Source organism: Mycobacterium sp. URHB0044, assembly GCF_000620625.1.
Classification (GTDB): Bacteria; Actinomycetota; Actinomycetes; order Mycobacteriales; family Mycobacteriaceae; genus Mycobacterium.
Window position 1 is genome coordinate 1 of sequence record NZ_JIAW01000022.1, and the last position, 115,343, is coordinate 115,343.

At 67.5% G+C, this 115,343-nt stretch carries 91 protein-coding genes, 1 tRNA gene and 1 pseudogene; 40 read left to right on the forward strand and 53 right to left on the reverse strand.

What is annotated here, in order from left to right; genetic code table 11:
- From N536_RS42695 to N536_RS0130295, 10 genes are all read right to left on the reverse strand, one after another.
- On the reverse strand, nt 1–321 hold a 321-nt coding region (locus N536_RS42695; RefSeq protein ID WP_197040274.1), incomplete at its 3' end, for a hypothetical protein.
- Between the two features lie 191 nt (nt 322–512).
- Nucleotides 513–1,535, reverse strand: a complete 1,023-nt coding sequence (locus tag N536_RS0130255) for an aminotransferase class IV (RefSeq protein WP_029117035.1) — start codon at nt 1,533–1,535, stop codon at nt 513–515.
- 28 nt (nt 1,536–1,563) lie between these two features.
- Complete coding sequence (locus tag N536_RS0130260; RefSeq protein ID WP_029117036.1) at nt 1,564–3,066, reverse strand: APC family permease; 1,503 nt, start codon at nt 3,064–3,066, stop codon at nt 1,564–1,566.
- Between the two features lie 120 nt (nt 3,067–3,186).
- Nucleotides 3,187–4,104, reverse strand: a complete 918-nt coding sequence (locus N536_RS0130265; RefSeq protein WP_036438165.1) for a LysR family transcriptional regulator — start codon at nt 4,102–4,104, stop codon at nt 3,187–3,189.
- 109 nt (nt 4,105–4,213) lie between these two features.
- Complete coding sequence (locus tag N536_RS0130270) at nt 4,214–4,504, reverse strand: hypothetical protein (protein WP_029117038.1); 291 nt, start codon at nt 4,502–4,504, stop codon at nt 4,214–4,216.
- 47 nt (nt 4,505–4,551) lie between these two features.
- Entirely contained in the window at nt 4,552–7,296 is a 2,745-nt protein-coding gene (locus N536_RS0130275; protein WP_029117039.1) for a helix-turn-helix transcriptional regulator, read from the reverse strand.
- Nucleotides 7,297–7,483: 187 nt separating this feature from the next.
- On the reverse strand, nt 7,484–9,676 hold the full coding sequence (locus N536_RS0130280; protein WP_029117040.1) for an acyl-CoA dehydrogenase: 2,193 nt from the start codon (nt 9,674–9,676) through the stop codon (nt 7,484–7,486).
- Nucleotides 9,677–9,747: 71 nt separating this feature from the next.
- On the reverse strand, nt 9,748–10,710 hold the full coding sequence (locus N536_RS0130285) for a 2-hydroxyacid dehydrogenase (protein ID WP_029117041.1): 963 nt from the start codon (nt 10,708–10,710) through the stop codon (nt 9,748–9,750).
- Nucleotides 10,701–11,843: an alpha/beta hydrolase gene (locus N536_RS0130290; protein ID WP_029117042.1), complete on the reverse strand. Its 1,143-nt coding sequence runs from the start codon at nt 11,841–11,843 to the stop codon at nt 10,701–10,703. Before N536_RS0130290 ends, N536_RS0130285 begins: the two co-directional genes overlap by 10 nt.
- On the reverse strand, nt 11,840–12,469 hold the full coding sequence (locus tag N536_RS0130295; RefSeq protein WP_029117043.1) for a TetR/AcrR family transcriptional regulator: 630 nt from the start codon (nt 12,467–12,469) through the stop codon (nt 11,840–11,842). The genes N536_RS0130290 and N536_RS0130295 overlap by 4 nt, the downstream gene beginning before the upstream one ends.
- A gap of 134 nt (nt 12,470–12,603) precedes the next feature.
- Between N536_RS0130295 and N536_RS0130300 the strand changes: the two genes are divergently transcribed.
- Nucleotides 12,604–13,182, forward strand: a complete 579-nt coding sequence (locus tag N536_RS0130300; protein ID WP_029117044.1) for a VOC family protein — start codon at nt 12,604–12,606, stop codon at nt 13,180–13,182.
- Here the strand turns inward: N536_RS0130300 and N536_RS0130305 are convergent.
- On the reverse strand, nt 13,179–13,799 hold the full coding sequence (locus N536_RS0130305) for a TetR/AcrR family transcriptional regulator (RefSeq protein ID WP_369798486.1): 621 nt from the start codon (nt 13,797–13,799) through the stop codon (nt 13,179–13,181). The genes N536_RS0130300 and N536_RS0130305 overlap by 4 nt on opposite strands.
- Nucleotides 13,800–13,883: 84 nt before the next feature.
- Between N536_RS0130305 and N536_RS0130310 the strand changes: the two genes are divergently transcribed.
- The 3 genes from N536_RS0130310 (at nt 13,884) to N536_RS0130320 (ending at nt 16,402) form a co-directional block, all read left to right on the forward strand.
- On the forward strand, nt 13,884–14,777 hold the full coding sequence (locus N536_RS0130310; RefSeq protein ID WP_029117046.1) for an oxygenase MpaB family protein: 894 nt from the start codon (nt 13,884–13,886) through the stop codon (nt 14,775–14,777).
- 41 nt (nt 14,778–14,818) lie between these two features.
- Nucleotides 14,819–15,739 carry a class I SAM-dependent methyltransferase gene (locus N536_RS0130315; RefSeq protein WP_029117047.1) on the forward strand — a complete coding sequence of 307 codons (921 nt, stop codon included), beginning with the start codon at nt 14,819–14,821 and terminating at the stop codon, nt 15,737–15,739.
- A gap of 99 nt (nt 15,740–15,838) precedes the next feature.
- On the forward strand, nt 15,839–16,402 hold the full coding sequence (locus tag N536_RS0130320) for a hypothetical protein (RefSeq protein WP_029117048.1): 564 nt from the start codon (nt 15,839–15,841) through the stop codon (nt 16,400–16,402).
- A gap of 3 nt (nt 16,403–16,405) precedes the next feature.
- Here the strand turns inward: N536_RS0130320 and N536_RS0130325 are convergent, their stop codons facing one another.
- Together N536_RS0130325 and N536_RS0130330 are read right to left on the reverse strand one after the other, a co-directional pair.
- Nucleotides 16,406–17,614: a S9 family peptidase gene (locus N536_RS0130325; RefSeq protein WP_029117049.1), complete on the reverse strand. Its 1,209-nt coding sequence runs from the start codon at nt 17,612–17,614 to the stop codon at nt 16,406–16,408.
- A 16-nt stretch (nt 17,615–17,630) separates the two neighbouring features.
- Complete coding sequence (locus N536_RS0130330) at nt 17,631–19,562, reverse strand: glycosyltransferase family 39 protein (protein WP_029117050.1); 1,932 nt, start codon at nt 19,560–19,562, stop codon at nt 17,631–17,633.
- Between N536_RS0130330 and N536_RS0130335 the strand changes: the two genes are divergently transcribed.
- A complete protein-coding gene (locus tag N536_RS0130335; protein ID WP_029117051.1) occupies nt 19,563–20,330 on the forward strand; it encodes a trans-aconitate 2-methyltransferase in 768 nt (255 codons plus the stop codon).
- 693 nt (nt 20,331–21,023) lie between these two features.
- Here the strand turns inward: N536_RS0130335 and cysC are convergent.
- The 5 genes from cysC to N536_RS0130360 form a co-directional block, all read right to left on the reverse strand.
- Nucleotides 21,024–22,907 (reverse strand): adenylyl-sulfate kinase, encoded by a 1,884-nt coding sequence (cysC, locus tag N536_RS0130340; protein ID WP_029117052.1) that lies wholly within the window; start codon nt 22,905–22,907, stop codon nt 21,024–21,026.
- Between the two features lies 1 nt (nt 22,908).
- Nucleotides 22,909–23,823, reverse strand: coding sequence for a sulfate adenylyltransferase subunit CysD (cysD, locus tag N536_RS0130345; protein WP_029117053.1), 915 nt, complete (start codon nt 23,821–23,823; stop codon nt 22,909–22,911).
- Nucleotides 23,824–23,825: 2 nt separating this feature from the next.
- A complete protein-coding gene (locus N536_RS0130350; protein WP_029117054.1) occupies nt 23,826–24,629 on the reverse strand; it encodes a Stf0 family sulfotransferase in 804 nt (267 codons plus the stop codon).
- 77 nt (nt 24,630–24,706) lie between these two features.
- The gene (locus N536_RS0130355) at nt 24,707–26,086 is read right to left on the reverse strand and encodes a sulfatase (RefSeq protein ID WP_029117055.1); all 1,380 of its coding nucleotides are present in this window, start codon (nt 26,084–26,086) and stop codon (nt 24,707–24,709) included.
- Between the two features lie 131 nt (nt 26,087–26,217).
- Complete coding sequence (locus N536_RS0130360) at nt 26,218–26,478, reverse strand: hypothetical protein (protein ID WP_029117056.1); 261 nt, start codon at nt 26,476–26,478, stop codon at nt 26,218–26,220.
- Between the two features lie 103 nt (nt 26,479–26,581).
- Here N536_RS0130360 and N536_RS0130365 point away from each other — a divergent pair, with 103 nt between their 5' ends.
- Nucleotides 26,582–26,977 carry a YchJ family protein gene (locus N536_RS0130365; protein WP_029117057.1) on the forward strand — a complete coding sequence of 132 codons (396 nt, stop codon included), beginning with the start codon at nt 26,582–26,584 and terminating at the stop codon, nt 26,975–26,977.
- On the opposite strand, the gene N536_RS0130370 is transcribed toward N536_RS0130365, so the two are convergent.
- Entirely contained in the window at nt 26,974–27,456 is a 483-nt protein-coding gene (locus tag N536_RS0130370) for a hypothetical protein (RefSeq protein WP_029117058.1), read from the reverse strand. The genes N536_RS0130365 and N536_RS0130370 overlap by 4 nt on opposite strands.
- Before the next feature lie 35 nt (nt 27,457–27,491).
- The gene (locus tag N536_RS0130375) at nt 27,492–29,165 is read right to left on the reverse strand and encodes a cytosine permease (protein ID WP_029117059.1); all 1,674 of its coding nucleotides are present in this window, start codon (nt 29,163–29,165) and stop codon (nt 27,492–27,494) included.
- Between the two features lie 113 nt (nt 29,166–29,278).
- On the opposite strand from N536_RS0130375, the gene N536_RS0130380 reads away from it, so the two are divergent.
- The gene (locus N536_RS0130380) at nt 29,279–29,947 is read left to right on the forward strand and encodes a phosphatase PAP2 family protein (protein WP_029117060.1); all 669 of its coding nucleotides are present in this window, start codon (nt 29,279–29,281) and stop codon (nt 29,945–29,947) included.
- On the opposite strand, the gene N536_RS0130385 is transcribed toward N536_RS0130380, so the two are convergent.
- Nucleotides 29,901–31,394, reverse strand: coding sequence for a bifunctional phosphatase PAP2/diacylglycerol kinase family protein (locus N536_RS0130385; RefSeq protein WP_029117061.1), 1,494 nt, complete (start codon nt 31,392–31,394; stop codon nt 29,901–29,903). The genes N536_RS0130380 and N536_RS0130385 overlap by 47 nt on opposite strands.
- Before the next feature lie 90 nt (nt 31,395–31,484).
- Here N536_RS0130385 and N536_RS0130390 point away from each other — a divergent pair, with 90 nt between their 5' ends.
- Nucleotides 31,485–32,141, forward strand: coding sequence for a L,D-transpeptidase (locus N536_RS0130390; RefSeq protein WP_029117062.1), 657 nt, complete (start codon nt 31,485–31,487; stop codon nt 32,139–32,141).
- Here N536_RS0130390 and N536_RS0130395 read toward each other — a convergent pair whose 3' ends face one another.
- A complete protein-coding gene (locus N536_RS0130395) occupies nt 32,142–32,600 on the reverse strand; it encodes a nuclear transport factor 2 family protein (RefSeq protein ID WP_029117063.1) in 459 nt (152 codons plus the stop codon). It abuts the gene before it with no gap.
- 45 nt (nt 32,601–32,645) lie between these two features.
- On the opposite strand from N536_RS0130395, the gene N536_RS0130400 reads away from it, so the two are divergent.
- Both N536_RS0130400 and N536_RS0130405 read left to right on the forward strand, forming a co-directional pair.
- Nucleotides 32,646–33,422, forward strand: coding sequence for a hypothetical protein (locus tag N536_RS0130400; protein WP_029117064.1), 777 nt, complete (start codon nt 32,646–32,648; stop codon nt 33,420–33,422).
- A gap of 82 nt (nt 33,423–33,504) precedes the next feature.
- Nucleotides 33,505–35,247, forward strand: a complete 1,743-nt coding sequence (locus N536_RS0130405; RefSeq protein WP_029117065.1) for an Hsp70 family protein — start codon at nt 33,505–33,507, stop codon at nt 35,245–35,247.
- Nucleotides 35,248–35,260: 13 nt separating this feature from the next.
- Here N536_RS0130405 and N536_RS0130410 read toward each other — a convergent pair whose 3' ends face one another.
- The 6 genes from N536_RS0130410 to N536_RS0130435 form a co-directional block, all read right to left on the reverse strand.
- The gene (locus N536_RS0130410) at nt 35,261–36,259 is read right to left on the reverse strand and encodes an ABC transporter ATP-binding protein (protein ID WP_029117066.1); all 999 of its coding nucleotides are present in this window, start codon (nt 36,257–36,259) and stop codon (nt 35,261–35,263) included.
- Nucleotides 36,256–37,254 (reverse strand): ABC transporter ATP-binding protein, encoded by a 999-nt coding sequence (locus N536_RS0130415; protein WP_369798487.1) that lies wholly within the window; start codon nt 37,252–37,254, stop codon nt 36,256–36,258. Before N536_RS0130415 ends, N536_RS0130410 begins: the two co-directional genes overlap by 4 nt.
- Nucleotides 37,254–38,216 carry an ABC transporter permease gene (locus tag N536_RS0130420; protein WP_029117068.1) on the reverse strand — a complete coding sequence of 321 codons (963 nt, stop codon included), beginning with the start codon at nt 38,214–38,216 and terminating at the stop codon, nt 37,254–37,256. Before N536_RS0130420 ends, N536_RS0130415 begins: the two co-directional genes overlap by 1 nt.
- Before the next feature lie 3 nt (nt 38,217–38,219).
- Complete coding sequence (locus N536_RS0130425) at nt 38,220–39,257, reverse strand: ABC transporter permease (protein ID WP_029117069.1); 1,038 nt, start codon at nt 39,255–39,257, stop codon at nt 38,220–38,222.
- Nucleotides 39,258–40,919, reverse strand: a complete 1,662-nt coding sequence (locus N536_RS0130430) for an ABC transporter substrate-binding protein (protein ID WP_029117070.1) — start codon at nt 40,917–40,919, stop codon at nt 39,258–39,260. It lies immediately after the preceding gene.
- 458 nt (nt 40,920–41,377) lie between these two features.
- On the reverse strand, nt 41,378–41,725 hold the full coding sequence (locus N536_RS0130435) for a DUF1330 domain-containing protein (RefSeq protein WP_051574874.1): 348 nt from the start codon (nt 41,723–41,725) through the stop codon (nt 41,378–41,380).
- Nucleotides 41,726–42,121: 396 nt separating this feature from the next.
- Between N536_RS0130435 and N536_RS0130440 the strand changes: the two genes are divergently transcribed.
- The 5 genes from N536_RS0130440 (at nt 42,122) to N536_RS0130460 (ending at nt 46,693) form a co-directional block, all read left to right on the forward strand.
- A complete protein-coding gene (locus N536_RS0130440) occupies nt 42,122–42,397 on the forward strand; it encodes a hypothetical protein (protein WP_036438173.1) in 276 nt (91 codons plus the stop codon).
- A gap of 89 nt (nt 42,398–42,486) precedes the next feature.
- Nucleotides 42,487–42,780, forward strand: coding sequence for a hypothetical protein (locus N536_RS0130445; protein ID WP_029117073.1), 294 nt, complete (start codon nt 42,487–42,489; stop codon nt 42,778–42,780).
- Nucleotides 42,781–42,840: 60 nt separating this feature from the next.
- Nucleotides 42,841–44,433 carry a protease pro-enzyme activation domain-containing protein gene (locus N536_RS0130450; RefSeq protein WP_029117074.1) on the forward strand — a complete coding sequence of 531 codons (1,593 nt, stop codon included), beginning with the start codon at nt 42,841–42,843 and terminating at the stop codon, nt 44,431–44,433.
- On the forward strand, nt 44,430–46,343 hold the full coding sequence (locus N536_RS0130455) for a zinc ribbon domain-containing protein (protein WP_081809450.1): 1,914 nt from the start codon (nt 44,430–44,432) through the stop codon (nt 46,341–46,343). The genes N536_RS0130450 and N536_RS0130455 overlap by 4 nt, the downstream gene beginning before the upstream one ends.
- A gap of 173 nt (nt 46,344–46,516) precedes the next feature.
- Nucleotides 46,517–46,693, forward strand: coding sequence for an excalibur calcium-binding domain-containing protein (locus N536_RS0130460; protein ID WP_029117076.1), 177 nt, complete (start codon nt 46,517–46,519; stop codon nt 46,691–46,693).
- Between the two features lie 15 nt (nt 46,694–46,708).
- Here the strand turns inward: N536_RS0130460 and N536_RS0130465 are convergent, their stop codons facing one another.
- On the reverse strand, nt 46,709–46,978 hold the full coding sequence (locus N536_RS0130465; protein WP_029117077.1) for a hypothetical protein: 270 nt from the start codon (nt 46,976–46,978) through the stop codon (nt 46,709–46,711).
- A gap of 129 nt (nt 46,979–47,107) precedes the next feature.
- Between N536_RS0130465 and N536_RS43390 the strand changes: the two genes are divergently transcribed.
- Nucleotides 47,108–47,170, forward strand: a complete 63-nt coding sequence (locus tag N536_RS43390) for an Rv1535 domain-containing protein (protein WP_255358531.1) — start codon at nt 47,108–47,110, stop codon at nt 47,168–47,170.
- Between the two features lie 98 nt (nt 47,171–47,268).
- On the opposite strand, the pseudogene N536_RS43660 reads toward N536_RS43390, so the two are convergent.
- A pseudogene (locus N536_RS43660) lies at nt 47,269–50,754 on the reverse strand (cation-translocating P-type ATPase); the annotation flags it as partial.
- A gap of 737 nt (nt 50,755–51,491) precedes the next feature.
- Nucleotides 51,492–51,941 (reverse strand): hypothetical protein, encoded by a 450-nt coding sequence (locus N536_RS42425; RefSeq protein WP_029117079.1) that lies wholly within the window; start codon nt 51,939–51,941, stop codon nt 51,492–51,494.
- 457 nt (nt 51,942–52,398) lie between these two features.
- On the opposite strand from N536_RS42425, the gene N536_RS0130480 reads away from it, so the two are divergent.
- Complete coding sequence (locus N536_RS0130480) at nt 52,399–53,076, forward strand: hypothetical protein (protein WP_029117080.1); 678 nt, start codon at nt 52,399–52,401, stop codon at nt 53,074–53,076.
- Between the two features lie 120 nt (nt 53,077–53,196).
- Here N536_RS0130480 and N536_RS0130485 read toward each other — a convergent pair whose 3' ends face one another.
- The 3 genes from N536_RS0130485 to N536_RS39870 form a co-directional block, all read right to left on the reverse strand.
- Entirely contained in the window at nt 53,197–53,874 is a 678-nt protein-coding gene (locus N536_RS0130485; protein ID WP_029117081.1) for a hypothetical protein, read from the reverse strand.
- Between the two features lie 26 nt (nt 53,875–53,900).
- Nucleotides 53,901–54,452, reverse strand: a complete 552-nt coding sequence (locus N536_RS0130490) for a CsbD family protein (protein WP_029117082.1) — start codon at nt 54,450–54,452, stop codon at nt 53,901–53,903.
- Between the two features lie 80 nt (nt 54,453–54,532).
- Nucleotides 54,533–55,018 (reverse strand): DUF4383 domain-containing protein, encoded by a 486-nt coding sequence (locus N536_RS39870; protein ID WP_051574866.1) that lies wholly within the window; start codon nt 55,016–55,018, stop codon nt 54,533–54,535.
- 232 nt (nt 55,019–55,250) lie between these two features.
- On the opposite strand from N536_RS39870, the gene N536_RS0130500 reads away from it, so the two are divergent.
- On the forward strand, nt 55,251–55,991 hold the full coding sequence (locus tag N536_RS0130500) for a glutamine amidotransferase (RefSeq protein ID WP_029117083.1): 741 nt from the start codon (nt 55,251–55,253) through the stop codon (nt 55,989–55,991).
- A 444-nt stretch (nt 55,992–56,435) separates the two neighbouring features.
- On the opposite strand, the gene N536_RS0130510 is transcribed toward N536_RS0130500, so the two are convergent.
- Nucleotides 56,436–56,509 (reverse strand) — tRNA-Gly (locus tag N536_RS0130510).
- Nucleotides 56,510–56,555: 46 nt separating this feature from the next.
- On the opposite strand from N536_RS0130510, the gene dcd reads away from it, so the two are divergent.
- The 9 genes from dcd (at nt 56,556) to rfbA (ending at nt 74,245) form a co-directional block, all read left to right on the forward strand.
- On the forward strand, nt 56,556–57,128 hold the full coding sequence (gene dcd / locus N536_RS0130515; RefSeq protein WP_029117084.1) for a dCTP deaminase: 573 nt from the start codon (nt 56,556–56,558) through the stop codon (nt 57,126–57,128).
- A gap of 40 nt (nt 57,129–57,168) precedes the next feature.
- Complete coding sequence (locus N536_RS39875; protein ID WP_036438204.1) at nt 57,169–58,482, forward strand: ammonium transporter; 1,314 nt, start codon at nt 57,169–57,171, stop codon at nt 58,480–58,482.
- Nucleotides 58,483–58,686: 204 nt separating this feature from the next.
- A complete protein-coding gene (locus N536_RS0130525) occupies nt 58,687–60,351 on the forward strand; it encodes a hypothetical protein (RefSeq protein ID WP_029117085.1) in 1,665 nt (554 codons plus the stop codon).
- Between the two features lie 73 nt (nt 60,352–60,424).
- The gene (locus tag N536_RS0130530; protein ID WP_029117086.1) at nt 60,425–61,765 is read left to right on the forward strand and encodes a UDP-glucose/GDP-mannose dehydrogenase family protein; all 1,341 of its coding nucleotides are present in this window, start codon (nt 60,425–60,427) and stop codon (nt 61,763–61,765) included.
- A gap of 96 nt (nt 61,766–61,861) precedes the next feature.
- Nucleotides 61,862–70,945: a BTAD domain-containing putative transcriptional regulator gene (locus N536_RS0130535; RefSeq protein ID WP_029117087.1), complete on the forward strand. Its 9,084-nt coding sequence runs from the start codon at nt 61,862–61,864 to the stop codon at nt 70,943–70,945.
- A 24-nt stretch (nt 70,946–70,969) separates the two neighbouring features.
- Nucleotides 70,970–71,296, forward strand: coding sequence for a DUF1330 domain-containing protein (locus N536_RS0130540; RefSeq protein WP_029117088.1), 327 nt, complete (start codon nt 70,970–70,972; stop codon nt 71,294–71,296).
- Entirely contained in the window at nt 71,293–72,624 is a 1,332-nt protein-coding gene (locus N536_RS0130545; protein WP_029117089.1) for a cytochrome P450, read from the forward strand. Before N536_RS0130540 ends, N536_RS0130545 begins: the two co-directional genes overlap by 4 nt.
- 1 nt (nt 72,625) lies before the next feature.
- On the forward strand, nt 72,626–73,372 hold the full coding sequence (locus N536_RS0130550; RefSeq protein ID WP_029117090.1) for a maleylpyruvate isomerase family mycothiol-dependent enzyme: 747 nt from the start codon (nt 72,626–72,628) through the stop codon (nt 73,370–73,372).
- A gap of 9 nt (nt 73,373–73,381) precedes the next feature.
- A complete protein-coding gene (rfbA, locus tag N536_RS0130555) occupies nt 73,382–74,245 on the forward strand; it encodes a glucose-1-phosphate thymidylyltransferase RfbA (RefSeq protein ID WP_029117091.1) in 864 nt (287 codons plus the stop codon).
- On the opposite strand, the gene N536_RS39880 is transcribed toward rfbA, so the two are convergent.
- The gene (locus N536_RS39880) at nt 74,199–75,488 is read right to left on the reverse strand and encodes a YibE/F family protein (protein WP_081809453.1); all 1,290 of its coding nucleotides are present in this window, start codon (nt 75,486–75,488) and stop codon (nt 74,199–74,201) included. The genes rfbA and N536_RS39880 overlap by 47 nt on opposite strands.
- Nucleotides 75,489–75,691: 203 nt before the next feature.
- On the opposite strand from N536_RS39880, the gene N536_RS0130565 reads away from it, so the two are divergent.
- The 4 genes from N536_RS0130565 to N536_RS40965 all read left to right on the forward strand — a co-directional run bounded on the left by N536_RS0130565 (nt 75,692) and on the right by N536_RS40965 (nt 81,254).
- Complete coding sequence (locus N536_RS0130565) at nt 75,692–78,307, forward strand: AAA family ATPase (RefSeq protein WP_231514683.1); 2,616 nt, start codon at nt 75,692–75,694, stop codon at nt 78,305–78,307.
- A 171-nt stretch (nt 78,308–78,478) separates the two neighbouring features.
- The gene (locus N536_RS40960; RefSeq protein ID WP_155948805.1) at nt 78,479–79,936 is read left to right on the forward strand and encodes an NHL repeat-containing protein; all 1,458 of its coding nucleotides are present in this window, start codon (nt 78,479–78,481) and stop codon (nt 79,934–79,936) included.
- The gene (locus N536_RS0130585) at nt 79,933–80,856 is read left to right on the forward strand and encodes a hypothetical protein (protein ID WP_029117094.1); all 924 of its coding nucleotides are present in this window, start codon (nt 79,933–79,935) and stop codon (nt 80,854–80,856) included. Before N536_RS40960 ends, N536_RS0130585 begins: the two co-directional genes overlap by 4 nt.
- 50 nt (nt 80,857–80,906) lie before the next feature.
- Complete coding sequence (locus tag N536_RS40965) at nt 80,907–81,254, forward strand: DUF732 domain-containing protein (RefSeq protein WP_197040275.1); 348 nt, start codon at nt 80,907–80,909, stop codon at nt 81,252–81,254.
- A gap of 6 nt (nt 81,255–81,260) precedes the next feature.
- On the opposite strand, the gene N536_RS0130595 is transcribed toward N536_RS40965, so the two are convergent.
- The 6 genes from N536_RS0130595 to N536_RS0130620 form a co-directional block, all read right to left on the reverse strand.
- A complete protein-coding gene (locus N536_RS0130595) occupies nt 81,261–82,523 on the reverse strand; it encodes a pyridoxal phosphate-dependent aminotransferase (protein WP_029117095.1) in 1,263 nt (420 codons plus the stop codon).
- 100 nt (nt 82,524–82,623) lie between these two features.
- A complete protein-coding gene (locus N536_RS39895; protein ID WP_155948806.1) occupies nt 82,624–83,940 on the reverse strand; it encodes a hypothetical protein in 1,317 nt (438 codons plus the stop codon).
- 483 nt (nt 83,941–84,423) lie between these two features.
- Nucleotides 84,424–87,402: a (Fe-S)-binding protein gene (locus N536_RS0130605; RefSeq protein ID WP_029117096.1), complete on the reverse strand. Its 2,979-nt coding sequence runs from the start codon at nt 87,400–87,402 to the stop codon at nt 84,424–84,426.
- A 129-nt stretch (nt 87,403–87,531) separates the two neighbouring features.
- On the reverse strand, nt 87,532–89,190 hold the full coding sequence (locus tag N536_RS0130610; RefSeq protein WP_036438178.1) for an Hsp70 family protein: 1,659 nt from the start codon (nt 89,188–89,190) through the stop codon (nt 87,532–87,534).
- 121 nt (nt 89,191–89,311) lie between these two features.
- Nucleotides 89,312–91,819 carry an isoniazid response ATPase/transcriptional regulator IniR gene (iniR, locus tag N536_RS39900; RefSeq protein ID WP_051574871.1) on the reverse strand — a complete coding sequence of 836 codons (2,508 nt, stop codon included), beginning with the start codon at nt 91,817–91,819 and terminating at the stop codon, nt 89,312–89,314.
- Nucleotides 91,816–93,642 (reverse strand): Hsp70 family protein, encoded by a 1,827-nt coding sequence (locus tag N536_RS0130620; protein ID WP_029117098.1) that lies wholly within the window; start codon nt 93,640–93,642, stop codon nt 91,816–91,818. Before N536_RS0130620 ends, iniR begins: the two co-directional genes overlap by 4 nt.
- Before the next feature lie 262 nt (nt 93,643–93,904).
- Here N536_RS0130620 and N536_RS39905 point away from each other — a divergent pair, with 262 nt between their 5' ends.
- The 5 genes from N536_RS39905 (at nt 93,905) to N536_RS0130645 (ending at nt 101,013) form a co-directional block, all read left to right on the forward strand.
- Nucleotides 93,905–94,453 (forward strand): IniB N-terminal domain-containing protein, encoded by a 549-nt coding sequence (locus tag N536_RS39905; protein ID WP_036438179.1) that lies wholly within the window; start codon nt 93,905–93,907, stop codon nt 94,451–94,453.
- Between the two features lie 263 nt (nt 94,454–94,716).
- Nucleotides 94,717–95,721: an IniB N-terminal domain-containing protein gene (locus N536_RS0130630; protein ID WP_029117099.1), complete on the forward strand. Its 1,005-nt coding sequence runs from the start codon at nt 94,717–94,719 to the stop codon at nt 95,719–95,721.
- Between the two features lie 108 nt (nt 95,722–95,829).
- Nucleotides 95,830–97,680: an isoniazid-induced dynamin-like GTPase IniA gene (gene iniA, locus N536_RS0130635; RefSeq protein WP_029117100.1), complete on the forward strand. Its 1,851-nt coding sequence runs from the start codon at nt 95,830–95,832 to the stop codon at nt 97,678–97,680.
- Nucleotides 97,681–97,727: 47 nt separating this feature from the next.
- Entirely contained in the window at nt 97,728–99,230 is a 1,503-nt protein-coding gene (locus N536_RS0130640) for a dynamin-like GTPase family protein (protein WP_029117101.1), read from the forward strand.
- A 31-nt stretch (nt 99,231–99,261) separates the two neighbouring features.
- Complete coding sequence (locus tag N536_RS0130645) at nt 99,262–101,013, forward strand: Hsp70 family protein (RefSeq protein WP_029117102.1); 1,752 nt, start codon at nt 99,262–99,264, stop codon at nt 101,011–101,013.
- A gap of 215 nt (nt 101,014–101,228) precedes the next feature.
- On the opposite strand, the gene N536_RS0130650 is transcribed toward N536_RS0130645, so the two are convergent.
- A complete protein-coding gene (locus N536_RS0130650) occupies nt 101,229–101,735 on the reverse strand; it encodes a hypothetical protein (protein ID WP_029117103.1) in 507 nt (168 codons plus the stop codon).
- An 8-nt stretch (nt 101,736–101,743) separates the two neighbouring features.
- On the opposite strand from N536_RS0130650, the gene N536_RS42430 reads away from it, so the two are divergent.
- Nucleotides 101,744–102,022 carry a hypothetical protein gene (locus N536_RS42430; RefSeq protein WP_029117104.1) on the forward strand — a complete coding sequence of 93 codons (279 nt, stop codon included), beginning with the start codon at nt 101,744–101,746 and terminating at the stop codon, nt 102,020–102,022.
- 204 nt (nt 102,023–102,226) lie between these two features.
- On the opposite strand, the gene N536_RS0130660 is transcribed toward N536_RS42430, so the two are convergent.
- The 6 genes from N536_RS0130660 to N536_RS0130685 form a co-directional block, all read right to left on the reverse strand.
- The gene (locus N536_RS0130660) at nt 102,227–103,156 is read right to left on the reverse strand and encodes an LLM class F420-dependent oxidoreductase (protein ID WP_029117105.1); all 930 of its coding nucleotides are present in this window, start codon (nt 103,154–103,156) and stop codon (nt 102,227–102,229) included.
- A gap of 23 nt (nt 103,157–103,179) precedes the next feature.
- Nucleotides 103,180–103,803 (reverse strand): TIGR03085 family metal-binding protein, encoded by a 624-nt coding sequence (locus tag N536_RS0130665; protein WP_029117106.1) that lies wholly within the window; start codon nt 103,801–103,803, stop codon nt 103,180–103,182.
- An 11-nt stretch (nt 103,804–103,814) separates the two neighbouring features.
- A complete protein-coding gene (locus tag N536_RS0130670) occupies nt 103,815–104,357 on the reverse strand; it encodes a hypothetical protein (protein WP_029117107.1) in 543 nt (180 codons plus the stop codon).
- A 30-nt stretch (nt 104,358–104,387) separates the two neighbouring features.
- Nucleotides 104,388–105,110, reverse strand: coding sequence for an MBL fold metallo-hydrolase (locus N536_RS0130675; RefSeq protein ID WP_029117108.1), 723 nt, complete (start codon nt 105,108–105,110; stop codon nt 104,388–104,390).
- 200 nt (nt 105,111–105,310) lie between these two features.
- Entirely contained in the window at nt 105,311–106,114 is an 804-nt protein-coding gene (locus tag N536_RS0130680; protein ID WP_155948807.1) for a hypothetical protein, read from the reverse strand.
- Nucleotides 106,115–106,237: 123 nt separating this feature from the next.
- The gene (locus N536_RS0130685; protein WP_231514684.1) at nt 106,238–108,037 is read right to left on the reverse strand and encodes an ABC transporter ATP-binding protein; all 1,800 of its coding nucleotides are present in this window, start codon (nt 108,035–108,037) and stop codon (nt 106,238–106,240) included.
- A 383-nt stretch (nt 108,038–108,420) separates the two neighbouring features.
- On the opposite strand from N536_RS0130685, the gene N536_RS0130690 reads away from it, so the two are divergent.
- Nucleotides 108,421–109,872: an LLM class flavin-dependent oxidoreductase gene (locus N536_RS0130690; RefSeq protein WP_029117111.1), complete on the forward strand. Its 1,452-nt coding sequence runs from the start codon at nt 108,421–108,423 to the stop codon at nt 109,870–109,872.
- 66 nt (nt 109,873–109,938) lie between these two features.
- Here the strand turns inward: N536_RS0130690 and N536_RS0130695 are convergent, their stop codons facing one another.
- The 3 genes from N536_RS0130695 to N536_RS0130705 are packed head-to-tail and all read right to left on the reverse strand — an operon-like array spanning nt 109,939 to nt 112,598.
- Entirely contained in the window at nt 109,939–110,844 is a 906-nt protein-coding gene (locus tag N536_RS0130695) for a MetQ/NlpA family ABC transporter substrate-binding protein (protein WP_029117112.1), read from the reverse strand.
- A 15-nt stretch (nt 110,845–110,859) separates the two neighbouring features.
- Nucleotides 110,860–111,594: a methionine ABC transporter permease gene (locus N536_RS0130700; RefSeq protein WP_029117113.1), complete on the reverse strand. Its 735-nt coding sequence runs from the start codon at nt 111,592–111,594 to the stop codon at nt 110,860–110,862.
- Complete coding sequence (locus tag N536_RS0130705; RefSeq protein ID WP_029117114.1) at nt 111,591–112,598, reverse strand: methionine ABC transporter ATP-binding protein; 1,008 nt, start codon at nt 112,596–112,598, stop codon at nt 111,591–111,593. Before N536_RS0130705 ends, N536_RS0130700 begins: the two co-directional genes overlap by 4 nt.
- 150 nt (nt 112,599–112,748) lie before the next feature.
- Here N536_RS0130705 and N536_RS0130710 point away from each other — a divergent pair, with 150 nt between their 5' ends.
- Entirely contained in the window at nt 112,749–113,663 is a 915-nt protein-coding gene (locus N536_RS0130710; protein ID WP_029117115.1) for a MetQ/NlpA family ABC transporter substrate-binding protein, read from the forward strand.
- A complete protein-coding gene (locus tag N536_RS0130715) occupies nt 113,660–115,021 on the forward strand; it encodes an LLM class flavin-dependent oxidoreductase (RefSeq protein WP_029117116.1) in 1,362 nt (453 codons plus the stop codon). The genes N536_RS0130710 and N536_RS0130715 overlap by 4 nt, the downstream gene beginning before the upstream one ends.
- Here N536_RS0130715 and N536_RS0130720 read toward each other — a convergent pair.
- Nucleotides 115,018–115,326: a hypothetical protein gene (locus N536_RS0130720; protein WP_029117117.1), complete on the reverse strand. Its 309-nt coding sequence runs from the start codon at nt 115,324–115,326 to the stop codon at nt 115,018–115,020. The genes N536_RS0130715 and N536_RS0130720 overlap by 4 nt on opposite strands.
- Nucleotides 115,327–115,343 lie beyond the last annotated feature (17 nt).

Consider the following 115,343-nt stretch of genomic DNA (forward strand, 5'->3'; position numbering starts at 1 on the left):
GGTGCCGCTGCTGGCTTCGCCGGTGGCGCCGCTGGAGGATTGACCGGAGCTGCCGCTGGTGCCGGAGGATTGGCCGCTGGATCCGGTGGTGCCGGTGGTGCCGGTGGATTGGCCGGTGGCGCCGGAGGAGCTTTGGCCGGTGGTGCCGGAGGAGGACGTGTCGCCCGTCGTCCCTGCCGTCAACAGAACCGTCGTCGTCGGCTCGGCGGGCTGAAAGAGCGATCCGGCGCTCAGAATCAGGCCGCCCGCGAACAACGCCGCGCCGATCGTGCGGCGGTCAGTGATTCGAATGCGTTGCGGCGGTGCGTGCTTGCCGGTCATAGCGGGCCCCCGAGCCTTTGACATGCCTACAGGCAGCGAAGCACCGGCCGTCTCACCATCGCCGGATCGCTGTGGCGTCGACGGTAGGGCGAGTCAGCATCAAAGGAATCGGGTGTTTCCCTATCCTCTGCGGGCCCGTCGAGTAGTCGCGTGCTTTCGCAGGACGTGCTTCCTACTCGGTGGAGGCGCGCCTAGTACCGAATGGCCTCGACCAGCGGCCCCGGCTCGTCCATCAGCGCCCAGAAGCGGTCACGGATGGCGACGGTGAGCGGGCCCGGTTCGCCGGTGCCGATCGGTTCGCCGTCCAGCGAATTGATGGGAGTGACCCCGCCCGCTGTGGTGACGGCCATCAGCTCGTCGGCGTCGTACAACTCGTGGCTGGTCACGTCGCGCAGCGTGGCCTCGATGCCCATGGCGTCGGCCAGCTCGAACACTGTCTTGCGGGTGATGCCCGGCAGCGCATTGCGCGAGGGGGAGGCCAGCTTGCCGTCCTTGACGATGACGACGTTGAACCCCGGCCCCTCGGCGACGCAGCTGTCGGAGTCCAGCAGGATCGCCGTGCGCGCGCCGCGGTCCTTGGCTTCGAAGCTGGCGGCCGTCAGGTCGCCCCACTGGTAGTTCTTGATGGTCGGATCGACGGTGTTGCGCCCGGCGCGGCGGACGTGGCGCGGCACGATAGCGGTGGTGCCGAAGATCTGCTCCTGCGGCGGAAACGCCCACAGGTACGGGATGGCGTAGATGTACACCTGATGGGTGAGCTTCGAAAGGTCCTTCTCGCCCTTGCGCTTTCCGTAGCCACGGGTGACGGTGAGGTTGACGAACGACTCGCGCAGCTGCGACATCGACACGCACTTCTTGGTGATCTCGGCCAGCTCGTCCTTGCTCATGCCGGGGTCCAGCCGCAGCTTGCGTGAGCCGTCGAGCAACCGGTCGAGGTGGTCGCCGAGCCGAAAGATGTTGCCGTGCCACACGTGAGCGACGGTGTAGGTCAGATCCGAGTGTCCGAAACCCGTATCGAAGATCGATATCTTGGCCTCTTCGGCGGGCATGTACTCACCCTCGATCCACGCGACGCCGCCTGCGAAGGGGCTCGACGTGTCGAGTTCGTAGTCGCTGTACTGGATCGCCGAGCCGGCGGGGGTGTCCTCGCGGATCGCTGCACCGGGTTCGACGGGGACCAGGTTGCTGGTGCCCAAATCCGTTGTCAGAGTCATATTTCAATCCTTCGTGTCAATGTGTATGTCAGGAAAGGTGGGTCTTGGCGAAGCTGGGTCCCGCCTCGCCGCGGCTCAGCCGGCTTCGCAGTCCGGTCACCGACCAGATGCCGGCCAGCACGACCAGGCCCAAGAAGACGTAGCCGTTGCCGGCGAACTGCGGCAGGAAGATCAGCGCCACGCACACCAGGGTGAAGCAGATGATGCCGAGGACGTAGATCGGCATCCTTGCGCGGCCGAGGTCGAAGGTGCCCGGTTCGGCGGCCGGGATGGTGCCGCGTCGGTGGCCGATGATCAGGGCGACGGTCTGCAGCACGTAGGTGGCGAATACGGCGAGCGAGGACAACCCGATGATGAGGAAGAAGGCCTTCTCGCTGATCAGTGCCGACAACAGCAGCAGTGTCGAGAGGCCGAACAGGCCGAGCACCGCGTAGGTCGGGGTGCGGTTGCTCGTCGACACGTGCCGCCACACGTGGGAGAACGGCAGCATGTTGTCACGGGCCATCGAGTAGGTCAGGCGCGTCGCGACCAGGATGTTGGCCAGGATGCAGGCCATCACGTTCGTGAGTGCCACGGCGACAACGATTTTCGTGACGACGGGGCCGACCTGCTGGGTGATGATCTCCTCGATGGGGGCCGATGAGGCGGCGGCGACGGCAGCCTGGTCCTTGATGGCCAGCACGTAGACGACGTACATCAGGAATTCGATGACGATCGAGGTGGCCAGGGCATAGAACATCGTGCGTGGGATGACGTGGCGGGCGTCGACGGTTTCCTCGGCGACGTCGGCACTGGCTTCGACGCCGATCAGGCCGAAGAACGGCCCCAGCGACGCCGCCAGCCACGCGAGCACGTACGCGGTGTTGCCGTCCGAGGTGCCACCGGTGAACAACACCGAGATCGGCTGGTGATTGTCGGGCGAGGAGAACGCGACGATTGCCACCAGGATCGTCGCTCCGACGGTGATGACGAGTTCGAGGCTGACGCCGATGTTGTTGACCATCGTGGCGAACCGCACCCCGTAGAGGTTCACGATCATGCAGACCGCCATCACGCCGATGGCGACGAGTATCTGAGTGGTCTGCGTCATCGCGAAGCCGAACAGGCCGCCGAGGTAGCCGGACAGGATGAATCCGACACCGGTCATGCCGCACACCCAGCCGGCAAGGGCCATGACTCCGGTGAACCACGCGAGATTGGAGCCGTGGATGCGGCTGGTCCATTGGTATGCGTAACCCGCCAGCGGGATCTTCGCGGTCAGATCGGCGGCGATGACGACCCAGACGACGAACACCGCGCCGGCCAGCAGCAGTGTCCACACGAACGGTGCGCCCGCGGTGAAGTACCCGGCACCGAATCCGGTGAACACCGCGGTGGTCGCGCTGATGGTCGCGAAGCCGATCGCGAACGAGGCCAGCCTGCCGACCGAGCGGTCGAGCTTCTGGGTGTACCCGAAGTGGGCCAATCGGGCGTCTTCGTCGTCGTGGGGCGAAGGGGTAGTGAGGGGTACGGATGGTGCGGTGTCGGTCATCGGGTGCTCCAAGTGAGGGGTTGAGCGGGCCACGACCTCGTAGTCGGATGCACTGAAGGAAACCCCTTCGGGCCGGGCGGCGGAAGTTCCGAATTCTGATCTACTGATAAATCGGCTTTATTAGTAAAAAGTGGCGGGACGCTCCATGGGATGTCCGTCCTCGAAGCTCCACTCATCCCGGACCTGACGGATGAGCGCCGCCGCGTCGTCGCTGAGGCCATCCGGATGCCACGCCAGCGCCGTGTAGTTGCGCGGCCGGTCGATGATCGGCACGTACGCGATGCCCTGCCGGTCGTACAGGCGCGCGCTGGCCTCGCTGGTGAAGCTGATGCCAAGGCCACGGGCGATGGTGGTCGTCTCCTCCTCGTACGTGGCGGCGACCGCCGCGATCGTGGCGGGCTTGCCGCCGCGCGCATCGGTCGCCATCCAGTAGTCGCGCCATCGCCCGGCGCTGCCCGGCGCCACCACGATGGGATCGTCCAGCAGTTCGGTGATGGACACCTCGGATCGCTGGGCGAGTCGATGGTCGCGCGGGAGACAGGCGACCCAGTCCTCGGCGTCGAGGATCAGCATCCGGTGCTCGGGTAGGTCCACCGGTGGGCGGATGATCGCCACCTCCGTGCTGCCGTCGGCCAAGCCGGCGGTCGGGTCGGAGAAGTCGAATTCCCTTGGCTCGACGCTGATCTCGGGATATGCCGTCTCGAAATGTCGAACCAGGCGGAACAGTACGTCGGCGCCGGTGCCGATCAGGTAGCCGAGCCGGATGCGCCGATCGCGCCCGACCGTCGCGATGAGGTCATCGATGGCGACGTCGACGCCACGAAGCGCCTCGCGCACCTTCGGCAACCACGCCCGACCAGGCTCGGTCAGAGCCACCCCGCGCGTGTTGCGGGTGAACAGCAGGACGCCGAACTGATGCTCGAGTTGCTTGATCGCAGTCGACAGCGCGGGCTGCGTGATGAACAGTCGTTCGGCCGCACGCCGGTAGTTCAGCTCCTCACCGAGCACCGTGAAGTACCGAAGCTGACGCAGCGTCACGCCATCTTTGCTGCTCGTGGGTGTCCTCCGTCCAAAGGCCCGCGCCGCGATGATATGCAACCGGCGGGCGCTTCGCCGAGATAGGCGGGGTTTCCCTGAGACGGTTTCCCTACGACGAACGTGCGAGACGGGAGGCGACGGTGACCCGCTGGGCCGGGACGCCGGCGCGCAGGCATGCCTGCGAGACGATCTGCGCCGAGCCGGCCGTGAAGAGGCCGAAGACGACCTCGTCGGTCGGCACGGCGAGCGTCATGAGCAACTCCACCGGAGATCCGTCGGCAGACATCGATGCGGCGCATTCGTCGAGCCTGGCCGCGGTGAGTTCGAGACCCGAGTCGATGAGCTCGGGCTCGTACCACTCGACGAGGTAGCACGGCTGGCGTGGGTCCGGGATGCCCATCGGCTGAATGTTAGGCGTCCGGCAGGGGGCGGGAATCGGGTGTTTCCCTACGCATCGAGCTGGCTGATCCGCCTGCCGAGTTCGGCCCGGGACCGGATGCCGAGCTTGTGGTAGATGCGGGCAAGGTTGGCTTCGACGGTCTTCGGGCTGATGAACAGTGCTGCGGCGACGTCGCGATTGGTCATCCCCGAGGCGGCGAGTTGGGCGACGCGTTGTTCGGACGGGGTGAGCACGGCCGTGGCGCTCGGCCCCACGCTGACGCGGGCGAGTTCGGCGCGCGCACGGTCCGCCCACAATGGCGTGCCGAGGTCGTCGAAGGCGGCGACCACTTCGCGCAGGGACTTGGCGGCGGCGTCCTTCTGCCGTTGTCGACGCTGAATTTGCCCGAGCAGCAACTGAGTACGCGCGCGTTCGAACGGCATGGGAAGCCGGTCGTGCTCGACCATCGCCCGTTGCGCGGTGCGGTTGGCTGCGTCGATGTCGCCCTGCGCAGCCAGCAGCATGGCGCGGCAGCGGGCGCCGATGGCCAACATCCAAGGGCGGTCCACTCTTTGGCCGTTGCGTTCGAGCCGATCGATCAGGGGCTCGGCGTCGGCGAGGCGACCCACTGCGATCATCGCCTCGACGGCGTCGGGAACGAATGCGGCCGCAATGATTTCGGTGCAGTCGGGGGCCGCGTCGAGCCTGGCCACCTGCGACTGCAGCGTGGTGAGCGCTGCCTCGTAGTTGCCAAGCGAAACGTCGACGAACCCGAGAATCGTGACGGGCCACCCCGACAAGTTGTGCGAACTGCTCCGCTGGCCGGCCGCGAGCGCCTCGCTGGCGTCGTCGCGCGCCTGATCGAGGCGCCCGGCGTAGGCGGCGAGCGAGGCTCGGACCGCCAGGGCCACGCACCGCGGCAGGTCGCCGCCCAGGAGCAGCGCCCGTTCTACCAGGTCCTCAGCGACCCGGGTGGCTTCGGCGAAGGCACCTCGCCAGATCTCGAGCAGACCGGTGTGGAAGTCGATGAAGATCAGTTCGCTCTCTTCGCCGCGCTCGACGTACCGCCGACGCATCACGCCCATCTCTTCGTGCGCTTGGTCGAGTTCGCCGATGCAGGCCAGCAATAGCGCTTTTTGGACGCTGGGGCGAAAGGCCGATGGGATCGCCGCGTCATGGTCTTCCAAGTCGAGTGCGCGTCGCAGGTTCGCCTGATCGAGGCCGTCACCGCGCAGGAGACGAATCATCACCCGCATGCTCAGCGCCTGGCTCAACAGCGAAGCTTCGCCAAGCCTCTCGGCCTCGGTGATGGCGTCCTCGACCCTGTGGTTGGCGGCGGCGAGCTGATCCGCATTGAAGTGGGCAAAAGCCAGCGTCGTCAACATCTGGATGCGTAGCGCGAGATCCTCGCCCGTCTCGGCGAGCCCGCGCTCCAGTAGTCCGGCGGCATCGAGGAAGCTGTCGTCGAAAAGGCGAACGAAGGCAAGCAAGTACAACGCCGCCGCTCGCAACGTGCCCGGCCCAAGGCGCTTGATCGTCGTCTCGAGCACCGTCCTGGCCTGTCCCGGTTCGCCAGCATCCATGAGATGGCTCGCCAACTGGATTCGGCGCTCCGGGGTGTCGCCGCCGAGCCCCACCGCCAATTCGACGAGTTCGGCTGCGGCCGCGGGTGCTCCCCGGCTGCGCGCCGTCTGCGCCGCCTCGTCGAGGGATTGGATCGTCCTCGGGTCGGCGCTGGTGGCGGCCATGGCCAGGTGCCTGGCGCGAAGTTCGGGCTCGTCGACGAGGTCGGCAAGGCGCCGATGCATCTCCCGGCGGCGCGCAGGCGCGGCTTCGGTATAGACGCCCCTGGCCAACAGTGGGTGGGTGAATCGCAGCTGGTTGCCGTTGATCCCGACGATGCCCGTGCTTTCGGCGTCGCCGAGCAGGCTGACGACTCGCTCGGCAGAGGTGCCGGTTGCCGCCGCGACGAGCTCGACCGTTGGCGAGGCGAGGCAGGCCATCGCGAGCAGAGCGTCCTCCGCAGAGGCGTCGACGCTGTCGATTCTGACCCGCACCAGCTCGTTGAGCGTGCTCGGCAACGCCGCCTCGCGGGTCGGCGTGTGATCGTCCATCGGTCGAGCCAACTCGAGTGCGTAGAACGGGTTTCCTCCGGAGACCTGATGGATTCGTATCATGGTCTGTCGCGAGAACGAGCGGCCAAGCCGCCCGGACAGGACTTCGCGCAGGCTGCCAAGGCTCAACGGATGCAACGTTATTCGTTGCAATTCGTCGATCTTCGGCAACTGGAGCCAGGAGGCATCGTTGCCACCATCGGCATCGGTGCGCACGGTGCCGAGCACGCCCACCGGTCCGACGAGCCGTCGCGCGGCGAACGCAATCACCTGTTGGCTGGAGGGATCCAGCCACTGCAGGTCGTCCACGGCCAGCAGCACCGGCGAATCGTCCGCGAGGCCCGTGACGACCGACAGAAAGGCCGCCGCCACCGCGCGTTGATCGGTCGCGAGGTCGGCTTCGGCGCGTAAGAGGACGCGGTCGACGGCAAGGCGCTGAGGTCCCGGCAGATGGGCAAAGGCTGCCTCGTCGACGTCGGCCAACAGATCGGCCAACGTGCCGTAGGCGAGCACCGACTCCGCCTGGGCTGCTCGCGCAGACAGCACGCGGAAGCCTTGTTCGCGCGCCTGATCGACGGCAGCCAACCACAGCGTCGTCTTGCCGATGCCGGCTTCGCCCTGCACCACCAGAGCCGAGGGCTCGACCGCTGCCGAGGTAAGGAACTCGGCGACCGCTCGAGCCTCCGCCGGGCGGCTCACGGCGGCGCGGGACGGCCCGGGGCCGTTGCGTCCGACATGCGGTTCTCCCTAGGGATCGGCCGCGGTTCCGCCTGCAGGGGCGAACACTCGCAGCCGCCGTGGATTGCTGCAGTCAGCGTAATAGCTAGATCGGCTCATCACAGTGTTTGCGCAGTGGACGCACAGCGGCACCCCAGGTTTTCTCCTCTTACGGATCGCGCGGCAGCCCGAGCAACCGTTCTGCGATGATGTTGAGCTGCACTTCGGTGGTGCCGCCGTAGATCGTGGTGGCCCGCCCCGCGAGCAGGTACTCCGCCCATTTGCCCGACGGTTGCTCGGGGTCGCCGATCGCCGCGTCGGTGCCGAACGACGCCACCCCGAACTCGGCGTAACCCTGCCCGGTCTTCATCGACAGCAGCTTGGAGATGGCCGCGTTGGGCATCGGGTCACCGCCCGCCAGGGTCAGCAGCGTCGAGCGCAGGTTGAGCACCTTGGCGGAATAGCCCTCGGCGATCAGCCGGCCCGCTTCGTGCTGCTCGATCTGGTCGAAGTGACCGTCCTTCAGGAACTCGACGAACTGGTCCAGGTTGGCCAGGAACGGCGGCTCGCTACTGCCGATCGAGACGCGCTCGTTGGTCAACGTGTTGCGGCTGACCTCCCAGCCGCGGTCGACCTCGCCGAGCACCATGGCATCGGGGACGAACACGTCGTCGATGAAGACGGTGTTGAACATCGCATTGCCGGTCAGTTCGCGAAGCGGTTTCACCTCGACGCCCGGGCTCTTCATGTCCAGCAGGAAGTACGTTATGCCGTTGTGTTTCGGTGCGCTGGGATTGGTCCTGGCCAGCAGGGCGCCCCATTGCGAGTACTGCGCACCGGTGGTCCAGATCTTCTGCCCGGTGATCCGCCAGCCGCCGTCGACCTTGGTGGCCTTGGTGGTCAGGCTGGCCAGGTCCGAACCCGCACCGGGCTCGGAGAACAACTGGCACCAGATCATCTCGCCACGGAACGTGGGCGGCAGGAACTGCTGCTTCTGCTCGTCGGTGCCGTAGGCGACGATCGACGGGATGATCCAGGCGGCGATGCCCATCGCAGGCCGCTTCACCTTCCCGGTCGCGAACTCCTGGGCGATGATGACCTGTTCGATCGGCGTTGCGGCGCGGCCCCACGGCTTGGGCAGATGGGGCTGTACCCAGCCGCCCTCGGCGATCGCGGTGTTGCGTTCCTCGCGTGGAATCTCCTTGAGCCCAGCCACTTCCGCGCGGATCTCGTCGCGCACCTTCTCGGTGTCCGGGTCGAGGTCGATGTTGATCGCGCGCATCCCGGTGCTGGTGGCGATGTCGACCACCCGTTGCGGGTAGTCGGCCGCGCGCCCGAAGCATGCGGCCAGCACGATCGCCCGCCGGTAGTAGACGTTGGTGTCGTGTTCCCAGGTGAAGCCGATGCCACCGTGCACCTGGATGCAGTCCTGGGTGCAGTGCTGTGCGGCCACCGGCGCCAGGGTGGCGGCGACGGCGGCGGCGAACTCGTAGGCGCTGTCCGGGGAGCCGTCGTCGATGGCGCGTGCCGCGTCCCACACTGCGGCCGTGGCGCGCTCGGTCTCGGCGATCATGCCCGCGCACTTGTGCTTGATGGCCTGGAACTGACCAATGGGCCTGCCGAACTGCTCGCGGATCTTGGCGTACGCCGACGCGGTGTCGGTGGCCCAGCGGGCGACGCCGATGCACTCCGCCGACAGCAGGGTCGACATCAGGGCGCGGGCATGCGTACGGCTGAGGTTGGCCAACAGGCGATCGTCACCGACCTCGACGGCGTTGGCGCGCACGTGCGCGACGGGGCGCAGCGGGTCGACGCTCGCGACCGGCTCGATCTCGACCTGGTCGGCGTCGAGGACCACCCACTCCTCGCCGCCGTCGATCGCCACGGGCAGCACCAGGATGGACGCTTGCGCGGCGGCGGGGACCGCCCGCACCTCGCCGCGGATGACGAGACCGGCCGAATCGCCCTGGCCGTGCCGCGTGGCGGTCAATCCGGAGTCGATGGCGTAGGCCGCGATGGTGTCGCCCGAGGCGAGCGCCTCCAGCCGCTTGTCGTCGGGATCGTTGGCCGAGATCAGCGTGCTCGCGATCGCCGAAGGGACGAACGGCCCGGGCACGGCGCCGTAGCCGAACTCGGCGAACACGATGGCCAGCTCCAGTATGCCGAAACCTTGTCCGCCGACGGACTCGGACAGGTGAAGGCCCTGCAGGCCCTGCTCCGCGGCGGCTTTCCAGTAGGGCGGCGGGTTCGGAATCGGCGTCTCGAGCGCCTCGTGCAGAACCTCCGACGGCGCCACCCGAGCCACGAACGACCGAACCGAATCGGCCAGATCGTTGTGCTCGGACGTGATCGCGATGGGCATGATTGCCTCCCTAATAACCGGTGGGTTGGGACCGAGGATACCGCGACGACCTGCTGGAGCCGACTGGCACCTCAGTCGAGTTGGTTGACCAGGTTGACTAGGTCGCGGCCGTCGCGCAGGCGTTCGCAGTTGTCCACCGCCTCGCCGAGATAGCGGCGCATGGTGTCGGCGGTGTACCAGGTGACGTGCGGGGTCAGCACCACGTTGTCGATGGCCAGCAGTGGGTTGTCCGGGGCCACCGGCTCGACCGCGAACACGTCCAGGCCCGCACCGGCAAGCCGGCCCGCGCGCAGCGCCTCGACCAGGGCGGCCTCGTCGATGATCGCGCCACGCGAGGTGTTGACCAGCACGGCCTCCGGGTTCATCAGGGCCAGCGCCGGGGAGTCGAGCATTCCTTCGGTCCGATCGGTCAGGGGCAGGTGCAGCGAGACGACGTCGCTGGCGGCGAGCAGGTCGGGCAGTGACCGCCAACTGGCATGCCCGTCGTCGCGCGTGCTGGTGTGCAGCACGCGGGCGCCCATCGCCGTCACGATCGTCTCGACGCGTTTCGCGACGTTGCCGTAGCCGACCAGGCCGACGGTGCAGCTGCCGATGTCGCGCACCGTCTCGCCGAGGGTCGGATCCGACGGCCACCCCGCGCCGGCCCGGGTGGCCGCATCCAAGGCAGGTAGTCGGCGGAGGACGGCCAGCATCAACAGCACGGTCCCCTCGGCGACCGACGGGGCGTTGGCGCCGGGCATGTTGGCCACGGCGATGCCGTGTTCGGTGGCCGCATCGACGTCGATGGTGTTCACCCCCGCGCCCAACTTGTGCACCAGGCGGCACTTTGGCGCCCGCGCCAGGTCTTCGCCGGAGAGCGGCCGCAGCACGTGCCAGATCACGTCTGCTTCTGGCAGTTCGCGGTAGAAGGCGTCGTCGTCGTCCTCCGCGCAGTACCGGATGTCGAGCCAATCGGCCTGTGGGGCAAGCAGTGCCCGTACCTTGTCGCCGGGAACGAAGTGGGCCAGGACTCTGAGGCGTTCGCTCACCGCCACCGTTTCGCGATCCACTTCGCGATGGTATCGGCCTGCTCGCTGCGGGCGCCCGGCGTGGTGAAGTAGTGGTCGGAGTCGATCGAGCGCATCGACTTGTCCTTGCTGGCCAGCGCGTCGTGGATGCGTTGCGCGTCGGAGGGATATACGCCCGAGTCCTGTTCGGCGTTGATCACCAGCGCCGGACACGTGATGCGGGCCAGGTGGGGTTCGGCGCGGGTCTGGGAATGCCGCAGGCTCCACATGCCCAGCCAGCTACGCAATGTGCACGCCGCGGCGATGCCGTGCGCCGACCGATTGGCCTTCGCCGGGACGCCTGCGTAGCAGGTGTTGGCCGGGCGTTTGGTGGGTTCGATGCTCGGATCGACCATGCGAAGGTCGGCCCAGGTACGCAGGACGGTGAAGGGCCGATCCGAGAAGCCCGCGGCGCGAATCCTTTTCATCTCGTCTTCGGCCCATTGCGTGATCGCGTGGTTGCGTGCGGTCTGCGCCGCCCGGTACCGCTCGATGAAGTCGGCCGTGTAGGGCGGACCGTTGCGTTCGTTGAACGGGTCCAGTGCCGGGTCGGTGGCGACGGGATCGGCCTCGTCGACGACGGAACCGTCCATCCATGCCGTCAGCACGTCGGGCCTGCCAGGGTGGGCCGCGCTCGCCACGTAGCCGTCTGCCGGCAGGAGGTCCAACAGACCGGCCGCGGGTCGCATCCCCTCCAGTGGCGTCACGTGTGGGTCGACGGCCTGCGCCTGATAGGCAGCCATCAGTGAACCGCCGCCGGAATTACCAAGCAGCACTATGGTTTCCACACCCTGTGCTTCACGCAGCCAGCGGATGCCGACGCCGATGTCCACCAGTGCGTGGTCGAGAAGGAAGCTGCTCTCGAAGCCACGGAACCGGGTGTTCCAGCCGAGGAACCCGATGCCGCGGGTGGCCATGTAGTCCGCGAGGTAGTGCTCGGAGAAGTCGACCTGATAGTGCGTCGCGATCATCGCGACCTTCGGCTTGCGTCCCACGCCGCGGTGGTAGATGCCCTGGCAGGGGTGGCCGCCCGAGCCGGCCCGACGGGCGGTGGGGGAGTCGACACCGATGAACTCCCGGGTCACCCCCGGCGTCGCGGACCCACTCGGACTCTTCGTCATGTCGGCGAGGTCTCCTCGAAGTAGATGGCGCGGTAGAACACCGCCGCCAACGTCGTGATGCATGCCTCGTCGTCGACTGTCGCGGCACCATCGCCGCTCAACTGCGCGTGGCAGAACTGGTTGAGCATGGAGACCAATGCCGTCGCGAGCAGATGCGGATCGTCGCCGACGCAAAACCCTTGCCGCTGGGCCTGTTCGACCATCGTCGTGACCAACGAGATGGGCAGTTCGCAGATGTCGGCCCAGTACTGCGCGAAGTCGTCGCTGACCATGGCCAACTGCGAGACGCTGATCATCTCCGCCAGTCGATGCCGGTAGGTGTTCCAGTGGGCAGCCACGGCACGGTGCACACGCTCCCGGTTGCTCAACTCGGGCTCTGCGGCTGACAGCGCTCTGTCGCGGGCCTCGTCGCGGAAGCGCAGCGCCCACTCGCGGACCATCGCCTCCTTGGAGTCGTAGTAGTTGTAGAAGGATGCGGTCGACCGGCCGGCCTCCGCGGCGATGTCGGAGATCGTGGTCGCGAGGATTCCCTTGCGCGCGATGACGATTCGTGCGGCGGCGTCGATCGCGGCCTGGGTCTGCCTACCCCGCAGGGTCGGCAGTTGTTCACGCGGCGCGAGCGTCACACAGAGCCTTTCCGATGCCTTTTCGGAGCCTTTTCGAACCGTTCGAATTCATTGATCGGATCTGAATCTGATGTTAGATTCAGATCCGAACCTTGACCAGACCTCGTCGGTCCGGCATCTCGAGGAGTCGCGACGTGATCAAGCCACAGAACACCAATTCCGAGTTTCAACTCGGCGGCATCAACCACGTGGCGTTGGTGTGTGCGGACATGGCGAAGACGGTCGAGTTCTACTCGGAAGTGCTCGGCATGCCCTTGGTCAAGTCGCTGGACCTGCCCGGCGGCATGGGGCAGCACTTCTTCTTCGATGCAGGCAACGGTGATTGCGTGGCATTCTTCTGGTTCGCCGAGGCGCCCGACGGCGTGCCCGGCGTGTCGGCGCCCGCATCCATACCCGGAATCGGCGAGATCCTCAGCGCCGTAGGGTCGCTGAATCATCTCGCATTCCACGTTCCGGCCGAGAAGTTCGACGAGTACCGGCAGAAACTGAAGGCCAAGGGCGTGCGCGTCGGTCCCGTGCTGAACCACGACGAGAGCCCCGCGCAGGTTTCGGCCACCCTGCATCCCGGCGTCTACGTGCGCTCGTTCTACTTCCAGGACCCCGACGGGATAACGCTCGAGTTCGCCTGCTGGACCAAGGAATTCACCGCGGACGACACGGTGACGGAACCGAAGACCCAGGCCGACCGCCGTCCGCCGGTGGCTGCGCGTTAGGTCCGGTACAGCTTGCGCGCCGCGAGTTCGTCGATGATCCGCGTGATCTGATCGACCAGCGCGTCCTGGTCGAGTTGGATGTCGCCGGCCACCCACGCGCTGATCGTCTGGGCGACGCCGCCGACCACGAAGTGCGAGAAGGCGTTGGTCGACTCGTTCTGCGGCAGCCGGTAGGTGCTCGTCACGTGCTGGCTGGACAGCAGGGCGAACACGCCACCGAGCCCGGCGCGCTTGCGCACCAGCACCGTGTTCGAGAGTTGAGCGTTGAACAGGAGCCTGCCGATGCGGGCGTCGCCGGCGATGACGCGGACCAGGTTGGCGATACCTGCCTTGTTCTGCTCCTCGCGCGGTGCTGCTGCCACGGCAGCCTGCGTGGTGGCGGCGATGTCGGCGGTCACCCAGTCGAACACCGCGGCGACGAATTCGTCCTTGTCGGAGAAGCTTTCGTAGAAGTAGCGCGCCGAGATCCCGGCCTGCGTGCAGATGGCCCGGACGGTCAGTTCGGCCGGATCCTCCACACCGCCGAGCAGTTCGAGTCCCGCGTCGAGCAGCCGCCGCCGACGCTCGGCGATCCGCTCGCGTGCTTGCACGCCGCCGTACGGACGGACCTGGACCATGCGCACCATCTTGACACCTGTCAGGAGCCGAGGCAATATCAGGAAACAGGCGTTCTCACATTTGACCCGTCGAAGGAGTGACCCATGACGGTCAGCGACAGCCACGTCGAGCGCGCGATCAGCGCATCCGCGGTTGCGAAGGGGTCCCACGTCCCGGGGCGTCGCGCCGGCATCGACGATGGCCTGATGGGCGTGGCGCTGCTGGCTGGCCCTGCGAACGTGATCATGCAACTTGCCAGGCCCGGTGTCGGTTACGGCGTGCTGGAGAGCCGGGTAGAGAGCGGCCGCGTCGACCTGCACCCAATCAAGCGGGCGCGCACCACGTTCACGTACCTTGCCGTGGCCACGAAGGGCAGCGACGGCCAGAAGGCGGCCTTCCGCCGAGCGGTGAACGGCGCCCATGCTCAGGTGTACTCGACCGACGACAGCCCGGTGAAGTACAACGCCTTCGACAAGGACCTCCAGATGTGGGTCGCGGCGTGCCTCTACAAGGGCGCCGTCGACGTCTACCGGATCTTCATCGGCGAGATGGACGACGAGACCGCCGAACGGCACTACGCCGAGGGCATGTCACTCGGCACCACCCTGCAGGTGCCCGAGGAGATGTGGCCCGCCGACCGCGCCGCGTTCGACCGCTACTGGCAGGACTCGTTGCAGCGCGTCCACATCGACGACACGGTGCGCAGGTACCTGTACCCGATCGCGGCGGGTCGGGTGCGCAAGGTGACGTTGCCGGGGCCGCTGCAGCGCTGGGCGGACGCCGGTGCGCTGCTCATCACCACCGGGTTCCTGCCGCAGAAGTTCCGCGACGAGATGCACCTGTCCTGGGACGAGCGGCGGCAGCGCCGGTTCGACCGCCTGATGGCCGCGCTGCGCACGGTCAATCACCTGATGCCGCGCGTCGTGCGGCAGTTCCCGTTCAACGTGTTGCTGAAGGACGTCGACCGGCGAATCCGGACCGGCCGGCCGTTGGTCTGACGCGCGGGCCGCGGTCAGGTTCGCCGCGTACGCTCGCCTTCGTGCGTACCGACGATGACACCTGGGACATCACTACGAGCGTGGGAGCGACGGCGTTGTTCGTCGCCGCGGCAAGGGCTTTGGAGGCGCAGAGGGACGAACCACTGGCCGTCGACCCGTACGCCGCGGTGTTCTGTCGTGCCGTCGGCGGCGAGTGGTCGGACCTGGTGGACGGCAGCCAGGACGACACTGCGGACGACGACGGTCCGGCGCAGGGGCGCCTGCGGAGCGACTTCGGTCAGCACTTCGTCTCGTTCCAGGGCGCCCGCACCAAGTACTTCGACGCCTACTTCGCCGACGCCTCCGACGCCGGTGTCCGCCAGATCGTCATCCTTGCCGCGGGGCTCGACTCGCGCGCGTACCGGTTGCCCTGGCCCGACGGCACGGTCGTCTACGAGCTCGACCAACCTCAGGTGCTCGCATTCAAGCGCGAGGTGTTGACCGCCCACGGGGACGCGCCACGCGCCGAACGCAGAGAGGTTCCCGTCGACCTGCGCGACGACTGGCCGACGGCGCTCGTGACGAGCGGCTTCGACCCGTCGAAGCCTTCGGCGTGGATCGCCGAGGGGCTGCTCATCTACCTGCCCGCCAGCGCGCAGGAGCAGCTGTTCGCCGGCATCGACGCATTGTCCAGCCCGGGCAGCCGGGTGGCGGTGGAGGAGGGCAGGCCCATGCCTCAGGACGCCTTCGAGGCCAAGCGGGCGGAGGAACGGGCCGAGGGCGCCGACGGCACGTTCTTCACGCTGGTCTACAACGAGCTGCATGCCCCGGCCGAGGATTGGTTCGGCGCGAAGGGGTGGACGGCTCGCACCACGCCGCTGGCGCCTTACCTCCGTGAGCTGGGTCGACCGGCTCCCGACGACGACCCCGACGTCAGCCCGATGGTCGAGTCGATCAGCCTGGTCACCGTCGTCAAGGAGTGAGGGTTCCCGCTACTCGGCGCCGTGCTCGTCGGAGTGCTCTGGCAGGCGAAGATGCCCAAGTCGTCGCTATTTGAGCAAACACCCTTGTAGGATCGCCGTGTGGGGGCACACGACACGTCTCACCGGTTCGACTACCTGTTCGAGCCCGTGGACGGTGAAACGACGACGGCCGCGGTGCCGGCCGAGGGGTCCGTCGTTGCGCCGGAATCCGAGAAAGCCGCTCGGCGGTGGTGGCCGTTGCCCGTCGTGGCGATCAGCGCGGTGCTCGTCGGCGCCGTCGTCCTCTTCCTGAGGTGGTCGGGGCCGGCCGACGTCGTGCCGGACCCGTCGCAATCCGTTCCGACGCCGGTGCCGACGCCCATCGTGACCAACGCGCCCGTCGTCGAGTCAGCGCTCGAACCCGCCCCCGCGCCACCTCCACCGCCGGAGGCCGTCCCGTCTCAAGCGACGACGAAGGTCCGCACGGCACCGGTGTTGATCCCGCCGCCCGCACCGTCGCAGGCGCCCTCCGCAGCGCCGGCGCCCACCAGGGCGGAGACCTCGCCTGCGCCTAGTGTCCGGCCGCCCATCAGCGTCAGCCCCGAACCGCGGCCCGCCTTCCCCAATCAGCATCCGCCAGAGGGCGATCCGAGCCGTGGCGGGCTGCTAGGTGGATTGTTCTGACCCTCAGGCGAACATGAACTCGCTCATGAACTTGGTCATCCGGCGCAGGTAGTCCGGCTGGCTGACGTGCAGGATGTGGTTGCCGGGGAACCAGTGAAACGCGCACCGATCCCAGTGCTCCCATAGCAATTCGGCTTGTTCCGGTGGAGCCAGGCGATCGCCGAGGCCGGTGATGATGAGGCGGCGGTCCTTGGGGACCAACGGCGGGTAGTTCAGCGGGGAGTGATACATCGATGCAGCAGTCGACAATTCGCGATCGGTGCCCGTCAGGCGGTTGCCGAGCTTGACCAGAAGGTTGGCCGGAAACCAGTCGTCGAACGCCGATTCCGGGGTGACCACCGGAACGTTCGGGATGACGGCCTGCACCCGGTCGTCCACTCCCGCGATCAGGGCCGACGTGTAACCGCCGAGCGACATGCCGGTCAGTGCGATCCGGTCTACGCCGGTGTGCTCCAAATAGTCGACCACCGAACGGAAGTCGTGCACCGCCTGGGCCATCGCCTCGGCGAAACCGGCGAACCCATCGGCGAAGTAGCCGTAACCGCTGTAGGGCGAGCGTCTTTCGGCGCGCCGACCGTGAAACGGCAACGTGTACAGCAGGACGTCGTAGCCCGACCGGTAGAACCATGGCAGCGAGAAGAAGAGGCCATTGAACAGATACGCCGAGCCCATGAAGCCGTGGATCAGGCACAGCGTCGGATGTGGACCGTCGTCGTGCAACCAGTGCTGGGCGTGGACGACGTTGTTGCGTTCGTAGCCAAGGCGGTGTTCGCGCACCGCCGGGTTCATCGCCTGGAAGCTGCTCCTGAACCTGATGTTCTGCACGCGGCCGTGCGCCATCCACTCGGCGACCGGGTTGGCCGCTCGCGACGACACCCGCGGCAGCTCGGTGGGCGCGGGGAAGGACAGGTTCGGGTCCTGCGCGGCGCCGAGATCGGCGTAGAAGCGCAGCGCGTCGTGTTCGGCCCGGGAATCGGTTGGGCGCAGCACTGTGGCCGCGACCTTGGGAAGCATTGCGCCACCGACCATCGACGCGATCATGGTCCGAAGGCCCAGGTCGGCGATGGCCGAGGAGTCGACGATGAGCTTCTCGCGCAGACTCAGATCGCTACGCCGCGGCAGGCCACCGGCGTTCGCGTCCGCGCCGGGAACGTCCGGCAGCGGGATCGGCGGGTCGATCGCGGCGGCAGTGTTCGACGACGAACTAGGCACGTCCGATGGTAGCCCGCTAACTAACGCGGTAAACCAAGGAATTTCCAATTGTCGTGGCCGGATAGTGCTGGGCCACCCAATCGGCGATGTCGCGGGCATGCGACGCGGAGTGATTCTCCGAGCGGATGACCCGTCCGCTGGGTGCGGCGGCGCCGCCCCTGCCCGCTTCGACGTAGTAGGTGACCCGTCCGGCGTGGACGTCGTCGATGAACTGGTCGAGGGTGGGAACCGGGTCGCCGCTCCACCCGCCGATCGCCATCACCGCCGTCCCCGAAGCGATCTCGAGCGCTGCGGCGGACTGGGACCCGTTCGTGGCGGCCGACCACGGCGTATGCGTGGCGGCGAGCAGGTCCGCCAGGGCGCGGTTGCTGGCCTCGTCACCCGTCCAGCCGCCAATGGCGAACGCCTTCACCGCCTTCTGCGCGGTGACCGGCCGCATCGACGTCGGGGAGGTCAAACTCACCGCATTGGGAATCGCGCCGTGGTGCGGTGTCAGCACGGTAGCGATCGTGAACACGACGGTTCCCGCGGAGGCACCGATCGCGCCCAGTGCCACCGCGGTGGCCGCCGGGCGCCATCGGCCGATGAGCGCGACCACGGCTCCGAGCGCGCTGAGCGCCGCGATCATCCACGGCAGCCAGTGTGGGCCGAAGTCGTTGCGGGTCAATAGGGTAACCGATTGCCAGCCGGTAAGCCCCAGCATGCCGGTGAGCGCGATCCGGCCGTCCCAGCCGGACCGGGCGCGCCATGCCCATGCCGACCCGAGCCCCACCAATGCGGCGACCGCGGGTGCCAGCGCCACGCTGTAGTACGGATGCACGGTGCCGTTCATGAGCGTGAACACCAGCCCTGTCACCAGCAGCCAACCGCCCCACGACACGACGGCGGCATGCTCGTCGCGGCTGAGACGGCCACGCGCCCAGAGGTATCCGCCGAACGAGAGTGCGAGCAGCGCTGCGGGAAGCAACCAGGAGATCTCGTTGCCGAACTCTCCGGTGAACAGTCGACGTAGGCCCGTCGAGGTGTTCCTGGGTAACGTCGCGCCACCCCATCGCGCATCGGGTGGTTGTCCAACGATTCGGCTGAACCCGTTGTAGCCCAGCGCGAGATCGAGCACCGTGTCGTTCGTGGAGCCGCCGATGTACGGTCGGGACGTGGCCGGTATGAGCTGCACGACGGCTACCCACCAGCCCGCCGACGCGACGAGGGCGCCGGTGGCAGCGGCGATGTGCAGCAGGCGCTTGCGCCAAGACGTAGGGGCGGCAAGCAGAAACGCGGCAGCGAAGCCGGGTAGCACCAGGAAGGCCTGCAGCATCTTGGTCAGGAAGGCGGCGCCCATCACCGCGCCGACGAGCAGGAGCCAGCGCCACGATGCTGCGGCGACCGCGCGGGTCAGGCAGTAGGCCGCGACGGTGATGAGCAAGACGAGGAACGCGTCGGGGTTGTTGAATCGGAACATCAACGCCGCCGCGGGGGTCCACGCCAGCGCGGCGCCGGCGATCAGTCCGGCGACGGCGCCCTGGCGCGGGTCGGCGATCGTGCGCCGCACCGAGGCGAAGAGCGCGCCGACCGCGGCGACGCCCATGACGGCCTGCGGCGCCAGGACCGACCAGCTGTTCATGCCGAACAACCGAACCGACAACCCGGTGACCCAAAGTGCGCCCGGCGGCTTGTCGACGGTGATGAAGTCACGGGCGTCCAGCGCACCGAAGAACCACGCCGACCAGCTCTGGGCGCCTGCCTGGGCGGCTGCGGCATAGAAGGTGTTGCCGTATCCGCTCGCCGACAGATTCCACAGGTAGAGCAACGCCGTGCACGCCAGCAGGGCGGCCAGGGCGATGCGGGGCCACCGTGCGGTCACGACTGCCAAGTGTCGTCGGTCTGTCTGCCAGCCAGCTGTGAGTGAGGGCCTTCCGGGGCGCCGCTGGCCGTCGGTGATGATGGACATATGTGGAATCCCGACGTGTACCTGGCGTTCGCCGACCATCGCGGACGGCCGTTCTTCGACCTGTTGTCCCGAGTGGGTGCCGATGCGCCGCGCCGTGTGGTCGATCTGGGGTGCGGGCCGGGCAACCTGACGATGCATCTGCAGCAGCGCTGGCCGGACGCGGTGGTCGAGGGGCTGGATTCGTCGGCTGAGATGGTGGAGGCGGCCCGCGGACGAGGGATCGACGCCCGCGTCGGCGACCTCGACGGGTGGAGTCCTGCCGCTGACACGGACGTGGTGCTGAGCAACGCTGCGTTGCAGTGGGTGCCGAACCACCGCGACTTGCTGGTCCGGTGGGTATCGCAACTGCCCGCCGGGGCGTGGATCGCGATGCAGGTGCCGGGAAACTTCGACGCGCCGTCGCACGTCACGGTGCGTTCGCTCGCCGCGCAACCGCAGTGGGCAGCGGCGTTGGGCGACTTACCCTTCCGTAGCAGTCAGGTCGTCGATGACCCGGCCGAGTACGCGGGCATGCTGACCGACGTGGGGTGCACCGTCGACGCGTGGGAGACCACCTACGTGCATCAGCTGACGGGGGAGACGCCGGTGCTTGACTGGATCAGCGGGACGGCGTTGACGGCGGTGCAGAGCCGGTTGCCTGATGACCAATTCGCTGAATTCCGAAGGGAACTGATTCCGCTGTTGGCGGAGGCCTACCCGCCGCGGCCCGACGGGATCACGTTCTTTCCCTTCCGCCGGGTGTTCGTGGTGGTTCGAGTGGGCGACTAGGCTGTTGCCTCCCGTGCCTCCCGCGTCTCCCGTGCCTCCCGTGCCTCCCGCGTCTCCCGTGCGTTCCGCCCGTCACTGGACCGGACGGTAGTGGAAGTGCCCACCTATGAGCGACTTTCGCGTTGCCGGGTGCCGCGCGGGTCGGTTGGTAGTGGAAATGCCCGCCTATGAGCGACTTTCGCAGTGCGAGCCGACCGGGCAGTCGATTCCCGATCGCCTGCCCGCAGTGCCGGCGCCACAACAAATGCCCACCTCACAGCGACTTTCACAGTGCTGGGTGCCGCGCCGACGCGAAAGTCGCTCGTAGGTGGGCAAACGTAGGTCCGCTCTCCGGGGCGACGGCCGACGGGCGAGGGGTGACGCCGACGCGAAAGTCGCTCGTAGGTGGGCAAACGTAGGTCCGCTCTCCCAGGAGACTGGTGTGGCTCGTATGACGGGTGCGGTTCGGATGGGTTGCCGGCGGGGTCGATTCTGCGTCCAGGGTCTGAAAGTGCGAGTGGGGTGCGCCCTGGCCGCAGAGTGGACGGGCTGACGGCCGATGAATCATCGATGGGCGAGGGGCCGCCGCCGGGCGAGGGGTGACGCCGACGCGAAAGTCGCTCGTAGGTGGGCAAATGCATGTCCACGTCCCCGGGGGCGACCGGTGCGGCTGGCGTAATTGGCGTGGCGGGGCCTGACCCCCTGACCCCACCCCTAGGCGCCGTCGCGCTTCGCCTTCAACACCTCGAGCACCTTCTGCACCAGCTCGTCGATGTCGGCGCCTGCCGTGTCGAGAACCAGGTCCGGATTCTCGGGCGGCTCATAGGGCGCGTCGATTCCGGTGAGCCCCTTGAGTTCTCCGGCGCGCGCCCGGGCGTAGAGGCCCTTCGGATCCCGCTTCTCACATTCCTGCACCGACGTCGAGATGTACACCTCGATGAACGGCAGCTTCGCCGCGGCGTTGAGGGCACGGGCAATGTCGCGGTCCGACTTCAGCGGCGACACCAGCGAGGCCAACGCGACCACCCCGGCGTCGGCGAACAACCGCGTGAGATGACCGACGCGCCTGATGTTCTCGGCGCGGTCACCGGCCGAGAAGCCCAGGTCGTCGGACAGCCCGTGCCGGATGTTGTCACCGTCCAACAGGTAGGCGACGTCGCCGGATTCGACCAGCGCCCGTTCGACGGCGACCGCCACCGTCGACTTGCCCGACGCGGGCAACCCGGTGAACCAGATCGTGGCACCGCGCTGACGCGTCGCCGACCACCGGTAGTCCCGATCCAGCGACGACGGATGCCAGCGGATGTCGTTGCGGTTCTGCGTGCCCGGCTTGACCTCACGCGGCTCCACGATGGTCCCTGCACCGACCGTCTCGTTGGACGTCTCGTCGATCAGGATGAACGCGCCGCTGTCCCGGTTGTCGGTGTAGGCATCGGCAATGACCACCGAGCTGGTGCGCAGCGTCACCGAGCCGATGTCGTTGAGCGACAACTCGACCGGATTGTCGATCTCGTCGAGCGTCTCGGGATCCAACCGGGAGTGCAGCGCCTGCACCGTCGCCCGCACGGTCTTGGAGGTCTGCTTCAGCGCGAGCCGATCACCCGCCCGCAGTGGCGCCTCCGCGAACCAGCAGACGGTCGCGTCGAGCTCGCGCGCAAGCACCGGCAGCGTAGCGTTCTCGTCACCGCTGACCAACACGTCACCCCGGCCGACGTCTATGTCATCGGCCAGCTCCACGGAGATCGACAGCGGCGCAACGGCTACCGACCGCGAATCGTCGAGCGTGTCGACGGCCGTGACGACGGAGCGAGTGCCTGCGGGCAGCGAAATGACGGAATCACCTACACTGAGCGTCCCGGAGGCCAACCGCCCGGTGTAGCGCCGCCGCACGTCGGCGGTCGGACGCGACACCCACTGGATGGGCAGCCGCAGCTTCGTCGCCTCCGGCTGCGGCGCAGACAGTTCCACGCCCTCCAGATACTCGAGCAGCGTCGGCCCGCTGTACCACGGCGTGTTGTCCGAGCGATGCACCACGTTGTCGCCGAGTTTCGCGGCGATCGGGATGACGGACAGCTCCGCGCCGCCCAGTCGGGCCGCCATCTGAGCCAGCTCCGCCTCCACCTCGCCGAACCGGCCCTCGTCGAAGCCGACCAGGTCAATCTTGTTGACGGTCGCCACGAAGTGTTCGATGCCAAGCAGTTTCGCGATGCGGGCGTGCCTGCGGGTCTGCCGCAGTACGCCGGCGCGCGCGTCGACCAGCAGCACCGCGACGTGCGCGTTGGACGCACCGGTGAACATGTTGCGGGTGTAGCGCTCGTGGCCCGGGGTGTCGGCCAGGATGTAGCTGCGGCGCTCGGTGGAGAAGAACCGGTAGGCCACGTCGATGGTGATGCCCTGCTCGCGTTCGGCGCGCAGCCCATCGGACAGGGCGGCCAAATCGGCGACGCCCTCTTCGTCCTTCACGGCTTCGAGGTGGTCGAGCGGCAGGCTGTCGGTGTCGTGCATCAACCGGCCGATCAGCGTGCTCTTGCCGTCGTCGACGGATCCCGCGGTGGCCAACCGCAGGAGCTGGCGCGTCTGCGTCTTCACGTCGCTCATCTCAGAAGTAGCCTTCCCGCTTGCGATCCTCCATCGCCGCCACGGACGTTCGATCATCGGCGCGCGTCTCACCGCGCTCGGACACCGTGGCCGCGGAGATCTCGGTGATGACGCCCGCGATGTCGGTGGCGCGGGATCGCACCGCTCCGGTGATCGTGAGGTCGCCGACGGTGCGGTAGCGCACCCACTCGACGGCCGCCGTCTCGTCGCCCTGCGGTTGCACGTACTCCGAGACCGCCAGCAGAATGCCATCGCGTTCGACGACCTCGCGCTCGTGGGCGAAGTAGATCGACGGCAGTTCGAGGTTCTCCAGTTCGATGTAGCGCCACACGTCCAACTCGGTCCAGTTGGACAGCGGGAACACCCGGACCTGTTCGCCCTTCTTGATCCGCCCGTTGTACAGCGACCACGGCTCCGGCCGCTGCGCACGCGGATCCCACTGGCCGAACTCGTCGCGGAAGCTCAAGATGCGTTCCTTGGCGCGGGCGCGTTCCTCGTCGCGGCGGGCGCCACCGAACGCGGCGTCGAAACCGCCCGCCTCGAGCGCGTCGAGCAGGGTGCGGGTCTGCTGCCGGTTGCGCGATGCCCCTGGGCCGGGGTCCGGCACGCGACCGGAGTCGATCGACTCCTGCACCGAACCGACGATCAGCCGGTGTCCGTGCTCGGCGAGTCGCCGGTCGCGAAACTCGATCACCTCGGGGAAGTTGTGCCCGGTGTCCACGTGCAACACGGGGAAGGGCAGCGGGAACGGCCGAAAGGCCTTCTCCGCCAAGCGAAGCAGGACGATCGAGTCCTTGCCCGCGGAGAACAGCAGCACCGGTCGCTGCAGCTCGGCGACGACCTCGCGGATGATGTGGACGGACTCGGCCTCCAGCAGCCGCAGTTCCTCGACACGCCTGGTGTCCTCGGCGACGATCGTCACAGCGGCAGCCCCTCTCGTTCGGCGTCGACTCGGTAGCGGTCTACCCATTCGTCGGAGCGGCCATCGGCCTGCCGTTCCAGCACCGGGGCCGGCGCAAGACGCGGGTCCAGGCCGAGTGCCTCCAGTACGGTACCGACGATTTCGGTGAGGTTGCGCCACAGCACGGGATACGCCACGTCGATCGGTTCGACGTTCTCCTCGGCGAACCAGTTGCGCCAGCCCTCCTCCTGCGCCCGCAGCATCGTGATGACGTGCGCGATGGCGCCGGCGTGATACTCGGCGCGGGCGTCGCGCACCGGATCGGGACGACCCCGCCACACGCGCGTCTGCACCGCTCGCCAGAACGAGACCGCCTGCGAGACCACGTCGGGCCGGTAGACGTGCACCAGGACCGGGTCGGAGCCGACGACGTCGCGGATCGCGGACAACAGGCCCTCGCCGGAACGGTCCGGCAGGCCTTCGGCGCGCTGCAGCAGCAACGGCGTCTGATTCCACATCAGCTTGCCGCCCCACACGCCGTTCGGGGTGCGGCCGACGGTGCGGATGTAGTCCCGCCAGATCGCGGGTGGCGCCAGGTCGGGCTTGCCCTCGTCGAGGGGGTCGAGCAGTTGCATGATGGATTCATCGCCGGTGTCGGCGAACCACTCTCGCGGCTGCGGCGACTGGCTGGTGGTCGGCAGGTACTGGAAGAACTCCTGCGGCTCACCCGCGACACCGGTCGCGCGCAGCGACTCGACCAGCAGGGTGCTTCCGCTGCGCTGGGACGCGAGCACCAGGTACGCGGACGGGCGGGCTGCCATGCGCGAGAGCCTAACCGCATTGGAATGGTCGTGCGTATCCGCCTGTGCCCACTCACTTCAATTCACGATGAGCCGAACTATTGCCGGAAACCGACCTCTTCTTCGATTCCCCGTTCGGCGGCCAATGCCGAGCGACTCGTCGGCGTTCTCATGTGAATGTGCAAATACGTCTCGGTGTATCTGGCTGATATTCGGCTACCGGCGAAATCGGAAGGGATGACGTCGTTGGTCTTGTAACGCCAGTCATTGAGCAGCAGCGCCATGTCGTTCGCCACCGCCTCGGCTTCACTGGAAACGACGCCGGTCAACAAGTTGTTCTGCTCGGTCGGATCGATGCGCAGATCGTACAGCTCGCGGTCAGGACGCGGCGACGCGCTCAATGGCGCGACCGCCTTACCGGGCGCGCTTTCCTCGATGTCCCACGGCAGGTCGAGGAGGGGCCGCTTCGCGTAATTCTCGATGTAGCTGAATTCCTTGGTCCTGATTGCGCGAATCGGATCGAACGAATCGTGATACGTCTTCGTCGTATAAACCTCATTACGCACCGGTGCGGAATGGTGAATGCCGTCGAGCACGTTCTGCGCGTGCGAAAGCCCGTCGACGTCGTCGGGTATGGGCAGTCCGAGGAAGCCGAGGATCGTCGGCACCAGATCGACTCCGCTGAACAAGTCGTCGTACACCCGGCCCGGCGCCTCGTACCGGGTCGGCGGCCGCACGATCGTCGCGATGCCCGTGCCCGCTTCGTACAGAGTCGACTTGGCCCGCGGCAGTGCGGGGCCGTGGTCGGTGAGGAAGACCACCCAGGTCGAGCGGTCCAGCCCCGTCTCGGCCAGCGTGTCGAGCAGTTGGCCCACCGCCGCATCGGCCACCGAGATCGAGCCGTAGAAGTCGGCCAGATCCTCCCGCACGTCGGGAAGGTCGGGCAGATAGTCGGGCAGGCTCACGGTGTCGGGATCGGCCGGTGCATAGCGGTCCCGCGGGTACGGCCGGTGCGTCTCGAAGAACCCGGCTGTGAGCAGGAAGGGCTTCTGCGGCGCACTTCTCAGCCATTCGGTGGCATGCTCCACCACGTACTCGCAGTACGAGTTGGACACGTCGAATTCGTCGAACCCGAGCCGGGCGGGGAACGACGTCTCGTGCTGCATGCCGAACAACGTTGTGCGCCAGCCCTGTTCGGCAAGCAGATGCGGCAGGGTGCGGACGCCCGCGCGGTACTCCCAGCCATGGTGGGCCAGGCCGAGCAGGCCGTTGCTCTGTGGATAGCGGCCGGTGAACAGCGAACCGCGCGACGGCGAGCACAGCGGTGCGGTGGCATGGGCGCGGGTGAACAGGATGCCCTCGGCCGCGAGTTGGTCCAGGCGCGGACTGGACACGTCGGCATGCCCGTAGGCGCCGAGATACCGGCCGAGGTCATGCCAGTGCACGATCAGCACGTTGTCGCGTTGGTCGCCGGTCACCTCGTGTACTCCATCGTGAGTACACCGAACAGGCCGTCCCGCATACCGGCAACCGTTTGATTCATCACGAATCAACTTATCCGCGCGGCGACGATCGCCGCGTCCCGGGGCGGATCAACCCGCCCCGTCGGTCAGCAAGGGTCGCCGGGAGGCGTGTAATACGGCACGCCCTCCACCGTGTAGCACGGTATCTCGCCCGGAATGTACGGGTCGGTGGCTGCCGCAATGGCCGCGCCCCGCGCCACGTCACCGACGACGTTGGTGCAACCGCCCACCGCGACGTGGCGTCCCCCTGCGCCTGCGCAGATGTCGGCTTGCGCGGACGGCGCTATGGCGAGCGGCGCAAGCGCCATCGCCGAGGTCGAAAACAGCACCGCTACCAGCTTCTTCATCGCGTACTTCCCCTCGTTTCGCCCCCGGCCGCCGTCAGTATCGCGCTCCGGCCCGATCACCGTGTGTTTTCGGCGATTACCGAACGGTGAAACGATGGCGGCGATGAACGATTACTTCGGCCGACGGTGCCCGTGCGGCAGTGGCGCCGTCTACAACGCGTGCTGTGGACCGCTGCACCACGGCGAACGGCTCGCCGGGACGGCCGAGGAGTTGATGCGGTCGAGATACGCGGCCTACGCGCTCGGTGACTCCGAGTACCTGTTGCGTACCTGGCATCCGCGAACGCGTCCCGCGGTGGCGACCATTCACCCCGACGTGGTCTGGAAGGGCCTCGACGTGATCGACACCGACGCGGGCGGCATCGACGACGGCGCGGGGGTGGTGGAGTTCACGGCGGTCTTCGACCAGGGTGGCCGACCGGGTTCCATGCACGAGCGCAGCCGCTTCGAACGACGTGCCGGACGGTGGTTCTACCTCGACGCCGTCGCCGACCACTAGCCGCGCGGCACGCCGCAGACGGAGTAGACGAACTTCGGCGGCACGTCGAACGTGAACGACCGCTGGGGAAGCCGCATCAACACCTCTTGTGACAGCGGAGTCTTGTAGTGCAGTGACACCGATCCGGTGAAACTCGGCTCGACGACCGAGATGTCGGGTACGTCGAGTGTCAGCCCGTCGTCGTCGAGCGTGGCCGTCACCATCGAACCCGCCGCGTCGGTCCATCGATGGTCGACCGATCGGCCTGCCTTCTTGGGAATGGTCGAGAGTGTGCCGAGCACACGCTGATTGGTGATCGCCAGCGAACCGACATAGCTGCGGATGTTGGCCTTCGCGACCTTGCCCGGGATGCGTCCGGAGAACCGGAACGTCACCGGGACGAACTCCGCCAAGTGGAGCACGCCCTCGACATCGACCTGCGCCCGCATGTCGTCGGGCAACTTGCCGATGCCGAGAGCCTTGCGCAGAAAGACGGCCATAGCCACGCAGACTAGTGGCTATGGCCGTCCTCTGGTCAGCTTTGCGCGGGGAGCACTTCCTCGCCGGTCTTGTCGGTCGACAGGCACAGCGAGCAGATGTACCCGTCGGTGCTTGCGGACTTGATCATGTCCGGCCGCTCGTATTCGTGGTGGCAGACATGGCATCTCAGGTGATCGGCGGAAGGGTTGCCGTACTCGTCGTACATCGGCAGGTCGATGCCGTCGTCGGTGCGACGCAGGTAGTACTTGCCCTTGGTCGCGATCGCGATGATGGGCGGCAGCACCAGCGCCAGGCCGATGGCGACCAGCGGTGAGTATGGCCGGATTGCCTCGCCAAGCCCGCCGAAGAACGCCAGCACCGACAGGCCCGCGGCGAGCAGCATCGAGCCGAAGCCGACCGGGTTGATCGCGTAGAGCATGCCGCGCCGGAACTCCGGCTGCATCGGGGACAACTTCAGCAGGTACTTGTTGAACACGATGTCGGATGCCACCGCGACGACCCACGCCATGCCGCAGTTGGCGTAGAAGCCGAGGATGGTGTTGAGGAAGTCGAACATGTTGGCTTCCATCAGGATCAGCGCGATCAACAGGTTGACGCCGAGGAACACCAGCCGGCCCGGGTAGGTCTTGGTGACCCGGGTGAACGAGTTGGTCCACGCCAACGAGCCGGAGTAGGCGTTGGTCACGTTGATCTTGATCTGGCTGATGACCACCAGCACGACGGCCAGCGTCATGGCCAGCCAGCCCGGAAGGAAGTTCTCGTAGATCTCCAGGAACTGGTGCACCGGCTGGTTGGCGATGCCTGCGCTGTCGGCGACGTTCGCGATCAGGTACACGGCGAGGAACAGTCCGACGATCTGCTTGATGGCACCGAAGATGACCCAGCCCGGTCCGGCGAGGAACAGCCAGGTCCACCAGCTGCGCGAGTTCTCCGGCGTGCGCGGGGGCATGAAGCGCAGGTAGTCGTTCTGCTCCGCGATCTGGGCGATCAGCGACAGGCAGACGCCCGCGGCGAGCAGGGTCGAACCGAAGTCGAATCCGGTGCCGCCGTTCTCACCCTGGTAGGCGAAGAACTGGCCGACCGACTCGGGATGGCTCACGACCAGGTAGACGAACGGCGCGACCATCAGGACCAGCCACAGCGGGGTGGTCCAAACCTGAAGTGTGGAAAGCACTTTCATCCCGTAGATCACCAGCGGGAAGATGACGAGTGTCGACGCCGCATAACCAAGCCACAGCGGTACGCCGAGGCCGAGTTTCAGCCCCTGCGCCATGATCGAGCCCTCGAGCGCGAAGAAGATGAACGTGAACGTCGCGAAGATGACGTTGGTGACCACCGACCCGTAGTAGCCGAAGCCGCTGCCACGGGTGACGAGGTCGAGGTCGATGTTGTAGCGCGCCGAGTAGTAGGCGACCGGAAAACCGGTGGCCATCACGACGATCGCGAAGATCAGGATGCCCCACAGCGCGTTGGTGGTGCCGTACGAGATGCCGATGTTGGCGCCGATGGCGAAGTCGGCGAGATAGGCGATGCCGCCCAGCGCCGAGATCCCGACAACCCGCGTCGACCACTTGCGGTAGCTGCGCGGAGCAAAGCGCAGCGTGTAGTCCTCCAAGGTCTCCTTGGTGGCGGTCATTTGGTCTAGGTCGGCCTCTGAGACCGCAGAATCGTCTGGGGCCTCCGGCTCCTTGCTGAGCTCTTGAGTCATGGGTAGCAAAGCTAAGACCGGGTTGTTTCCAACTCGTGACAACGATGTTCCCTACAGTTGCAAAAAACGCGCGTGCCGTTCTTCGGGTCCACGCCGGGACGGGAAGTGGACGGGTGACGCTGCGCAAACCATGGCTCGTTGGACTGCTCGTGGTCGCGCTGACGGTGTACATGGGCCTGTGGTTCGGGTGGACGATGCACTGGGGCTGGCTGGACGCCATCGATTCGGGCGCGCTCGATGCGTCCTACCGATTCGGTGTCGACCGCCCCGGCTGGGTCACGTTCTGGGACGTGTTGTGCACCGTGCTTGGCCCGACGGCATTCCGCATCGTCGGGCTCGTCGTCATCGTCGTCGCACTCCGTCGCCGGCAGCTGCGTCTGGCGTTGTTCGTCGTCCTCAGTATCGAACTCAGCGGACTGATCACGGAAACGTTGAAGGTTGCCGCGGGCCGTCCCCGTCCGTCGACTGCGTTGGTGTTCGCGCCGTCGTCGTCCTTTCCGTCGGGGCACGCGCTGGGTGTCATGGCGTCGGTGTTGGCGCTGACGGTCATCGTGCTGCCGCTCGTGCGCCGCGCACTGTGGGGCTGGGTGATCGCGGGCGGTGCCGTCATCGTGCTGTTGGTGGGTGTCGGGCGCGTGGTGCTCAACGTGCACCATCCGTCCGACGTGCTCGCGGGCTGGGCGGCGGGCTACCTGTGGTTCACGGCGAGCCTGCTGGTGCTGACCCGACGACCCGTCACGGCAGCGGACGAAACACCGGTAGTGCCCGGTAGCGGGCCGTGAAAGTTGCTTCGCTGCACTCGATTCCCAACTCGCCGTCGTGGGCGATGGCCGTCGGCCCGTCCAGCGCGGCGAAGCTGAATTCGGGCACCTGCAGTTCGGTGTAGAGCGGGCTGCGCTCCAGGCGGCCGAGCGCGAGGGACACCAGGATGCGCAGTCTGCTGAACCGTCGTCCGGTCTCGAGGATGCGCACGTCGATCAAACCGTCGTCCATGCGGGTGCGACGCGACGGGGCGAAGCCCGACGGCAGATAGATGGAGTTGCCGATGAAGAACATCGACGTCTGAAGGGTCTTGTTGTCGTAGGCGATGCGGACCGGTTCGTTGCGCCGCAGGGTGTGGAACATCGCGTAGGCGCCTGCCAGCGTCTTGCCGATCTTGTGCTCGAGCTTCTCGCGGGTTTGGACGAAGGCCGGATACGCGCCGATGCTCGCCGTATTGAGCACGGTGTCGGTTTCGTTCAGCGCAACGACGTCGACGCACGCCGCGGCGCCCTCCTTGATCGCTCGCACGGTCTTGGCGACCGTGTCGCAGCCGATGTCCTTGGCGAAGTGGTTGAACGTGCCGCCGGGGAACACGGCCAACGGGATGCCTGTCTCGATCGCCACCGCCGCCGCGCACGACACCGTTCCGTCGCCACCGCCGACGGCCAGCACCTCGGCGCGGTCTGCGGCCTTGCGCAGGGCGGTCGCCACGTCGTCGTCCTCGTCGAGTTCGACGATCTCGGCCTTCGGCAGGGCTGCCCGCACCTCCTCGACGACCCGAGCCCCGGTGCCGCTGCCGGACGCGGGGTTGATGACGAGCACGACACCGGCACCGTCCGGCCGGGCCGGAGTGTCGAACAGCAGCGGGTCGGCCGGCCGCAGCCGGGGCTCGACGACGGGCGGCACGATCCGCGCCCCGAGCACCGCTATGCCCGCCCCGATGCCGAACCCGGCCAGCACGTCGCCCGGGTAGTGCGCACCAGTGGCGACCCGCGACATGCCGACCAGGCCCGCCAACAGGGCCAGCCCGAATCCGAGAGGTGCGCTCTCCAACCCGACGCCGACGGCGAACGCGGCCGCGCTGGCCGAGTGGCCCGACGGCAACGAGTTGGACGTCGGCGACCGCCGCGACCGGCGCGAAAGCGGCACGGTCAACCGGTTGGGCCGCGGTCGTTGCCAGACGCGCTTGGCGACCTGGTTGGTGAACAGGCTCGTCACCGCGAGAGTCGCGACGCCGCGGGTGGCGCCACGAACCGCAGGCCGGTGCCTCGAGGCGCCGAGCAGGGCCGCAATCGCGAACCACATCTTGGAGTGGTCGGCCGCAGAGGTCAGGCGCGGCATGAGGGCGTCGAGCAGCGGACTCGGCGACTCGGCGATGGCTTCGAAGATCTCACGGTCGAGCGTGCCGAGACCCTGTCCGATCTGTCGTATCCCTCGACGGCGGCGCAGCGCGGGCAGCAAGTCCATGGGTGCCAACGTATCCGCCGCCCACGTTGCTCAAACCGTGTCTAAACCTTTACTTGACCTGAAGCGTCCGTGCTGTCAACGATGGAAGGCGTGCGCCGACTGCTGGTTCTACTGTGCGCAGCGGCGCTCTATTTCGCGACGGCGCCGGTCGCCAACGCCGAGTTCACCCCGTGGTTCGCCCCATCGGTGGGTGGCGCCACGCAAGTGATTTCCGTTGTGGGCGTTGGTGGTTCGTCGGCGAAGATCGACGTCTGGGAACGTACGGGCGCGGGTTGGCAGCCGGTCGAGGCAGGAATCCCGGCGCACGTCGGCGCCAACGGCATGGCGCCGGAAACCCATGACGGCGAGATGAAGACCCCGATGGGCGTCTTCACGCTGGACTTCGCGTTCGGCACCGCGCCGAATCCCGGCGCCGGTCTGCAGTACGTCCAGGTCGGGCCCGACCACTGGTGGGACGGCGACATGAAGAGCGCGACCTACAACACGATGCAGGTGTGCAAGAAGGCGCAGTGCCCGTTCGACACGAACCCGGCCAGCGGCACCGAAAACCTTCAGATCCCGCAGTACAAGCATGCGGTGGTGATGGGCGTCAACAAGCAACGCGTGCCCGGCAACGGCGGCGCCTTCTTCCTGCACGCCACCGATGGCGGCGCCACCGCAGGCTGCGTGGCGATCGACGATGCCAAGCTGGTGGAGATCATGCAGTGGCTGCGGCCCGGCGCCGTGATCGCCCTTGCGCAGCAATAGTCAGATGTTAAGTGCCCGACCGGCTTTCACCTTGAAGTTGATGTTCTCGGTCGACATGGACGCATCGTAGGTGCGGTCGTAGCCGGTCTCGCTGATCTTCCAGCCGTCGCTGGTGCGCCGGTAGCGGTCGTGGTAGAAACCCGCGCCGATCAGCATGAAGTTGAAGTCGGGTGCGATCACCCGGTCCTGCAGATACCAGATGCCCGTCGCCTCGTCACCGTCGACGGTGATCTCGGGATGGTTGACGCGGTGCTCGGTGAGGACTTCCGGCCCAAGCGAGGTCCGCATGAACGTCACCAGCGACTCGCGGTCGGTGAAGTGATGCTCCTCGCCGATCGACTCCCCGTACCGGCCGACGACGTCGTCGGTGAGCGTGGCCGCGAAGTCGTCCCAGTGCTTGGTGTCGAGTGCGCGGAGGTACCGGTACTTCACTTGCTGGATCTCGTCGATATCGCCCATCGCGACATTGCAACACAACCGGTCGCGGCCGCATAGAGTCCGCCCATGGGATTTATCGACGGCTACGTCAAGTCGCCACTCGCCGGCATCGCGCCGTGGGTGCTGCTGTCGGTCGTCTCCGGTCCCGGGCGCTTCGAGGAAGCCGCCTCCGCCGCACTCGGTTTGACGCTGCTCACCCTGTGGGTGGGGTCCAGGCATGGCGTGCCCGTCCACCTGCTCGAGGTGTTCGGAGCCCTCGTCTTCACGGTGTTCGCCGCGCTCGGACTGCTGGCATCCGACGCGGTCATCGGCTGGCTGGAGGTGTGGGCAGGGGAGGTCAGCAACGTCGCCCTCGCCGTGTTCGCCCTCGTCACGCTGCTGATCCGACGGCCCTTCACGTTGGCCTACGCCAAGGACACGACGCCGCGCGAGCACTGGGACAGCCCGCTGTTCCTGAAGATCAACTACGCGATCTCGGGGGTGTGGGCCGCGGCGTTCACCTTCTCCGCGGTCGTCGGAGCCGTTGGCGACGCGGTATTGCATGACGGTGGCGGTTTCTGGACCGCGTGGATTCTGCCGCTGGCCGGCACGCTATTCGCGGTGGAGTTCACCGAGTTCTATCCCGACTATGCGTCGGCGAAGTTCGCACGGTCCGCCGGTGAGGCGACCGATCCGCCGGCCTCCCTGCTGCGGCTGATCGACTGGCTTCCGCCGTTCGTCCTGGTGACGGGCATCGTGGGCTGGGTGTCGGACGCGGTGCCGGATGCCGTGGGAATAGGGCTGATCGTGGTCGGAGTGGCTGGTAGCGCGGTGTTGCGGAAGACTGAGCGCGCCAAAACCTAGCTGGGAGAACGCTGTTCATAGCGTTAGCCATCGGAGTGTCTGAGTCGGTCGTGTGCTGATTGCGGCTATGGTGAGTTCCGTTATGAGCGACCCGTTGGGGTTGTCGATCGGGACGACCAACCTGGTCGCGGCACGAGTCGGCGATCCACCCCTCACGCGGCGATCCGTGCTGACCCTGTCCGGGCAGGTGCTGAGCGGTTTCGTCGAACGCGTCGGCGATCCCGTTCCCATGGTGACCGCCGACGGTTCGTCGTACCCCGCCGACCAACTTCTGGTCGAGGCGCTCGACGACATGGTCGCCGCCGCGGGCGCAACGCCGTCCTCGCCAATCGCGGTCGCCGTACCCGCGCACTGGACCGGAGCCACGTTGCGCTCTCTGCGGCTGGCCATGCGCGCCAAGCCGAGGCTCGCCCCCAACGGCGTGCCTGCGCGGCTGGTCTCCGATGCGGTCGCCGCGTTGACGGCGTTGCACGCCAATCCCGGGTTGCCCGGGCGCGGCGTCGTCGCCCTGCTGGACTTCGGTGGCGGCGGCACCAGCATCACGCTGGCGGATGCCGCATCGACGTTCGAACCGATCGAGACGTCTCGGTTGACCGAGTTCTCCGGTGAGCAGCTCGATCAGGCGCTGCTCGCCCACGTGCTCGACGGCATCGCGGATGCCGGCGGGATCGACCCGGCGGGCACCGCGGCCGTCGGTTCGCTGACCGTGCTACGCGACGAATGCCGCCGGGCCAAGGAGGCGCTCTCCGAACAGGCTGCTACTACGGTGGCGGTAGATCTGCCGGGATACGGCTCGGCGGTACCCGTCACGCGCGCCGAACTCGATGCGCTGATGGATGCGCCGCTTGCCGCCGTGTTGGCCGAGCTCGACGATCTCTTGCTGCGCAACAGAATTCCACCCGCCGACCTGTCGACCATCGTGGCGGTCGGCGGCGGCGCCCGCATTCCGCTTGTCACCCAGCGCTTGTCCGGCCACACGCAGGCACCGGTGGTGACCACCTCCCAGCCCGCCCTCGATGCCGCAGTGGGCGCCGTGCTCTATGCGGCCTACGGCGCGGAGTCCGACGCCGCGACCGGGGTGGCGCCCGCGGCGTTGATCCCGCCCGCGGCCCCGACCGGCAACGGGTCCGATTCCGCGACGTTCCGGGCATTGGCGTGGTCGCAGGACGACGACACCGCCGACGACCCGATGCCGTATGCGGGCGAGGACTACGTGATCGACACGGGCACCACCCGGGCGGTTTCGCAGTACGTCCCGCCGACGGGACCGATCGACGTGGACGAGCCGCGATCGTGGCATCGCTTGCCGCAGTTGGTCTTCGGCGTGGCCGCGGTGGCGGCGCTGGTGGCCGTCGGCGGCGTGGCGATCGCGTTGACGAGCGCGACCGGCGAGTCGGCACCGCAGCCGACCACGGTCCCCGCGACCGCGACGCCCCTGACCTCGAGCATCGCACCGCCACCGCCGCCGCCCGCCACCACGGAGGTGCCGCAGAGCATCGTGACCATCACCAGCGAGGCCCCGCCGCCTCCGCCGGAGACCGTCACCGTGGCACCGCCGGTGACCACGACGCACACCACGACGCAGCCGACCACCACAACCACGACGACCACGACGACGACCACCACGACGACACCGACCACCACGACCACAACGGAAACCACGACCACCACAACCACACCGTCGATGACGACCAGTTACATCACGGTGCCGTTCGTGCCGGTTCCCATCCCGATCCAGGTGCCGTCCACCCCGACGCCGCAGTACCAGCAGCCGCCGCTCTACCAGCCGCCGCAATATCAGCAGCAGCCGCAGTTCCCGTACTAAAGAACGCGGCTGATCAGGTCTGCTCGGCCATGTTTCGCGGGTGATGGCACGCGGCCACGTGTCGCGGCTGCAGCTCGGCCAACAGGGGCTCGTCGGTGCGGCACACCTCGGTCATCCACGGGCAGCGGGTGTGGAAGCGGCATGCCGACGGCGGATTGATGGGGCTGGGCACGTCGCCCTCGAGCACCAGCCGTTCGCGTTGCGCGTTGAGCCGCGGATCGGGGATCGGCACCGCGGACAGCAGCGCATTCGAGTACGGGTGCAGCGGTTGCTGGTAAAGGTCTGCGGCGTTCGCGCTTTCGACGATCTTGCCGAGGTACATGACCGACACGCGATCCGACACGTGCCGCACCACGCCGAGGTCGTGGGCGACGAACAGGTACGACAAGTGGAACTCGTCCTGCAGATCCTTGAGGAGGTTGACGATCTGCGCCTGCACCGAGACGTCCAGCGCCGAAACCGGCTCGTCGGCGATGATCAGCTTCGGCCGCAGCGCGAGAGCGCGTGCAATGCCGATCCGCTGGCGCTGTCCGCCGGAGAACTCGTGCGGGAAGCGGTCGGCGTGCTCGGGCCGCAGTCCGACCCGGTCGAGCAGATCCCGCACGTGCGTCGCTGCGTCGCGGCCATTCGCCAGGCCGTGCAACTCCATGGGCTCGCCGATGATCTGGCTGATGCGCTTGCGGGGATTCAGCGACGCGTACGGATCCTGGAAGATCATCTGAATCTGGCGGCGGATCGGTCGCAGCTGGCGTCGATTCTTTCCGACGAGTTCCTCGCCTGCGAATTTCACCGAACCCGACGTCGGCGCCGTCAACTGCAGGATGACTCGGCACAGCGTCGACTTACCGCAGCCGGATTCACCCACCAGACCTAGTGTTTCGCCCTCCCTGAGGGTGAGGCTGACGCCGTCGACGGCGCGTACCCTGCCGATCTCGCGGTCGACGATGATGCCCGACTTGATCGGGAAGTGCTTGACGAGGTCCGTGACCTCCAGCAGTTCGTCGCCCTTCATGGTGCGACCGGCTTCTGCAGACCGATGCGGCCGTCGACCTCGCGGAGCTCACGCTTCTGCTCGAGGTCGAGCCAACAGCGGTCGCGCTCGAGTGGTGGTGGCTCCGCGCACTTGCCGAACTCGTGCGGGCAGCGCGGGGCGAACCGGCATCCGGTCGGAGGATCGAGAAGCGAGGGTGGCATGCCGGGAATCTGGGCCAGCCGCTCGGGATTCGGGCGGTCAAGCCGGGCAATCGAACCGAGCAATCCCCACGTGTAGGGATGACGTGGGTCGTAGAACAACTCCTCGAGCGACGCCTCCTCGACGATCTGACCGGCATACATCACCGCCACTCGGTCAGCGATCTCGGCGACGACGCCGAGGTCGTGGGTGATGAGTATGACGGCGAGTCCTCGCTCCCGGTTGAGCTGGTCGAGGAGCCGCAGGATCTGTGCTTGGACGGTGACGTCGAGCGCGGTGGTCGGCTCGTCGGCGATCAGCACGTCGGGATCCAGCGACAGCGCCATGGCGATCATCACGCGTTGGCGCATGCCGCCGGAGAACTCGTGCGGGTAATCATGCACGCGCCGTTCGGGATTGGGGATGCCCACCGACCGGAGCAGCTCGACCGCGCGTTCCCTGGCCTCACGCTTCGACACGTCGCGGTGGGCACGGATCATCTCGATCATCTGATCACCGACCCGGTAGACGGGGTTCAGCGACGTCATCGGATCCTGGAAGATCATCGCGATGCGCTCGCCGCGCACACCGCGCAAACCCTCGTCGTCGAGGCCGTTGAGTTCGACACCGTCGAACCGCACCGATCCGGTGATGGTGGCATTCGGTGCGCGGGTGAGCCCGATCAACGTCTGAGCCGTCACGCTCTTGCCGGAGCCGGATTCGCCGACGATGGCGAGGACCTCGCCGGCGGCGAGTCCGAACGAGACGCCCTCGACGGCGCGGACGACGCCGCCGTCGGTGGCGAAGCTGACGGTGAGGTCTTCGACTTCGAGCATCATGCGGGTGCCGCCTCTCCGAGTCGGATCCGCGGATCGAGGAATGCGTACAGGACGTCGACGATGGTGTTGAAGAGCACGATGAAGAACGCGCCGAACATGGTCACACCCATCAGTGGAGGGAGATCGAGGGTGCCGATGGCTTGGCCGGCGTAGAGCCCGACTCCGTTGAGGTTGAACACCGTTTCGGTCAGGATGGCCCCGCCGCCGACCACGGCGCCGAAGTCGAGACCGAAGAGGGTGACGATGGGGATCATCGAGTTGCGCAGCACGTGGCGCAACCGCACCTGACGCTCGCCGATGCCCTTGGCTCGGGCGGTCCTGACGTAGTCCTCGTTCATCACGTCGAGCATGTTGGAGCGCAGCACGCGACTATAGAACCCGACGAAGAGAACGGCCAGCGTGATCCAGGGCAGGATCAGGTGATACGCCCATTCCAGGGGATCCTTGGTCAAGGGTGTGTAGCTGCTCGTCGGGAACAACTGCAGCTTGAAGCTCAAGTAGTACAACAGGATTGCGGCGAGCCAGAACACGGGCATCGAGATGCCGGTCAAGGACAGGATGGTCAGGGCACGGTCGGTGAACTTGCCGGCGTGCACTGCCGACAGGTAACCGAAGATCACGGCCAAGGTCATCCACAGCACCGCGGCGCCGATGCACAGTGACAGCGTCGCCGGTAGCCCCTTCCAGATCTGCTCGACGACGTTCTGCGAGCTGGCATACGAGGTCAGCTCGCCGGTCAGGATCTGCTTCATCATGGTCAGGTACTGAACGGGCAGTGACCGGTCGAGGCCGAGATCCGTTGTCACGCGGGCGATCAACGCGGGGTTGGCGTTCTTGCCTGCGATCCGGGCCGCGGGATCGGAGTTCGGGATGACGTTGAAGATCAGGAAGACGACCACGGAGATGGCGAACAGCACTGCGATCATCCCGAGCACGCGTCGGGCAGCGAAGCGGATCACGGTCTAGTGCTCCAGCCTGATCTTGGCCCTGGGGTCCAGTGCATCACGCAGACCGTCGCCGAACACGTTGAGCGACAACACGGTGAGCACGATCAACGCGCCAGGAACGATGGTGAGATGCGGTGCGGTGTAGATGGTTTGGTAGCCATCGGCGATCATCGTGCCCCACGACGCGTTGGGCGCCCGCACGCCGGCGCCGAGGAAGGACAGCGACGACTCGAGCAGCATGTTGTTGGCGATGTTGAGCGTGAAGAACACGATGATCGTCGACACCACGTTGGGCAGTAGCTCGGAGAACATGATGCGGAGCGAGCCCTTGCCCTGCGCGACGGCAGCCTCGACGAACTCCTTTTCCCGCAGCGCCAGGATCTCGCCGCGGATCGGTCTGGCCATGTAGGGCACGTAGACCACGGCGATGATGAGGATCGGGATCCACAGCGAGTCGCCCGCGACGATGAGCGGTCCGATCTTCAGCCCGCCCAGCGCCAGTGCGGTGCCCAAGGCGATGCCGAGCAGCAGCACCGGGAATGCCCACACCACGTCCATGATTCGGGACAGCACCGCGTCGATCCAGCCGCGGTAATAGCCGCAGAGCAGACCGACGATGACCGCAAGCACGGTGGTGACGGCTGCGGCGACCACGCCGATGTAGATGGACGTCCGGCCGCCGTAGAGCAGCCGCACCATCACGTCGCGGCCGTTCTGGTCGGCACCGAGCAGGTAGCGGCCGTGCAGCCCCGGCCCGATCGGGGTGCCGTCGGGGGAGACCACGTAGGTCTCTTGACCGTCGACCACGAACTTGTCGGTGATGTGGTTCTCGTTGGGACCGGTGTGCGCGACGTGGTCAGCCCACAGCGGCGCTGCCAGACACGCCAGCACGATCAACAGGAACAGAACGCCGAACGCCAGCCCCACCCGGTTGCGGCGTAACCGCAACCAGGCGAGGTACCAGGGGCTGCGCGCCTGGATCTGGGCCGCTGGCACACCGGTGGGAAGAGGTGGCTCGCTGGGCGCCTCCACCTGTCCAATGGGTGCCGCCATCTACTTGATGGCGAAGGACGAGTAGTCCTGGTTGAACAACAGATGGTGATAGGACTTGTCGAAGTCCATCCGCTCCGACAGGAACGTGGTGAACTCCTCGTTGCCGTACGGCGCCCACACCGCCTGCTCCATGTAGGCCTTGTCGAGTTCGGCGTACTGCTTCTTGACGTCGTCCGTGAGCTGTTGTTCGCGAAGCTTGTTCATCTTCGCGTCGAGCTCGGGGATGCTCGCCCTCGAGTAGTTGTTGCCGTTGGTCGGCAGGATGCTCGCACCGTTGAGCAGCGGCCGGAAGAAGTCGTCGGGGTGCGGGAAGTCCTGGAACCAGTCGGAGAAACCGGTGTCGAGGTCTGGCGTCGACTGGTTGCCGATCGTGGTGAAGTACACGTCACCGGCGATGACCTTGAGCGTGGCGTTGAAGCCCAACTGGGTCAGCACGTCGTGGTAGTACTCGCCGATGCGCTTGCGGTCCGGCTCGTCGTCGGTCCACACGGTGATGTTCTTGTCGGTCGGATTGGCTTCTGCCAGCAGGGCTTTCGCCTTGTTCATGTCCGGACCGGGGTACAGCTTGTACTCCTCGTAGCCGGGCATGCCTGGCGGCAGGATCTGCTGCGTCGGATGCAGGCGACCGCCGAAGACCCGGTTTAGTGCCTCAGGGTCGATCGCGTAGTTGACGGCCTGCCGGACCTTGATGTCGTTGAACGGGGCGGTCTGGGTGTTCATCCAGAAGTAGTAGGTGTTGATCGAGTCCTCCATGCGGAACCGATCGCCGAACTTGGCCCTGACCTCGCCGAGACGATCGGCGTCCGGCGGATCGGTCATGAAGTCGATGGTGTTCTGCTCGACACCGGTCACCTGGGCCGAGTTGCTCTTGTTCTGCGTGACGGTGATCTTGTCGACCTGGGCGTCGGCCACCTCGCTCGCGCCGGCGTCCTTGACGGTCTTGAAGTTCGGGTTCCGCTCCAGCGTCAAGGTCTGCGGCGCTTCGACCTTGGTGATCATGAACGGTCCGCTCGCGGGCGGGGGATTGTTGGTGGCGTCCTTGTCGAGCGGCGTGGTCGGCGGAACGGGCGCCGCGAACGGGAGCGCGAGGACGCCCTCGAACGTGCCGTTGGCCTCGGTCAGCACGATGGTGATGTCACCGGTGTTGTCGTCGGTGGTGATGCCGGAGATCTTGTCGGCCTTGCCGTCGGCGTAATCGCTGGCGCCGACGATCGGCTCGTAGAACACCGACCCACCGGAGTCGGCCTTGAACAACCGCTGAATGGCGTACGTGAAGTCGGATGCCTTGATCGGTGTGCCGTCGGAGTACTTCATGCCGGACCGCAGCGTCAACTTGTAGGTCTTGCCGTCCGGGGAAAGCTGCGGCATGTCCTTCGCCAGGCCGGGAACGACGTCCGTGCCCGGTTCGCCCTTCGCGTGCTTGTAGGTGAGCAGCGGGGTGTAGCTGTTGTACAGCACCTCCCAGCCCTCGAGGGTGTAGGAGAGTTGCGGGTCAACGTAATCCGGGAACGACGTCATCGAGACGTTGATCTCGCCGCCGCCACCACTGCCACCGCTTCCGCCACTGTCGGAGCCGCCGCCGCAGGCAGCCACTAGGAACGCGGTCAGCGTCGTCACGCTGGCGATGGCGAGGACCTTCTGGGTCGTGCGCACTCTGCTCATCTCTTTCCCTTGGTCATTCGTCCGGAGGTGTCCCTAACCTGTACGCCCTCGGACGGGGTCGCATTGCATCTTTGGAAAAAATCCGGCAAATGGCAACTCGGAGAGAATAAATTCCTATCAGAGTGCGTCGCGACAGGAATGGACCTAAGGTGTCGGCTCGGCGTAGGCGCCGACAAGTCGTGACGATTCTGCCCGGTGTGTGCGACCGAGTCCTCCGCCCCCGCTCAGCCATGCCGAGTCTGTTTGCTGGGGAACGCCTTTCGCGGGTGATCGGCTGGATGCCCAAGCGGCCGGACCGGCGAACGACCGATGAAGCGTGCCCTAACTTCGGACGCGGGCGTCAATTGCGATGTCCGGCGGGGGGCGACTATCGCACGGCGGCAACCTTGATCACCGCAACGGTCGCGAAAGTCCTTGAATAGCCCTATCTTTCGGAATTCGCCGGGTTTGAATGCCGACTATCGGCCGAGGAGTTCGTCCACCTTGTCGCTGCCGGTGTGGCCCGGCTTCACGCCTTCGACGACGGCGACCATCGAGTTCGAGTTGTTCACCCGTAGGGGGAGGATGCGCTGGTAGTCGGCGGAGTCATACCACCGGGCCGCCGAATCGGCGTCGGGGAACCGAATGATCACGAGGTCGCCGTCCCACTCGCCTTCGTGGGCGTCGAGCTTGCCGCCGTGGACGAGGAACTCTCCGCCGTAGGGCTTGAGCGTGTCGTCGATTTCGCGCATGTATCGAATGATGTCGTCGCCGAATGCCACGTCGCGCAGATAGCCGACCGCATAGGCGGGAATTCGTTCGGTCATGACGCCAATCATCGTCGGCGTGGCGAGGCACGGCGATTACCCGGCACGTAGTGGAAACGATGACGCTTCGGGAGTGGCCGCGCCTGGCCCGGAAGGGGCGCCACCGCGAAGTCTCACTCCCGAGCCCCTGGCGGCGGCGGCTGCCGGGACGCTGTTTGCAGAATTCTCGATCTGAATTGGTACGTCTAGGACCATCCGGTCGACCGATGTTGCTAAAACTGCGGTTCGTCGCCGAGTGCCGGGCCGGTTGCGTCCACCACAGCAAATACTGTCGCTGGCGACAAAAACCGCCACTATTGCCGTTTTTTATGTACGGTGGGGGCAGTCACAGTTAAGATCACCGCGCCTGCCGTCGGCCGAACGCGCCGAGTCGGGGTTAGCAGATAGGAATTGCACATGAATTCACGTCTTTTGAGGCGTCGCGTCGCGGCCGTGGTCGGCGGCGCCGCGATCGTCGCCATGGGCGCGCTCACCGCAGCGTGCGGCGGTGCCGAGAAGGAATCCCCGTCCACCACGGAAACCACCACGACGACGACGGCACCCACCAGTAGCACTGCGCCGCTGTCGCCCACCGAGAAGAGCATCAACCCCACCGGCGGCAACCTGTTCACCCCGCCAGTGCTCGCTCCGCCGGCACCGACCCAGCCTCCTGGCGTTCACCGCAACAACTAAGACCACGCGGTCGCCGCGTCCTTCGCGGGCGCGGGGCCATTCACCCATCGGCTGCGCCGATGACAGATCGATCAGATAGGGACTTGCACATGAATTCACGACGTTTGGGGCGCCGCCTGGCGGCCGTCGCCGGCGGAGCCGCGATCGTTGCGATGGGCGCGCTCACCGCGGCATGCGGTGGTGCCGACAAGGAAAGCCCGTCGAGTACCGAGACCACGACCGCCACGACGAGCAGCTCGGCGCCCGCCAGCACCGCAGCACCTTCGCCGACCGAGAAGAGCCTCAACCCCACGGGTGGCAATCTGTTCACGCCACCGGTGACGGCGACGCCCGCGCCGAACGTTCCGCCGGGACAACACCCCGGGATCAACGGGATCAACTAGACCTGCGTGACCGCGGCGCCCAACGCGGCGCCGCGGTCCGCGGTCCAGTGGACCTTCGCGATGAACGCGCGGCACTGGCCGGCCATCTTGGTTTCGGCAATCGTTCTGGTCCTGGCATCAGACCTGCCGCGCACGACGATGCCCCTTGGCGCACAGAACATCGCCGGTCCGTACGCGGCACTGCTGGCCAGTTCCACCGACCTGGGTCCGTCACGGGCCGTCGATGCGCAGCTCACGGTGACCCTGGAAGATTCGGGCCGCCCCCACGGGCTCTTCGAATGGGCTGAGGCGCACGGTCTTTCGGTGCGGTGGAAACCGGCACAGGACTGGGCCGTCGTCGAGGGAGCGGCTGACGACGTTGCCCGGGCATTCGACGTGCCCGTGCGTGACTACCGCGGTCGCAAGGGCCAGGTGTTCTACGCCTCGCCGCGACAACCGGACGTGCCCGGGCCGCTGAGCGATGGCGTCACCTCGCTGGGCCGCATCCTCGGCTACACCCCGCACCACATGGCCAGGCCCGCAATGCTCGCCGAGGACGTACCGAGTCAGGGCTTGACTCCCGACGCCTTGTTGACCACCTACAACGCGAAACCCCTTGCCGACGCCGGCTTCACCGGCAAGGGCGCCACCATCGTGTTCTTCGAATTCGACGGCTACGACCAGAGCGACCTGGAGGCGTTCGCCGAGATGTCGGGCCTTCCGAAGTTCACGCCCGTCTTGGTCGGCGGGCAGCCGGGCCCGTCGCACGGCGAGACCGTGATGGACGTTCAAGTGGCACATGCGATTGCGCCTGACGCGCGGATCGTGATCGTCAACGCCCGCCCGACCGTGGAAGGCGACGGCGCCTACGAGAAGATCGCCGCGATGTTCGACGACGCCGACCGCGACTTCCCGGGCGCCGTGTGGAGCCTGTCGATCGGATGGGGATGCGACAACCTGATTCGGGGAGCCGACCTCGCGCCGGTTCGCGCCGCCTTCGTCAACGCCCAGAAGCACGGTACGTCGATCTTCGACGCCAGCGGCGACACGGCCGGCCTGGAATGCAAGGGCGGCGAAGACTTTTCGTCACCCCCTGGACCCGATGACGTCGGACTGGACGCGGTCGCATCGGTGCCCGAGCTCACCTCGGTGGGCGGCACCACCTTGTCCACCGACGCCAACGGACAGTGGCTCTCGGAACAGGCGTGGTTCGACGGCCCGCTGTCGCAGGGCACCAGCGGTGGCGTGTCGGCCTTGTTCCCCCGTCCGGCATATCAGCGCGGGGTCTCCGCCGACCGCGATTCCGAACACCGGTTGACACCCGACGTCGCCGCGGTCGCCGATCCGTTCACGGGCGTGCGCATCGTTTTCGACGGACAGCCGAGAATCGGTGCGGGAACCTCACAGTCGGCGCCGATCTGGGCCGCCATGACCGTGTTGATGAACCAATACCTCGAAGCGCACGGCGGAAAGCCGCTCGGCGACATCAATCCGCTCCTCTACCGGGTAGCGGCCGGATCGAACCTGCCCGGCTTCCGCGACGTGAGCCTCGGGGCGAACGCGGTCGACCCGTCGGTTCCCGGCTACGACATGGTGACCGGACTCGGCAGCCCCAACGTGGCCAATCTCGCGCAGAACCTTCTCGAAGCCCAGAAGGGAACGGCTCGCCGATGACCCCCGCCGACCCTCCCGGCGGCGACGACGCAGCGCCGAGGATGGCGTGCCGCGCATGTGGCGCGGACGTGCCGGTGGGCGCATTCTGCGGATCCTGTGGGGCGAATCCCTTTACGGAGAGTGCCAATCGACGCGGTCGGCTGCGCACCAGCGCGTACGCGGTGGCTCCCGACGAGAACGTGCTGCGGTTCACGCTGGCGAGTTCGGTCTTCCCGCAACTGCCGCACCGGTCGCGGACGGCGTTCCGGCTCGGACTGGTCGCGCTGCTCGTCGTCCTGGTCGGCCTCGCCGTCCTGCGGTGGCAGGCCCCGCTGATCGCCGTCGGGGCGTTGGGCTTTCCGCTGTTGTTCGTGGTCTACCTGCGCGAGACCGACGCTCTTCACGACCTGCCCGTCCGACTGCTGGCGATCGCGGCCGGGATCGGCATCGCGCTGGGCACCGCGTGGGCATTGGTCGCCGGCGCCATCGTCGCGCATTCGTACGACGTTGCACTCGGTACCGGAGAGGACATCGGACACACGTTCCTGGAAGGAATGCTCATCCCGTCCGGCGGGGCGCTCCTCGTGCTCGCCCCCGTCGCCGTGGTGCGGGCGCTGCGCCCCTCGGCCCGAGAGTCGTTGGACGGCTTCGTATTCGGCGCGCTGGGCGCGATCGGGTTCACCGCCGCGGCGACCTTGACCCGGTTGGCGCCCCAGCTGGCGACGGGACCCACCGCGCACGACCAGCCCATCACCGCACTGCTGGTTCAGGCGGGCATCCAAGGCCTCGCGATTCCCGTTCTCGCGGCCGCCGCCGGCGGCCTGGTCGGTGTGGCGTTGTGGTTCACCAGCTCCGCTTCTCGACGGCCGGTCTGGAGCGCAGTCCTCACCGGGGTGCTGGTCGTGATTGCGCTGTATGCCTGCTTGGGACTGCTGGAATCCTTGCCGCTCCCGGACGGATTGCACCTGGGACTGCACCTGATGTTCGCGGCGCTGGCGGTCCTCGCGCTCAGGATCGGGATACAGGCGGCGCTGCTCCACGAGGCCCACGACGCAACGAGCCCGGATGAGCAGGTGTTGTGCCCGAACTGCGAACACGTCGTCCCCGACACGGCGTTCTGCCCGAACTGCGGGGTCGCCGCACAGGCGGCATCGCGGACGTCCCGGACCGCCCGGCGGCTGGACCGTCCGCACCGCGAAGCCGACGCGGCGGTGCCCAACACGCGGGCCGGGTACGCCGTGCCGCCAGGAACGTATGCAGCAGCACCCCTGCGTCAGAGCACACCCCGGGGCGTATTGCCCGTCCTGATAGGCACTTTGAGCGTCGTGGCCGTGGCGGCCGTTGCCGTGTCGGTGCTGATCACACCCAAGCCGCCGCGCTACGTGTGCCCGCCCGACTGCGGCAGGCCACCGCTGGGAACGCCGGTCGCGACGAATCCCCGCTTCACCGCCGCCAACGGCGACTTCTCCTTCTCCTATCCCGGCCCCGGCACGGCGTACGAGGCGACGGTGAACCCGGACGGGGTGGTGCTGGACTTCATCGCCGGCGACACCGGCACCCTCGAACTTTTCGGTGAGCCCGCGCGCGACCGCACTCCGCAGCAGATCGCCGAGGATCTCATCGAGGCGGCGTATCCCGATGCCGAAGTCGAGTACGAGATCCCCAACGCCGCAGTGGGATATCAGCCGGGGTACGGCGTCGTCGCCGACGAATACCCGCAGGATTCCACGGGTACCTTCACCCGGTTGCGGCTGTTGGTCATGGTCGCGGTGAAGAACGACCTGGCGCTCGTTGCCGCGGCCGTCGGTCCGTACCACGAATTCAGCCCGGACTTCGGCACCGGTCATCCCTCCGGTGCGAATCTGCAGTTGGCGATGGACATGGCCAAGTACGTGAACAGCTTCAGCTGGCGGGGTGACCCGCCGCGCTGACACCGAGTTAGCTGCGGAGCGAAACCCATGTTCAGGCCGACGTCCGTGTCAATTTCGGTCGAAGTTTGCCATTAGCTTGTGATCGAGGTCACGGAACCGATATCGTCCTCCCGTCGCGCCTGTTCAGGGCGCATCAAGATCGGGAGTTCGGTGTGATCGTTCGAGTATTGGTTGTGGCGCTCGTAGTAGCTGGTGCGTCGATTGGAGTGGCGCCCATCGCCTCGGCCCATGGTCCGTACGCCAATTGCACGGCAGCCCACAAGGACGGCCGGTGGGACATTCCGCAGAGCGATCCCGACTACTGGCCTGCCGGCGACCGCGACCAGGACGGCATTGCCTGCGAGTCCTGAACCGTAGGACTCCTGTCAGGCGTCTTCGAGCGCCTCACCGATCTCCGCCGCGACGCGGCTGTGCTGGTTCTCCGCCAGCGCGTGGCCTGCGGCGATCGCCAGGGCGATCGGCCACTCGATGATCTCCAGGGCCGCTAGCGCGCCGAGCGCGCCGTAGTACGCGACGTGTTCGGGACGCGGAATGCGGACGCGGCCGACGACCGGCAGGTTCACCGCGAAACCCTCTCCCTCGCGGACGCGGGCGACGGCGTCGCGGTGGCTGTTGTGTTGCGACTCTTCGGCCATTCGTCAACTCCCCGTCATGGCGTATTGGGCGTCTGGACGCTTGGTGTGCCGACCGTGGCAGGCGTGTCAGCTTCTGTTGTGGGTTTCGGTTCCGATCCGTTGACCGATTTCGTCACCGAGGTGCTGGCCGTGCCATTGCGCGAGCTGTACGCCGTGCTGTGGCGCGTCGGCGTGGTGGAAATCGACGACTGATCCTCCTGCTCGTCGCCGCCTGACCCGAACACCCGCGGCGCGATGGCGGCCACCGCGGTCGCACCGGCCGCCGTCGTCAGCGCCTGCGCCCAGCCGACCGGTCCGAGCGGTGTGCTTCCGAGCAACTGGCTCACTCCCGGCGTACTGATCAGCGCACCGAGCGCCATCAGCGAGCCGACGGCGGTGCCCACCACCAGCGGGCTGCGCGAATCGATCAGCGTCTGCCCCAGCTGGGTACTCACCAGCGCCACGAGGGCCACCGTCGACGCCCGCCGCTGCCTGCCGGTCACGCTGGCCAGCGCCCAGGCCGCCGTCGCGGCCCCCGCGGTCGCCGTACCGCGCACCGCGACCGTGCGCCACAACGCGGCCTCGTCGGGACCCTTGCCCGCGCCCGCCGCCCGCGACGTCGGCGGGCTGACCGCGAGTGCGGCGGCCGGGAGTGCGTCGGTGAGCATGTTGACCAACAACAGCTGCCGGGTGTTGAGCGGGGCGTGTCCGGTGATCGCGGTGCCGAGGATCGCGAACGCCACCTCGCCGGCATTGCCTCCGAGCAGCACCGCCACCGCGGCCTGCACCCGCTGCCACAGTTGTCTGCCCTCGTCGAGAGCGTCGAGCAGCGATCCAATGCGGCCATCGAGCAGCATCACGTCCGCCGCCGTGTGTGCCGGGTCGCTGCCGTGCGCGACCACCCCGATGCCCACAGTGGCAGCCCGGATGGCCGCGGCGTCGTTGGCGCCGTCGCCGACCATCGCGCACGTCTTGCCCAGTCGCTCAAGCGTTTCCACGATCTGCACCTTGTGCTCGGGTGACATCCGGGCGAACACCACGCGGTCCTGCACGGCCTGTTCCTGTCCGCGGCGCGACAACGTTTCCCAGTCCGTGCCGCTGATGACCTGGTCGTCGCCGACGGGCATGCCGAGTTCGGCGGCGATCGCGGTGGCCGTCACGGGGTGATCGCCGGTGATCAGGCGGACGCCGATGCCGCTCGCGGCGAGGCCCTCGAGCACGGCGGGCGCGTCGGGTCGTGGCGAATCGGACAGTCCGAGCAGGCCGATGAAGTCGAGCCCTTCGCGGCACAGCGCGTCGAACGCATCGGCATCGCGCGCCGCGCGGGCCTGTTGGGCGGAGAGCCGTCGGCGCGCAACGGCGAGCACGCGTAGCCCGTCGGCGGCGATCTGGTGCACGGGGTTCGGCGCTCCGTCGTCGCCGCAAGCCGCGAGCACCACCTCGGGGGCGCCCTTGATCGACAGCTCGCGCCCGTAGATCGAGGCCGAGTAGGGCCGCCCCGAGCGGAACGGCAGGTGCACGTCCGGCCCACCGACGTCGACCGCCGATCGGTGGGCCGCCTCGGCGACGGCCACGTCGGTGGCGTGTTCGTGGGGCTCGCCGTTGGCCGGAGGGGTGGCGCGCGCGGCGTGGGTCAGGACGTCGTCCTCGGAGTTGCCTGCGGCGGCATCGACGCGTCCGACGCGCAGCCGGTTCTGGCTCAGGGTGCCGGTCTTGTCGAAGCAGACCACGTCGACGCGACCCAATGCCTCCACCGACCGGGGGCTGCGCACCAGGGCCCCGGACTTCGTCAGGCGGCGCGCGGACGCCTGCTGCGCGAGCGTCGCGACGAGCGGAAGGCCTTCTGGCACCGCGGCGACGCTGACGGCGACGCCGCTGCTGATCGCCTGCCGCAGCCCGGTGCGCCGGAGCAACCCGAACGCCGTCACCAGGCCGCCACCGGCCAGGCTGATCGGCCAGGCCCGGTTGGTCAGGTCGCGCAGCTGGGTCTGCAAGCCGACGGTGGAACCGCGCGCACCGGGCAACTGCGCGGCGCGTCGGGCCTGCGTCTGCCCGCCAACCGCGGTGACGATCGCGACCGCGGTGCCTGCCACCACCGTGGTGGTCGCGTGCAGCATGCAGGCGCGTTCGGCGACCGGTGCCGCGGGAGTGGCGGCGGTCTGCTTCGGCACCGGAAGCGACTCCCCGGTGAGTGCCGACTCGTCCACCTCCAGATCGGTGGCCTCGACCAGTCGACCGTCGGCGGGGACCACCTCACCCGGCCGCACCTCGATGACGTCACCGGGGCGCAGGTCGGTGGCGTCCACGGTGTCGTAGCCGCCGTCGACGACCAAGCGGGCCGGCGGATCCTGCACCGCCAACATCCGCTGCAGCAGCCGCTCGGCGCGCAGCTTCTGCGTCGCCGCCAACGCGGCGTTGCCTGCCAGCACCGAGCCGACGAGTACGGCGTCGACCGGCGAGCCCAGCACGGCGCTGGCCGCCGAGCCGATCGCGAGCACCGGGGTCAGGGGATCGGACAGCTCGTCGCGCATCGCGCCGGCGAAGTCGCCGAGGCCGGCCCGGACCGGATCGACGACCGAGCGCGCGGTCTCGACCACCGTGCTCACCCGCGGACGTCCCGGCGGTGGGGGAGCGGAGCGTTCGGGTGCTGGCAGCAGCCTGCGCACCCGGTCGATCGGCAGGGCATGCCATTCGTGTGTCGTCGGTGCTGGAGGTGTCTCGGCGCCGAGCACCTCCCGCGCGGTCTGGTATCCGGTCAAGAGCCCGGCGCCCGCCCCCGCGGCGACCGGTCCTGGACCGCGTCCACGGACGCCGGGAACCATCAGTAGCGCGCCGAGAATGGATGCGCCAGTAGCGATTTGGACGCCGCGTTCGCTGGCTCGGCGGGCGGCGGGCAAGGCGTGGACGATGCGCCACACCCCGTCGAGGTCGTCGACGAGCAGGTCGGCATGCCAGCAGGCCGAAGCATCGTCGGACGTGATGCCGATCGCCATGTCGGCGTCGGCAAGGGCTTGCGCCGCAGCTCGAGACACGACGGCCACCGTCCGGCCGTCCTCCTGCAGACGGCACACGGTATTGGCGAGCGCCCCGTCGAGCGTCCCGTCGGCGGGGTACAGATCGTCGAAGGCCGGGCGCAGCTCGTCGAGGCCGTCGACGTCCAACGACACGGCCTCGGCTCCGCCGCGGCGGATTTCGCCAACCACCGCCGAGGCCAGCGGATGGTTGGCGTAGCGCACCAGCACCTCCCCCGACGCGTCTCGGCCGTTGGTCGAGGGCACCGGGTGCCAGCCCACTCCCACCGAGCCGCGCTCGATTTCGTCCTGCGCCCACTGCCACGCGGCGGCGCGTTGATGGTCGGGCACCTTGCGGATGCGCCCGACGCGCAACTCGTCGGTGGTCAACGCGCGCGGGTCGATCAGCACGACGTCGACGCGGTCGAGCCTGCGCAATGCGGCGGGATGCAGGGGCAGCACCCGATGGTGATCCGCCAAGCCCCGGCTGAGCGTCGCGGCGAACGCCTCGCGGCTGTTGCGTGCCGCCTTCGGTGCGGCGACCAGGGTCGCGGTGGCGGCAGCACCGAGATTGGCGGTGGCAAGGCCGACGGCGGCGGCGCCCACGCCTTGCGCCAGCCCACTGCGGTCGCCGTGCCGCTCGATCGGGCCCGGCGGGCACGGTCGAGGACGTGCTGCGGGGCGGACGCCGTCACGGCAGTCGGCGTGCTCGGCGAGCGAGGGTTCGTGCCGTTGCCAGGCCAGCGCCGCCGATTGCGTTTCGGCGGCGGTGAGTACGTGCTTCATCAAGTCGACGGCCAGGGATGCGGGAGTCTGAGCGATCGCGTAGCCGAGACTCGCGGCCAACGCCAGCGCGGTATCGGCGGTGTCGGCTCCGAGTCGTTGCTCCACGATCCGGCGAAGCCGCGGCTGATAGTCGACGAGCGTCACGAGGGCGGCGAGGTTCGGCGCGAGCCTCGGCAACGGTAGCGCGCGGCCAACCAGGCTTGTTGCCAGGCCGACGGCGCTCGCGGCGGCTGCGGTGACGTTGCCCGCCAGCGCAATTGGGTCTGCGGGCAGCGTGGTCGGTGACGGTGGTTGCTCGACGTCGGCTTCCCGCTCGGCGGTGCTGACGGCGTCGCACAGTTCGGTCAGCGACGCGGTCTCGTCGACGCCGACGACGATGCGGGACAGCGGATAGTTGAGCTGCGCCCACTCGACACCCTGCTGGGCGCGGACGTACTGCAGCACGAGCTCGCCGAGGGCGTCGTCGGGTGCGGTGTCGGCCAGGCCGCGGACCTCGATCCAGCAGCGGCTCTCGCCGCGCCATCGGCGCCGCGCGGGCGTGCCGCCGAGCAGTTCGGCCGCCACGTCGGTGACGGCGGCCACCACACCGGCGGGCAGTTCCGAAGCCGCGCGGACGGGATTGGCGACGAAGTCGACGCCGACCGCCGCGGTGGCGGTGGCGGTACGGACACCGAGGTTCAGGGCGCGCAGGGGCAACGATGCGGACGTGCGCACCAGTCGGGTCAGGCTCACCGGCGCTACTTCTTGGCGGGGGCGCGGCGGCGGGTGGCCGTCGTCTTGCGCGGTCCGCGCGCCGTAGTGGACTTCGCGGCCTTGGTCGTCTTGCGCGCGGGTGCCGAAGCCGTTGCGGGCGCCTTCTTGGGTGGCTCGTCGGGGACCGCGGACAGCGTCGGTGCAGCCGTGTTGCCCGCTTGCTGGTTGTGGCGCCGCACCGCAAGCGCGGTCGCTCCGATGCCCAGCAGGATTGGCCACTCGACCAGGCCGGTCGCGCCGACCGCGGCGATGGCCAGCACGGCGGCCGGCGTCGAATGGCTGCCGCTGTCCAAGCCGTTCCTGATGCCGTTCACCGTGCCCTGTACGCCACCGATCACGCCGTTGACCGCTGCGCCGCCCACCGCGCCGGCCGCGGCGACGGTGGTGTCTGCCGACCGCGTGATCACGCGGGCCGTACTTCGAATTACGTTCATCGCTCGACTTCTTCCAAGTCGTGGGTTGGTCCAATACACCTCGGGAAGAACGGAGGGTACCCATCGTCGGTGAACTGAACCTGAGCGTTTGATGAGTTGCCGAAAGCGTTTGAGAGGAACGCTATTTCGCGTCTGTCCATTCGTGCTTCCTCCGGCACGGCGCGCCATTTTCGGATTGGCGGAAGTCATGTTTGCCGGGTGACCGACAAGCCGGTGAACGTCCCCTCAGGCGGCGCCACGTTCAACGAGACGGTGACTCAATCGACGTCCGCGTTGAATACGACGGGAGATGGGTGCCTGGTGTTGCCTGCCGGGAATGGCGGGCGGAATTGGCAGATTGGGTTCCGTCCCCCAAAATGGCCGATGAGCAGCCAGGATAGTGCTGAGTAAGCCCTGATTCTTTATAAGTTCTTTATAAGATTGTGATAATCCGCGGAATTCCTCGTATGGTGCTTTCGTGGCGCGCCATTCATTAGCCAGGAGCCGACGCAAGTCGCCTGTAGCCCTGGCTGCGCTCGTCGCCCCGGCCGCCGTGCTCTTCGCGGCCGCAGGAGGTGTCCATTCACTGGGCACCGACAGCGACGCCACGCCAGTCGAGAAAGCCGTGCCGTGCTGCGTGCAACTCGTCGCAGCAGCGCCGAGCGCCCTGCCGTGGACGCCGTCGGACGAGCCGTCGAGTGCGAGTGCCGAGCCCGAGCGGGTGATGTCGGCGTCGAGGTGGCGAGTTGCCCCCGTCGCCGCCATCGTCCCGCGCCTGCTGCCCGTAGGGCGGGCACCCGAGCAGGGTCTGCAGGTACGAACGATCCTGGCGTCGCGCAGCATCAGCGCGGCGTTCCCCGAGATTCACGACATCGGCGGCGTTCGTCCCGACCCGCTGCCGTGGCATCCCAACGGTTTGGCGCTCGACGTGACCATTCCCAACCCGGGCACGGCCGAGGGCATCGCGCTCGGCAACGAGATCGTCGCGTACGTCCTGAAGAACGCGACGCGGTTTGGGATTCAAGACGCGATCTGGCGCGGCACCTACTACACCCCCGCTGGCCCGTCGGGATCTGGCTACGGCCACTTCGACCACGTCCACGTCACCACGACGGGCGGCGGCTATCCCACCGGCGGGGAAACCTACTTCCGCTAGCCCGCCGTCCAGTGGCGGCGCGGACCGTGTCGGGCGATCGAGGAGTTTCGGGAGCCTGCACCCAACCGGTAGCGCAGCGGCGCCCGGCCGTCGCTGACGGCCGGGCGGTCCCGCGGCCCGTCAGCTGTTGTTCGCCCGCTCGGCTTGGCGCTTCGTCTTCTCCGCGTCGGCCAACTCCTCAACCCTGTCCGCCTGCGCACGCTTGGCGCCCGCCTCCGTGCGCTTTGCTCGAGCATCGTCGAGCTTCGACGTCGCCGCGTCGGCTGCCTTCTGTTGCTCCTTGCGAATCCGGGCTTGTTCGTCGCGCTTGGCCGCCTCGGCTTGGTTCGTCCGGCGGCGTGCCGCTTCGTCGGCCTGCTTCTTGGCGGCGGCGGTCCGCTGCGCAGCCTCCTCTTCCGCCGCGCGCTTGCGCTCCTGTGCTGAGGTCCGAGCTTCTTCGACGTCATGCTTGCGCTCGGCGTGCGCTTCCCGCTGCTCCTCGATCGCCTCGTCGCTAGTGGCTTTCAGCTCGGCTTTGGACTGCCGTCGCATCTGATCCCCAGTTGCTTCGAGCTTGCTCGCCCGACCAAGCGCATCGCTACGCTCAGCGAGCGCACGGCCTCGATCTTCAAGCCTGGTGTCGCCCAAGGCATTTCCCACGGCCGCATCCAACAATCCGAGGGAGCGCTCGTAGAACAATCGCGCAGGCGTTTCCGAACCCATGCGAGCGACCACGCGTTCCTCGATGATCTGAAGGGGAAGCCGGGCGACTCGGTATTGGAGACGCAGAACGGCGAGTGGGGCTTCGATGATTCTCATTGATGACTCCTGTGTCTTGCCGCTGCTCACGGCAGGTCGGCTTCCTTGGTCAGTTCGTCGGCCTGCCGCCTGATGCGGTCGGCTTCCGCCTCGGCGCTGGATGCGCCCCGCATCGCGGCCTGATGATCGGCGGCGGCGTCCACCACTTGTTCAGTCGCGGAATCGATTTCGTCGCGCTCCTTGGCCTGCTGGATCTCGGCCTGAGCGTCGAGCTCGGCACGCGTCTTCGCTATTGCAGCGTCCTGTTGTCCCGCCGCCTCGGCGGCCCGCTTCTGTGCGGCTTGCTGATCTCGCACGGAGCTCTCGACGGCCGCCGTCTGCGCGTCCACGGCGATCCGTTCCCGGGCACCCTTCACCTGCGCCTCGGCCGCCTCGGCCCGGGCTTGCGCTGCCTCGGCGTCGGCCACGGCTTCGACGCTGTTGGCCTCCTTGCGCTCCCTGGCCTCGGTCTGTTCGAGCTGCCCCTCGGCAGTCAGCGAGTCATTGCCGGTGACGGCGCCGAAGACTTCCTTCGCCTTGCCCTTCACCGAGTCGATCAGGCCCTTGCGGGCCTCGTCGGCCTTGCTGTGCTCAGTCACTGAGTCTCCTTTCAACTTCGTTTCGACATATCGAAGTGGGTTGTTCGATTGATGTGATGGGTGACGGCCGCCCGTTGTGCTCAGCGGAGCGGCCCGTCGGGTGTAGCGCCTCGCGCCCTGTCACCGGTGCCAACGGGCTGGCCGGTGTCCTCGCGTGTGCGGCCCAGCGCCGCACCGAGGGCGATCATCGCGACCGCGAGCGCCAGGTGCAGCCAGTTGTCCGCGTCGTTGACGGGGACGAAGTTGGCCGAATTGTCGTGATCGACGACGAGGCCATAGAGGAAGAGCACCAGATAGACGACGCCCCCGCCGATGAGGTACGAGCGGGCACCGTTGAAGGTGCGCGCCAGGGCGATCCCTGCGACGCCGAACGCCAGGTGCACCAAGTTGTGCAGCACCGACACGTTGAAGATCCCGAGCAGGGCAGCGTCGGAATGATGACCGGCAAAGGCGAGCTGGTCGAAGTTCGTGGTGATGCCGGGAACGAATCCGAGCAGACCGACGATCAGAAAGACGGCGCCGACGGCGAGGGCAGCCTTCTGTACTCGCGTCGCGAATGTGGTCATTGTTCTGGGTGTGTTGGCAGAATTGGCTGCGGTCATGGAGATACCCTTTTTCCGTGGTCCACCGAACGGGTGCTCCACGGGGCTGGAAGCGAGCGGCGTGTCCCAGATACCCGGGCCGTTGCGGCGGCAAACCTCGCAGAGCCGAGGCGGTGGGATCGAAAACGGCGCCGATCCAAGCGCTGACCTGCCACGAGGGGCCACAGCCGCGGGCTCACCCAGCTCGCGGGGTGTCGTGCACGCGCGGCCCTTCCTACTGCTGTCGATCCGCGGTGAGGACGCCGCCGCCGATGACGAGTACCTGGCGATGATGCGCTTCGCCGAAATGGATCGCGAAGGGATGCGCCGCATCCGGTTGACGCACGAGCCGTTGGGTGAGATCGACCTCGCGGACTGGTCCGGGGTGATCCTCGGCGGCGGGCCGTACAACGTGAGCGACGATCCGGCGACCAAGTCGCCGACACAGCGCCGCGTCGAAGGCGAACTGCTTCCGCTGATCGAACGCATCGTCGATGCCGACATCCCCTTCCTCGGTTGCTGTTACGGCGTGGGCACCCTCGGCACGGTCGTCGGTGCGACGATCGACAAGACCTATCCCGAGCCCGTCGGCGGGATGTCGGTCTCAGTGTCGGCCGCCGGCCGAGACGACGCGCTGTTCTGCGACGCGCCCGAGGTGTTCGACGCCTACGGCGGCCACAAGGAGGCGGCGTCGGAGCTGCCGTCCGATGTGGTCTGCCTCGCGTCGTCGGTCGACAGCCCGGTGCAGGCATTCCGGGTGAAGGCCAACGTGTACGCCACGCAGTTCCACCCGGAACTCGACGTCGACGGCCTCCGTACGCGAATCGACGTCTACAAGGACTACGGGTACTTCGCGCCCGAATCGGCAAAGGAACTCAAAGTCGCTGCGCGGCAGTGGAACGTGACGTATCCGCCGGAGATCCTGCGGCGGTTCGTCGAGCGGTACGCGCGGGCTTGAACCTGGCTGGACTGAGTGACTAGGCGATCACCATGGAGCCGGCGCCGCCGACGTATACGATGCCGGACGGATTCGCGGCGTCGACCGCGTTGACGATCGCCCCGGCGAAGGATGTGTCGACCTCACTGCGGCGGTTTCGCAATAGCGGGGTCGTCTGGTGACGATGAACACGACTACGTGGCGGAGGCAGGCCACGGTGATTTCGTGGTCCGCCCACTGATCCCGGATCCCTGATCTCTGAACACGCCCGTCAGAGCGGATCCAACGCGTCACTCCCTGGATCTCGTTCTGGGCGGCGGGGTGAGCGGCGGCTGTCATCGCACCAGGCTTGGATATCGCCACCAGCGACTATCAACCCCGCGGAGTCCCGTGCGGACGCCCACGAAAAAAGCTCTGAACCCCCAACGAGGGTTCAGAGCCATTCGGATGTCTTGCAACATTTCGTGGAGCCGATGACGGGAATCGAACCCGCGTATTCAGCTTGGGAAGCTGATGTTCTGCCATTGAACTACATCGGCATCGGTGATCACGGAGATTAGCATCCCGACCCGATACGCTCGTCGCGTGCTGCTCTCCGATCGTGACATTCGGGCCGAGATCGAAACCGGGCGATTGGGGATCGATCCGTTCGACGACGGCATGGTCCAGCCGTCCAGCGTCGACGTCAGGCTGGACACCCTGTTCCGGGTCTTCAACAACACCCGCTACACCCACATCGACCCGTCGCTTCAGCAGGACGAACTGACCAGCCTCGTCGAGCCCGCCGAGGGCGAGCCGTTCGTGCTGCATCCCGGCGAGTTCGTGCTCGGGTCGACGCTGGAACTCTGCAGCCTGCCCGACGACCTGGCCGGCCGGCTCGAGGGCAAGTCCTCGCTGGGCCGGCTGGGCCTGTTGACGCACTCCACGGCCGGTTTCATCGACCCGGGCTTCAGCGGCCACATCACGCTGGAGCTGTCGAACGTCGCCAACCTGCCCATCACGCTGTGGCCGGGGATGAAGATCGGCCAGCTGTGCCTGCTGCGGCTCACCAGCCCGGCCCAGTTCCCGTACGGCAGCTCGCAGGCGGGCTCGAAGTATCAGGGCCAGCGCGGCCCGACGCCGTCGCGGTCCTACCTGAACTTCGTCAAGACCCGCTAAGCCGCACCTTATGCTCGTCGGGATCCGAAGGGAGCCCGACGTGGAATCGATCGATCCTGCGGCCACCGCCTGGTTGCTGGCCAGTACGGCGCTTGTCCTGCTGATGACGCCCGGTCTGGCGATCTTCTACGGCGGGATGGTCCGCACCACCGGTGTGCTCAACATGATCATGATGAGCTTCATCTCGATCCCGCTGGTGACGGTGGCCTGGCTGCTCGTCGGCTACACCCTGGCGTTCTCCGAGGACGGCGGCGGCGGCCTGATCGGCAACCTGTCGCACTTCGGCATGCTCGGCATCAACCCCGACACCGCCCACGGCGCGGTCCCCGAATTGCTGTTCGCCACCTTCCAGCTGACCTTCGCGATCATCACCGCGGCCCTGGTCAGCGGCGCCATCGCCGACCGGGCGAAGTTCGCGGCCTGGATGGTCTTCGTCCCGCTGTGGGCGATCGCCGTGTATTCCGTGGTGGCGCACTGGGTTTGGGCGCCGGGCGGCTGGCTGTTCGAGATGGGCGTGCTGGACTACGCCGGCGGCCTGGTCGTCGAAATCGTGTCCGGCGCCTCCGCGCTGGCGCTGGCGCTCGTGCTCGGACCCCGCATCGGCTTCAACAAGGAGGCCATGCGCCCGCACAACCTGCCGTTCGTGCTGCTCGGCGTCGGGCTGCTGTGGTTCGGCTGGTTCGGGTTCAACGCCGGCTCGGCGCTCGCCGCCAACGGCACGGCCGCGGCGATCTTCCTCAACACGCTCGTCGCCGGATGTCTCGGCATGCTGGGCTGGCTCACCGTCGAGCAGATCCGCGACGGCAGGCCGACGACCTTCGGCGCCGCGTCGGGCGTGGTCGCCGGGCTCGTCGCCATCACCCCGTCGTGCGGGACCGTGAACACCCTCGGCGCCGTGGTGGTCGGCCTCCTGGCGGGCATCGTCTGCTCCTTCGCGATCGGGCTGAAGTTCCGGTTCGGCTTCGACGACTCGCTCGACGTGGTCGGCGTGCACTTCGTCGGCGGCGTCGTCGGCGTGCTGTTGATCGGTCTACTGGCCACCGAGGTCATGACGGCCGGACCGCAGGGCCTCTTCTATGGCGGCGGTTTGGCGCAGCTCGGCAAGCAGGCACTCGGGGCCGTGGTGGTCGCGGCGTATGCGTTCACGGTGTCGTACGTCTTGGCCAAGCTGATCGACCGCGTCATGGGCTTCCGGGTCAGTGCCGAGGACGAGACCACCGGCGTCGACTTCACCCAGCATGCAGAGACCGCCTACGCCGAGGGCGTCCACGGTCATCTGCCCTCGCGCCGCCCGGCGTCGTTCGGCGACCCTGGAGCGCTCCGGCCCCGCACGGAGCCCGCCGAAGAAGCCTGACTAGCACGTCTCGTGAATCGCTGAAGACGTTCGTCCTCGACCCGAGTAACCTTCGAAATGCGGGTCTTCGGCGGATGCATCAGCTAACCCCACCGGACGTAACGACTGCCCTGGTAGTGGCGATGAAACATCTAGTCGTCGGCTCGCGTTGGATCAGTCGGGGATCGGGACCTGAATAGCGCAGCAAACACTTTGGAGGATCACGTGAACATCGTACTGGGTGTATCAATGACACCTAAGACGGTGAGAATGGTGCTGGTCGAAGGGGAGAAGGGCGACGGCGCCATCGTCGACCACGACACCTTCGACGTGTCGTCGAGCGACGGCACAGCAACCTCGACGGCGGCAGTCGATCAGGTCGTCGCCGCGATCCTCGGCACCCAGGAGAGCGCCGCCGAAGGTGGGCACGTCCTCAATGCGATCGGCGTCACATGGAGTGACCACGTCGAGGCCGCAGCCCTGCGCGACAGCATGGCCGCCCACGGCATCAAAGACGTCATGCTGGTGTCCGAACTGCACGCCGCCGGAGCCCTGGCTCAGGCCGCGGGACGCGCGGTCGGATACGACAGCACCGCCCTGCTGTTCATCGACCGCGACACCGCGACTCTTTCGGTGGTTCGCAGCGACGACGGCTCGATCGTGAAGGTGCTCAGCCGCAGTCTGCACAGCACCGACGCCATGGCCGTGCTCGCCGACATGGTGGCCGCCGTCGAAGCCCAGGACTCCGCGCCGCAGGGCATGTTCGTGGTCGGTTCGGGCGTCGACATCGCGTCGGTCAAGTCGCATCTCGCCGATCTGGTCGCAATACCGGTCAACGCTCCCGACGAGTCGGGCCTCGCGCTGGCGCGCGGCGCCGCACTGGCTGCCGCCACGGCTCCCGCGTTCGACGCGACCACCGCGGGCCTGGCGTATGCGCTGGATCCCGACGGGGCGACGGCCGGCAACGAGTCCGTCGGGCTCGCCAACGCCGAAACGCAGATGAGGCCGTCCGGTCCCGCCGCGGTGGCGTGGGCCGAGGACCCCGACCCCATCACCGACCTCGACTTCGACGGGGCGGTGCTGCCCGCTGAGGAGGGGCGCAAGCCGTTCCTGCTCGTCGGAAGCGCGCTGACGTCGATCTTCGTGATTGGCGTTGTCGCCCTTGTCATCTCGCTGGCTGTGAACATCCGGCCGACGGCCGACCAGCGACCCGATGCAGGCCGCGCGGCGATCGCGCCCAGCGCGGTGGCGCCGCCGCCCGCCCCGGCGATCGAGCAGGCGCAGCCTGCCGTCGCGCCGCCACCTCCGCCCGCGGAGACCATCAAGGCGCCCATCCCCGTGGTGCAGGAGGCCCCGGCCGCCCCGCCGCGCACGGTGTACGTGGAACCGCCTGCCGCCGCACCGGCACCGATCCCGGAGGCCCCGGCACCCGCTCCGGCTGCGCCACCTCCGCCGCCGCCCGCGGCGCCGGTGATCCCCGCGCCGGTGATCTTGCCGCCGCCGGTCGTCTTCCCGCCGATCTGGCAGCCGCCGCAGCAGCAGCGGCCGCAGTGGCGCCCGCCGTGGCAGCAGTGGCCGCGCCAGCATGACGACGACGACTGGCCTCAGGCGCCGCAGTACCCCCAATACCCGCAGCAGCCGCAATACCCGCAATACCCCCAGCAGCCGCAATACCCGCAGTACCCACAGCCGCAACAGCCGCAGCCCCAACAGCCGCAGCTGCCCTGGCCGCCGTCGCAGTCGGGCGGGTCGGGGTCTGACGGGTCCGGCGGTAACGGCGGTTCGAATGGCTCACGCGGCGGGTCGGGTGGCTCGCACGATTCGCCGGGCAACGGCGGCCAGGGCAACTGCTTCCTGATCTTCTGCAGCGGACCCACCGGCGGCCACTAGCGGCCACCTGCCGTTTGCCTGGCGCTAAGTGTCCCGTAGCGGTTAGAACATCGGGGCGGCCTATCAAGGCAGTATGCGATGCACAGTGTTCGGCACGGGGTACCTCGGCGCGACGCACGCCGCCGGGATGGCCGAACTCGGCCACGAGGTGGTCGGCGTCGACATCGATCCGGGCAAGGTCGCCAAGCTGGCGTCGGGTGACATTCCGTTCTACGAACCCGGCCTGCGAAAGGTGCTGCGCGACAACCTGAACGCCGGCCGGCTGCGGTTCACCACCGACTACGACGACGCCGCTGAGTTCGCCGACGTGCACTTCCTCGGTGTCGGGACCCCCCAGAAGAAGGGCGAATACGGCGCCGACCTGCGCCACGTGCACGCCGTGATCGACACGTTGGTGCCACGGCTGCGCCGGCCCGCGGTGATCGTCGGCAAGTCGACCGTGCCCGTGGGCACCGCCGCCGACCTCGCCGACCGGGCCCGCGCCATCACCCCCGAGGGCGTCGACGTCGAGGTCGCCTGGAACCCGGAATTCCTCCGCGAGGGGTTCGCCGTCCACGACACGCTGCACCCGGACCGCATCGTGCTTGGCGTGCAACCGGACTCGCAACGCGCCGAGGCCGCCATCCGCGAGCTGTATGCGCCGTTGCTCGCCGAGGACGTGCCCTTCCTGGTGACCGACCTGCAGACCGCCGAGCTGGTCAAGGTCTCGGCCAATGCCTTTCTGGCCACCAAGATCTCGTTCATCAACGCGATCTCCGAGGTGTGCGAGGCGGTGGACGCCGACGTCATGCTGTTGGCCGACGCGCTCGGCCACGACCCCCGCATCGGGCGGCGATTTCTCAACGCCGGACTGGGATTCGGCGGTGGCTGCCTACCGAAGGACATCCGCGCGTTCATGGCCCGCGCCGGTGAACTGGGCGCCAACCACGCGCTGACGTTCCTCCGCGAGGTGGACAGCATCAACATGCGCAGGCGGACCCGGATGGTCGAGTTGGCCACGAAGGCCTGCGGTGGATCGCTGCTCGGCGCGAACGTCGCGGTTCTTGGTGCGGCCTTCAAACCCGAATCCGATGACGTCCGCGACTCGCCGGCGCTCAACGTGGCGGGCCTGCTGCAACTCAACGGCGCGACCGTCAACGTGTTCGACCCCAAGGCGATGGAGAACTCGCGGCGGGTGTTTCCCACGCTGACGTACGCGACGTCGGTGCTGGATGCGTGTGAGCGGGCCGATGCCGTGCTGGTGCTCACCGAGTGGCCGGAGTTCGTCGCCCTCGATCCCGCCCAGCTCGCCGAAACCGTGCGCGCCAAAGTCGTTGTCGACGGACGTAACTGCCTGGACGTCGACACGTGGCAGCAGGCTGGGTGGCGGGTGTACGCGCTGGGCCGCCGGACCCCGGAGCTCGCCGCGTCGTAATTTGGTTTGCCCCAGCCGAGCGGGCGCTCTTTACCAAATCTTGACCGCCTGTTGAATCGCCCCGCTGACGATGTCAGTGTGACTAGCCTTCAAACGGTGGAGCTGGGGGTTTTGGGTCCTCTACAGGTCCGGCAGTATGGCCTGCCGGTCGTGATTCCCGGCGCCAAACCGCGTGCCGTCCTCACGATGCTGGGGCTGCACGCGGGTTCGACCGTGTCGGCCGACGCGCTTCTGGAACTGCTCTGGGGCGACGGTCCGCCGCGCACCGCGGCCAAGGCACTGCAGACCCACATCTCGTCTCTGCGTCGCACGCTTGGCGACGGCTTCGTGGTGACGCAGGGGACGGGCTGGACCCTGACGACGACCGAGGTCGATGCCTCGCGCTACAGGGCGGCGGCGAAGATGGGCCGCGACGCCATCGTTTCGGGGGACACCAGCCGAGCGATTACCCGTTTCGACGAGGCGCTGGCCCTCTGGCGCGGCATTCCCGAACTTCCCGACGGCGCGCGTGGCCTGTCCGAAAAGACGCGCTGGAGTGAAGCCCATGCCGCTCTGGTGGAGGACCGGGCCGACGCGCTGCTTGCGACGGGGCGCGCCGCGGAGATCATCGGTGAGCTCGAAGCCGCCGTCGGCGACGCGCCGATGCGCGAGAGGCGTTGGGGACAGTTAATGCTCGCGCTCTATCGCGCCGGCAGGCAAGGCGAAGCGCTTGGTGCGTATCAGCGTGTACGGACGATGCTTGCGGACGAGCTCGGTGTCGACCCCGGGCCCGACCTGCGCAGGCTCGAGGCCGCGATCGTCACCCAGGATGCTGCGCTGGAAGTGCCTGTGGCGCAGCAATTTCAGTCAGTGACGCGTGCGGTGACCTTCCTGCTCACCGATATCGAGGGTTCGACCGCTGCATGGGAGACAGACGCCGACGCGATGGCAGTGGCGCTGGCCCGACACGACGAGATCATCGAACAGGTCGTCACCTCCCGCGGCGGGCGGCTCATCAAGACTCGCGGCGAGGGTGACGCGACGTTCTCGGTCTTCGACCGGCCGTCGGCGGCAGCAGCCGCGGCCATCGAGCTGCAGGAAGCGATCCTTCACGAGCCGTGGGCGCTGGCCGATCCCATGCGCATCCGCGTGGCGCTCCACACCGGCGAGGTCGAGCTTCGTGACGGCGACTACTTCGGTCGGGCGGTCAACCGCGCCGCCCGCCTGCGATCGTTGGCGGCTGGTGGCCAGATCCTCTGTTCGGGTGCGACGGCGGAGCTCGTCATCGACTCGCTGTCCGATGACGTGATCCTCGCCGATCTCGGGATGCGGCAGTTGAAGAACCTCGCGCGCCCAGAGCACGTCTTCGAACTCCACCTGGAAACCGACGACGACTCGCAGACGCTCACCACTGAAACACCGATGGAACGGCCCGGCCTGCCTACGGTGTTGTCCGGTTCCGGGCCCTTCGTCGGGCGTGGCCCCGAGCTCGAGCGACTTCTCTCGGGTTGGCAGACCGCGCTCGACGGTGGCGCGCACGCTGTGCTGATCGCGGGGGAACCCGGCGTCGGAAAGACGCGTCTGGCCGGCGAATGGTCTCGACACGCCTACCAGCAGGGCGCCGTTGTCCTATACGGCCGGTGTGACGAGGACCTCGGGGCGCCGTACCAGCCGTTCGCGGAAGCGCTGCGTTCGCTCATTCCCAGCCTCGGCGCGAAGCGGCTGCGTGGGCTGCGCGGTGTCGAAGCACTGCTGTCATTGGTTCCCGGGCTCACCGACGTCCTGCCCGATCTCGCCGCGCCGACGCGTGCGGATCCCGACACCGAACGCTATGCGCTCTTCGATGCCGTCGTGGCCGTCCTCGGTGTCGCTTCTGCCGGCGCACCGGTCGTGCTGGTTCTCGACGACTTGCACTGGGCGGCCAAACCCACGTTGCTTCTCTTGCGCCATCTCCTGCGTTTCGGCGAGCACGCCCGCGTGCAAATCGTGGGCACGTACCGCAGCACCGACCTGGATCGCTCCCACCCGCTGGCGGCGATGCTCGCCGATCTCAACCGCGACGGCTCCGCCACGCGCCTGCAGTTGAGCGGTCTGGACCAGGTCGACGTGAGTGCCTATCTCGCCGAGGCCGGATATGACGACGAGGAGTTGGCTCGGGCATTGGCGTCGGTCACGGGTGGGAATCCGTTCTTCCTCATCGAGGCGCTGCGTCACGTGGAGGAAAGCGGCGGACGTTGGGATCCGAACACCCTGCCACAAGGCGTTCGGGAAGCGGTGAGCCGCAGGCTTTCCCGGCTTCCGATGGAGACGAACAAGGCCCTTGCCGCCGCCGCGGTGGTTGGCAGCCATTTCGCGCTGGCACTGGTCGAAGGCGTGGTTGGCGAAGACCTCATCGACGCGTTCGACGAAGCGTCCACGGCGGGCATCGTGATCGAAGAGCCTGGCGGTCGTTACCGGTTCAACCACGCCATCGTCCGGCAGTCGCTGCTCGCCGAGCTGGCATCCGTCCGCCGGATGCGGCTACATCAGAAGATCGCGGCAACGCTCGAGGCGGAACCGGGCGCGGATGACGAGTTACTAGCCGAACTGGCCTACCACTACTTCGAATGTGCATGGGCGGGAAACGCGGCCAAGGCCGTTGAGTACTGCAGGCGTGCCGCGGACCAGGCGATGGCCCGCCTGGCCTATGAAGGCGCGGCCGATCTCTACGACAAGGCCGTGCACGCATTGGAGGAGGTTGACGAGGAGCTGCCCGACCGCAACGACCAGCAAGCCGAGCTACTCATCGCTCGATGTGAGGCGCTGCTGGCCGCGGGGGACGTGGTCTCGGCAGCGGGCGCGGTCTCCCAACTGCAAGCGGCAACACGCGATTCCGCCCGTCTTGCGGCATGGGGGACATGTTTCGACGGCCAGCTCTCGATGCTCACCGATCCCGAACGCTTGGACGACATCGAGGCCGCGCTTGCCGCGGCCGCCGAGAAACTGGCCGGACAAGACGACGCCGCAGGGGAGGCGAAGGCCCACACCGTCCGAGCCGGGTGCCTTGCTCGCCTAGGGCGAATCGGCGACGCCGAAACGGCATTGGACCACGCGCTCACGGCGGCGCGACGTGCGCAGGACCACCGCCGGGTCAACGCCGTGTTGGCGGGCGCGCCACTCGCGGCGCTCTGGGGTCCCAACCCGGTGCCCCGTGCCGGCGGACGGTGTCTGGATGTGGTGCGGCTGCTGCGCATTACGACGGGTTCACCAGTCGTGGAGGCGACTTCGACGAGGTGTCAGGGCGTACTGGACGCGTTTCGCGGACGCGCTGGCGCGGGCCGTCAGCTGATCGACTCAGCCAGACGTTCGCTCACCGAACTCGGTATGCGCCACGGGATTCTCGAGGTGGACCAGTTCGCAGGCATCGTCGAGTTGGTCGCCGACGATCCTGAATCCGCCGAGCCACTGTTGCGCCGGGCCTACAACGGCTTTCGTCGCATGGGGCTCGATGCGGACACGGCCGAAACCGCCGCCCTTCTGGCTCGAGCCTGTCTCGCGCTCGACAGGGATGCCGAGGCCGACGAATTATGCTCGGAGAGCGAGCGTCTCGCTGGCCACGCGCTGAAGGCGTCGATCGCCTGGCGCACTGTTCGGGCGCAGCTGCTGGCGCGCGCCGGTGTGCACGACGAGGCTCGGCGGGTGGCCGAGGATGCTGTGGCATTGGCCGGGCGCACCGACCTCTTGGTTGATCACGGCGATGCCTGCCTGGCGTTGGCGACAGTATTGAGTGCCGCTGGCGACGCAGCAGGGGCGCGGGCCTCCGCCGAGCGGGCCGTGGGCCTCTACGAAACGAAAGGCGCTGCGGCACTCCTCGAGAAGGCTCGCAACATCGTCGGCATGGCGACGGAGCCTGGTGCTGCGACGCCACCCGAAGCGCCGCAAGTCGAGATGGACAATGAGTGCTGGCGAGTAGCCAAACGGGCGATGGCCGCAATCAATCGCGAGGCCTTGGAAGAAGCAGAACGGCTGTGGGCACCCGACGTGCACTTCGAAAGTCGTCGAAAAATTGTCGGCTTGACCCCGGCCGACCTCCCGCCCAGCGAATGGTATGCCCGGCGCGTTCTCCAGGTCGGTGGGGTTCGTGTCAGCCAAGTCGTCATCGCCATACGAGGCGAGCGGCTGGCTCTCACTCGAACAGCGATAAGCACTACAGACGTCAGCCCGGGAGCGCCGAGCGATGAATTCCTGCGGGTATTCGGGATCGATCGGGAGGGCCGGATGGCGCTTGAGGTGTGGTTCGACCTCGACGACATTTACGCCGCGGTTGCCGAGCTCGACGCCGCGTATGCCCGCCTCGAGGAGCGACGACCGCGACCGGTGCTCGAAAACGCCGCGAGCCGAGCCGATGCTCACTTCAATGCGCTGTTTGCGGCCAAACGCGTCGATGAGATCGGCGAGATGCTCGTCGAAGACGTCCGGATAGAGGACCGACGCAAGGGACTCCGTCGAGAGAGCACCGACCGCGCCACTGAGCTGGCGGAGGTGCGGGCGCTCGTCGATCTCGGTATCGAGACCATGGCGTTGAGCGTGATTGCGGCCCGCGGAGACCTCCTCGCAGTCGTTCATACCCGGGCCGAGGCCCGTGGTTCGCAGCCATTCAACGCCGAAATTCTCCGCCTCGTCGAGGTCGACTCCGAGGGACGCGTGGTGGCGTGCATCGTGTTCGACCCTAATGAGATCGACGCCGCGATCACGGAGATCGATGCCCGATACCTCGCCGGAGAAGCGGCGCCGTACCGGGATACGTGGTCGGTCATCGCCGAGGCCTGCGCCTCCGTCAGGCGCGGTGAGCTGCCACCGATCGCGCTGGACTGCGTCACAATCGACCACCGCCGCACAGCGGTGACAATTGCGTCCGGTGACCTAATCGGATACCTCCGGGCCACATGGGAACTCGACCAGGACGTCCTACCGTACGTAGAGCTCGTACATCTGCTGACCAACCGCGGAACGGTCGTCACCTACGCGGCGCAAGGGACGTCGCCAGACGGTTTCCAAGCCGAGTGGCGCGAAATCAGCGTGTCGATTGTCGAGGGCGACGAGATCATCCGCTGCGAGCTGTTCGGCGAGTCAGACCTCGACGTCGCACTCGCGCGATTCGGCGAACTCAGTCAGGGGGCGTGCCAGCTACAGAACGCGGCAACCCAAGTGACAGAGCGTTACTGGGCCTGCTTCGGAATACGCAGCTGGACCTCCATGGCTGACATGCTGGCCGCTGACATAGCCAGCGATGACCGCCGCCGAGTGGTCAACGGCGGAGTTCAAATAGGTCGAGATGCCGAACTCGCGGACAAACGGGCACTCGCAGAGGTGGTCACCGACACCGACGACGTCACGCGTACCCCGATCGCGACTCGCGGAGAACGTCTCGCTCTCATTCGAATTCGTTCTTCGATGTACGACACCGAAGCTCTCAATGTCATCGAGATCGACGCTGACAACCGGATAGCCGCCAGCGTGGTGTTCGACCCCGACGACATAGGCGCCGCCTTGGAAGAGCTCGACACTCGGTACCTAGCCGGCGAAGCCGCACCGCATGAGCACATCTGGTCGGTTATCGTCCAGGGGTATGCCGCAGCCAATCGCGGCGAACTCGCGGCGACGGCGCCGAACGTGGTGAATATCGACCACCGCCGACTGGCGATGATCGAGTCAGGCGAGTTAATCCCTTACCTCCGCGATACGTTCGATGAGCTCGCGCACATCAGCACGTACCTTGAGGCCGTGCATCGGTTGACCGACTTCGGAGCGGTCGTGACCCATGTGGGTGCCGCAACCTCAAAGGAGGGGTTCAACGCCGAGTGGCGAATGGTCAACGTCGTCGTCGTCGATGACGACCTGATCAGTCGCAGCGAGGTATTCGACGAGACAGACCTCGACGCCGCCCTCGCCCGATTTGGCGAGCTTGCTTCTACAGCAGGGCCTTTGGATAACGCAGCAAACCAAGTGCTCCAACGTTACTTTGCGCACTTCGCCGCGCGCGAATGGGACGCCATGGCCGACACTCTGGCGGACGAGTTCGTGCACGATGATCGTCGACGTGTGGTAAACGCCGGTGTTCGGTATGGTCGGGCTGCCGAAATCGCGAACATGCAGGCCTTCGCTGAGATTGGCATCGTGGAGATAACGTTGACCGTCCTAGCGATCCGCGGAGGACAACTCGTCCTCGTTCGTGACTTTTTGTCTGTCCGCGACTGGTTTGAATCTGACTCCGCCCATGACGGGATCAGCGTTATCGAGATCAACGCCGACAACCGGATTTCGGCCCATGTCTTACTCGACCGTGACGACGTCGATGCCGCCTTCGACGTGCTCGATGAGCGCTACTTGGGGAGCGAAGCGGCACCGTGGCGGAACACATGGTCGGTCATCGCGTCTTCCTTCGCCGCCTTCAAAAGGCACGAAGTCCCCACGGTGGACTGGCCCACCATCGACCGCCGGCGAGCCACACCGTTCGAACCCAGCGACATGACCCCGTCCATCCGCACTATTTGGGAGCTCACGCCAGATCTCAGCATTCACATTGAGACGGTGCATCGGCTCAGCAATTCCGGTGCGGTGATTACCCATAACGGCCATGGGTCCTCGCAAGAGGGCTCCGACGCCGAGTGGCGGGCGATCGACCTCTTGATGGTCGATGACAACCGGATCGTCCGCTGCGAAATCTTCGATGAAGTGGACCTCGACGCCGCGCTCGCGCGTTTCGACGAACTCAGCCGACCCGTGCAGCAGCTGGACAACACGGCGAACCGCGTGCTCCAGCGTTACCTGTCACACTTCCCGACCCGTGACTGGGATGTCATGGGCGAAGCACTCGCCGAGGATGTCATGTCCGACGATCGTCGCCACGTGGTGAACCGCGGCGTCCAACACGGTCGGGACTCCGAAATCGCGAACGTCAAAGGCATCGCGGAAATCGGGTGTACGGAAATCACGACGACCCCCATTGCGATCCGCGGGGAGCGCCTTGTCCTCTCTAGTCACTCTTTCGTCGCGCCCGATTGGCCGGGGCTGGATACCGAAGTAATCGATGTGGTCGAAATCAATATCGAGAACCAAATCGTAGCGGCGATCATGTTCGATCCCGACGACATCGACGCCGCGTTCAAGGAGCTCGACGGCAGATACCTCGCCGGTGAAGCGGCCGCCTATGCGAGTACGTGGTCCGTCGTCGCGGCGGGTTACGCGGCGTTCAACCGGCGCGAGTTCCTTACGATTACGCCGGGCTGGGTGAACATCGATCATCGTCGCGGCGCAGCTTTCGCCGACGGCGACATGATTGCGTACATCCAAGCCGCATGGGAAGACTCGCCTGACACCAAGATCTACGTCGCGGCGGTGCATCGGCTCACCGACCTCGGAGCGGTCGTCACCCATGTGGCGCATGGGGCATCACGAGAGGGCTTCGACGCCGAGTGGCGGGACATCCACGTGATGACGGTGGACGGCGATACCCTCAGTCGCTCCGAGCTTTTCGACGAGGCAGACCTCGACGCTGCTCTAGCTCGGTTCGACGAGTTGAGTAGGACAGCGCCAACGCTCGAAAACGCAGCAAGCCGTGTGTACGAACACTTTTGGAGGCTCTACTCGGCCCGCGACTGGGACGCCATGACAGAGGCGTACGCCAAGAATATTCGCACGGATGATCGCCGTCGAGTCGTGAATGCCGGGGTTCAACAAGACCGAGATGTCGAAATCGCGAACATGCGTAGCCTCGCCGAGATAGAAGCGAACATCACGTCGACGATGATCGCGATCCGCGGGGAACACCTATTGCTGACCCGTGTGAATTCTACGAACCGCGACGTACGGCATGGTGAGTACGACGCCGAGATGCTGGTCGTCTTCGAAGTGGACCTCGACGACCGGATCACGGCGAGCGTCCTTTTCGACGTCGACGACATCGACGCCGCCTTCGCGGAACTCGACGCCCGATACCTCGCCGGCGAAGCGGCACCGTACTCGCGCACGTGGTCGGTTGTCTCGCGGTCGTACGCTGCAGGGAACAGGCAACAACTCGGAGAGATGACGTCGAACTTCATAAGCGTCGACCATCGACGCGCCAGAGCCTTCATACCCGGTGAGTTGAGCGCATACATGGACGCCACGTGGGAGCTCGCGCCGGACGCCACTATCTACATCGAAGCCGTGCACCGGCTCAGCACCTTCGGAGTGGTCGTCACTCATGTGGCACGGGGGAACTCACAACAGGGATTCGAAGCAGAGTGGCGAGAGATCAACCTCTCGACGGTCGAAGGCGACATGATCAACCGCGTCGAGCTCTTTGACGAGGCAGACCTCGACGCCGCGCTTGCGAGGTTCGACGAGTTGACCAGGACGGCACCACGGCTCGAAAACACGGCAAGCCAAGTCGTGGAGCGGTTCGTGGCGTGCTTCGCGACCCGCGATTGGGCCGCCATGTCCGAGAGCCTGGCCGAAGACATGTGCAATGACGATCGCCGCCGATTGGTGGGCTCGGGAATGCTGCACGGTCGGGATATCGACATCGCGCACATGCGGGCCGCCGCCGAAGTGGGGGCCACGACCATAACGTCGACCGTCATCGCGACCCGCGGTGAACGCCTTGAACTGAGCCGCAGTCGCATCTCGGGCGAAGACGAGGGGGCCGAGGCGTTCCACACGGAGTTGCTCGGAATCGCCGAGATCGATGCCGACGAAAGGATCGTGGCGCGTGTCGGTTTCGACCCCGACGACCTCGACGCCGCCTTCGATGAACTCGACGCCCGGTACCTCGCCGGCGAAGCGGCAACGTACGCGCATACATGGTCGATGGTCACCGCCTGCTACGCCTCGCTCAACCGGCGCGAGCTGCCTCCGACGACGCCGGACTTGATAGACGTCGACCACCGACGGATAGCCGCGATGGCGCCAGGTGATCTCATTGATTTCGTCCGCGCATCCTGGGATCAGATGCCAGACATCAGCTTCCGCGTCGAATCCGTCCATCGGTTGAACGACCGCGGAGCTGTCGTCACGCATGCGTTGCACGGCACTTCGCGAGACGGATTCGAGGCGGAGTGGCGCGAAATTCACCTCATGACGATCGACGGCGACCGGTTCAACCGCAGCGAGTTCTTCGACGAGGCCGACCTCGCCGCGGCGCTCGCGAGGTTCGACGAGCTCAATCGGCCGGCACCGTAAGGCGCGCGTCGTAACGTCGCAGCCATGACGGTCTATGCCCTGAACCTGTTCGACGTCGCCGACCGCGACGAGTACCTCGCCTACTCCAAGCGGTCGGTGACCGAGGTCGCCAGGCACGGCGGTCGCGTCGTCGCGCTCGGCAAGTTCCGTGAAGCCATCCTCGGTGACGTCGCGCCCCGTCAGGTGCTGATCCTCGTCGAGTGGGACTCCAAGGACGCGTTCGACGGCTACTGCAACGACCCCGGTCTGGCCGACCTGCACGCCCACCGCGAGAACGGCTCGTCGGCCTACATATGGCAGTTGTTCGACCGGTTGGACGATCTACGCCCCGTGCTTAAGCTCGAGTCATGAGACCCCCACTGCGGGACAAGCTCAACCGACGCCTGCACTGGCTGGCGTTGCACGGCGTGGTGCGCGGCCTGTCCTCCATCGGAGCCAAGCGCGGCGACATGCAAGGCCGCCTGATCGCCGATCCCGCGGTGCGGGCCGATCCCGGGGGCTTCGCCGACGAACTCCGGGCCCTCGGCCCGATGGTGCGCGGCCGCGCCGCCTGGCTCACCGCCGACCACGCACTGGCCCACCAGTTGTTGCGGTCCGACGACTTCGCCGTGACGTCGCTCGGCAGCACCCTGCCCGCACCGCTGCGCTGGCTCGAAGCGAAGACCGCCGTCAAGGATCGGTTGCATCCCCTGAAGCCGCCGTCCATGCTGTCCGTCGAACCGCCGGAGCACACCCGCTACCGCAAGACGGTGTCATCGGTGTTCACGACGCGCGCCGTCGCCGCGCTGCGCGCACGCGTCGAGGAGGCGGCCGCCACGCTGATCGACGACCTCGGCACCGGCGGCACCGTCGACGTCGTCGACCGCTACTGCTCGAAGCTGCCGGTCACCGTGATCGGCGACATCATCGGCGTCCCGGACTCGGACCGGCCCCGCATCCTCGAATTCGGCGAACTCGCCGCGCCCAGCCTCGACATCGGCTTGTCCTGGGAGCAGTACGTGCGGGTGGACGACGGCATCGACGGCTTCACCACGTGGCTGACCAACCACCTGCGGCATCTGCGCAGCAACCCAGGTGACGACCTGATGAGCCAGCTGATCGCCGCCAGCGACGACGGCGCCCGGCTCGACGACGACGAACTGCGGGCGGTCGCCGGTCTGGTCCTCGCGGCGGGTTTCGAGACCACCGTGAACCTGCTCGGCAACGGCATCCGGATCCTGCTCGAGCATCCCGACCAACTCGCCCTGCTGGCCGGCCAACCCGACCTGTGGCCCGGCGCCGTCGAGGAGATCCTGCGGCTCGAGTCCCCGGTGCAGATGAGCGCGCGCGTCGCCGTCGTCGACACCGAGGTGGCGGGCCGCACCGTTAAGCGCGGCGAACTCGTCATCCTCTACCTCGCAGGAGCCAACCGCGATCCCGAAGTGTTCCCCGACCCGCACCGCTTCGACGTCACCCGCGACAACGCCGGAAGGCACCTGTCGTTCTCCGGTGGACGGCACTTCTGCCTCGGCGCCGCACTAGCCCGCGCGGAGGGCGAGGTCGGTCTCCGCACGTTCTTCGAGCGCTACCCGAACGCGGCACTGGCCGGCGAAGGAAGTCGGCGCGAAACCCGCGTGCTGCGCGGCTGGTCTGCCCTGCCGATCGCGCTTGGCGAGGCGCGCAGCGCGGTACGTTCGTAGGGTGGACTTCCGAGCCGCCCTGACAGAGGAGACCAAGGCCTTCGGCGATCTGATTCGCCAAGCCGACCCGACGACCCCGGTACCCAGTTGTCCGGGCTGGACGCTCAACCAGCTGTTCAAACACGTTGGCCGAGGCCATCGCTGGAGCGCCCAGATCATCGCCGAACGCCGGCACGAGCCGCTGGACCCGCGATCCGTGATCGACGGCAAGCCGCCGGAAGATCCCGACGCCGCGGTCACCTGGCTCAACGACGGTGCCCAACTGATCCTGCATGCGGTCGACCAGGTCGGCTCGGAGAGCCGGGTCTGGACGTTCCTCGGACCGCGCCCGGCAGGGTGGTGGATCCGGCGACGCCTGCACGAGGCGACCGTGCACCGCGCCGACGCGGCGATGGCCCTCGGCGCCGACTACGACTTGCCGCTCGAACTGGCCTCCGATGCCATCAGCGAGTGGATCGACAGGGTGACTCGGACCGACAACCCGTCGACACCGCTGGCACGCGGCACGACGCTGCATCTGCACGCCACCGACGAGGGGCTCGGACCGACCGGCGAGTGGACCATCACCAACGACGAGGACGGCCTGGACTGGTCGCACGGCCACCAAAAGGGTGACGTGGCCGTGCGGGGACGGGCCGTGGACCTGATGTTGGCCATCACCCGGCGCCGCACCGCCGCCGAGGCGGGGCTCGAGGTATTCGGCGACGCCGCCGTCTGGGACGGGTGGCTGAGCCACACCCCGTTCTAAGCTCTCTTGATGCGGGGAATCATTCTGGCGGGCGGATCGGGCACCCGGCTGTACCCGATCACGATGGGTGTCAGCAAGCAGCTGCTGCCGGTGTACGACAAACCGATGATCTACTACCCGCTGTCCACGTTGATGATGGCGGGCATCCGCGACATCCAGGTGATCACGACCCCCGACGACGCCCCTGGCTTCCATCGATTGCTCGGCGACGGGTCGGATTTCGGCGTCGCCATCAGCTATGCGGTGCAGCAACGACCCGACGGGCTCGCCCAGGCCTTCGTCATCGGCGCCGATCACATCGGCTCCGGCACCGTGGCCCTGGTGCTGGGCGACAACGTGTTCTACGGCCCCGGCCTCGGTACCAGCCTGAAGCGCTTCCAAAACGTCAGTGGTGGAGCGATATTCGCGTATTGGGTGGCCAATCCGTCGGCCTACGGCGTCGTGGAGTTCGGCGACGACGGGACCGCGCTGTCACTGGAGGAGAAGCCGGCCACGCCGAAGTCGCACTACGCGGTTCCCGGCCTGTACTTCTACGACAACGACGTGATCGAGATCGCGAAGTCGTTGCGGCCGTCGGCGCGCGGTGAGTACGAGGTCACCGAGATCAACCAGACCTACCTGAACCAGGGCAGGCTGTCGGTCGAAGTGCTGGCGCGGGGGACGGCGTGGCTGGACACCGGAACGTTCGACTCGTTGCTCGATGCCAGCGACTACGTCCGCACCATCGAACGGCGCCAGGGACTCAAGATCAGTGTGCCGGAGGAGGTCGCCTGGCGCGTCGGCTTCATCGACGACGATCAGCTGGCTGCGAGGGCCCGCACCCTGCTCAAGTCGGGTTACGGCGCCTATCTGCTGGAGTTGCTGGAGCGGTAGTGGGGCTGGTGTGACCACCGTGGCCGAGGTGCGGCGTGGCCAGCACGGCGGCGATGCCGGTGGTCAGCGGCACCGACAACGCCAACGCGATGCCGCCCACCGCCGAGCGCGCGATCTCGATGGCGACGCTCTCACTGGTCAACACGTCCCCGAGTGACCGGTTGGCCACGCTGAACAACAACAGCAGCGGCAAGGCGCTGCCCGCGTAGGCGAGCACCAGCGTATAAACCGTGCTGGCGATGTGGTCGCGACCCACCCGCATGGCGCCGAGGAAGATCGCCGTGCGCGACGCCCCGTGTTCGGCCAGTTCGAATGCCGTCGACGCCTGGGTGACCGTGACGTCGTTGAGCACGCCCAGCGAGCCGATGATGAAGCCCGCGAGCAGCAGGCCGGTGATCGACACGTTGCCCATGTACGCGGCGACCTCGTTGTTCTGATCCTCCGACAGTCCGGTGAGGTGTGCCAATTCGATTGCGCCCCAGGATAATACGGCGGCCAGAAGTAGCGACGCCAGGGTGCCCAGTAGCGCCGCGCTCGTGCGCAGGCTGACCCCGTGCGCCAGATAGATCACCGCGTACAGGATGACCGCCGACGCGACGAGCGAGACGGGGATCGCCGGTGCGCCGTCGCGCAGCGCGGGCAGCAGGAACACCACGAGGACGCCGAACGCGACGACGATGCCGACCATCGCGCGCAGTCCCCGCCACCGCGCGACGGCCACGATGACCACCGCGAACACCGCGGCCAGGCCGATCAGCGGCCAGGTCCGCTCGAAGTCGAAGAACGCATAGCTGGTGGCGCCGTTCTGGTCGACCTGCCTGCTGATCCGGATGTCGTCGCCGACGGCGAGGCTGGGCTGCCCCGGTCCGCCGCTGAATTCCAGCAGCGTGTTGGCGCCCTTGTTGGGCCCGGAGTCGATCACGACCAGCGATTGCACGCACCGACCGCCGCCGGGAGGCGCCGGTGTGGGAGCCGCGGTGAGCACCGCGCCGACCGACGGGCTGCCGCAGTCGGCGAACCCGCTCGACTGGACGTGGCCCGACTCCGTGGTGACGGCTCCGCCCGTCGCGTTCTGGAACGGCAGCGGAATGTCGACCTCCTGGCGGCTGGGCCAGAGCAGGGCGGCTCCGGCGATGACCGCGACGCCGATGGCGACCAGCAGGCCGACGACGATCTTGGCGGCCAGCGGGCCCAGCGGCGCAGGGCCGGTCAGCGAGTGCGAGTGGGCGTGCGAGTGCGTCACGCGGTCAGGGTAGAGGGGTTACCTGGCGGGCTGCGAAGCGAGTTCCGTGCACGGTCTGGTCCTGTCCGCGAGTGCCGCCACGCTGGCGGCACGTGTTTGCTTCTGCAGGCGTGAGCGGGGCTGTCGGGCTAAGCTTTTGACCGCATCCTGACCACACGACGGTTTGCCAAGGCCGGTGGAGAGCGATCCGAGGCGGGAGGGCTGTGGCTCCGACTGACCGCTTGCTCGAGCGCGATACGATGCTGGCCGAATTGGACGGCTGCCGACGCGCGGCCGCCCGCGGCGCAGGCCGCGTGGTGTTGCTGCGCGGCGAGGCCGGGGTCGGCAAGACGGCGGTGATCGCCCGGTTCGTCGCCGGGCTGGGTCAAAAGGCGCGGGTGTTGCGGGGCTGGTGTGACCCAATGACGGCGCCGCGGCCGTTGGGTCCGCTCATCGACATGCTCGCGGACGCCTCGGGCGAACATGCGGCCCAACTGCGTGCGGCCATCGACTCCGGCGACACGGAGGCAATCTATGCGCGGCTGGTCGGCATGTTCGGCCAAGAAACCGCGTGGGTCTGCGTCATCGAGGACGTGCACTGGGCCGACGGCGCCACCCTGGACCTGCTGCGCTTCCTGTCCCGCCGCATCGACTCCTTGCCGCTGTTGCTCGTGGCGTCCTACCGCGACGACGAGGTCGGCGACCGACACCCGCTGGCCGTGCTCTTGGGTGATCTGGCGACGTCGCCCGTGGTGGTCCGGATTGGGCTGAAGCCGCTCAGCGAGATGGCCGTGGCCAAGCTGGTCGCCGGCACCGGAGTCAATGCGGCCGCGCTGCACCGCCTCACGGGTGGTAATCCGTTCTATGCCACCGAGATCTTGGCGGCGGGACAGGATGACGGGTTGCCGCGCAGCGTGACCGAGGCGGTCTGGGGCCGGCTGGCTCGGCTGTCCAACTCCGGACGCGAGACCGCTTACGCGACAGCGGTTTGCGGACCGCGTGCCGATCTGACGTTGATCCACGAGGTGTGTTCCGCCGCGGTGGAGGGGCTGGGGGAATGCCTGAGCTCGGGGGTGCTCGTCGCCGACGCGGAAACGGTGGGCTTCCGCCACGAGCTGGCCCGCCGCGCCGCGCTCGATCAGATCCCCGCCTACGAACGCCGGGTGTTGCACAAGCGCGCGTTGTCGGCGCTGACGGAACCGCCGATCGACCCGAATGACATGGCCGCGTTGGCCTTTCACGCCGATCACGCGGCCGACTACGACGCCGTCCTCCGCTACGGACCCGCGGCCGCCGAGCGGGCCCTCCAACTTGCCGCGAACCGCGAGGCGGCCGAACTGTACGCGTTGACGCTGCGCCACGCTGACGCTGCTCCCGCCGAGCTGAAGGTGAAATGGCTTGAGCAACATGCATTCAGCTGTTGGCTCGGCGGCCTTGGAGCAGCGGCCGTGCCGTCGTGGCGGGGTGCGATCACGTTGCGCCACTCGTTGGGCGACCGCCTCGGGGAGGCCCAGGACCTGTGCTGGCTGTCGCAGATGTTGTACGCGCTGGGCCACACCAGCGAGGCCGCTGACACCTGCCTGACCTCGATACGGCTGCTCGAAGACATCGGGCCGTGCCCACAGTTGGCCTACGCACTGTCCACCATGGCCGGGCTGGCAGCATTCGGGTTCGATCCAGCTTGCGTGGACTACGCGGCGCGCGCCGTGAGCCTGGGCACCCAACTCGGTGATCCCGGTGTGGTGTTGCGGGGCCGCTTCTTTGCCGCGCTGGCGCCCGTCCTGAGCAGCGACACCGGATGGGATCAGCTGGAGGCGGCCTGGCGCGACACCATGGCCACCGAGGGACTGTTCGAACCGGCGGGGCTGAACGGGTCACTCGTCTCCTGGTATGCCGCCGTCAAGCACGACCTCGAGCGCGCCGAGGGCTACATCGGCGAAACGTCCACGTTCTGTGCGGACCACGACCTGGGCATGTACCACGCGATCACCGTCGGAGCCGCCGCGCTGGTGGCACTGCATCGTGGCGACTGGGACACGGCGCTGGGGCGCGCCGACGACGTTCTGACCCGGCCGGCTCTACCTCCGACGCCGCGAATCTTGCCACTGATCTGTGTGGCACTGATCCGTGCGCGCCGAGGCGAGGAGCCCGTGGCCGCGCTGCTCGACGAGGCCCTACGCGCCGCCGACGCCGACGACCTGTCTCGCCTCGGCGTGGTCTGGGCCGCCCGCGCCGAAGTGGCCTGGCTCGCGGGCGACGACGACGCGGCGCGCGCCGAAGCCAAGGCCGGGCTGGCGGCGGCCACCGAACACGCCGACCCGTGGCTGGTGGGTCACCTGCGGCGGTGGGCACACCTCGCCGGCGGGCCGGTCGACGACCCGCCGACCGCCGACACCGTCACGCCCTATCGATTCGAAGTCGGCGGCGACTGGCAGGCCGCCGTCGCCGAATGGACGCGCCTGGGGTGTCCCTACGATGCCGCCCTGGCCCAGCTCGGCGGCGACGTCGCCGCCGTGGAATCCGCGTTGGAGACGTTCCGTCGCCTCGGTGCGCGCGCTGCCGTCCGCCGCGGCCGACGACGCCTCGCAGAGCTGCGCGGTCGCGACCCGGATACGCGTCGCAAGAACACCATCGTCGACCCGCAGGGCCTCACCGAACGCGAACGCGAAGTGCTCGAACTCATCGCGGCCGGCCACAGCGACGCCGAGATCGCCACCGCCTTGTTCATCAGCCCCAAGACCGTCGGCCGGCACGTCGGGGCCATTCTGACCAAACTCGGCGTCCGCAACCGCACCCAAGCCGCTGCGTACGCACTGCAACAGCCGCCGAACCAGCACTAGATTTCGAGCTTCCGCGCGCCCGCAGGGGCGAATATGCGGAATTTCCCTCATGTGCGCAGGCGGGCCGCTCGCACAGACTGTTCACAGCTGATCCGCAGGTCCAAGGATTCGCCAAGGCATCCGCCGCAACATTCGTCCGACATGCACCACAGAGTCGAAAGTGAAAACGACATGGCGAAAGCGCCGCGCCACCAACAGCTCAAGAAGCTGACGCTGATTTCAGTGGCGAGCATCGCTGCAATGGCCTCCTTTTCCGCGTGCTCGACGAGCACGCCGAGTCCCGCGCCGACGACCAGCCCCGGCACGTCAACGACCGCTGAGGCCGGCAGCTGCGAGGTCAACCCGTCGTCCGCGCCGATGCCGGCCGCCGAACCGTTGGAGCCGGTTCCGGCGGATGCCAGGATTTCCGTTGCACTGAACGGCATCCCGTCAGGCACCGTCAAGCCCGGTGACGCACCGACCGAGGTCGACGTGACGCTGTGCAACGACTCGCCCGTCGACTACCCGAAGGTCGGCGTCGTCTTCGTCATCAACAAGTGCAGCTGCGCGACCTCCCCAATCGGGCTCCCGCAGGGGACCGTGGAACGCTTCGACGCGGCCACCGGCAGCTGGATCAAGCTGAAGCATCCGATCATCACCACCGGGATGGACTACATCGGCGGCTTCAATGACGTTCAGGAGCTGCCGAAGGGCAAGACGGTGACCCTGAAATACCGTGCAGCGCTGGATGCTTCGATGATCGATGGCCGGGGCGGCGTGCAAGCGACCGCCGTCGTCCCCGATCCCCTCGTGCAGATCGGCAAGGCGGACCTGCCCTTCACGGTCTCGAAGGAGCCGACGACGCCGCCGAATGGGCCCCGGCCGACCGTGCTGCCGTTCTCGGATCTCACCTACCCAAGCGGCATCGCCGTGAGCGCCGCTGGCGACGTCTACCTCACCGACACGGATTCTGACCGGGTGCTGAAGTTGGCGGCCGGCTCCGACGAACAGACGGTGCTGCCGTTCACCGGTCTCAAGAATCCCCGCGGCGTCGGGGTCGACACCGCCGGAAACGTCTACGTCACCTCCGCGGACAAGGTGGTGAAATTGCCGGCCGAATCGTCCCAGCAGACGGTGCTGCCTTTCACCGGCCTGCAGCACCCCGGCAGCGTGGCAGTCGACACCGCAGGGAACGTCTACGTCACCGACTACACCGTGACCGACTACACCCTGAGCGACACCACGGTGGTGAAGTTGGCGGCCGGCTCGAATGAACAGACCGTGCTTCCGTTCTCGGGTAACGGGGCGGCCAACTCGCTGGCGGTGGACGGCTCGGGCAGCGTCTACGTCGACGACAGGGCGAACAACCGGGTGTTGAAGTTGGCGGCCGGATCGGCCGACCAAGTGGTGCTCCCGTTGACCGGACTCGAGGGCTCCGACGGCATGGCAGTCGACGCAGCGGGCGACGTGTACGTCATCGACGGCGAGAACCGACAGGTGGTGAAGTTCGCAGCCGGGTCGAACGATCCGAGTCCGCTGCCGTCCTTCGGCCTCTTCGCGCCGCAAGACGTGGCGGTGGATGGCGCAGGCAACGTGTACGTGGTCGACGACAGCGGCTTCGGCCAAGTGGTGAAGTTGGCGGCGAAATGATGCGCCCCATCGTGGCAGCGCTGGCCGTTGTGAGCGGTATCGGCGTCACGGGCTGCAGCGGCGCAACGCAGGCCATACAGGCCACGGCACCGCACACTTCGACGGCGGCGAGCGCACAGACGGTGTTGCCGTTCACCGGCCTGGAAAGCCCCCACGACGTGGCAGTAGACGCCGAGGGAAACGTGTACGTCGCCGACACGCACGACTTCAAGGACGACAAGGGTTTCCCCGACGGAACCAGCCAGGTGATCAAGCTGTCCGCCGGGTCCGATGCCCAAACAACGCTTCCGCAGTTCGCCCATGCCGCGCTGGCGGTCGATCCGAACGGAGGCGTGTGGGTCCGCGACGAGCAGTTGGTGAGATTGGCAGTCGGCTCGGAACCCCAAATCGTGCTGCCATTGCCCGACCTCGGCCCGCGCGGTGACACCCTGGCAATGGATGCCGCAGGCACCGCGTACGGCGTCAACGGGGGCGGCGTCGACGCCGGCGGCGGGTGCTGCGTGCCCGTCCACGTGGTGACCTCGGCCGGGCCGAACAGCCCGACGGTTCTGCCGTTCACCCAGATCGACGGCCTCGGTGGGCTCGCGGTGGACGCCTCGGGCACCGTCTACGCCGGCGACAACTACGCCAACCGCGTGGTCAAGCTAGCAGCGCGGGCGGATCTCCCAATCACCCTGCCGTTCAACGACATCCAGGGTGTCGCCGACATTGCGGTGGACTCGGCAGGCAGCGTGTACGCGCTCGACCGCGACCGCAAGCGGGTGCTGAAGTGGGCGGCCGGCTCGGACGGGTCAACGGTGCTGCCGTTCACCGGCCTCGACCGCCCGGTAGCCATGGCCGTGGACACCGCAGGCAACGTCTACGTCGTCGACCGCGGCACTCGGACGGTTCTCAAACTCGCGGCAGGCGGCTCGAAATGACCACGATCGCGAATCTCCAACCAACACAACCCAATCGGAAAGGATCCACCATGTTCACCAACCGCTTCACCAAGTCCATCGCCGCGACCGCACTCGCTGCCGGAACGCTCGGGCTCGCCACGATTGTCGGGACCGGCGCGGCCCAGGCCGAATCCGTCGACGACAGCTTCGTGACCACCCTCGCGCAGGCCGGTATCCCGCAGATCAAACCCGAGTTCGAGATCATGGCGGGACATGCGGTGTGCCAAAACCTCGACGAAGGCACCACCAACCCCGACCGCGTGCTCGCATCCTTCGTTGCCAAGAGGGTGTTCGCGACCTACGAGCAGAACCGGGCGATGATCGTCGCTTCCATGACCGCCTACTGCCCGCAGTACCTGCCCCAACTGCACTCGTAAAGGACGCTACTGCCGGTAGGACGACAGGAAGTTGCCAAGGCGTTCAATGGCATTGGCCAGATCGCGCGCCCAGGGCAGCGTCACGATGCGCAGGTGATCGGGTGCGGGCCAGTTGAAGCCGGTGCCCTGGGTGACCAGGATCTTCTCCTGCAACAGCAGATCGAGCACCAATTGCTCGTCGTCGCGGATGTCGTGGACCTCGGGATCCAACCGCGGGAAGGCGTACAGCGCACCGTCGGGCTTGACGCACGACACCCCGGGGATCTCGTTCAGCTTGGTCCACGCGACGTCACGCTGCTCCAGCAGTCGGCCGCCGGGCAGGACGAGATCGTCGATGCTCTGATGCCCGCCGAGGGCCACCTGAATGGCATGCTGCGCAGGAACATTGGGGCACAGCCGCATGTTCGACAGCAGGCTGATGCCCTCGATGAAGCTCGTGGCGTGCTCCTTGGGTCCGGTGATCACCAGCCAGCCCGACCGGTAGCCGGCCACCCGGTAGGCCTTGGACAGGCCGTTGAACGTCAGGCACAGCTGATCCGGCGCCACCGACGCCATGGCGATGTGCTCTGCCTCGCCGTAGAGGATCTTGTCGTAGATCTCGTCGGCGAGCAGCAGCAGCTGGTGCTTGCGCGCGAGGTCGGCCATCTGCTGCAGGACCTCGCGGCTGTACACGGCGCCGGTCGGGTTGTTCGGGTTGATCACGACGAGCGCCTTGGTGCGGTCGGTGATCTTCGACTCGAGGTCGGCGATGTCGGGCTGCCAGCCCTGGGTCTCGTCGCACAGGTAGTGCACCGGGGTGCCGCCCGCCAGCGCCGTCGACGCGGTCCACAGGGGATAGTCCGGCGCCGGGATCAGGACCTGGTCGCCGTTGTCCAGCAGCGCCTGCAGCGTCATGGTGATCAGCTCGGACACGCCGTTGCCCAGATACACGTCATCGATGTCGAAGCGGGGGAAGCCCTCGACCAGCTCGTAGCGGGTGAACACCGCGCGGCGGGCGCTGACGATGCCCTTCGAGTCTGAGTAGCCCTGCGCGTAGGGCAGCGCCGCAATGATGTCCCGCATGATCACGTCCGGCGCCTCGAAGCCGAACGGCGCGGGGTTGCCGATGTTGAGCTTGAGGATGCGGTGGCCCTCGGCCTCCAGCCGGTTCGCGTGATCGTGCACCGGACCGCGGATCTCGTACAGCACGTCCTGCAACTTGGTCGACTGCGCGAACGTGCGCTGTCGTGGCTGGTGGCCGGTGTGCCACGGAACCTGTTGGATGCTCACGCGTTCATCGTCTCATCACCGTCCAGCGAATTCCCCATCGAGAGAAAGCAGTGGGCCCCCTCCGCTAGGAAAGAGGGGGCCCACTGGTCAGGGGTGGTGTTTACGCGTCGTCTCCACCGTCATCGCCGGCACCGGATCCGGGCGTGGTGGCACCCGCACCCGTGGTGTCGGCCGGCTTGGTGGGGTCGGGATCAGTGGTCGTGGGTGCCGTCGTGGTCGGAGCCGTCGTCGTCGGGGTCGTTGGCGCCGTGGTCGTGGGGGTCGTCGTGGTGCCGCTTCCCGTCACGCCCGTGTTGACCTCACCGGGGACGGCCTTGTTGCCGTCCTTGGTGTCGGTGCGCGGGTCCACCGCCTTCTCGGCCTTGGGGGTTTCCTCGACAGTGGTGGTCGTTACCGGTTCCGTTTGCGGTGCCGCGACCGCCTCGATCTTCGGCTCGACGGCCGGCTGCGCTTCGACCGCCGCCTCGACCGCCGGCTCGGCCTCGACCGCCGGAGTTGACGGTGCCTCCAGGCTGACGATGGCCGCGGTTGCCTCGGGTATCGCCGAGACGTCGGCCGACGCAACTGCCATCGTGCGCGCCATGACGGGCGCAGGCGCCGGGGTGATCGCCGCCGCGATGGCCTGCGGAATGGTCACCAACAGCGCCTGTAGGAGCCCACCGTTGACGGGATCGAACGTGAGAAGGCCTGGGAACACGTTGCCGGCGACGCTGGTGTACCCGTTCAGCAACGCACCGGTGAATGCCGCGGGGATGTTGATGAGCGCCGTCAATGCGGCAATGGGATTGCCCGTGCCGATCGCGTTGACGAATGCTTGGCCGCTGTCACCCAGCGCCGAGACGACGCCTTCCATCGGGCCCAGAACGCCGACGACCACCGGCAGCAGCGTGCCGAGGCTCGTGATCGCCTTGACGGCGTTCGTCAGGTTGTCGGTGATCTGGCCCGGAATCGTCAAGACGTCGAACAGCGGGAACCCGACGAACAACAGTGTGCCGAGCAGTTCGTTGAACGCGTCGGCCGCCCCGACGATGTTGCCCTGCGAGATGTCTGAGGCCATGGTCTTCAGCGTCTGCGGCAGGTTTTCCGTTGCCCAGTTGATGAACCCCTCGGTAGTGCCTTGGAGTCCGGTGACGAGCGTCTGGCCGTAGCCGAGCTGGTTGATGAGCATCTGCCGCAGGATCGGCGCGGGATCGGCGGCTACGGCTGCGCCAATCTGGGCCACGTTGGTGAACGCGGAGGAGAAGACGTTTACCCACTGTTCGATGGGGCCGGTCGATGCCGCGAGCGCGACGTTGGCCGAGTAGATCGCTGGGACCTGAATGTCAGGTGGTGTCGGTGTGATCGGCGCGGCGACGATGGCGCCAGCGCCAATCAACGCGACGCCCGCTGTGAGATATGAGCGAACAGCTACCTGCATGTCAGTCCTTAGCCTCGGTGGATTCTGTCGGTGCTGACCGACGCGGTCCTGAGATCTCGGGTCGTAGCTCCGACGGTCCTCAGGCTTTTCTCAGCCAGCGGACAGCAGGGTAACGGCACGTCGATAACGTGTTCTTGTTTACCGAACAGAAATATTTCACTTGCTTGAAAACGCAAGTGCTGGACGACGGTAAAGATGCACCTGAGCTGGTTAGATTAGGAAACCCGCTATTTGCAGTATCGTCAATTTTGTCGTTTGATCATGGCTACGGAATCTCGTCTGTGTCGCCCTCGAGGGCGACATCGGGACCATGCCGAAACAGAACGTGCACGTAAACGGGGCTGCTGGCAGCCGCGAACGGGACGCCCGGCCCGGTCGAACACCAAACCGAGCCGCTCACCGCGACGCCGCCGAAAGCCGAGCGCTGAGGCGGCACAGCAAACGGGCATGGGCGGACTTAAGGCGTCGTGCGACGCCGCTCGTCTACCTCTTGCCGGGGCGCCGGGCGCCCGGCGCGATGCCGAGACCCTTCACCGGTGGCTCCGGCTTGGCCGGTTCGGCCCGCTCCGGCTCCGTGGACTTCGGTGCGGCTTCCGGCTCGGCCGGCTTGGCGGCGGGCTGGGCAGGTGCGGCTGCCGTCGCGGTCTTCTTGGCGCCGGGACGACGCGCGCCCGCGGCGATGCCGAGACCCTTCACCTCCGGTTCGGGCTTGGCAGGTGCCTCGGTCGGCGCGGGCTCGGCCGTCGCTTCGGTCGGTGCCTCGGCTGGGGCCGATGCCGCCGCCGGCGCTGCCGCGGTCTTCTTGGCACCGGGTCGCTTGGCGCCACCGGCAATGCCGAGGCCCTTGACCGGCGCCGGGGCCGCCGCCGGTGCGGCCGGAGCAGCCGACTCGACAGATGCGGCCGGCTCGGCGGCAGCGGTCTTCTTGGCACCCGGTCGCTTGGCGCCACCCGCGATCCCGAGGCCCTTCGCCGGCGCGGGTGCTGCGGCCGGGGCCGCGCTTTCGGCAGCCGGGGCCGTCGCCTTCTTGGCACCAGGGCGCTTCGCGGCGCCGGCGATACCGAGGCCGGTCACGGGCTTCGCATCGGCCGCGGTATCGCTCTTCGCGGCGGGTTCGGTCTCGGCGTCCTCTTGCGGCTTGGCCTCGGCCGGAGCGGTTTCGGCCTTGGCGGCGACGGACTGCGCCCGTGCGGCCGCAGCCTCCGCAGCGGCGCCCTTCGCGGGCAGCGTGACCGCGCTCTTGTCGAGCGAGCCCAGCAGCAGCTGCGCGACGTCGAGCACCTCGGCCTTCTCGACGTCCTTGGCGGCGGCCACGTCGTCGACACCGTCGGTCATCATTACGCGGCAGAACGGGCAGCCGGTGGCGATCTTCTTCGCGCCGGTATCGAGTGCCTCCTCGACGCGTTCGTGGTTGACGCGCTTGCCGATGTGCTCTTCCATCCACATCCGCGCGCCGCCGGCGCCGCAGCACAGGCCGCGGTCGGCGTGGCGGGGCATCTCGGTGAGCGTGGCGCCCGACGCACCGATCAGCTCACGCGGCGCGGAGTACTCCTTGTTGTGACGACCCAGGTAGCACGGGTCGTGGTAGGTGATGTCCTGGCTGATCGGCGCCACGGGCACCAGCTTCTTGTCGCGCACCAGACGGTTCAGCAGCTGCGTGTGGTGCAGCACCGTGTAATTGCTGCCCAGCTGCGGATATTCGCGGCCGAGCGTGTTGAAGCAGTGCGGGCAGGTGACGACGACCTTGCGGTCGACGGTCTCGACGCCCTCGAACACGCCGTTGATGGTCTCGACGTTCTGGGCGGCGAGCTGCTGGAACAGGAACTCGTTGCCGGCCCGGCGCGCGGAGTCGCCCGTGCAGGTCTCGCCGGTGCCGAGCACCAGGAACTTCACGCCCGCGGTGGCGAGCAGTTCGGCGACGGCCTTGGTGGTCTTCTTCGCGCGGTCCTCGTAGGCGCCTGCGCAGCCGACCCAGAACAGGTACTCGAAGCCCTGGAAGCTGTCGACGTCCTCGCCGTAGACCGGGACGTCGAAGTCGACCTCGTCGATCCAGTTGGTGCGGTCCTTGGCGTTCTGGCCCCAGGGGTTGCCCTTGTTCTCGAGGTTCTTGAACAGGACGCCGAGCTCGCCGGGGAATTCCGACTCCACCATCACCTGGTAGCGGCGCATGTCGACGATGTGGTCGATGTGCTCGATGTCGACAGGGCACTGTTCGACGCACGCGCCACAGGTGGTGCACGACCACAGCACGTCGGGATCGATGACGCCGAGCTGCTCGGCCGTGCCGACCAGCGGACGGGTGGCCTGCTCGGGGCCGGAGCCGAGGACGCGCTCGAAGCCGGACTCGGGAACGTGCTCGTGCGAGTGCTTCTCGCTGCTCTTCTCGCCGCGCAGCTCCTCGCCGAGCCCACCCTCGGGGGTGTTCTCGAGCGGAGTTTCCTTGTCGCCGAGGATGTATGGCGCCTTGGCGAACAGGTGGTCGCGCAGGTTCATGATGACGAGCTTGGGGGACAACGGCTTTCCGGTGTTCCACGCGGGACACTGCGACTGGCAGCGGCCGCACTCGGTGCACGTGGTGAAGTCGAGGTAGCCCTTCCAGGTGAAGTCCTCGATCTTGCCGCGGCCGAATATCGCATCCTCGGCGGGATCCTCGAAGTCGATGAACTCGCCGTTGGATTCCATCGGCAGCAGCGGGCCGAGGGCGTTGGGCAGTCGCTTGAAGGTGACGTTGACCGGCGCGAGGCCGATGTGCAGGTGCTTGGAGTGCAGCACGATCAGCAGGAACACCAGCATGACGCCGATGTGCAGCATCAGCGCGACGGTCTCGATGATCTCGTTGGCGGTGTGGCCGAGCGGTTCGAGCGCCGCGCCGATTCCGTGCGAGAAGAACGCGCCCCAGCCGTAGGGCAGGTTGCCGGTGGCCACCGCGGCGCCGCGGAACAGCGCGTAGGTCCAGATGACGTTGAAGATCATGAAGAGGATCAGCCAGGCGCCGCCGGTGTGCGAGCCGTAGAACCGCGAGTCGCGGCCGTACTCCTTGGGCTCCGAGCGCATCCGGATGATGGCGAACGTGACGATGCCGAGCAGCACCGCGAGCGCGAAGAAGTCCTGCAGGAAGCCGAGAGCGTCCCAATGCCCGACGAGCGGGATGGCGAACTTCGGGCTGAACAGGACGCCGTACGCCTCGAGGTAGACGGTGGCGAGGATGAAGAAGCCCCACATGGTGAAGAAGTGGGCGATGCCGGGTATCGACCAGCGCAGCAGCCGGGTTTGCCCGAAGACCTCTTTGAACTGCGTGGTGATGCGGGTCGGGATGTTGTCCTTGCGTGCGTCCTCGTCGCGGGTGGGTTGCCCCGACCGGATCAGGTTCGTCAGGAACAGCACGCGCTTCGCGGCGAAGGCCAGGACGACGGCGGTCATCAGTAAGCCGATGACGAGCCTGATCACTGTCTGGGTTTCCACCGCGTGCCTCCCGGTTCCAAGTTACCAGTCAGTAACATTGAGGTGGTTACTGGTCGGTAACTTATGCTAGATGCCTGCTCATAGTTGCATCAAGCACTTCAGCACCGCTACGAAGGCTGTCCTAACTCGCTAGACCCCGTTCCCGGGGCCGGGATCGACGGGGATCGTCTTGATCGTCGTCGACGGCGCCGAGGTCGACGTCGTGGTGCTCGTCGTGGTCGTGGGTGGAGTGGTCGTCGGCGTCGTGGTGGTCGTCGGTGTGGTGGTGGTCGTGGTCGGGGCCGCCGTCGTCGTAGTCGTTGCTGTGGCGGTCGGCGCGGGTGCGACGGTGATCGTCTGGGGCGGCTGCTGGGGGCGTTGCCTCACCGGGACCAGCCGGGGCGCGGGCGTGACGACGACCGTGGCCGTCTCGGCGACGGGTGCGACCGCCGGCTGCGTCGACGTCGCCGGGGCGGTGGACACCGCGATGCTGCTGGAGGCACTCGCCGGCGCGGTCTCGCCGTCGAACTTCGTCATCCCGAAGACCGCCAGAGCGGTCACCGCTGCCGCAGCGGACAGGCCGAAGGCGATCAGCGGGCCACGCCGGCGTGGGGGCATGTCGTCCCAGTCGTGCGCGCCGAACTCCACGACGGGGCGGCTGAACTCCATGGGCGGCGCGACGTCAGTGGGTTCGGTGTCCTGCGACCAGGCCAGCTGCGGCGTTGCCTGCACGGCTGGTGCCTGCGCCGCCGGCACGTGCAACGCCGTCGCGGTGAGGGGTGCCGCGGACGTGGGTGCGGTAGGCGTCAGCGCGGTCGCCGTCTCGTCGGCGGGCGAGCGGGCGGCCAGCAGTGCCGCACCCGCTGCCGCGGTGAGCTGAGGATGCGGCGTCGTCACGACCTGGGTGCGCAGGTGCTGCGAGAGCCGTTGCGTAAGAAGCGGAATGCGGGCCCCACCGCCGATCGTGGCGACGGCGCTGACCTGCGACGGCGCGACGCCGTTGCGCTCCAGTGTGTCGTCGAGGGCGGCGAGGAAACCGGCCACCGGCTCGTCGATGAGGTGATCGAGTTCGTTGCGGGTCAGGCGGATGCTGGTCTGCTGCCCTGGCAGGTTGACGGCGATGCCGGTCGCGGTGTCCGCGGACAGCCGGTGCTTGGCCATCCGGCATGCCTCGCGCAATCTGGTCAGTGAACCCACCATCGCGGTTCCCGACGGGTCGGTCTGCCCCGCGTCACCGAGTTCGGCCATCGCCTTGCCGAGGATGGCCTGATCGATGAGATCACCGGAGAAGTCGCCGAACCTGACCGTCTCGCCGATGCGGGTGAAGTTCGCGGCCGCGTCGACCAACGTGATGCTCGTTCCGCTGCCGCCGAAGTCGCAGACCACCAGCACGCCGCGCGACGGCAGGCCGGGGTTCGCACGCAGCGCCGACGTCGCCGCCATCGCGTCCGGGATCAGGCGTGGCCGATGAGGCAGGCCGGCCCGCAGTGCATCGACGGTGGACGGGGACCAGTGCGCGGGCACCGAGATCGCTACGTCGGACACCGCGGCGGTGTGCGGCAGAGCGTCGATCAGCGCGTCCAGCGCTTCGTTGAGCAGCGCTTCTGGGCGGTGCGTGGAACCGTCCGAGGCGACCAGCGGAACCGGATCGCCGATGCGGTCGACGAAACCGCTGAGCCAGCCGCCGCCTGCGGTGTGTAGCACGGCCGGATGCACGACGGCCTGCGTTCCCGATGCGGCGGCGAGGTTGGTTGCGCCGATGGAGACGCCGAGCGTGCTGTGCGCGGTGGCGTGTCGGTTCGTGAACATGGATCGACGCTATGGCGATTCACCGTCCAGTGGATCGGTGCGCCACCCGCCCCGGCCGCGGGCCCCGTAGGGGATTTCGATTAGGGGATGGGGGCGGGTTGGGGGATCGAGGGTTCGTGGCTCAGTTCGGTGAACCGAGGGTGGCGCGCAGCATCGACAGCAGCTCCGACCGGGATTCCGCACCCAACCGGCGGCGAATCCTCGCCACGTGATGTTCGACGGTCTTCGCCGAGATGAACAGCTGACTGCCGATGTCCTTGTACGGCAGACCCTGCAGCAGCAGTTCGGCGACCTCGCGCTCGCGATCCGACAGTCGTGACGAGGGCGGCATCGACGACGTCCGCTGTGGCGACGAGGCCACCGCGGCAGGCGCGTCGACGTCCTCGTCCTGTCCGGTTGCGACGAGTTTGAGGTCGCGCGCCAACTGCAACATCGCTCCAGAGACCCGGCCGTCGGGCGTCTGCAACGCCGCCTGACTGGCCAGCCGCGTCGCATCCCAGCCGAGTCCGCACTGTGCCAGCGCCCGCGCGGCGACGGTCACCTCGTCGACGTCGACGTGATTGGCCAGCACCCGCAGCCAGATCCGGCCCGCGGTCGCCAGCGCCTTGGCGAACGGGCTGTGGCCGGCAGCGGCAGTCAGCGCCTGGCCGTGCGGCGCCACCGCCTCCGGCGAGTTCGCCAGGATGCCGGCGTGCACCCCGGACCAGTGCAGCGGCAGCGACCAGAGGATCGGCTTGCCAAGCGCCTCAAGCAGATTGAAGGCTTCGTCGATGGTGTGCCGCAGCCGGTCCACCTGGCGTAGGCGTGCGGCGGACACCCACAACTCGCCGAGGGGCAGCAGCGAGTACACGTCCAACGAGTATTCGGTGAGCACCTCCATTGCGGTGTACCAATGCTTCTGGATCGCCCCGGTGTCACCGCTGCGCCGAGCGATCGCGGTCTGCAGGGCGGCCGCCCACAGCGCGTCCCTGCGGTGCAGTTCGCCACCTGCAGCCGTTCTGGCCGCGGCCACGTCGGCCCCGGCGGCGGCGAGTTGGCCCTCCTGCATCCGGACCCAGCCGAGCAACAGCCGGTGGCGCGGCGCGACGAAGCCCTCGTCGTCGCCCGCAGTGCGGACGGCGCGTCCGATGACGCTGCGGGCGCGGACGGGGTCGCCGCCGTGCAGCGCCGCCAGCGTCACCAGCGCAGCCGGAGTGTCCGGTGTGACGCCGGCAGCGGGTTGATCCGGCGTAATCGCTTGCGCCAGACGGGCAATCGCGACCGGGTACGGCGAATCGAGGCTGCGCATCAAGCCGTCGGACAGGCTGCGGGCAGCGCGGGCGGTCGAGGTGGGTGGTCCCGCGCTCTCGACGTCGATGGCCGCACGGGCCGCTGCGACATCACCGACGCCGATCGCCACGATGACCCCCGCCGCACCGATGACGGCGTCGGGATTTGGGCCCAGCCAGCCGAACAGCTCGGCGGCCTGGGCCGCGCCGCCGTCGTGTGCGGCGACGCTGGCGGCGATCCGGACCGCCGCGGCGCGTTCGTCCGGCTCCTGCGACGTCAGCAGCTCGTCGGCCAGGCGGCCTGCCGTGCCGCAGTCCCCGGTCAGCGCAAGTGCGTCGGCCAGCGGCGCGTTGAGCGTCGACGCGCCGACCTCGGTGGCCGCACGGTAGAGCCGGGCGGCTCGGCCCGGATGGGCCCGGTTGCGCGCGGCGAGCACCGTGAGCGCGTCGGCCAGCTGCGGGTCGCGCAGCCCGTGGTCGGCGAGCCTGAGCGCGAGATCCGTTGACAGCGTGGACTTCTCGACCTGAGTATGCAGGAGCGCGATCTCGATGTCGTGGTGGCGGGTGGCGCCGATGATCTGGGAAAGGCAGTCGTGCAGCGAGCGCAGGAAGGTCGGACTGTGCGACGGGGCGATGAGGCCACTGGCGCGGGCACGGTCCACCAGGGTATGGGCCCGCTCGATGTCGGTCCGCAAGGCGCCGGCCACGTCGTCGGGACCCAGTTCCGGGCTGAGCGACGAGATCAACAGGGTGTGCAGCACGGCGTCGTCGACGCGACGCAACCGTTCGATGAGCGCGACCCGGGCCGCGGCAGCGACGGCCGCCACCGGCGACTGGCCGTCCTGGGGAGCGCCGAGTGCCGCAACCGCAGGACCGACGAGGAAGGGCAGCCCCGCCGTCGTCGTCATGACGGCACGAACCGACTCGACAGGCGCTGGCGCACCGGCGGTTTCGGTGATCGCCCGGCTCACCTCCGCGGGTGTCAACGGGCCAAGGGTCACGACCGGACTCTGTCGGGCGATCGCGGTGGCCAGGGCGGCAAGGGCCGGCTCGTGCGCTATCGGTTCGGCGGCGATGACGACGGTGGACGCGGAATCGCTGACCAAGTCGGCCAATTCGTCGAGTTCCGGTGCACCGAGCAGATGTGCGTCGTCGATGACGACCGCCGCGCCGTCCGGGTCGCCGTCGCGCGGTGGTCTGGCGATCACCGTGACGCCCGCCGCCCGCAGCGCCGACCGGATGTCGGTCAGCACCGAGGTCTTTCCCGTGCCGATGCCACCGGACACCAGCACCTTGGCGGGTTCGCCTGGTTTCGTGTGATCCCGAGCCGTCAACGCTGCGACGACGTCATGGGTGGTCACGGAACGACGGTCACCAGTTCATCGGCGTTCGCCGTGGGCGGGATGGTGGTGACCGTCGACGGCACCGACGCCGACGTCGGCCCCGACGCCTCGGACGTGGGCGGCGGTGCCACCGTCGTGGTGGTCGTCGTCGTGATCTTCGTCGTCGTCGTGGTGGTCGGCGTCGTGGTGGTGGTCGTGGTCGTCGTGGTGGTGGTCGTCGTCGTGGTGGTGGTCGTGGTCGTCGTCGTCGTCGTCGTGGTGGTCGGCGAGGTGGTGGTCGTCGTGCTAGTCGGCGACTCGGAGGACGTGGCCGTCGTGGTGTTGCCAACACCGGTGTTCGGCTCGGACGACGACGACGCTGGGACCACCGTCGTGGTGATCGAGCCGTCGGTCCCCGTCTGGGTCAACGTGACGTTCTCGGTCACCGGGGTCGACGGCTCGGATGAGCTGGTCAGGGTGACGGCCAGCCCGCTGATCGCGAGCAGCGCCGCCGCCGCGGCCGCGCCGAACAGGATCGGTGGCCGCTTGTACCAGGGCAGCGGCTCGGAGTCCGGAAGGTCGTCCTCCTCCTCGTGCGCGAACGCCACCTCGGGTCGGGCGTCGGTCGGGCCGACGTAGTCGGACGGGTAGTCGCCTCCGGCGTAGGGGACCGGTTCGCCGCCGCCGGGTTGATCCTGCGACCACGCCAGCGAGTTCGCCGCCGACGTGGCATCCAGCGGGGGAGGCTCGGGCGGCGTGGCACCGGCCACCCAACCCATGGTCGGCGCCAGCCCCGTCGGAGCATCCGCCACCGGGCCCATGCCGGTGGGCGCGTCGGCCCCGAAGCCACTCGCGGCGGCGACCGCCGCGCCCGCAGCCATCACGAGCGCAGGCTGCGGCGTCGTCACCACCGGAGCGCGTAGCCGCTCCGAAAGGCTCTGGGTGACGATCGGCACCGCGGCGCCGCCACCGACGGTCGCGACCGCGGTGACGCTGGCCAGCGGAATGCGGTGGCGCTGCAGAGTCTGGTCGACCGCCGTGACGAGACCCGCGAGCGGCTGCTCGATGAGCCGCTCCAACTCCGACCGCGTCACCCGGACGTCGGAGGAGAAGCCCGGCAGCTCGGCGGGGATGACGGTGGCCGTATCGGCCGACAACCGTTCCTTGGCCTGCCTGCACTCGTCGCGCAGCCGGGTGAGCGACCCGACCGCCGCCGTGCTCGCGGGATCGGAGTCGCGGGCGTCGGCGATGTCGGCGATCACGTGGTTGAGCAGTGCCTGGTCGATCAGATCACCGGAGAAGTCGCCGTAGCGGACCGTCTCACCGATGACCGCGAGGCCGTTTCTCGCGTCGGCGAGCGTGATGCTCGTGCCGCTGGCGCCGAAGTCGCACAACACCACGACGCCGTCGGTCGGCAGTCCCGGCCCCGAGCGCAGACCCGACAACGCGGCGCCCGAGTCGGGGACCAGGATCGGCGGAATGCCGTCGGCGGCCAGTCCGGGCTTCACCCGCAGCGCGCTGCGCAGGGCCCCGACTACGCCGGGTCCCCAGTGCGCAGGCACGGCGATGGTGACCGGTGAGCCCCCGCCTGCCAAGCGGGCCATGGCGTCGAGTGCCTCGACGAGGACGCGTTCGCCACGGTGCGACGAGCCGTCCGACGCGACGAGCGGCACGGGGTCGCCCACGCGCTCGACGAACCCCGTCAACACCAGACGCGGCTGATCCGGGCCGGAGTGCTGGCCGACCTCCGGCGCGCGGTCGTTGAACAGGTTCAGCACCGAGCGGCGGGTGATCGGGGCACCGTTGCCCGCGGTCGCCACTAGATTGGTGGTCCCGACGGACAACCCCAGTGCCTCGCTCATCTACATCCATCCCACGTTGGTCGGAACTGCTGCCGGTTGGAAAAGAAGCCGGTTGGAAAAACAAGCCCTCACCATAGCCGCCCTTGAACGCCCGCATCGGGATTCCCCCTAACGGCCCAGAACCCCTAACGGGCGGTCCCCTAACGGCGTCGTTGCGGGGGTGGGTTCGGCACCGATCACGCCGGCTCCGCACATCGATAGCATTCAAGTCGAACCAAAAGAGCTTCATTTACGTATCGCCGATTCGAAAGGGAGGTGTGTCATGGCTAACTCGCTCCTCGACTTCGTCATGTCGGTGGTGCGCGATCCGGACGCGGCCGCTCACTATGCGGCGAACCCCGCTCAGGCCATCGCCGACGCCCATCTCACCGACGTCACCACTGCAGACGTCAACCAACTCATCCCCGTCGTCAGCGAGTCGCTGTCCGCGGCGGTGCCGTCGACGGGTTTCGACTCGTTCGATGCCGACGCGGGTAGCAATGTCTGGGCAAGCGGTGCCGCAACGGCTGCGTTCGACGCGTTCGCCGATCACCTGCCGCTGCAGGGCATCGACGATGCGCACACGCTGGTGTCGAACGTCGTGCATACGGACGACGATCAGTTGTCGACCGCCATCGATGGTGGTGACGACTTCTCGGTGGACGACGTACCTGCGGTCGCCCCCGCCGACGATCCGTCGCTGCAGTTCGACGGCCCGGTCATCGACGACGTACCGGTGCCGGACGCCCCCCAGGAGGACGACTGGAGCCATTCGGTGGTCGAGGATCACCTCCCGCAGTCCGACGATCAGGGATTCGACATCTTCAGCTAAGCCCAAGCTCTGCACCAACGCGACAGCGCGGCCCATCACGGGCCGCGCTGTTGTCGTTTCATGCAGGTCAGAGCGCATGACAGCCATTACCCCCGGCAACCCCCTAATCCCCTAATGAGCAATCCCCCTATACCCCGGCATGGCAGGGTGGAGTGAGGGGTTGCGGCCCCGTTTCTGCGGCGCCCGCGGGTCCATAACGTAGTCATCAGTTCGCCGGACAGCCTGGCGACAGACTCAAGACCACACAACCGAAAGGCACTCCGATGACCAGCTTGATCGACTACATCCTCGACCTGTTCCGCAGCCCCGACGTCGCGGCGTCCTTCATCCAGGACCCCGACGGCGCCATGCGGGATGCCGGCCTCCCGAACGTCAGCGCGGCCCAGCTCGCCTCCGTCGCCGCCACAGCCGCTCCGGCGGGTGTCGCCCTCGGCGGTGGGGACCCGGTGCACGGACTGCAGCGTGCGGTTGCCGACTACCACAGCATCGCCTCGCCGTTCTCCCCGCAGACGACGTTCGCGCCGCAGACCCAGACCGACTTCGCCAGCCACAACGCCACTCAGGTCGCCAGCAACAACGACTTCATGAGCCCGGATCAGGCTGCGGGGGCGAACGCCCAGAACGGCGCGTTCAACCTGGGCTTCGGCGACATCACGTTCGGCGACAAGACCACCAACACCGCAACCGACGGTGGCGTGGTGAACACCGGCACCGCCGGCGACATCGACACCACCAACGTCGAGGGTGACGGCAACGTCGTCGGTGACGACAACAACGCCAACACCGGCGTCATCGAGGCAGGCGATCACTCGCCCGTCATCATCGGTGAGGACAACGACACCGAGGTCTCGGACAGCTCGCAGCACTCCGGCGGCGACATCATCACCGGCAACGAGGGCAACATCATCAAGGACAACGACATGTCCGGCGGGCACGGCGGCAACGCCAGCTCCGGCGCTGGTGGCGGTCTCCTCGGCGGCATCGGCAACGACAGCGAGGCCAACGCCGGCGGCGGCGGTGGCGGCGGGTCGATCATCCTGACCGACGCCTCCTCGCACGACAGCAGCACCACCGTCGGTGGCGACCAGACCACGGTCAACGCCGGCCACGACGTCACGGGCGGCGTGGACGCCAGCCATGACGACAACTCGGTGGACAACTCCGACAACAGCGTGCACGACAGCCACGACGACAACTCGACGCACGACAGCCATGACGCGACGGTCGAGACCCACGTGGACGTCAGCAACGACGTCGGCCTCTTCTGATCCGAGACAACCGAATAGCGCAGCTGGCGGGGACCTCCTCTCAACGGGGTGGTCCCCGCCACCTTCGCGCGCCTACGGTTGGTCCAACGCAGCGGGAAGAAGAGACACATGACGCAACCGAATGACCCCCGCAAGGTAAAGGTCATCGTCGAACTGATCGACCACAGCAGCAGGATCGCCGCCACCTACGACCGCGGCGACCTCGTGGAGCGGCTCGGCAAGGCGAAGGAACGCATCTCGGATCCGCAGATCCGGGTGGTGATCGCCGGCCAGCTCAAGCAGGGCAAGAGCCAGCTGCTGAACTCACTGCTCAACGTGCCCGTCGCCCGCGTCGGCGACGACGAGACCACCGCATTGGCCACGGTGGTGAGCTACGGCGAGCAGGCGTCGGCGCGACTGATCGTCGCCCGCGGCGACGGCGCCGAACCCGAGGTGATCGAGATCCCGCCGAGCGAGGTGCAGACCGACCTGCGGCGTGCCCCCCAGGCCGGTGGCCGCGAGGTGCTGCGCGTCGAGGTGACCGCGCCAAGCCCGCTGCTGAAGAACGGCCTCGCGTTCGTCGACACCCCCGGCGTCGGTGGACACGGCCAGCCGCACCTGTCGGCGACGCTGGGTCTGCTGCCCGACGCCGACGCGATGCTGATGATCAGCGACACCAGTCAAGAGTTCACCGAGCCCGAGATGACGTTCATCCGTCAGGCGCTCGAAATATGCCCGCTGGCAGTCATTTTGGCGACGAAGATCGACCTCTACCCACATTGGCGGGAGATCGTCGCGGCCAACGAGGCGCACCTGCGACGGGCGGGCATCACGACGCCCATCGTCCCGGTTTCTTCGATGCTGCGCAGCCATGCAATCCAGATGAATGACAAGCAACTCAACGAGGAGTCGAACTTCCCGGCCATCGTGAAGTTCCTCAGCGAGCAGGTACTGTCCGGCGAGAACGACCGCGTGCGCGACCAGGTGCTCGCCGAAGTACGTTCGGCTGCAGAGCATTTGACGCTCGCCGTGACCTCGGAGCTGGCATCGATCAACGACCCCGACGCGCGGGACCGGCTGACCAGGGACCTGGAACGGCGCAAGCAGGAGGCGATGGACGCGCTGGCGCAGACCGCGCTGTGGCAGCAGGTGCTCAACGATGGCATCGCCGACCTGACCGCGGACGTGGACCACGACCTGCGCGGCCGGTTCCGGGCGATCACCCAGCACACCGAGAAGGTCATCGACGGGTGCGACCCGACGCAGCACTGGGCCGAGATCGGCGCGGAACTCGAGGACGCGATCGCCACCGCCGTCGGCGACAACTTCGTGTGGGCGTATCAGCGGGCCGAGGCGTTGGCCGAAGACGTGGCGCGCAACTTCCAGGAAGCCGGCATCGACGCCGTCGACATGCCGCAGATCGACGCGCGGGAAATGGGTGCGGGTCTGGGCGAGATGAAGTCGCTGGCGAAGCTCGAGGCCAAGCCGATCGGCAAGGGCCACAAGGTCGTTACCGGTATGCGCGGGTCGTACGGCGGCGTGCTGATGTTCGGCATGCTGACCTCCTTCGCGGGGCTCGGCATGTTCAACCCGCTGTCGCTCGGAGCCGGTCTGGTGCTGGGCCGCAAGGCGTACAAGGAGGACATGGAGAACCGGATGATGCGGGTGCGCAACGAGGCCAAGGCCAACATGCGCCGCTTCGTCGACGACGTCTCCTTCGTCGTGAGCAAGGAGTCCCGCGACCGGCTCAAGGGCATTCAGCGCCAGCTGCGCGACCACTACCGCGGGATCGCCAACCAGACCACCCGGTCGCTGAACGAATCGCTGCAGGCCGCGCTGGCCGCGGCCAAGTTGGAGGAGAATCAACGGGAGGCGCGGATCAAGGAGCTGGAGCGTCAGCTCAACATCCTGCGCCAGGTCACCGAACATGCGGTGAAGCTGTCACCCCAGCCGGCGGAGCCCAGCCCGCAGCCCGCTTAAGCTGGTACCCCGGCAACTCCGCCAGTAGAACGCCGAGGTAGCGCGACATGAGCACGAGCGATCGAGTGCGCGCGATCCTTGGTGGCACCATCCAGGCGTACCGCGCCGATCCCGCGTACCGGATGCGTCCCGACGTGCACAACGAGCTCGACTGGATCGGCCGGCGGCTGAACCAGCCGATCCGGATCGCGCTGGCGGGCACGCTCAAGGCGGGCAAGTCGACCCTGGTGAATGCGTTGGTCGGCGAGGACATCGCACCGACCGACGCCACCGAGGCCACCCGCATCGTCACCTGGTTCCGCAACGGGCCGACCCCCAAGGTGACGGCGAATCACCGTGGCGGGCGGCGCTCCAACGTGCCGATCGCGCGCGATCCCAGCGACAGGGGCCTGACGTTCGACTTCGCCAGCCTCGACCCGGAGGACGTCGTCGACCTCGACGTGGAGTGGCCCGCCGCCGAGCTCATCGACACCACGATCATCGACACCCCCGGCACCTCGTCGCTGTCGCGTGACGTGTCCGAACGCACCCTGCGGCTGCTGGTTCCCGAGGACGGCGTGCCGCGGGTCGACGCGGTGGTGTTCCTGCTGCGCACCCTGAACGCCGCCGACATCGCGTTGCTCAAGCAGATCGGCACCCTCGTCGGTGGATCCGCCGGCGCGCTCGGCGTCATCGGCGTCGCGTCGCGCGCCGACGAGATCGGCGCGGGCCGCATCGACGCGATGCTCTCGGCCAAGGACGTCGCCACCCGGTTCACCGCCGAGATGGACAAGACCGGCATCTGCCAGGCCGTCGTCCCGGTGTCCGGTCTGCTCGCGCTGACGGCGCGCACCTTGCGGCAGAGCGAGTTCGTCGCGTTGGAGAAGCTGGCCGGGGTCGACGCGGCCGAGCTCACCAAGGCCATGCTGTCCGTCGACCGGTTCGTGCGGGAGGACAGCGAGCTGCCCGTGGACGCCGCCACCCGCGCCGCGCTGCTGGACCGGTTCGGCATGTTCGGCATCAGGATCTCGATCGCGGTGCTGCGCGCCGGCATCAGCGATTCCGTGGCCCTAGCCGACGAGCTGCTGGAACGCAGCGGCCTGATCGCCCTGCGCGACGTGATCGACCAGCAATTCGCCCAGCGGTCCGACCTGCTGAAGGCCCACACGGCGCTGCTGTCGCTGCGGCGCTTCGTCGAGGCCAACCCCATCTATGCCACGCCCTACATCCTGGCCGACATCGACCCGCTGTTGGCCGACACGCACGCGTTCGAGGAGTTGCGGCTGTTGAGCCAGCTCCGTTCGCGCCCAACGACCTTGAACGACGACGAGATGGCGTCGCTGCGGCGCATCATCGGCGGGTCGGGTACCGACGCGGCCAGCAGGCTCGGTCTGCAACCCGATGCGCCCTACGACGGGCCGCGGGCGGCGTTCGCCGCGGCGCAACGGTGGCGGCGCCGGGCGGATCATCCGCTCAACGATCCGTTCACGACGCGGGCGTGCCGGGCCGCGGTGCGCAGCGCGGAGGCGCTGGTCGCCGATTACGCCGCAAGCGGACGCGGAATCAGCTAACGATTCGCGCCCGTCCGCCGACATATCTGGCATGCGTGAACGTGTGGGGTTGTCGGTCGGCGCGACCAACCTGGTAGCTGCCCGCGCCGACGGCAGCGCGATCGTCCGGAAGGCGGCGGTCAGCTGGCGTGGCACCGTCCTGAGCGGCTTCGTGGAGCGGTTCGGCGACCCGGTGCCGATGGTGGCGGCCGACGGCTCGGTACACGCCGCCGACCGTTTGATGGTCGAGGCGCTCGCCGACATCAGCCGGGCTCATGGCGGCGGCGAGCGAACTTCGGTGGCGGTGCCCGCGCACTGGCAGCCGCACCTCGTCGACCGGATGCGCGCGTTGCTGCCCGACGCGACGGTGACGTCGGACGCCGTCGCCGCACTGACCGCGCTGCGCAGGAATCCGGGCTTGCCCGCCCGCGGCATCGTCGCGCTGTTCGACTTCGGGGCCACCGGCACCACCATCACCCTCGCCGACGCCGCGGCGGACTTCCGTGCCGTCGGCGAGGCCGTCCGCTACGACGACTTCTCCGGCGACATGATCGACCGCGCCCTGATGACGTACCTGCTCGCGGGCGTCGACGTCGACCCGTCGGGTACGTCGGCGGTGGCGTCACTCACCGAGTTCCGCGACCGCGTCCGAATTGCCAAGGAGCGGTTGTCCTTCCAGTCCGCGGTGGGGCTGCGCGGACCCCAGCCGGGCACGACGGTCCGGCTCACCCGCGCGGAGCTCGAGTCGTTGGTCCGCGAATCCCTCGACGGCGTGCTCGCCGCGTTCGACGACATGCTGATGCGCAACGGCATCTGGGCCTCGCAGGTCGTCGCCGTCGCGACCGTGGGCGGCGGTGCGCGCATACCGCTTGTCACGCAACGTCTTTCCGAAGCGCTTCGGATGCCGGTGACCACTACTGCCGATGCGCAGTCGGTCGCGGCCATCGGTGCGGCGCTGATCGCGAGCCGCGAGCCGGAAGCGGTGACACGGGTCGCGATGGCGTCGCAGACCGGGACGCTGCTGGCGCCGGCCGCCGTACCTGCCCCGCCAATGCCCGTGTCGCCTGCCGTTGCGGCCCAGGCCTGGTCGGAGGCCGACGCCGTCGACGATCCGGCGTGGGCACGGCCCGAAGTCGTCTTCGATCACAGCGCGGCCGCCGACGCCGCGGCGCTGCCGCCCCTGCCCTGGTATCAACGGCCGGCGTTGCTGTTTGCCGTGGCGGCGTGTGCGGCGGTGTTCGCGGCCGTCGGTCTGGTGGTCACCACCGACACCGATGCGGCGAACGCCTCGTCTCCGCTGCCGAGCGCCAGCGCGGTACCGTCGATGTCCGATGCCGGCGTTCCGGCGACCGCGGATGCCGCAGCGCCATCGGTCGTCACGCAGACCCTCGCCGCGGCAGGCCGGCCGAACGTCGGTTATACCCAGGCGCCGCAAGCTCAACGGGTTCCGGCTCCGCAGGCACCCGGGCCGGCTCCGCAGAACCCACCGCCCGCGCCGGTGACGACGACCACCTCGCCGACGACGACGACCACGCCAACGACGACGACCAGCACCCCGACGACGACCACCACCACGACTCCGCCGACCTCGACTTCGACGACCACCTCGACCAGCGCGCCGCCACCGCCGCCCTCGTCAACGTCCACCAGTGCGCCGCCCCCGCCGCCGCCTTCGTCGTCGTCCGAACCGCCGCCTCCGCCACCTCCGCCATCGTCGTCAGCGGAACCGCCGCCACCGTCCTCACCGCCGTCGTCCTCGACGGCAACGGTTGCGCCCCAGGCGAATCCGCCCGCCGGCTCCTAGCGCCGGCCGGCCCGAATTTCATGGGCCACAGGGGACCAGGGGTAGGTCGTTTGCCCACCTTTGAGCGACTTCTGCAGATCTCTCACTCCGGTCGCCCGGCACGAGAGTCTCGCGAGGGGTCGAAGTCGCTCAAAGGTGGGCAACCGCACCACCATCCGGGCCCGGGACTGCCGAAGCCGCTGTGACTCGAGGCCCGTGCCTCGAGTCACGAACCCCTACGGCGTCGGCGGTGCGGACGTCGGCGGCTGCGTGACCGTCTGGGTTTCCGTCCGCGTCTCGGTGACGACGCTGGTGCTGGTGCTCGTGCTGACGCTCGGAGTCGTCGTCGTGGTCGTCGTCGGCGGCGTCGTCGTCGTGGTGACCGGTTCCGTCGTGGTGGTCGTCTCCGTCGTCGTCGCGGTCTGCGTCTCGGTCGGTGCGGGTGCCACCGACTCGGACGTGGTGGTCGCCGACGTCGATGGCGTCGTGGTGATCGTGATGGTGGTCGACGAGTCGTCGCCCATCAGGCTCACCAGCGCGTAGACGACCAGCGCCAGGATGAGCGCGGCGACGGCGCCCAGCGCCACCAGGGCAGCGGGCGTGCGGTACCAGGGCTGCTCGGGCGGCGGCACGGGTGCGGTCGGTTGACCGTAGGTGTCGTAGCCGCTCTGATCGCCGTAGTTGGCGTAGGCGGTGGGCTCGTCGTCCGGGTACTGATTCGGGTCGTCGGGAGGTCGCGCCATGGGCTTCGATGGTAGAGCGCGTTTACGGTCTCGGGTACAACGTTCTGGTCTCGTTCAGGCGCGGCCGGCTCCGACTGCTGCTCGGTCCATCTTCGGTCTCGTGCGTCGTCCGCGTCGTCGTGCTGCTACTCGTCGACGTGTCCGAGCTGCTCGAGGTGGTCGACGAACCGTCGGACGGATTGATGTCCGTGGTGACCGGGGGACTGGTGCTGCTGACGGTCTCCGTCGTGGTGGCTGTCGTCGTCGACGAGGTACGCGACGAGCTCGATCCGCCGGGATCGATGTAGTACGTCGGCGCCTGATCGGGTTCGGTGAACTGCCCGACGACGTAACTGATCAACAGGAACAGGATCCCGATCAGGGCAAGGCCGGCCACACTGGCACCCACCACGGTGGATGTCCGCTCGTGCCACGGAGGATCCTGGGGATCCTCGTCGCGGTCGCCGGTCACGGGGACTGATAGTAGCCGTGGCCGGCATTTACCGACTCGATCAGCCGAATCGGCCGACGACCTCGGCGAACAACTCCAGGTGGTCGAGGTCGGACATATCCAGCACCTGCAGGTACACGCGTTGCACCCCAGCTTCGGCGAACGGGGCCAACCGGTCGACGATCTCCTCCGGCGTGCCGACCAACGGCGAGTTGCTGCGCAGTTCGTCCACCTCACGGCCGATGGCGTCCGCGCGGCGCGCGATCTCGGCCTCATTGCGCCCGGCGCACACCACGAACGCCGCCGAATAAGTCAGAGAATCCGGGGCTCGGCCCGCCGCATCGAGGGCTGCGGCGACCCGGCCGTACTGCGTCTTCAGCACGTCCAAGGGCACGAACGGAATGTTGAACTCGGAGGCGAACTTCGCCGTCAGCGCCGGGGTGCGCTTGGCGCCGCCGCCACCGATGACGATCGGTGGATGCGGAGTCTGCAGCGGCTTGGGCAGCGCGGGCGAATCCTCGACGGTGTAGTGCTTGCCGGAATAGTCGAACTTCGCCCCCGGCGGAGTGGTCCACAGGCCGGTGATGACGTCCAGTTGCTCGGAGAGCCGGTCGAAGCGTTCACCCAGCGGCGGGAACGGAATCGCGTACGCCTTGTGCTCGGCCTCGAACCAGCCTGCGCCCAAACCCAATTCGACCCGGCCGCCGCTCATCTCGTCGACCTGCGCGACCGAGATGGCCAGCGGTCCCGGATACCGGAACGTGGCCGAGGTGACCATGGTGCCGAGCCGGATCGTCGACGTCTCGCGGGCGATACCACCGAGCGTCACCCAGGAGTCCGTCGGACCGGGCAGCCCGTCACCGCTCATCGCCACGAAGTGGTCGGACCGGAAGAATGCCGAATAACCCAGCGCCTCCGCGGCACGGGCGACGGCGAGTTGGTCGCGGTAGGTGGCGCCTTGCTGAGGTTCGACGAATACGCGGAAGTCCATGGGCGTCAGCCTAGATGCGGACGCTAGAGACCGCCGCGCCCGTCGCGGACGGCTGCCACGGCATCGTCGTCGCCGGCAAACGTCAACCGCGCCTCGTCGCGGCCCGACGCGAACATCAGCAGTTCACCCGGCGCGCCGGTCACCACCACCGCCGGGCCACGGCCGACGGTGGCCAACGTCTTGCCCTCCGGGGTCCGCAGCGACACGTGGCCGGGGACCTTCGACAGCGCCATCCGCGCCAAGAATGGGACCTGTCGAGCCAACGCCGCGGTCGTAGCGTCGTCGACTTCGCGCGGTTCCCATCCGGCCGCGGCTCGACGCACGTCCTCGTGATGGATGAACATCTCCGCCACGTTGATCAGCGGGTCGAGCAGCTTGAAGGGCGACAGGATCGGGGGTCCCGATGCGATCTGGTCGAGCAGGACGTTCCAGTCGGTCTCCGCGGCGACCTGGTTCTGCACCCGCGCGGTGTAGCCGGCGAGCGCGGGGATCATGATGCCCGGCGCGGTGTCCAGCCGTCGTTCCCGCACGATCAGGTGGGCGGCCAGGTCGCGGGTGGTCCAGTCGCCACACAGCGTGGGCTTGTCGGGGCCCACCCCGCGCATGGTCGTGACGAGCGCGGCGCGTTCCTGCTGGGCGACGGTCATGGCACTCCTTGTCAGAAGATCTCGACGCCGGTGGTGCTGAGGAACATCCCGTGTCCGGTGGCGTCGTTGGTGAAGCGCGTGCCGTCCTCGGTCGCCACAATGGTCCAGCCCTCGGCGGAATAGGTGCGGTAGTCGATGGTTTCGACGGGGATGTCGCCGAGGTTGCCGACGATCCACTGGACCTGACCCGCCGCGCTGAGCCGTATTCCGTTGGCGGGCACGCCATTGACCACCGGGGCGTTGGTGAACGCCGACTCACAGCCGACTTCCGCGGTGTTGATCTGGCAGCGGGTCTTGCCGGACTTCGTTTCGATGAAGACGTAACCGTTCTGGGACGCCAACCGTTCACCGGACGGTGGCGCGGCCGTCGGAGAGGAGGGCACGGCGGTGGTGGCCGACGGCGGGGTGGTCGACCGGGTGGGCCGCGACGTCGGGAAGCTCGGTTCGGTGGGCGACCCGGCGCTGGGCTGCGGGTCGCCCGTGATGGTGGACTGACAACCCACCAAGAGCGCCCCTGCCGCGAGCATGCACGCGGTGATCTGCCGTGCCTTCATCGCGTTCCAGGCTACGCAGATGGCGACCGGTTACTGCGGTGACGCGCCCGCCATCGCGGCATAGCCGTCGGATAGCGCGCGCAGCTGCGCCGCCCCGTCGCCGGAGTACGCGGCGCCGTGCATGATCGCCAGGGTCGTCGGGTTGAGCGCGGCCAGCTGCTCGAGCGTAGGGGCGAGGTTCTCGGTGAGTCCGGTGGCGTGGAAGAAGCCCTCGGCTTCGATGGCCGGCTCGCAGATGTCGGATTCGGTGACCGCCGGGCAGTGGCCGACGTGGGTGAACAGGTCACCCGCCAACAGCGTCGAGGTGCTCTCGTCGAACCACAACCCGGCCTCCCAGTTGTGCGGCACGTGCGGCGTGGCGATGAACCGCAGCCGGTGCCCGCCGGTGTCGAGCGGCTCGTCGCCGGCGGCTACCGGCGGACGGTCGCACATGTCGTTCAGCGACAGCATGCACGCCAGCGGGCCGTGGATGACCTCGGCGCTGGGCGCGGCGTCGAGTAGCAGGTTCACCGCGCCGCACTCGTCGGCCTCGACGTGTCCAAAGGAGATCCAGCGCAGTTTCTCGATCGGGATGACGCGCTCGATGGCCGCCGCGACCTGCCCGAAGAGGAACCGCTGTCCGCAGTGGAACAGGAACGGTTCGTCGCCGGTCAACAGAAACTGGTTGAACGTGAAGCCGTTCTCGGTGATGCCGGGAATCCAGGTGGAGAATCGGTAGACGCCGTCGGCAATTTCGTCGACCGAGGTGTTCAATTCGGTGTTCATCCGCACATCGTGCGCCGGACCCGCGCGCCGCGGACGCAGTCGGACAATTCTAGGTTCCAGTTTCCGCACGGCGCAGGCGGCAGCCGTCATGCTCGCCGAGCCCGGGTTCTCGGGAAGAAATTCTGCACGTTTCGACTACACGCACGGCACCAGTAGCACCTCCGGCGAACGGGCAAAGCGGTTCGAGGTCAGAAGGGCAGGTTCGGCTCGCCTTCGATGGGGTTGTCGTCGGCATCGGTGCGCGAGGCGGTGTGCGCGATATCGTGGCCCTCTCCGACGCGAACACAGCCGGCGGCGCAGTCCTGCATCACGACGGCGTGCGCACCGTCGTGCACCACTCGCCATTTCCAGGCGGTTTGGATGGTTGTTTGGTCGGCGAGCATCGCGTGGCGGTCACCGACGCTGCAATGCAGCGTGCGCGTGGCGCTGTCGCAGGTCTCGTGAAGCAGTTCGTTTTCCGAAAGCCCGAGAGGGTTACGAATCAGCCGCACGCCGAATCGCTGGACCTTGTCGAAAGTCCGCAGCCGCTCGCAGATGCCGGTCAGGATCGCGTCGTCGTCGTCGCTCAGCGGCTCGGCGTCGCCGAACTCGTCGGGCTCGGCGAACTCCATGCCGATGGCATGGACACCGTCGTGGGTGGAATCGTCGAACCGGATGGCGGTGGCACTCAGCCCTGTCACGGAAAAGGCCGACCGCACGGCGGGCGCGGTTTCGGTCCGTCGCGGCGACCGCATGGCGTGCTCAACGAACACCTCGTCGGGTTCGGGCTCGAAGTGCTTGTGCAGCAACCAGATACCGAATCGGTGCCACGCATCGGTGGAAACCAGATACTGGCCCAGTTCGTCGAGACAGGCGCGGTCATCGTCACTCAGTTCGCCGACGTCGGTGGTATCCATGTGGCGTAGCGCCTCGTAGTCCTGCACTCCGTGATCGCGCATGGTCAGCATGGATGGTCTCCTTAACTGTGCCGTTGATGGAGCCATCTCCAGCACCTACGGTCGGTGAAATCGGATGCTAGCAAGGCGATCACGGCGACCGCGGTGTTTGGCTGGAACTGTGGGCGACGCACGCGGGCGGTACATCAACCGTTCATCAACTGTTTGCAAAGCGTTGCGTCAGGCTGGCGGGTCGAACTGGAGATGATGCAATTCGGCGTAGACGCCTTCAAGTTCCAGCAGTTCGGCTTGAGTACCGTCTTCGACGACAACACCGTCCTTGATGACGATGATCTTGTTTGCGTCGCGCAGCGTGCTGAGGTGGTGGGCGATGGTGATGACGGTGCGGCCCGCCATTAGCCGTTCCAGGGCCTCGATCACCAGGTGTTCGGATTCGGCGTCCAGTGCCGCGGTTGGCTCGTCGAGTATCAGGATGGGATTGTCGCGGATCAGCGCACGCGCGATCCCGATCCGTTGACGCTGACCGCCAGACAGTGTGGAACCGCGATCCCCGACCAGGCTGGCGTATCCGTCAGGCATGCGGGTGATGAACTCATCGGCGTTGGCCAGTTTGGCCGCGGCGATGATTTGCTCGTCGGTGGCCTGCGGACGCCCGAAGGCGATGTTGTCGCGGATCGTTCCGCGCAGCAGCACGGTGTTCTGCAACACGAAGCCGATCTGGGTGCGTAGGCCATGCAGTCTGTAGTCGGCGATGTCGGCACCATCGATCATGATCCGGCCGCCCAGCGGATCCCGGAAACGTGGGATCAGGCTTACCAGAGTGGATTTCCCACTGCCGGTGGGTCCGACGATGCCCACCATCTGCCCGGAGCCGATCGTGAACGTGATGTCGCGTAACACCGGCACGGCGGCGTCGTATCCGAACGAGACGTTCTCGAAAGTGATCTCACCCTTGAACGGCGGTGGGTCGGCGGGCAGGGGGCGTTCGGGGATAACGGTGTCGGCGTCGCACACCGCGGTGACGCGCTGGAAGCCAACCGAGACTTGGGCCAACGTGTTGGTCATCTGAGACAGTGACCGCACAGGTTGGAAGAAGCGCGCGAGGTAGGCAAGGAAAACGGTGAGGACGCCTGCGGTCATCGTGCCCGCCAGGATGAGCAGGGCGCCCCGCCACAAGATCAGGCCTGTGCATACCGCGATCACCACGCTGACTACTGGCGAAAGGATCGCCGAAAGCCGACGCGTAGTGAGCCAGGCCATCACGGTGTCCTTGCTGACTTTGCGAATCTGACGGTCTTCGTAGTCCTCGCGGGAGTAGGCCTGCACCACCTCGATCGACTGAAGACCCTCCTGTAGCGCCGAAAGCAGGTCCGACTGTTTGGTACGGACTTCGGTTACAGCCGTCTTTATCGCCTTGTTGATGCGCACCAGAAACACGATGAGAATTGGCGTCACCGCGAGTGCAATCAGTGCGAAATCCCAACGCAGCAGCAGCATTACGATGACCATCGCGACGACCGTCAGGGCGTCGGTCAAGATATTGAGAGTGGAGGTCGACGCGAAACTCTGGATTGTTTGAACGTCGGTCGTCAGAGTGCTCAGGACGGTGCCGATCCGGTTGTGGTCATAGTAGGCCAGCGAAAGTTGCTGTAGGTGGTGATAGAGCCGTACGCGCAGGTCGTTTCCGATGTTCTGGCCCAGCTTTTCGGTGAAGTAGCTGGCGACGTAGAACGCTGCGCCGCTGACGACAGCGATTGCGACTGTGGCGATCCCGGCCGCCGCGGCGATGTGCGGCTTGGTTGCGCCGCCTACCAACGGAAACAGCCAGGCGATCCACGTCGGCGGACGATGGTTGGCCACGACGTTGTCGAGAATCACCTTCAGCGGCCAGGGTATGGCCAGACTCATCAGCATCGAGACCAGCGTTGCCGCCAGAATCACCGCGAGGGCCCGCCGGTAGGGGCGTAGCAAGTCACGAAGTAGCGGCGGCACGGCAGACGTCTCCAGGTTCGCAGACAACGATCAGCCGAACCGTATCAGCGGATGTCGTTGTCCTGCGTGTTCTACGTTGCTCAGGGACAAGGCCGATACAGCCGCGTCCGCGAGGTTGGATACGGGTGTGATCGTGTGGCGATGAGCAGCACTGCTTCATCGGCCCAGCCGCGTTGGCCGGGAATGCCGAGCCGCCGACGTCTTGTTCGTCCACCACAGTGACAGCGTGGCTTCGTCCAGTGAGCGCTCGCGCCCGTCGAACACCCTGGCCCTGATCGACAAGTGGGCTTCTGCGGCATCTCGCTCGCTTCACCGGCACGCGCTTACGCGCCGAAGACGAGCCTCACAACAATTCAATCCCGCTGAACGCAACCGGTGACGAATCACCGTCGACTCGGAAACCTGGGCGGGTGACCCGTGCAATTCGCTTCAATGCCTTCGACATGAACTGCGTCGCCCACCAATCGCCAGGACTCTGGCGGCATCCCGACGACCAGTCGTGGCGCTACAAGGACCTGACGTACTGGACCGAGCTGGCCAAGCTGCTGGAGCGGGGACGATTCGACGGCCTGTTCATCGCCGACGTGCTCGGCACCTACGACGTCTACGGCGCCAGCGACGAGGCCGCGATCCGGCAGGCCGCCCAGATCCCGGTGGGCGATCCGCTGCTGCTGGTGTCGGCGATGGCGCTGGTGACCGAGAACCTCGGCTTCGGCATCACGACCGGGACCGGATTCGAGCATCCGTATCCATTCGCGCGCCGAATGTCGACGCTCGACCACCTCACGGGCGGGCGCATCGGCTGGAACGTCGTCACCGGCTACCTGCCCGCCGCGGCCCGCAACATGGGCCAGACCGACCAGCCCGCCCACGACGCCCGCTACGACCACGCCGACGAGTACCTCGAGGTGCTCTACAAGCTGTGGGAAGGGTCGTGGGAGGACGACGCGGTGGTGCGCGATCGCGAGCGCGGCGTGTTCACCGACCCCGACAAGGTGCACCACATCGGGCACTCGGGTCCGCACTTCAGCGTGCCCGGCGTGCACCTGGCCGAGCCGTCGCCGCAGCGCACCCCGGTGATCTACCAGGCCGGCTCGTCGCCGCGAGGGGTCCGCTTCGCCGCGGAGAACGCGGAGGCCATCTTCACCGCGGCGCCGACGAAGGCCATTCTGCGCGAGACGGTTTCGACCATCCGCCGCGAGCTCGAGCTGGCCGGACGGGACCCGTACTCGGCGAAGATCTTCAACCTGTCGACGATCGTCACGGCCGACACCGACGAAGAGGCACACGCCAAGCACGCCGAGTACCTCTCCTACGGGGACCCGGAGGGCGCGCTGGTGTTCATGTCGGGCTGGATGGGCGTCGACCTGTCCCGCTACGGCCTCGACGAGCCGATCGGCAGCGTCGACTCCAACGCAATTCTCTCTGCCGTCAAGGCATTTCAGTCCGCCGACCCCGACGGTCGCGAGTGGGCGGTGCGCGACATCGCCGAGTGGGGCGAGATCGGTGGCATGGGGCCGCGCATCGTCGGCTCCGGTGCGAGCGTCGCCGACACGCTGCAGGAGTGGGTGGACGAGACGGACGTCGACGGCTTCAACCTCGCCTACGCGATCACGCCGGGGTCATTCTCCGACGTCGTCGACTACGTCGTGCCGGTGCTGACCGAACGCGGTGCGTACCAAACGGCCTACGAGCCCGGCTCGCTGCGCAACAAGCTGCTCGGCAAGGGCGACCGGCTGCCCGACGAGCACCGCGGCGCGCGGTACCGGGTGGGTGGTCCCGACTCGACGATCATCGAGCGGCCATCCACGCTGCCCTCGTCGTCGGCTTCGGTCGCCGCGCAACCGGCCAAGGGCCGCTAGCAGCTTCCCCAAAACGAAAGTGGCCGTTGCCTCCCCGAGGAGGGCAACGGCCACTTTCGTGTGTGCCTACTGGAGCGGCAGCAGGATGTTCTTCACGCTCGGGTCGGTGGCCAGGTACTGCTGCACCGCCGGATCCTTGAACGTCTCGACCAGTCGCTTGATGTTGTCGGTGTCCGCCCACTTGCTGCCGATGGTGAGCTGACCGGCGAACTCGTCCGGCGCGGGCGGGGCGAAGATCTGCTGGCTCAGCGGGATCTTCGCGGCCAGGTAGTACTCGGTGTATCCGACCGCGGCGTCGAGGTCGGGGAGTGACCGGGATTGGGCGGCGAAGTCGAGCAGCGTGAACTTCAGGTTCTTGGGGTTGGCGACGATGTCCTTCTGCGTTGCCTGCCACTTGTCCGCCGACGGGTCAAGCGTGATCAGCCCGGCGCGCTCGAGCAGCCACAGCCCCTGAGCTTCGTTGGCCGGATCGGAGTACAGCGACACGTTGGCGCCGTCGGGAAACTGCGACGGGTCGGTGTACTTGTCCGACCAGATGCCGAAGCCCCAGCGGAAGACCGGCGTCGCCGCCGTCTCGCGGAAGTCGGGGTTGGCCTCGAGAACCTGGCCCAGCCACAGTTTGTGCTGGTACACGGTGCCCGCCACCTCGCCGTCGCTGACCGCGCGGTTGATGGTGTTGGAGTCGGCAAGGCCACGGAAGGCGACCTTGATGCCGTGCCGCGGAGCGACCTCACGGGCGATGTACTCGATCAGTGCCTGCTCGGCGGCGTTGCCCTCGTTGGTGGCGACCACCAACGTCGCGCCCGGGATCTCGTTGGGCGACTTGGTGTCTCCGAAGAAGAAGAATCGGACGCCGACCACGGCGGCGACGACCACGACGAGACCGGCCGCGATCCAGATCCACTTGGGTCTGCGCTTCAGTTCGAAACCATGATCGTCGGTCTCGCTGACGGGAGTGGGTGTGGTTGTCATATCTTCTCTTTCGGGTCAGACGGCAGCCGGGCGGCGGCGTGATGGGCGGACGGCTCCGGCTCGGAGCCGGCTGTGCGGTGTGGTCAGTCGCACCAGTGCGTCGCCGATGAGCTGCACTGCCGCGACCGTGATGACGAGGATGACGATGGTTGCGAGCATCACGCCTTGGTCGAATCGCTGGTAGCCGTAAGTGACTGCGACGTAGCCGATTCCGCCGGCGCCGATGGTGCCTGCGATGGCGGAGTACTCGATCATCGCGATGACGTTGATGGTCAAGCCGCCGATGATGGACGGAACGGCCTCGCTGAGCTGGGCGGTCCGGATGATCTGTAGCCGCGATCCACCCGATGCGCGGGCCACCTGGACCACCGCCGGTGGTACCGAGCGCAGGGAGTTTTCGACGATGCGGGTGAAGAAGGCGATGCCGGCGAGCGACATCGGTACCACGGCCGCGGCGATGCCGATGTTGGTGCCGGTAATGAGCCGGGTGAACGGCATGATCGACGCCATCAGGATGAGGAACGGCAATGACCGGCCGATGCTGATGATCCAGCTCAACGTCGTATGCAGCGCCGGGTTCTCGAACAGACCACCCGGCGCCAAGTTGTGCACCAGCGCGCCGAGCGGCACGCCGACGACCACCACGATGGTCATGACGATGCCGACCATGATCAGGGTGTCCAGCAGCGCAGGGAAGAGCAGGCCGGGCAGCTCGTTGACCGGTACCTTGGCATTCGCGAGCAATGTCATGCCACGCCCTCCAATTCGGAAGCCTCGGAATCGCTTTCGGCGGACAGCCCGTATCGGTTCAGCACGTCGCGCACGCGTGCGCCGACCTCGGCGGGGACGCCGAGCGTGAAGCCACCGACGCTGACGCCGCCGACCACCTGCACCGACGCCCCCAACACCGACAGCGGGACGCCCAGGTCCTGCGACGCCCGTCCCAGCCAATCCGGCGGCACGTCGGGAGCGTCGTACACCACGCGCCAGAGCACCTGCCCCGCAGCGGTTTCGGCGTCGACACGCTGCGGCCGAAGCGCCGAGCCGAGTGCGGAGTCGGGGTCGGTGAGCAGGTCGATGAGCCGCCCCGACTCCACGATGCTGCCATGGTCGAGCTGGGCGACCGAGTCGGCGATCTTGAGAACGGTGTCCATCTCGTGGGTGATGAACACGATGGACAGGTTCAGGTCGTCGCGCAGTTCCCGCAGCAGCTCCACGACCGAGTCGGTGGTGGTGGGATCCAAACCGGCCGTCGCCTCGTCGGACAGCAGCACCGACGGCCGCAACGCCAGCGCACGTGCGATGCCCACCCGCTGGCGTTGACCTCCGGACAGCTGGAAGGGGTAGTGCCCCGCACGCTGCGACAGGCCGACCCGGTCCAGCAGTTCCGCGACGCGCTTCTTGGCTTCGGCCGCAGTCACTCCGAGGTACTCCAGCGGTAGGGCGACGTTCTCGGCAGCGGTGCGCCGCTCCAGCAGTCCGGCGGACTGGAAGACGGTGCCGATGCGCCTGCGCGCGACCCGCAGCTTGCCCGCCGACAAGGTGGTGAGGTCTTCACCGTTCACCACGACCGATCCCGACGTCGGAGGGGTCAGAAGGTTGATGCACTGGGCGAGTGTGCTTTTCCCAGCACCGCTCGGGCCCACCACGGCCAGGATCTCCCCGCCTTCGACACGAAACGTGACCTGATCGAGGACCACGGTGCGCTGGTCACCGTGCCCGTAGGCCTTGGTGAGGTTCGTCAGTTCGATCACCGGCGAATGCTCCCAGAACGGGTTGCGCGGAAACACCTTTGCGATCAGCACGAGTACAGGACCGGTTGATTGGCGCCAGCCTGATCGAAAATCTGTGAACCGCGGCGGTCCCGACGCACACTTCGGCGAACACGAATGAAGGCAGACGACATGAGCATCGACGAAGCAACGCCGACCGACACCGGCACGCATGGTTTCACCATCGACAAGCGGCGGCGGTGGCCCTACCTGGTGGCGGCGTTGCTCGTAATCGTCGCTTTGGCAGTGTATTTCGCCGTGTTCCGTGGTGATGGAACCAAATCTGCCAACGAGACGGCCGGTGCGACGCTGCAGGTGGTCTACCTGGACTCCAACCCGGCCGAGAAGCGCATCATCGAGTACATCGGCGAGAACATCGCCAAGGACTACGACGTGAAGGTCGCGGCCGTCGGGTTGGGCGACAGCACACAGATCAACAGCGCGATCAACGACGGCCGCTTCGCAGGCACGATATTCCAGCACCGGCATTGGTTGCAGCAGGTGCTCGACGCCAACCCCGGCTTCAAGGAGGAGGCGGCGACGGGTCCGTTCTTCCACTGGGTGTTCGGCATCTGGTCCGACAAGTACCGCACGCCGCAGGAGATCCCGGACGGCGCCACCGTGTCTCTGCTAGCCGATCCCGCCAACAACGCCCAGGGGATCTGGTACCTGGCACAGGCCGGCCTGATCACGCTCAAGCCCGACGCCGACGTCACCGCCCTCACCCAGAGCGACATCGCGACCAACCCGAAGAACCTCAAGTTCACGCTGCTCGACTTCGGAGCCCAGCCGAGGGCGCTGCCCGACCTCGACGCGATCGTCGGCTACGCCGAGTCATTCCTTGCGGCAGGCGTTTCCGAGGACAAGCTGATCTACGCGCCGAAGTCACCGGACGAGTTCGCCTCCGTGCTGACCGTCGGCAGCGACTACGTCGACACCCCCAACATCCAGAATCTGATCAAGGCGTTCAACGACCCGCGGGTGCAGACGTTCATCGCCCAGGACCCGGAAGTGCGCAAGCTGGCCCTGCCCGGACGGCCGACGTGACGGTCCGACGCCGCGAACTCCATCTCGGGGTGAACGTTCTGTCCGACGGCATGCACCCGGCGGCGTGGCAGTACCCGGGCGCCGACCCGCACTGGTTCACCGATCCCGCCTACTGGATCGACGTCGCCCGCACGGCGGAGCGCGGCACGCTGGACGCGCTGTTCCTGGCGGACAGTCCGTCGTTGTTCCAGGAACCCGGTCAACCGTTGGTCGCGCCGCCGTTGGCGCTCGACCCGATCGTGCTGCTGTCGACGCTCGCGTCGGTGACCACGCACCTCGGGCTGATCGCCACGGTGTCGACGTCGTTCGAGGAGCCCTACAACGTGGCGAGGCGGTTCGCATCGCTGGACCACCTCAGCCGCGGCCGGGTCGCTTGGAACGTGGTGACGAGCAGCGACCCGTACGCCTGGAACAACTTCGGCAGCGGGAACCGCCCAACCGAACAACCGGCGCGCGCTGAACGCTACGGGCGGGCAGCAGAATTCATCGACGTCGTTCGGGCACTGTGGGATTCGTGGGACGACGACGCCGTGCTGGCGGACACGCGCACGGGTGCGTTCAGCAAGGTCGGCGCGATCGGCACGATCGACCACCGCGGCGAACACTTCCGCGTCGACGGGCCGCTGACGCTGCCCAGGTCGCCGCAGGGGCATCCCGTGCTGTTCCAGGCCGGCGGCTCACCCGGCGGTCTCGACCTTGCGGCGCGCTACGCCGACGGCGTGTTCGCGGCCCAGGCGTCGCTGCCCGACGCGTTGCGCAATGCCGACGAGTTGCGGGCCAGGACCGTGGCACACGGTAGGCCGCGCAACGCCATTCGGATCATGCCCGGGCTGTCCTTCGTGCTCGGCAGCACCGAGGAGGAGGCGCAACGGCGCAACCGCGAACTCAACGACCTGGCCGGCGAGCGTCGGCTGGCACACCTAGCCGCCCAGATCAGCGTCGACGTGGCCGAACTCGAATGGGATGCGCCGCTGCCCAAGTGGCTTCTCGACGGCGCCGAAACGGCAGGCGGCTCCCAGGGGGCACGCGACATCGTGGTGAACCTCGCCCGCCGCGAGAACCTCACCGTCCGTCAACTCCTCGACCGGGTGATCACCTGGCATCGGCTGGTGGTCGGCTCACCCGAGAAGATCGCAGACGCCATCGAGGAGTGGTTCGTGGCGGGCGCGGTAGACGGCTTCAACCTGATGCCTGACGTCTTCCCGTCCGGCCTCGAACTCTTCGTCGATCACGTGATCCCGATACTGCGGGACCGCGGACTGTTCCGCCGCGAGTACGCCCACACGACGCTGCGTGGGCACCTCGGGCTGGAGCGGGTCCCGGACAGAAGGGCCCTTCGCGTCGCGCGGGCTGTTTAGCCCCAGCCGCGGTTGCCGTCCCAGCCGCCGCAGATCCCGTTGATGCAGCCGCTGCCGAAGCCGCCCTGGATGGGATTCCAGCCGCCGCAGCCGTTCCAGTTGGGACCGCTGCCGCAGCCGCCACCGCCGCCCTGACCGTCGGGGCCGCCGCTGCCGTGCGTACCGATGGGGTCGGCCAGGACGACCTGATCGGCGGCGGATGCCGGTGAGCTTGCGATGACCACGGCCGCCGGGGCGGCGACGATGGCCGCCGCGGCGGCTCCCGCCACGACGACCGATCGAATGATTCTCCGATTAGTTAGCATAGCTCCATAGTGCTCCC

Coding starts and splice junctions, on each gene's coding strand:
- N536_RS39870 (WP_051574866.1), bottom strand. CDS start 55,018: ATGACCACATTCGCGACGCGAGTACAGAAGGCTGCCCTCGCCGTCGGC.
- N536_RS0130540 (WP_029117088.1), top strand. CDS start 70,970: ATGACGGTCTATGCCCTGAACCTGTTCGACGTCGCCGACCGCGACGAG.
- N536_RS0130435 (WP_051574874.1), bottom strand. CDS start 41,725: ATGACCGAACGAATTCCCGCCTATGCGGTCGGCTATCTGCGCGACGTG.
- N536_RS0130430 (WP_029117070.1), bottom strand. CDS start 40,919: ATGAGCAGAGTGCGCACGACCCAGAAGGTCCTCGCCATCGCCAGCGTG.
- N536_RS0130255 (WP_029117035.1), bottom strand. CDS start 1,535: ATGACTCTGACAACGGATTTGGGCACCAGCAACCTGGTCCCCGTCGAA.
- N536_RS0130410 (WP_029117066.1), bottom strand. CDS start 36,259: ATGAAGGGCGACGAACTGCTGGAGGTCACGGACCTCGTCAAGCACTTC.
- N536_RS0130375 (WP_029117059.1), bottom strand. CDS start 29,165: ATGACTCAAGAGCTCAGCAAGGAGCCGGAGGCCCCAGACGATTCTGCG.
- N536_RS0130350 (WP_029117054.1), bottom strand. CDS start 24,629: ATGGCAGCCCGCCCGTCCGCGTACCTGGTGCTCGCGTCCCAGCGCAGC.
- N536_RS0130465 (WP_029117077.1), bottom strand. CDS start 46,978: ATGGCCGAAGAGTCGCAACACAACAGCCACCGCGACGCCGTCGCCCGC.
- N536_RS0130405 (WP_029117065.1), top strand. CDS start 33,505: ATGAGCGACCCGTTGGGGTTGTCGATCGGGACGACCAACCTGGTCGCG.
- N536_RS0130330 (WP_029117050.1), bottom strand. CDS start 19,562: ATGTCCATCATCACCGACGGCCAGCGGCGCCCCGGAAGGCCCTCACTC.
- N536_RS39895 (WP_155948806.1), bottom strand. CDS start 83,940: ATGCAGGTAGCTGTTCGCTCATATCTCACAGCGGGCGTCGCGTTGATT.
- N536_RS0130710 (WP_029117115.1), top strand. CDS start 112,749: ATGAGCATCGACGAAGCAACGCCGACCGACACCGGCACGCATGGTTTC.
- N536_RS0130425 (WP_029117069.1), bottom strand. CDS start 39,257: ATGGCGGCACCCATTGGACAGGTGGAGGCGCCCAGCGAGCCACCTCTT.
- N536_RS0130260 (WP_029117036.1), bottom strand. CDS start 3,066: ATGACCGACACCGCACCATCCGTACCCCTCACTACCCCTTCGCCCCAC.
- N536_RS0130670 (WP_029117107.1), bottom strand. CDS start 104,357: ATGAAGGCACGGCAGATCACCGCGTGCATGCTCGCGGCAGGGGCGCTC.
- N536_RS0130545 (WP_029117089.1), top strand. CDS start 71,293: ATGAGACCCCCACTGCGGGACAAGCTCAACCGACGCCTGCACTGGCTG.
- N536_RS0130485 (WP_029117081.1), bottom strand. CDS start 53,874: ATGAGAATCATCGAAGCCCCACTCGCCGTTCTGCGTCTCCAATACCGA.
- N536_RS0130445 (WP_029117073.1), top strand. CDS start 42,487: ATGAATTCACGACGTTTGGGGCGCCGCCTGGCGGCCGTCGCCGGCGGA.
- N536_RS0130370 (WP_029117058.1), bottom strand. CDS start 27,456: ATGGCCGTCTTTCTGCGCAAGGCTCTCGGCATCGGCAAGTTGCCCGAC.
- N536_RS0130700 (WP_029117113.1), bottom strand. CDS start 111,594: ATGACATTGCTCGCGAATGCCAAGGTACCGGTCAACGAGCTGCCCGGC.
- cysC (WP_029117052.1), bottom strand. CDS start 22,907: ATGAGCGACGTGAAGACGCAGACGCGCCAGCTCCTGCGGTTGGCCACC.
- N536_RS0130530 (WP_029117086.1), top strand. CDS start 60,425: ATGCGATGCACAGTGTTCGGCACGGGGTACCTCGGCGCGACGCACGCC.
- N536_RS0130335 (WP_029117051.1), top strand. CDS start 19,563: ATGTGGAATCCCGACGTGTACCTGGCGTTCGCCGACCATCGCGGACGG.
- N536_RS0130450 (WP_029117074.1), top strand. CDS start 42,841: ATGAACGCGCGGCACTGGCCGGCCATCTTGGTTTCGGCAATCGTTCTG.
- N536_RS0130395 (WP_029117063.1), bottom strand. CDS start 32,600: ATGGGCGATATCGACGAGATCCAGCAAGTGAAGTACCGGTACCTCCGC.
- N536_RS0130660 (WP_029117105.1), bottom strand. CDS start 103,156: ATGGACTTCCGCGTATTCGTCGAACCTCAGCAAGGCGCCACCTACCGC.
- N536_RS0130305 (WP_369798486.1), bottom strand. CDS start 13,799: ATGGTCCAGGTCCGTCCGTACGGCGGCGTGCAAGCACGCGAGCGGATC.
- N536_RS0130455 (WP_081809450.1), top strand. CDS start 44,430: ATGACCCCCGCCGACCCTCCCGGCGGCGACGACGCAGCGCCGAGGATG.
- N536_RS42425 (WP_029117079.1), bottom strand. CDS start 51,941: ATGAACGTAATTCGAAGTACGGCCCGCGTGATCACGCGGTCGGCAGAC.
- iniA (WP_029117100.1), top strand. CDS start 95,830: ATGACGCAACCGAATGACCCCCGCAAGGTAAAGGTCATCGTCGAACTG.
- N536_RS0130630 (WP_029117099.1), top strand. CDS start 94,717: ATGACCAGCTTGATCGACTACATCCTCGACCTGTTCCGCAGCCCCGAC.
- N536_RS0130360 (WP_029117056.1), bottom strand. CDS start 26,478: ATGAAGAAGCTGGTAGCGGTGCTGTTTTCGACCTCGGCGATGGCGCTT.
- N536_RS0130585 (WP_029117094.1), top strand. CDS start 79,933: ATGATGCGCCCCATCGTGGCAGCGCTGGCCGTTGTGAGCGGTATCGGC.
- N536_RS39905 (WP_036438179.1), top strand. CDS start 93,905: ATGGCTAACTCGCTCCTCGACTTCGTCATGTCGGTGGTGCGCGATCCG.
- N536_RS0130620 (WP_029117098.1), bottom strand. CDS start 93,642: ATGAGCGAGGCACTGGGGTTGTCCGTCGGGACCACCAATCTAGTGGCG.
- N536_RS0130290 (WP_029117042.1), bottom strand. CDS start 11,843: ATGACGAAGAGTCCGAGTGGGTCCGCGACGCCGGGGGTGACCCGGGAG.
- N536_RS0130365 (WP_029117057.1), top strand. CDS start 26,582: ATGAACGATTACTTCGGCCGACGGTGCCCGTGCGGCAGTGGCGCCGTC.
- N536_RS0130650 (WP_029117103.1), bottom strand. CDS start 101,735: ATGGCGCGACCTCCCGACGACCCGAATCAGTACCCGGACGACGAGCCC.
- N536_RS0130695 (WP_029117112.1), bottom strand. CDS start 110,844: ATGACAACCACACCCACTCCCGTCAGCGAGACCGACGATCATGGTTTC.
- N536_RS0130400 (WP_029117064.1), top strand. CDS start 32,646: ATGGGATTTATCGACGGCTACGTCAAGTCGCCACTCGCCGGCATCGCG.
- N536_RS0130440 (WP_036438173.1), top strand. CDS start 42,122: ATGAATTCACGTCTTTTGAGGCGTCGCGTCGCGGCCGTGGTCGGCGGC.
- N536_RS0130270 (WP_029117038.1), bottom strand. CDS start 4,504: ATGGGCATCCCGGACCCACGCCAGCCGTGCTACCTCGTCGAGTGGTAC.
- rfbA (WP_029117091.1), top strand. CDS start 73,382: ATGCGGGGAATCATTCTGGCGGGCGGATCGGGCACCCGGCTGTACCCG.
- N536_RS0130640 (WP_029117101.1), top strand. CDS start 97,728: ATGAGCACGAGCGATCGAGTGCGCGCGATCCTTGGTGGCACCATCCAG.
- N536_RS40960 (WP_155948805.1), top strand. CDS start 78,479: ATGGCGAAAGCGCCGCGCCACCAACAGCTCAAGAAGCTGACGCTGATT.
- N536_RS0130385 (WP_029117061.1), bottom strand. CDS start 31,394: ATGGACTTGCTGCCCGCGCTGCGCCGCCGTCGAGGGATACGACAGATC.
- N536_RS0130280 (WP_029117040.1), bottom strand. CDS start 9,676: ATGCCCATCGCGATCACGTCCGAGCACAACGATCTGGCCGATTCGGTT.
- N536_RS0130310 (WP_029117046.1), top strand. CDS start 13,884: ATGACGGTCAGCGACAGCCACGTCGAGCGCGCGATCAGCGCATCCGCG.
- N536_RS40965 (WP_197040275.1), top strand. CDS start 80,907: ATGTTCACCAACCGCTTCACCAAGTCCATCGCCGCGACCGCACTCGCT.
- N536_RS42430 (WP_029117104.1), top strand. CDS start 101,744: ATGGTAGAGCGCGTTTACGGTCTCGGGTACAACGTTCTGGTCTCGTTC.
- N536_RS0130415 (WP_369798487.1), bottom strand. CDS start 37,254: ATGCTCGAAGTCGAAGACCTCACCGTCAGCTTCGCCACCGACGGCGGC.
- N536_RS0130610 (WP_036438178.1), bottom strand. CDS start 89,190: ATGTTCACGAACCGACACGCCACCGCGCACAGCACGCTCGGCGTCTCC.
- N536_RS0130665 (WP_029117106.1), bottom strand. CDS start 103,803: ATGACCGTCGCCCAGCAGGAACGCGCCGCGCTCGTCACGACCATGCGC.
- N536_RS0130645 (WP_029117102.1), top strand. CDS start 99,262: ATGCGTGAACGTGTGGGGTTGTCGGTCGGCGCGACCAACCTGGTAGCT.
- N536_RS0130720 (WP_029117117.1), bottom strand. CDS start 115,326: ATGCTAACTAATCGGAGAATCATTCGATCGGTCGTCGTGGCGGGAGCC.